The following is a 115,343-nucleotide window of genomic DNA, read 5'->3' as shown; positions in this document are numbered from 1 at the left end:
CACCCATACCAATGGTCCAAACCACTGCGAAAAATAATAATCAGAAATATAAAGAACATACTTTTGATACTTTCAAACAGTGAAATAACAATAGCTAACGGATGAAAATGACGTTTTTCAGACATCTTCTTTCGCCACCTTTACCATATCAATAATCTGTTTGCGCAATGTCATCGCCTCTTCCACGTCCAAACCTGCCAAATGATGGTCGGTAGCTGCGGTATGGATGATAATTTCCATCAGATTTTCTTTCCTTAAGAAAGGCCCCTGCTCGGTCTCGACATGCTGGATACGATTGATAGGTACATAAGTAATACTGCGGAAAATATAGCCCTTTTGAAAGGCGAGATCTTCTGGCGTGATTTCATATCGATGAAATTTATAACGGTAGGGAATCAACAGCTGGCTGATGACAAAAATGACTACCACCAGTACAAAATAGCCGACTGCCAGCCAAAGCCAGACTTCTTTTAGTAGGTGGTTAAGCTTTAAGATTGTAGCTACGACGCTGCCAATTGCTAAAAAAATAATCAAAGACAACAGGTTGCTCTTTTGCCAGACTTTTTTGATACGCTCCGGCATTTGCTTGGGTAATAAAGGGTAGGCCATTTTACAAAACTCCCAACTTTAACTTTAATAATAAAACACTCCATCACAAGACTCTGCTTGTATCTTATAACCTGCCTATAACTCAGTCAAGCTGACATCCCAGGATATTTTAGTCTCAAATCACGGAGCTGCCGATAAACAAAAAAAACAGCATTGCCGGCTCTTCCGACAAACTGCTGCTTTTCAGCTGGCACTAGGCTTTTTTTACGAGAGCTCTCGGTGAACGTTGATTTCTTTACGATACTTTTCTTGTGCCAGCTTTTTTAACCGATACCCGCAATAAACACAGCTGACAGCATTTCCCACAAGCAATAGTCCGCTAATCACATGAATAGCTGGTACCAACATAACTAGCAACAACCCCACGATAGCCAAGGCATTCAAATGAAGCGCCAATCTCTGACGATTCCTGCGAAAATGATGTAGAAAAAGACCAATGTGAATGATTAAAAAGGCGCCAAAAAAGAGGTTGCTCCCCATCAGATCCACATTTTCCGGTAGTACCGTATACAGTCCAATGGCAGGTTTCGCAGCCCCTGCTCCTTTAGTGGTGATAAATGTAGGCAAGAACACCGCCATCGCTCCCAGCAAAACATCGCAAAGTGCTAACCCGCTATACCTGATATCCCCTTGCTTTGACTTGTTTTCCAGAAGATAATCCATTCCCATACCCCCGGCTTGAGAAATAAGATCTACCAGATTTTTGCTTTCCTTTGTCATTTTTCCGCCTCCTTATTATGATGTCGCTGAATTTCTAACACCCTATCAATGGGCACCTGAGTTTCACTTCATAGAACCAACCTATTTTTTATGAAGTGGCAGTTCACCCTGTATACAACCGAATTTGATTGCAAACTTTCCTTTCATTTATCATACCACGCCGCAAATAGAAAACGCATTCATTTCAAGTGTTACATAAAAAACTTCTTATCCAACTGCACCAGCTGGATAAGAAGTCATTTTTTATTTAGGCAGAAAGTTTTTCCGCCTCATTTGTCTAAGCAAAAGTTTTGTAGATTGCCAGCTCTCTGTCTTCACTTGTCCCGCGTATCCAAAAGAATCGTAACCGGGCCGTCATTTATCAAAGAAACCTGCATATCCGCTCCGAATTCTCCGGTAGCAACCTTGAGACCTGCCTCGCGTAACCCTTGATTAAAGGCATCATATAGTGGAATTGCTTGCTGTGGACGAGCGGCTTTGATGAAGCTGGGCCGGTTGCCTTTTTTGGTATCAGCAACCAGCGTAAACTGCGAAATACTCAAAATCTGACCACCCGCTGGCAAATCCTGTAAAGAGCAATTCATCTTACCCGCCTCATCTTCAAAGACGCGCATCATGCTAATCTTACGCACCAGGTACTCTACGTCTTCTAAGCTATCTTCTTCATGGATTCCTAACAGGACCATAAAGCCGTTACCAATCTCCCCGACTGTCACACCGTCAATTTTGACAGCCGCTTCGGAAACGCGTTGCAAAACTGCCCGCATCTTTTTGTCACCCCCGTGTACGCCGAACGCTATACACATCCGGAATCTGCTTGATTTTATCCACGATGGATTTCAGGTGGCTGAGGTTTTGAATGGAGACCGTCAAGCGGATTGTAGCCATCTTGTCCTTATTGGAGCGCGCTTCGACGCTTTGCAGTCGTTTGGTCATGCCGTTGACAGTCATCAAGACATCATTTAGCAGACCACTGCGATCATAGCCATAAATTTCCAGATCAGCATCGTATTCTTTGGAGCTGTTGGAAGTATCTTCCCACTCCACTTCAATGAGTCGTTTTTCAGCTTCTGGTGATTGCACATTGGGACAGTCCGCCCGATGAATAGAGATCCCGCGGCCTTTCGTGATATAGCCAACGATTTCGTCGCCAGGTACTGGGTTACAACAGCGGCTGATTCGGATGAGTAGATTATCGACACCTTCAATGACAATGCCACCTTCATGCCGAACCTTCATCTTTTCCTTTTTTTCAACCGGTTGATTCACTAACTCCTGAACCTGCTGCTCTTTTTTCTCTTTTTCACGTTTTTTACGCTCTTCTACTGTCAGACGATTAGCCAGTGAAATTGGTGAAAGCTCCCCATAGCCAACTGCCGCGTACAGATCATCTTCACTTTGATAGTTGAAGTGTTCGCAAGCGTCTTTGATCTTATCTTTTGCCACCATATCTTTTGGCATAAAGTCCATTTCCTGCAACATCCGATAAAGCGTATCATGGCCTTTTTGAATATTGGCATCACGGTCTTGGCTCTTAAAAAAGCGTTTGATCTTGTTTTTAGCTTTGCTCGTTGTTACCAGCTTCAACCAATCTCGACTTGGTCCAAAAGAATTTGGCGAAGTCAAAATCTCGATGATATCCCCGTTTTTCAGCTTGTAATCCAACTGCACCATCTTGCCGTTGACCTTAGCACCGGTCGTCTTGTTACCGATATCGGTATGGATATTGTAAGCAAAATCCAATGGGCCAGATCCTTTTGGCAGCTCGGAAACATCCCCTTTTGGAGTAAAGACGTAAACCTTATCTGAAAAAATGTCTCCTTTGACACCTTCCATGAATTCTGGTGCATCGTAAGCATCGTCTTGCAGCTCAAGGATTTCTTGAAACCATCCCACCTGTTTAGTCATATTGTCTTCTTTGACTTTTTCGGTGCGGCCTTCCTTATACGCCCAGTGAGCAGCTACCCCGAATTCGGCGATTTCATGCATTTCATGGGTTCGAATCTGGACTTCCACTGGGTTGCCTTTAGGACCAATCACTGTCGTGTGCAACGACTGATACATGTTGGATTTTGGCATCGCAATATAATCTTTGAAGCGCCCGGGCATCGGTTTCCATTTGGTATGAATGGTTCCCAAAACAGCATAACAATCTTTGATGGAGTCCACGATTACCCGAATTGCCAACAAGTCATAGATTTCATCGAATTTTTTCTTCTGGTCCACCATTTTGCGGTAGATTGAATAGATATGCTTTGGCCGGCCGTAGATTTCCGCATAGATGTCCAAATCTTCGGTTGCTAAGCGGATTTCTTCCACTGCTTCGGCAATATAGGCTTCTCGCTCATCGCGTTTGGACTGCATCAGATGAACAATTCGGTAATACTGCTTAGGGTTCAAATAACGCAGTGCTGTATCTTCCAATTCCCATTTGATGCGGCTAATCCCCAACCGGTGAGCCAAAGGTGCATAAATCTCCAATGTTTCTTTGGCAATGCGGCGCTGCTTGTCTTCTCGCAAATGCTTCAAGGTGCGCATATTGTGAAGGCGGTCCGCCAACTTGACCATAATTACCCGCAAGTCTTGCGCCATCGCTAAGAGCATCTTACGGTGATTTTCCGCCAGCTGTTCTTCATGGGATTTGTACTTGATCTTCCGCAGCTTAGTTACACCGTCTACCAACATGGCCACATCACTGCCGAATTCTTCAGTCAAATCTTGCAGTGTCACATCGGTATCTTCTACAACATCATGTAAAAAGCCCGTCGCTACTGTATGAGGATCCATGTTCAGTTCTGCCAAAATCCCCGCTACTTGAATCGGATGAATGATATAGGGTTCACCGGATTTACGAAACTGACCGTCGTGGGCTGCCGTAGCGTAGTCCAACGCTTTTTGGACGAAAGCCACATGTTCAGGACTCATATACCCGCGCACCAGTTTGATAACTCCGGGGCCTGTCAATATGATTTCTTTACTCATCTCAAGCCCTCCTTTTTCCGCAGCATCCACCGGTGGCCGGCACTTGGTAGCCGTCGTTTCAGTGTCGCTGCTTTTGTTTCTTGAAAATCAAAAAGTACTAGGGCGTATCTGAAAACTCCGATAAGTCACAGATTCTTTGCCACGATTACGAGAAATGCACCACTTACATAATACGAATAAGTAGGCACTGCAACGCAAATCGCTCTTCAAAGAATCAAGAAAGCTATCAGAGAAGTTTTCAGATACGCCCTACTTTATGCTAAATAGCACTTCCTGAAATGAATGTCATCATTATACACGCTGCCACCGGCTTTTTCAATCCGACGGCGTTTGGGTTATTCGTTGTAGAATCTGGCTTTAAACAGCAATTTCAGCGGTAAAATCACCCTAATTGATGGAGCTCAACAGTAAGATCCAGCCCCCCCAATGAAGACAGGCCGACCCGATTCACTCCCCGCAACACCAGCTCTTGTAATTCGTTTTGAGTAGCAGTTTCTAAGTTCACCTGCAACCGCAATTGTTTACCGCCATCATATTCAAAGGTTGTAGCATCATGTTTTGCTGTCTCCAGATCTGCACCTTCTCCCAGCACCAGCCAAGACCAGCCCAACCGCTTCATTTCAGCAGCTAAATTAATTTTAGTCAGCTCCGGCAGTTCCCGAGAATCCACTCGCGTTCGAATTTCACCCCAGGCAATAGCCAGCGGCGAAAGAGTCATATCCAGCTCCCGGATCATCGCTGGTTGATGCAGCAACATGTCAGAACTAATACTGAGTTCCAAAAAGTCAGCACCGTCTTGGAAGCTGCGACCAACTTCAAACGCTTTTTTGGCTACCGTCCCACAGCCTAATGGATAATCAACGACGGCTCCGATACGAATCCCCGTACCAGACAATAATTGCTTCACTCGCCGCAGGTTTGCCGGTAAAACAACAATCTCCTGCAAGCCAACAGTCTGGCGAACTTCATCCATCAAGTCCTTGAGATCCCATTCTTTCAGAGCGGGATCGACTACCCGCAAACTTACCAACTCGCTGACCTTCACACAATCCGCTCCTTCTTTACTGTTTCTTTCATTGTTTCTTTGGCTGCTGTTAATGCAGCAGCTCCAATTGATAACTGGCAGCACTCAAAAGGTACAACGGTGCCGTCTCCGTTCGTAAAATTCGTGGACCGAGCCCGCATAAAATACCACCGGCAGCAGTCAGCTTCTCAATCTCTTCCGGCAAAATTCCACCTTCTGGCCCAAAGACTGCCAAGACGCGCGCCCCCAGCTCTACTTTTTGCAAAAATTGTGCCAATTGGGCTGTTTCTCCTGCTTTGGCACTTTCTTCGTAAGCGACCAAAACATAATCATAATCAGTAAGCAGCTGATAAAAGCTGCTGCTGTTTGCTAAGAGCTGCACCGGTGGCGTTACTTGTCTTTGGGACTGTTCCGCAGCTTCTTGGGCAATTTTTTCCAAGCGCTGCTGTTTTTTAGCCAGCTTTTTTTCGTCCCACTTCACTACTGAGGCTTTTGCAGGAAAGCCGATAAAAGCCGCTGCTCCCAACTCGGTGGCTTTTTGGACGATCCATTCCAGTTTGTCGCCTTTTGGATAACCGGATGCAATAGTGATAGCCACCGGCAGCTCTTTTTCCTGAAGCTCTTTGGCGATTTCCCGCACGATTACTTTGTCTTCTGCCACTGCTGTAACTTCTGCCACAATAGCTGTCTGGTCAGCAAAAACCAAGTAAATCTGATCTTGTGCTTTCATTCGCATCACTCGAATCATGTGGTGGAAAATTTCACCAGTTAATTCATAGTCCTGCCGTGTATCATACGGTTCTTCGATAAAATACCGCTGCATCCTGTCTCCACCTTTTTATTGCTTGATTATTTGTCAAATAACACCTCAACCGGCAGTCGGGTCGATGCCGCCATCGTCTGGTTGAGCCTTTTTCAAAATAATAGCATACCAATCCCGTTGATTGAACACCTGATCCACTTCAAAGCCCGCTTCGGTCATTCCTTGGATTACCAAGTCTTTTTTCTCTTCGATGATGCCGGATACGATCAAGCGACCTTCCTCTTTTAATAAGCGATAGGCATCTGGAATCATTAAAAGAATGATGTCTGCCAAGATATTAGCCACAATGACGTTTGCTGACAAGTCTATGCCTTGTAGTAAGTCATTAGCCGAAACCATGACATCCGCCGCCACTGGATTGAGATCCATATTTTCTTTTGCCGCTCGAACAGCTACTTCATCCAAGTCATAGGCATGGACTGTTTTTGCTCCCAGATACTTGCTGGCAATGCTCAATACACCAGAACCCGTCCCAACATCAAGGACAGTTTCTCCTCCTCGCAAGACAACTTCAAGTGCTTGCAACGTCAATAGTGTCGTCGGATGAGTGCCCGTACCAAAAGCCATTCCGGGATCCAAACGAATAATCTTTTCTTCAGGATCATCCGTTTCATATTCTTCCCAGCTAGGAACGATAGTCAAAAATCGGCTAATTCGCACCGGATGGTAGTATTTTTTCCAAGCAGTCGCCCAATCTCCATCAGAAACTTCCGTCAAGGTAAGCTCATTTTTTCCCAAAGCTAAGCCGTACTCCGGCAGTCGCCCGATAGTTTCTTTGATAAAAGGCAACAATTCTGGTAAAAAAATCGTCTCTGGAAAATACGCAGCGACACGGGCGCCTTCTGTCAGATCTGTCAACGCTGTGATATCTGCCAACTCGCCAAAAGCATCACTCTGCCAATTCTGAGCATCCAATGCATCTTCAATAGCAACTCCGCTAGCGCCAGCCTCCATTAAAATATTTGCCACTGCTTCTACCGACTCGCTAGCCGTTTCCACCTTTAATTCATACCACTTCATGATTTTCTCCTTTTCCCCAGAGGTCGAACGTCGAGCCTCTGATACGCTGCTACGTCATTTTTGGCATCAAGATTCTGACGAGCCGCCGGTTTAGTAAGCTGGGTAAGGCAGGTAGGCGGTTTGGCCTTTTGCCTCGTTTTCTCTGACAATCGCAGCAAAGCGTTCTCGATCCCATTTCAATTCAAATACAGCCTCTTCTTGGTCCGTGTCGTCGTTCAAGAAATCCAACAGATCGCTGAGACCTTCATCCATAACTTCCTGAAGATAAGTTACAAAAGCGTCCAACTCTGCTTGCCGCAATCCTTTTTTTCCTTCATAAGGATACACAGCCAAGTAATCCGTAGCTTCATAGTTGGATTTCTTAGGATCTACCAGCAAAACGCCATCTTCAAATTCAATGACCTCTTCTTCAGATGCTACTCCTTGGGCATCATCTAAATGCAGTTTCGTCGGATTTTCCGCAAACAAACGGATCACCAGTTCCACTGTGTGATTTTTGACATCCCAGTCAATTGCCACATCATAGTCTGGCAGTCGCTTGGTCAGCTGTTCGTCCAAATAAGTCAACATCGTTTCTTTCGCCATTGTTATTTCTCCTTTAGTTGTCGGGAGCCGCAGCCGCCGATATTGGTTTATTGCCAGCCATGATTTGGTGCCACAGCTGTTTTTTTCTGATTGGAAAGATAAGGATTGCCAGCACAGGCAAAGCGCAGTGGCAGCTCAGTCCATTTTCCTTTGTTGGGAATGCCGATTCTAGGGAGCCTCAAGATTTGTTTGGCCTGACGCCTTTTCTTCGGCACCAAATGCAGATCACTGGTAAATATCGACTGTCCGTAAAAATCCGGCGTCACTTTCAAAGCTGCGATTAACTTCCCTGGTCCATCAGAAAGGGTCGGCCCACTCTTGCCACCACGATTTTCAATCATCTGTGGTACACTGGCAGGATCTGGCTCCAAGCCACGAATCATAACCCCTTGTGGCAAGCCTGCTTTTTGTGTCACCATATTCAAAATGAGATGGGTGTGCATCGTGTACAAGTAGATCGTACCGGCTTCTTCATACATCGCCCGCACCCGAGGCGTCCGCCGCATGCCATAGCTGTGTGCCGCCTCATCATCAGGCCCTAAGTAAGCTTCACAGTCGACAATCCAGCCGCCTAGTCGACTACCATCGGGCAAGCGGTGTTCCAGATACATCCCTATCAAAAATTCTGCAATCTCTGGTGTTGTCTTTGTTTGAAAGATCTTTTTGGCCTCAGCCATCGTTGTCATCATTTTCTTCACCAAGACTTATTTTACACGAATATCCCTGGGGTTACTAGCAAACAACGCAGCCGCCTGGGACACGCTTTAGCGGGTACTTTTCCATTTACCAAAGTGTCGCGATGTTCCAATAAAAGACAGCAACTAGTCTAATCAAGCACGGGTACATAAGCAACAAAGAAAGCACTTGTAACAATCGTTGTGCCGGATTCCGAAAAAACATTTCCCAACGTATCCTATAAAAAAGTGAATACTACTGACTTAGCTTGATAAACTCAAGGAAAGCCTGCGTTTGAATTTTTTAGCAATGAAAAGACAAGTCTCTCCCACTATTTTTTAATGGAAATTACTTGTCTTTTACTTGCATCTTATGTTTGGTAATGTTCCCTTTGAAGAAAATTGACAGAACTATTGCCACGGTCTTTTATCACCAAACTATTTTTCCAACGAGAGCTGAATGATGGTCTCACACAGCTCAGCGTAGCCGATTCCCGCAGCGGCGGCTTCTTGGGGCAGTAAGCTATTTGGCGTCATCCCCGGCAGTGAGTTGGCTTCAATCACCCAAGGTTCGTCGTACTGATCAACGATGAAATCTGTACGAGAGTAAACTTGCAGTCCCAGCAGATCATGTACTTTTTTGGCAGTCTCTTGTAACTTTTTCGTCAACTCAGGTGAGATCGGTGCCGGCACCAGTTCTTCTGTCAAACCGTCTTGATATTTATTGGTGTAATCGTAGAATCCTTGCTTCGGCCGAATTTCGATGACTGGCAGTACCGTTTCTCCCAGCACCCCAACTGAAAACTCCCGTCCTTTTACTTGTTGTTCGATTAACACCAGGCCATCACGAGAAAAACTTGCAGCTTGAACTACCGCCTGTTGCAGCGACTCTAAATCAAAAACCAAGGTAACACCGATACTCGAACCGTTGTCAATTGGCTTGACTACAGCAGGCAGAGTGACTTGGGTCAAATCAGCGTCTACCCCTAAAATTTTCCAATCTGCCGTAGCAAATCCGTGGAAACGCAACAGCTCTTTTGAGGTTTTCTTGTTCATGGCTAGTAAACTACCTTGATAACCAGATCCTGTGTAACGGATTCCATAAATATCAAACAGCGCCTGCAGCTTGCCGTTTTCTCCGATACCTCCGTGAAGCGCCAAGAAGGTGATGTCTGCTTCTTGACAGATTTCAATGACGTGTTCCCCGATTTCGCCTGTTTCTCGCTTTGTAAAAGCTGCTTCAATCTGATGTTCATAACGTTGTTCGGCATGTTTTTCAAAGGCTTCGGTAAAGTTGGCAGCATCCTTAAAACCCAAAGCAAGGTCCATCAAAAGAACTTGATGCCCCTCTTTGATCAAACCATTGGCGATTTTTGCGCCTGATGAGAGGGACACATCATATTCGTCACTTTTTCCACCAGCCAATACTACGATTCTCATTGCGATTCCTCCACTTTCGTCCTTACTGACTACACTCGTGTAGCTTCCACTGCATTATAGAACGAATTTCCACGCTTGAACAACAAGAGAAAAAAGATTTTCTTTGTTGACTCTCTCTTTTTACCAGCAACTTTTTGCGCTTAAATATACCGGCGTTTTTTTCAGCAGTGCACTTTTTTACTAACACAAAGAGCGCTATCAGGTGAAAGCCCCCGCCTTTCGTCTCACAGATTTCTCGTGTTATACTTGACAGGAACAATGTTTTTTCAGCCAACGCTAGGAGGTGTCCCATGGAAAAACCACTTGCTTACCGCATGCGGCCACGAACGCTTGATGAAGTTGTGGGGCAGCAGCATTTAGTCGGACCCGGCAAAATTATCCGACGCATGGTAGAAGCGAAGATGCTCTCCTCCATGATTTTATACGGACCGCCGGGAACCGGAAAGACCAGTATAGCCTCTGCCATTGCCGGTTCGACCAAATATGCCTTTCGCATGTTAAATGCCGCTACTGATACAAAAAAAGACCTGCAAATTGTCGCTGAAGAAGCGAAAATGAGCGGGACTGTCATTTTACTATTGGATGAAGTTCACCGTTTAGACAAGACAAAACAAGATTTTTTATTGCCTCACTTGGAATCTGGTCGAATTGTCATGATTGGCGCCACTACTGAAAATCCCTATATCACGATTAATCCCGCAATCCGCAGTCGCGCTCAGATTTTTGAAGTCAAGCCACTGACAGAAGCTGATATTTTGGTGGCGGTGGATCAAGCACTTTACGACAAAGAACGCGGTCTGGGAAACTCCCCTGTCGAAATTACTGAAGAAGCGCGATTGCATCTTTCCCGCGCTACCAATGGTGATCTTCGCAGCGCTCTGAACGGTTTGGAGTTGGCCGTCCGTTCCACACCGCCAGCTGAAGACGGCGTGATTCATTTGACGTTATCAATCATCGAAGAGTGCGTGCAGCGCAAAGCATTGACACATGACAAAGACGGCGATGCCCATTACGATGTGATCTCCGCTTTTCAAAAATCAATTCGTGGCAGTGACGTTAACGCAGCCCTCCATTACCTTGGCCGTTTGGTGGAAGCCGGTGATTTAGCCATCATTTGTCGCCGACTGATGGTGATTGGTTATGAAGATGTGGGGTTGGCCAACCCTGCTGCGGCTGCCCGGACAGTGAACGCAGTGCTGGCGGCAGAACGTTTAGGACTACCAGAAGCCCGAATTCCTTTGGCAGACTGCGTTGTTGATTTGTGTCTATCGCCAAAATCCAACTCTGCTTATGTGGCACTGGACACTGCAATTGCTGATATCCGTGCCGGAAAATCTGGGGATGTGCCGGATCATTTGCGAGACAGCCATTACAAAGGCGCCAAGGACTTGGGTCGCGGCATTGGTTACCAGTATCCTCACGATTTTGAAAATGCCTGGGTAGACCAGCAATACTTGCCTGACAAATTGAAGGATGCGGTCTATTATCAGCCGAAAAGCACCGGCAAATATGAGCAAGCCCTCGCTCAGCAGTACCAGCGTCTCAAAGAGTGGCACAAACAAAATCACAAAGATTAAATTAGAGTTGCCAGTGCCGGATAACCAATCTACAAAAGTAGTTTGCTACGCTCTTTAAACTTGCCTTCTACCAATAGCAATTGCTCCCTCACCTTTAAGAATGCGCTTTCTAAAACTAGGAGCTTTCTTATTGCACACAACTGGTGGACGTGCTACTATGTAAGTGGGAATTCTGTGATGTACGAGTTGTCTTTTCTGTGTGTTGACCGAACATCTTTATTGATACCTCGGGATCCGTCTTGTGTGCAGGCTGCTAGCATGCCTTATCATTTGGTAGCTTTAAGTCTTCACCGTGGAACCCACCTGCTGATCATTGCGGGATCAATACTATAAGACGAAGAACGGCATCGACGGATACTACCCATTCTGTTTAGAATGCGGCCTTTCACATTTGTGAGAGGCTTTTTTTGTGCCCTTTGTTATAAGCTTATCTGAGAAGTCCAGATTTTACCGCGTTTAGGATAACTTATTGGCTAAGTTTTGGTACAATGAGGTCAGATAAGGGCAGCTAGTTGGTCAGCTGCCGACAATTCGGAGGAAAATCATGATCACTATTTTTATCTGTCTCTTTGCTCTGCTACTAGCTGTATTGGGTTTTGTCTTGTTGTTAAAGCCGCAAATTTTTCTGCCATTGATTGGTGACTCCCAGGAGCATCGCAGCTTTTTGCGACAATTCGGGAGTATCTATTTAATCGTCGCAGTCGCGGGTATTCCCGTAGCCATTTGGTCTCAAAGACTGGTCTCGTTTGGTTACCTGTTCGTCGCATTGATCCTGACGTTGGTGTTTAGTATCAGCTTTTCCAGCAAAATGAATCCCTCTGACAAGTAAATCCTTTTGTATTTCACAGCAAGTGGTCTACAATGAACTTGTAAAGGAACTGCTGTCTTACACTTAGTTTTAAGTAGACAACAGCAAGCACAAGATAAAAAGGAGTGATCTATATGCTGCAACAATATAAAACGATCATGGTAGCCGTCGACGGTTCCAGTGAAGCAGAACTGGCTTTCAAAAAAGCTGTCAACGTCGCGAAACGAAATCAAGGGAAACTAATCATTGCCCACGTTATCGACACTCGGGCCTTTCAGACGGTTTCTTCATTTGACGGAATGTTGGCAGAACAAGCCACTGAGATGGCCAAACAAACGTTAGATGACTACTTGAAATACGCTAAAGAGCAAGACTGCACCGAGATTACGACTGTCATCGAGTATGGCGCACCTAAGCCTCTCATCGCAAAACAATTACCACAAGAACACGATGTCGATTTAATCATGTTGGGAGCTACCGGTCTAAATGCGGTGGAACGCCTCTTTATCGGTTCGGTTTCTGAATACGTCATCCGTAACGCTGCCTGTGATGTTCTAGTCGTCCGGACTGATCTGGAAAACAAAATTGTCGACAATAAAAAAGAAAAAAAATAACTTTTGCAGCTTTTTAAGCTGAAAAAACGCGGGTGCTGAAGCAACTTTTTGGCATCCGTTTTTTTGACATAAACAGGCTTCACCACAATCGCTGGGTTTCGCAGTTGTGGTGAAGCCTGTTTTTAGATTTAGTTTAAGACTGCATCAATGGCTGTCAATTCTTCCGATGCAAATGCCAGATTATCCAAGGCCTTCAGATTATCTTCCAATTGACTAACACGCGATGCCCCAATCAAGACACTGGAAACTTCTGGCAGCCGTAAATTCCAAGCCAAAGCCATTTCTGCCAATGTTTGGCCGCGACCTTCTGCAATCTCGTTTAGGCGGCGGACTTTATCCAATGTATCCACTACCCGCTCTTCAGAAAGAAACGGACTATCAGAGCGATGTGCCCGCGAATCAGCTGGAATGCCATCCAAATAACGATCTGTCAGTAAGCCTTGCGCCAGCGGGCTAAAGACGATAGCACCCAATCCTTCTTGAGCCAAGACATCTGTCAGCCCATCTTCAATACTGCGATTGAACATGTTGTATTGCGGCTGATGAATGATAAATGGCGTGCCCCATGCTTTAAAGAGCTTGCTGATTGCAGCTGTCTGCTCCAGTGAATAATTGGAGACCCCGACATACAACGCTTTTCCCTGCCGTACCAAAAGATCAAGCCCGTGGGCAGTTTCTTCCAATGGCGTATCCGGATCTGGACGGTGATGATAGAAGATATCCACATAATCAAGCCCCATCCGCTTCAAGCTCTGGTCACAGCTGGCAATCAGATTTTTCTTTGAACCCCATTCACCATATGGTCCCGGCCACATGTAATAGCCTGCCTTCGACGAGATGATGATTTCATCCCGATAGCCCCCCAGATCATCTTTTAGAATCCGACCAAAATTCGTTTCTGCCGAACCTGCTGGCGGTCCGTAGTTGTTCGCCAAATCAAAATGGGTGATGCCGTTATCAAAAGCCGTGAAGATCACTTCTTTTTGCGTAGTCATCTTGTCCACATCGCCAAAATTGTGCCACAATCCCAGAGAAACTGCGGGCAGTTTCAATCCGGAATGACCGACTCGATTGTACTGCATCTTGTCATAACGATCTTTTTTTGCCAAATACATCTGTTTTTCCTCCTGTTCTGTAAAACAAAGCAGCTTTTCCTTTACTCACTATAACACTTCAAGTAAACTTGAAGTAAAGCGGTTTCCGCAAAAAAAGCAAAAAAAGATTGGAGAGTGGTTCGATGACTACCACAGCTACAAATACCTACACAATCCGCGAGGTCAGCCAAAAATTTCATCTACCGGCCTCAACATTGCGCTACTACGAAGAAGTCGGTCTGTTAAAAAATGTTCGGCGCAATGGCAAGCACCGCCTGTATGAAGAGCAGCATTTAGGTCGGTTAGGGGCCATTCAGTGCTTCAAACAAACGGGCATGACCATCAGCCAGATTCAGGAATTCTTCTATCACGAAGACGAGACCCATGATTTTAATGCATTGGTAACTCTTCTTGGTGACCAATGCAACGTCATTGAAGAGCAGCTAGAGCTTTTGTTGTCCAACCAGAAACATATTCACAGCAAACTGGCTTTTTATCAAGCAAAAAAAATAGCGGCAGAGCACAACCAACCTGCGCCACAGTGGGACGAGTTTGCCTAATTTTCTTTGGAAAATGGTTGAAAAACTTCTATTCTCCAGGAACCTGATATAAATTTTTATTGAAAGGAAGCGAATTATGCACTACGAAAGTCTGATGTTTAGCAAATCACAATTTGAGTATTACCGGGTTTTCGAAGAGCTGAGCAAGTTGCCAAAACGTCCTTATCCGCTTCGAAACTTAGCTTCTCTAACCGATAACTCCTCATCAAAACTCAAATACATTCTGGAACGGATTGCAGAAGTCATCGAGAAAATCGACCCTCAACAAGCTAACTTATTTCTACAGTCAAAAACTCTTCAATTGGATAAAGTGACTATCAGCTTGACACAATTCCGCCTTACTTTGTTACGGAATTATTCGATTCCCTTTCAATTTCTTATCTGGTTATTAAAAGAAGCACAACCGGATTTGAATGACTTTTTAGCTGCCCACTACATTAGCCAATCCACGCTTACTCGTAACGTCCGGAATTTACAAAAATACTTAAAAATCTATGGTATTCACTTGAGTGTAACGAACGCTTCTCTAGAATCAAAAGACGAGCTGTTGCTACGACAATCGTTGTTTTATCTTTTCTGGATGGGAACCAAGGGCGAAACCAAACTCTTTGAACCTTACGATATTGATGAGTCGTTATTGCCAAAATTACTTCAGCAAATCCCAGCTGAACACCATTACATCAGCGAGAAGCTTTATCGATTGAAATTAATTATTCAATACTTCCGCTTGCGCCAGCAGCATTATACCCAAGAGAATCTTCGGGTGGGCCAATTGTTTCGTGATAACCCACTTTTTGACTTGACGTTATGTAAAGATAATCCGTTAATTCCGCCAAACTATGTTCGATCTGAAACTGGCGGCTTAGTCGCTAACTCCCTGATCAGCCCTAACTTTACTGATCCTGATTCAGTCTTGATTCGTTCTCGTAAAGAAATTTTGACTGAAAAAATCCCTCGACTATTGTCCTTGGGAGATGATTTTTTGACGTATTTTGAAACCCACTATTTTCATCAACGAATCGAGGAAAAGCAGCGGACTCTTCTGCAGCTGAACATTGCACAAGCCGGTGCAGGTATCTGGCTTTTTCGCGGGACTTTTCCAAATCTTCACTATTTTTTGATTCAAGAAGAAGAAGTAAATGAAGCAAACCTGCTGTATGAGCAACAGGTTCTCACCTTCTTCAGAGGGGAACAGGCGCAACAATACGAAGAATACCGAGATTATTATTCCACAATGCGAAAAAGCTTTGGTCACATTTTACGGCCTTACTATGTGAAGCACATGGAATGGACAAAGCTGAAAGTTGGAATTGTCGCTGAGCCCAACAGCATCATTCACGACAAGATTTTACTGGTTCTGAATTCCATCTATTTTGTAGATGGTGAAAACTTTCGTCCTGCGGAATCCGCCAAATACGACTTAGTAGTGGCCTCCACTGCCAGCTTCAAAACAGACTATCCTGATATCCCCTGCTTTGTCTGGAATATCGCAGCCAAAGATGAGGATTTGCCTTATATCTTCTATTGGCTGCGGGATTTTTTCTATCAAAAAACTGGGAAACTTCGCTTTATCTGAGTGTCGGCAACTTCTTTACTATAAAGGTTTCCAAATAAAAGACATGTGTTGAAGAAACCGATGAAATGATTTGTCCTATCGGCGACCTCTGTTATAATAGAGCTGTTTTCTAAAATCGGCTCTCCTATTGTAACGTTGAGCCAATGATGGAGGTCATCATGCCAAAAATTCCTAAAAATACTCCGCCTGGTGTCGTGGCAGCAGCTTTTCTGGCAACAACCGTCACCGCCATGCTTTTAGCGTTGCTAGGAGCGGCTGTCTTGAATCTACTTGGTGCCCATTATAGCTCTAAACTCAGTCTGATTGGATTTATGTTGGCAGTAATCCTGATGGGCCTGCCTTTGTCACCCATCGCCACTTTTTTTGAAAAGCGCCTCGTCACTACCCACGTTCCCGGTGGCAGACTGATCTACTTGCTGTTTGATACCGGCTCCACATTACTTTTAATGTTGTTTGCCGATGCTGTAATGGATTCTGTCTTTATTCCTCTTGGAGCGGCTGCGACAACGGCTCTGCTTTTTTCAGCGTTGGAACTTTTACTCACTCGTAACAAAAATACAACTGATACACCCCGTCAGCGCTAAATGTGCTGCCTTCCATTCAGTCGAGCTACTTACTCTAGCTAACCCGCTACAAAAATTCATTTTTTAGCCTTTAGCGAGCTTTAACAATTATACGAACTTTAACGAAGGTTGGTGTTGTCATGGAAAAATTTGATTTGACGATTCTCGAAATTCTTTTCCGACTGTTATTGGCAATTCTAATGGGTGGTGCAATTGGTTATGAACGGGAATACAAAAGCCGACCAGCCGGAATGAAGACCCATATTTTGGTTTGTGTTGGTGCCGCAGTCATCGCCTTGATTCAACAAGAAATTGCTTGGCGCTCCATCGAATTTTCCATTAACAATCCCAAATTAGTCGGCGTGGTCCGTAGTGATGAGGCTCGTCTAATTGCTCAGGTTGTCAGCGGAATCGGTTTTCTCGGAGCCGGAACTATTGTCATGAATAAGCAGTCCGTTTCTGGATTGACAACAGCTGCTTCCGTCTGGACAATGGCCGGCTTAGGTATCGCTTGCGGAATGGGCTACTATCAGATTGCCATTGTCGGATTTCTAGCTGTCTTAGGTGCGCTGACTTTTGTCACTTATGTTGTTCCCGCTCCCCGTACCAGGCGCTTGTTGATGGAAATGGAACATTGGGATTCCTCGCGCCCATTTACCACTAAACTACTCCGAGACAAAGGGATTACCATCGACAACATGGATTTTGAAGTGAAGCGATTGCCAGATGATACGTTTCGTACTTATTCTGTCATCTACACGATCACAATTCCTCGAGATGTCGACGAGCATGAATTGATGCTCCGCTTATCAGAAAATCCCGATATCCTGAAAGTGCAAATCTTAAATTGAATTTACTTGAGCCCAAGCGACTGCTTATATCCAACCGGCAGACAGTTGCTTGGGCTTTTTTTGCACTTGTATAAATAAGTGGTAGTGTTGTGAAAAAATATTTTTCCAATGATACCAACTAAACACCAGCAGTTTACAATTTAAGGATAAGGCTAGTCAGCATTTAGGATTTTCAATAATGAAAAAACAAGCAGCTTCCACTATTTCTTAATGGAAGTTACTTGTCTTTTGCTTGTGTCTCACGTTTGGTATCCTTCGCTTTGAAGGGATAACACGACGATTGTTACGTTCTTTTACATCAAGCTTTGATAGATAGCGATAATCTCTTCTACTGTGGTATCTCGTGGATTGCCTGGTGTGCAAACATCACGGAAGGCATCTTCTGCAATGGCCGGAAGATCTTCAGCTTTAACTCCGAGTTCAGAGATTGTCTCTGGGATGCCCACATCTTTGGAAAGCTGATTAATCGCTCCACAAGCCTCTTCACGGATAGCTTCGATAGTTTTAGTTTCCGCACCTGCTACGCCCAATGCCTTGGCGATTTCCCGATACTTTTCGCCAGTAAAATCTTTGTTGTATGTCATCACAGCGGGCAACAGGGAGGCACAAGCCACGCCATGGGGAATATTGTACCAAGCCGACAGCGGATGAGCCATCCCATGTACCAAACCCAACCCCACATTAGAAAAGCCCATACCAGCAATATATTGTCCCAATGCCATTTCTTCACGACCCTTGGCATCTCCTGCCACTGAATCCCGTAAGCTGCGACCAATAATTTCAATAGCTTTCAAGTGAAGCATGTCACTCATCTCCCATGCGCCTTTGGTAATCAACCCTTCGATGGCATGGGTCATAGCGTCCATTCCCGTTGCTGCACACAACGCTTTTGGCATGCCCATCATCAGGTCACTGTCGACAAAAGCGGCCACTGGAATATCGTGGACATCCACACAAACAAATTTTCGCTGCTTTTCCTTATCCGTGATTACATAGTTAATGGTCACTTCTGCTGCCGTTCCAGAAGTGGTAGGCACTGCCAAGATTGGTAAAGAGGGATTCTGGGTTGCCGCCACACCTTCCAAGCTAACTACATCAGAAAACTCCGGATTGGCAACAATAATCCCAATTGCTTTGGCGGTATCAATTGGTGAACCACCACCAATTGCGATGATGGCATCAGCACCGCAATTTTTAACAAAAGTAACACCTTCTTGAACATTTTCAATGATTGGATTGGGCATGATACCATCAAACACTTCATACTCGATACCAACTTGATCCAGCAAACCAGTCACTTTATCAGCGACTCCGAATTGGATTAGATCCTTGTCAGTGATGACTGCTGCTTTTTTGAAACCCCGTGCGATAAACTCGGTTGGGATTGCTTCGATAGCTCCTTTTCCGTGATATGATGTTTCATTTAAGATCATACGATTTGCCATTTGTATTTCCTCCTGAAAATAAGCAACAGATGTAGCTAGTGGCTGCCTCTGTCAGATATCATTAAGTCATTTATTTGTGATTTCTATCACAAAAATAATTATAACAGCCTCGCCAGCAGTTGAAAGCGCTACAAAAACATATTTTCTGTTTTTTAATTGTTTTCAAATAAAAAAAACCACTGCTGTTTCCAGCAGTAGTTTCGTCATTTTCGAATAAACCGTTTCATTGAAAAATTTGGAGTACTGCCAATCTGGCTCATGGCATAAGATTCCAATAGATTGACTTTACGCCGGTATTCATTGGCAGAAAAGGTTGTAATTTCCTCCCTGCTTTCAAACTCATCGATGACTTTGCGCTCCAGATAATAGCCCCGCAAAACCTCCTTCGTGAAGGCGGGATCTTGTCGGATCATCACAGCCGCCATGAAATCATTGCGCTTTAGACTACCCATCATGGTCTTTCGCTGCTGCAAAAAATAAGTAATGATTTTTTCATCATAAACACCTTCCAGACTGGCCAAACTCTGTTGAATCAGCTGCGTATTGCGGCGATACACCGTCTGAAGCTGTTCCAAATCTACTGGAGCAGGGCCTTGTTGGTCTTCATGACGTCTTTGCCAAAAAAGCTTAGGATGCAAAATTACCCGCAAAATGCGCCGTACTACCAATAACCAAAAGCTAAGAAAGGACAAGATTTGGCGCCCGAAAGAATGCTGGAAATTGGCAATGAAACGAGAATAAAAACGATAGCTGTTGACATCAATCAACTGGCGGCGGAAGCTTTCATCCAACCCATCTCGTTCAATGGACAAGATCAAAGCCTGAATTTCCTGAACTTCTTGCCGCTCACTGTCAGTCATGGCTTCTGTATAGGTCTCCCAGATTCGACTGGCATAACTTTGCCGCACAGCTTTTAACGCAATCGTCTCATTTTCTGTCAGATTTCCCGCAGCCTCGTCTTGTTGCAGCTCTTTTAAAACTTCTTCCAATACCGCGATCCCTTTTTCGTCTACCGGTGCTTCTGCTTCTCCATCTGCAATCAGTGGCATGACTACCAGACTGATCACCAGACTCAACAAGATGACACCGGCTGTCAAAAACAACAAGACACTCCGCTGGTGAAAGGCGGCTCCGTGTAAAGCAGTCGGCAAAATGAAGATTGTGGCCAAGCTGACAGTTCCTTTGACACCACCGAAAGTCAGCAGCAAGATTTCCTGTTTGGATTTTCGCTGCCCATCCTTCACTAAAAAGACATTTAACAGGAGTAAAAATAACAAACGGATGACAAACAATAACAACGTGACTAGTAAAATTACTAGCAGCAATCGCTCATTGGCGTAGATGTCACTTTCCCAAATTGGTGAAAACACCTGAGAAATCTCGATTCCTAGGAAAATAAATACCAGCCCGTTCAATGTGAAGACAACCGTGTTCCAGACCGCTTGTGACACATTGGCCAGCTCGGCCTGAAATAAAGTCACCTTCTGACGCCCACCTGCCTGCATTACACCGGCGGTAACTGCTGCAATAATTCCCGAAACTCCAACAAGCTCTGAAAAGACATACGCAACAAAGGGCAACAGCAGCTCGATCAAAAGATACGAAGTGACTTCCTGTGCCTGTGCCTGCTCGATTACTCGAATCACCCGTCGTTTCAGCCAGACCACTAACCCTCCCACCAATACTCCACCGAGACTGGCGGCCAGCAGTTGCCAAGAAGCCTGCCAAATAGAAAAGCTGCCGGTAATCAATGCAGCCACAGCAAATTGAAAGGCTGTAACGCCGGAAGCATCATTCAGTAGCCCCTCACCTTCCAAAATCCGCATCACCCGCGGCGGCATCTTTAAAGGCTTAGCGATTGAAGATACCGCTACTGCATCCGTTGGGCCTAACGCTGCCCCGAATGCCATGCAAGCTGCCAAAGGGATTGTGGGCATCAACACATTCAACAATCCACCCACAGCCAATAATGTCAAAATCACGCCACCGAAAGCCAGCGACAAGATTGTGCCGAAATTTTTGAAAATCGTGGCCAAATCGGCATGTTCTCCTTCTCGAAATAGCAGCGGGGCAATAATCAACACCAAAAAAATCTCCGGCTGAAAGTTTAGGCTGCGCCCCCATTGAGATAACCCTACCAAAATCCCCAAAAAAATCTGTACAAAAAAAATCGGGATGTTCGGCAAGATTTTTGCCAGAACATTTGAAAAGGTGATAGCCACGGTAATTACGATAACCAGTTCAACTAACTCCATAGGCTATCACTCCTTTTTATCCGCATCCCGCAGCAACTTGAAAAACGCTTCTTTGCGGGCCAGGATTTTTTCTTCTAATTCTGCTAATTGCACCGGGTCTTCTTCTAATTGCGCCCTTCTGCTTTCCAAGCGTAGCAGTTCATGTTTGATTCTTTCCAATTTACGAAAAGCAAAAATATTTCGCCGCTTGATCTTACTCAGTACTTGGCGACGTTCCTCCACTGTCAAGCTCCCGTATTTTTCCCGGATTAGCCGCATTTTTTCTTCAAAATTTTTGCTCATGGTTGTTACTCCTTCTCTATCTATTTGTCTATTTATCCAAATGAGCGTCAGCACCAGTTTTTTGGCCGAACAACGAAAGTGCTCTTCAAAAAAGCTCCGACCGTTTTTCCTGCGGTCAGAGCTTTTGACAATTGGCGATTCTGGCCATATCAGCGAATCACCAACACATTGCAAGGTGCATGATTCACTACGTAAGAAGTTGTGGATCCCACCAGCGACTGGGTGATAGCACCCTTTCCGGTAGCTCCAATAATAATCAAATCACTGGCATTGTCGGCGGCATATTTCACGATGATCTGCTTGGGATTGCCGACTTCAACAAATGGCGTAACATCTTCTACCCCTTTTTGGGCAGCATCATGGATTTTTTTCAAGAGCTCCGTCTCGGCATGCTCTTTTTCTTGGGCGAACAATTTTGAAAACGAATAGGCACTAGTAGTTAACTCGGCATCATTGATGATGGAAATCAGTGTCAGACGGCCGTTGTTGGCAGCAGCGATATTGACAGCCTCTGTGAACGCTTTGTCTGCCAAGCGGGAGCCGTCCAAAGCCACCAGAATGTTTTGATAAGTCTCGTTCATGAAAATCCCTCCTCGTCTCTGTCCGGTAAATCACTTTCAGGTGTCACAACCTGTCTGTTCACATCCAAAAATGCACTTGCTGCGACTCTCTTTTTCTATCTTAAGCATAACATAAAAAGACCCGTTAGCCGTAGCCGGAGCTTCGACTGGACAGGTCTGGTTTTGCCCTCGTCACATCTCATTGATGAGACCGTATTTTTTACGATAGCTGCGAGGAGCTATCCGAAATTGTTTTTGGAACAGACGGCTGAAATACTTTTCGTCTTCAATTCCTACTCGTTCGGCGACTTCTCGAATACTGTAATTGGATGTTAAAAGCAGCTGCCGCCCCCGCTCCAACCGCAGCGTGTGCAGATACTGGGTTACGGTCTGGCCGACTTCCCTGGAGAAGAGATTGGAAAGGTAGGCCTTATTGTAGCCGAAATAATTTGCCAGCTCCCCCACTGTGATCTTGCGTTGGTAGTTGCGCTGCAGGTACTCCTTCACATAGTCGATGAGAAAATGCTTCTCCCCCTGCCGCTCCTGAAAGGATAGCAGGTATTTTTCTTTGACGCTCAGTAAAAGCGTCGCCGTATACGCATCCAATAACTGGTGGGTAGGAAACTCCATCTCCTTGACCGTCTGAAGCTGCTGCAGCAACAGCAGTTCGTTGTCCAAGATCAGATTTTTTTCATAAAGAGGCAGCTGCCAGCGCTCCGGCTCGTTGAAACGGGGTGCACTCTGCACCGATGCCTGCTCCATTCCCAGCATCTCAAAATGGAGCCAGTAAAAGCCGACATTTCCGTGGGCTCGACTGCCATAAAAATGCGTGTTCGGCGGAATCAGCAGCAGTTCTCCTGCAGCCAGGATCACCTCGTTTCCGGCAATATTGAAGTAGACTTTCCCTTCAATACCGATCATCAGTTCATAGTCGAGGTTGGTCCGTTCATCATGCTTCCAAGGCTCCTTCGAATGAAGATAGCCGCACCAGTGAAAATGAATTTCTACAGGTCTTCCGATCAAAATTTTTTCCAACAGGCTGGCTCCCTTCTACTCGAATTCAGCGCGGACAGCTGTGCCCCTGTACTTACTCCTTGTTATTATACGTGGTTTTCCGTCAGTCTGACAACCGATCCAAGTAGGACTGCGGGATCGGCAAGTCACGATAATAAGTTTTACGGTCCCGCTCATCGAATTTACGAATGACCCGACAAGGATTCCCGGCTGCCAGTACACCGGCTGGAACATCTTTGGTGACCACCGAACCGGCACCGATAACTGTGTCATCGCCGATGGTCACTCCCGGCAGGATCGAAACATTGGCGCCGACCCAGACGTTGTTGCCAATGACCACCGGTTGTCCAAATTCACCATCGGTCATTTTACGCAGCTGCGGATCCAACGCATGACCAGCTGTATAGATCCCGACATTGGGCGCCAGCAGCACATCGTCGCCGATCGTGATTGGACAAACATCCAACAGTGTCAGATTATTGTTGGCAAAAAAATTCTCGCCGATGGTCACATTGAAACCGTAGTCCACATGAAACGGCAGCTCGATAAAATACTTTTCACCGACGCGCTTGAACATTTCTTTGATCAGCCGGCTGCGGGTCGCCATATCCCGGGGATGGCAGCGATTATACTCATACAATAAATCCCGTGTGGCAAAACGCACTTCCAAAAGCTCCGGTGTTTGATGGTACATTTCACCGGCAATCATCTTTTCCAATTCCGATTTTATTAGGGATCATTCCTTTCTCAAGTTGCCTGCATTTTTTTATTTTTCGTCAGTACTCATTAGTGATTCGGCTCGCTTGCCAAATCAGCGATTAGCTCGGTTCAACATCAGCTCTGTCTGCTTCCAGCAGTCAATCGCTGTGTTTCGTACGAAGGAGACCACCTTTCCTCCGGTCGGCTGCTACTGTTCAACATCAGCTCTGTCTGCTTCCAGCAGTCAATCGCTGTGTTTCACAGCAAAGAAGCTGTGAGTGTGGTGCTCACAGCTTCCGAAACCGAACGATATAACAATCAATGAAGAAACAGAATTATTTGGTGAGTGGTTCCCATTTCCAATTGACAACTTCCGGGATATCGACCCCGTTGGCACGGATGTAGTCGTGATGGAAGTTGATGGTGTCGTCCATCTTCTGCGCAAATTCACCGGCAGCGGCACCTTTGGCAGCCACGGCAGCGTCTTTGGCAACGTGGAAGCGATCCATTTCTGAGAAAACACGCATATCAAACGGTGTAGTGATATCGCCGTTTTCACGGTATCCGTGAATATGCAGGTTGTGGTTTGCCCGTTTGAAGAAAATATCCCGAATCAAACCTTCGTAACCGTGGAAAGCAAAGACGATTGGTTTATCCGTTGTAAAGTAGGCATTGAATTCATCATCGCTCAAGCCCCGCGGATCTTGGCTCGGATGACGCAATTTCAACAGATCCACCACATTGATAAACCGAATCTTCAAATCCGGAAAAGCTTTATTCAAGATTGTAACTGCTGCCAGAGCTTCCAAGTTTGGTTCCGTTCCGGCAGCTGCGATCACAACATCCGGCTCTTGATTGCCGTCAGTCGAAGCCCAGTCAACGATCTTCAGACCTTCCCGGACCAGAACTTCTGCTTCATCAGCGGAGTAAAATTGCGGGCGTGGGTGTTTAGAAGACACGATCAGGTTGATCAGTTCCTCGGATTGCAATGCTTCTGCCATGACTGCCATCAAGGAGTTGGCATCAGCCGGCAGGTATTCACGGATAAATTCCGGTTTTTTCTCAGACAAGTGAGTCAACAGACCCGGATCTTGGTGGGTGTAACCGTTGTGGTCTTGTTGAAACACCGTTGAAGTCGCAATTAGATTCAGTGATGGGTAGCGTTTGCGCCATTTGTGATCCGCAGCTTTTCGCAACCATTTGAAGTGCTGGGTGATCATGGAATCCACGACCCGCAGAAAAGCTTCGTATGATGCGAAGAAACCATGACGTCCAGTCAATACATAGCCTTCCAGGAAACCTTCACATTGATGCTCGGAAAGTTGAGAATCGATTACTCGGCCAGCCGGTGCGATCCATTCATCATAATCCGGTTTTTGTGCTTCCATCCATTGACGATTAGTCACTTTGAAGACTTCTGCCATCCGGTTGGATTTGGTTTCGTCAGGACCGAAGATACGGAAATTTTCCGGATTTTCTACGATCAGGTCTTTGGCAAATTTCGCAAATTCCGTCATGTCTTGCGCTTCTACAGCACCCGGTGTCGTCGTATCGATTGCGTGTTGTCTCCAATCAGTAATCTTCAACGGTTTCGGATCAATCCCGCCGTTTGTGATCGGATTGGTGGACATCCGGCGATTCCCTTTAGGAGATATTTCCCGAATCTCATCTTTGATCGTACCGTTTTCGTCGAACAATTCTTCGGGACGGTAAGATTTCAACCAATCTACCAATGCTTCGATATGATCCATGTGATGAGCATCTACCGGAATCGGCACTTGGTGAGCACGGAAACCACCTTCGATTGGTTCACCATCCCAAGCTTTCGGACCGGTCCAACCTTTAGGAGTCCGGCAGATAATCACTGGCCACTGCGGCATCACCGCATCTTCAGCTTTACCGGCACGGGCTTTTTTCTGGATATCCTTGATTATAGCAATGGCTTCATCCAATATTTTCGCCATTTCCAGATGAACAGCTTCAGGATCGGTGCCGCCGACAAACAGCGGCGTCCAGCCCATACCTTCAAAATATTTCGTCAAGTCGGCATCTGATTTGCGTTCCAAAATCGTCGGATTGGAGATCTTGCCACCGTTCAAATACAAGATTGGCAGTACTGCACCATCATTGACCGGGTTGATAAATGAGTTGGAGAACCATGAGCCTGCTAAAGGACCGGTTTCGGCTTCACCATCACCGATTACAGTCGCAGCGATGACATCCGGATTATCCAAAATAGCACCAGTTGCGTGAGACATGCTGTAGCCGAGCTCCCCGCCTTCATGGATTGACCCCGGTGTCTCAGGCGCTGCGTGAGATGCGATACCGCCCGGGAATGAGAAGATCTTGCAGAGCTTCTTCAGACCTTCTTCGTCCTGCGTAATTTCGGGATAGATTTCGCTGTAGCTGCCGTCGATGTAAGAATTGGAGACCATCACTTGACCGCCGTGTCCGGGACCTTCGATGTAGAACATGTTCAGATCATATTTATTGATGATCCGGTTCAAATGGGCATAGATGAAGTTCTGGCCGGCAATCGTACCCCAGTGCCCGATAGGATGAATCTTCACATCTTCTTCAGTAACGTCCCGTGTCAACAACGGATTGTCTTTCAAATACATTTGGGCAACAGAGATATAGTTGGCTGCCCGCCACCATGCGTCGACTTTTTCCAAGTACTCTTTTGAATCGTAGTTTACTGTCATTGCGCTGTTACTCTCCCTTTTTTAAAGTAAAAAACACTTAAACATCACTAAAAAAATTTACTGCATCTTATTAATAGGTATTTTTTACCTTTATTATTTCAAAAGAATCTCGGTCAGGCTGCTGCGGTTTTGGTGGCAACCCGGCCGATTTTCTGTTTAAACGAGGATTACTTATTTGATTGTCACAAATTCCAGGTCGACCATCTTTGCCCAGGTTTCGATCTGATCTGCAGTTAAATTCAACGAAACGACCGTGTGATGTCCGCCACCAGCTTCAATCCAAGCATGAATTCCTTTTTTGAAGTCCGGACGCGGGGTCCACATCACCCGAGCTACCGGCAGTTTTGGAGCAACTTCAGTCGGCTCAAAAGCATCGACTTCATTGATCAGCAGTTTGTAGTGAGTACCGAAATCAGCCATGGAAACCACGACACCGGCGCCACCTTTACCGTCAAATACCAAACGCGCCGGATCTTCTCTATCGCCCATGGATAACGGCGAAACGACAATCTTCGGTTTGTTGACCGCCAAACTCGGATCCACCTCCATCATATGAGATTGCAGGATTGCTTCTTTGCCGGCTGCCATTTCATACGTATAGTCTTCCATGAAGCCGGTGTTTTCACCGTGAGCCATGACTTTCATCAAACGGTCGATAGCCGCTGTCTTCCAGTCCCCTTCACCAGCAAATCCGATACCATCAGCCATCAGACGTTGAACGGCCAAGCCCGGCAGTTGTTGCATGCCGTAAAGGTCTTCAAAGTTGGTGGTGAAGGCATTGTAGCCGCCTGCTCCCAAGAATCGGCGAAGCCCGATTTCTTGTTTTGCCTGTACTTTGACGTGGGCATCCCACTTCTCGTGTTCGTAGTCGCCGTAATCGAAATCATACAATTCTTTGTATTCTGCAAACAACGCATCGACTTCTTCGTCAGTGACTGCATCCACGTATTGAACCAGATCACCAATCCCAAAGTAATCTACTGTCCAGCCGAATTGAATCTGTGCTTCGATCTTGTCCCCTTCAGTCACACCGACGTTACGCATGTTGTCGCCGAAACGAGCCACTTTGATGTTGAAACTTTCATTGTAGGCTACTGCAACATCCATCCAGGCAGCAATATCTTCTTGAACATCAGTGTTTTTCCAATAGCCTACGACGATTTTGTTGTGTTTTTTCAGGCGGGCATTGATGAAGCCGTATTCCCGGTCACCGTGAGCACTTTGATTCAAGTTCATGAAGTCCATGTCGATGGTCGGCCAAGGAATGCTTTCATTGAATTGCGTAGCCAGATGCAGCAATGGTTTTTGCAGCATTTTGGTGCCGCGGATCCACATTTTTGCCGGCGAGAAGGTATGCATCCATGTGATGACTCCGGCTACTTCATCGCGGTAGTTGACCTCTTTCATGATGCCGGTGATGGCATCGGCCGTCACAGCCAAGTCCTGCAAGACTACCGGATAAGGCAGTTTGCCGCTTTCGTTCAGCCCGTCAGTGATTGCTTGGGCATCTTTTTTGACCTCTTCCAGGGCTTCCGGGCCGTACAGGTATTGGGAGCCAACGACGAACCAGAATACTTTTTTATCTAATTTCAGCATGGGTAATTCTCCTTTATCGTAAATTTTTGATGACATTCCAAAGGGCTGCCTCAGTGGCTTTGCCCTGCTTGACCATAGTAGGCATTGGCGCCGTGCTTCCGCAGGTAATGCTTGTCCAGGATCCTTTGCGGCAGTTCCGGTGCATAGCTGTTCAGTTGACGGGCCATCCAGTTGGTGTGGCAGACTTCATCCAGCACCACCGCATTCATAACAGCGGCAGCGGCATCCTTGCCCCAAGTGAAAGGTGCATGGCCGTGAAGCAACACACCTGGCACTTCCAGCGGCTGCAAGCCCCGTTCTTTGAAGGTCTCCACGATCACATGCCCGGTATATTCTTCATAACCACGGTCAATCTCTTCTTGTGTCAGGTAGCGGGCACAAGGTACCGCACCGTAAAAAGTATCGGCGTGGGTCGTGCCCATAGCCGGCACGTCCAACCCAGCCTGCGCCCAGGCCGTCGCGTAAGTGGAGTGGGTGTGGACGATTCCACCGATTTCCGGAAAGGCTTTATACAAAACCGCATGGGTCGGTGTATCAGAAGAAGGATTGAGCGCACCTTCCACGACGTTGCCGTCCAAATCACAGACTACCATGTCTGCAGCTTTCATAGTTTCATAGTCAACACCGCTGGGCTTGATGACAAACAGTCCGGCTTCGCGATCAACAGCTGAAACATTTCCCCAGGTATACTTTACCAGGCCGTGTTTCGGTAAATCCAGATTGGCTTTAAAGACTTTTTCTTTCAATGCTTCCAACATCGTAAATGACTCCCTTCAATTTCCCAGCAGCAAACATGTATCCCGCGGCAATGCTATATCAGATCAGGTGCTCGATAGCAGCTTTTTCGATTGGCAGTCCCGCGGCATAACGCTTGACATATTCATCAAAGCCGGCCACATCCCGGGCTTCCGGAACAATTGTGGAACCCTTGTCTCCTGCAAAGACCCGTTCATTCAAATAGCTGTCCAATGACTCGTCTGCTTCTTTGTTTATCAGGTAAGCTGCCAAGAGAGCAATCCCCCAGGCTCCGCCTTCGCCGGCCGTCTCCATGACCGTCACCGGTGCGTTCATCACTGCAGCCAAGACCTGCTGACCGACTACTGGCGTTTTGAAGATCCCGCCGTGACCGACGATGCTGTCGATTTGAACATTTTCTTCTTTTTGCAGGATATCCATCCCGATTTTCATTGCACCGAATGCCGTGAAAAGATGCAGGCGCATGAAGTTGGCCAAAGTAAAGCGACTTTCCGGTGAGCGGACAAACAGAGGCCGTCCTTCCGGCATTTTAGTGATGTTTTCTCCTGAATAATAGCCATAAGACAACATACCGCCGCATTCTTCGTCACCTTCGAGAGCTGCGTTGAATAACTTGGCGAACATTTCGTCTGTAGCAATATCTAGCCCGGTCAGATCAGCAAATTCCCGGAACAATTTCATCCAGGCATTGATTTCGGAAGTACAGTTGTTGGTGTGGACCATCCCCACCAGAGAGCCTGACGGGGTGGTTACCATGTCAATCTCCGGATGAACCGCAGACAACTCGTTTTCCAAAACGATCATGGCAAATGCCGATGTTCCGGCCGACACGTTCCCGGTGCGCTCAGCCACCGAATTGGTAGCCACCATCCCAGTCCCGGCATCCCCTTCCGGAGGGCATAGAGGAATACCTGCCTGAAGCGTTCCGGTAGGATCCAAAAGTTTGGCACCGGTGGCAGTCAATTTTCCGGCATCTGTGCCGGCTGTCAGGACCTGTGGCAGCAGTTCGTCCAGCTGCCAAGGCAGTGCTTCCGGTGAAATCAAGGCATTGAACTGATTGACCATCCGTTTGTCATAATCCTTGGTTTGGACATCAATTGGGAACATCCCCGAAGCATCCCCGATTCCCAGTACCTTTTCCCCTGTCAACTGCCAGTGAACATAGCCTGCCAAGGTGGTGAAGAAGCTCACCTCTTTGACATGCTCTTCTTTGTTCAAGACTGCCTGATACAGATGCGCAATACTCCAACGCTGCGGAATATTGTATTGAAAAAGATCGGTCAGCTTTTCTTCGGCTTCTCCGGTGATCGCGTTGCGCCATGTCCGAAAAGGTACCAAAAGCTCGTCAGCTTTATTGAAGGCCATATAGCCGTGCATCATGGCTGAAAAGCCGATCCCGCCGACAGTCGTCAGCTTTTCCCCGTATTTTTCTGCAACTTCCGCTGCCAATTCTTTGTAGGCGGTCTGCAGTCCGCTCCAGATGTTTTCCAACGAATAGGTCCAGATTCCGTTGACCAGTTGATTCTCCCATTCGAAACTGCCGGAAGCGATAGTTTGGAAGTCATCGTCAATCAGAACTGCTTTAATCCTTGTGGAACCGAATTCGATCCCCAAGGTGGTTTTGGCTTGTTGAATCGCTGTTTTTGCATCCATGCCGGGTAATTCCTCCATTTTCTTGATTAAACTTATCCTTCAGAGTATTTTTTATCTTTTCGGGACTGATACTGAATCACGGATAATCAGTTCCGGTTGGAAATAGTAACTTGGTGTGTCACCACCATTTATGGACTCCATAATATACTGAGCAGCCAACCGCCCCATTTCCTCTTTCGGATGGGTCAGCGTTGTCAAAGGTACCCGACCGCCAACTGCTAGTGCCGAGTCGTCATTGCCAACGATTGAGACAGCTTCTGGCACCTGTAAACCAGCTTGCACTAGCTGATCAATCAATTCATAGGCAATCTCGTCATTATAAGTGACAACACCCGTCGTAGTAGAATCAGCAGCAGTCAATCGTGTAATAGCAGCAGCCATTACTTGAGCTTTGTTCTCTGTCGTATAGGTCATGATATCTTGCGGTTGTAAAGTTAATCCGGCTTCTTCAACTGCTTTGATAAACCCCTTCATTCGGTATTTCCCTTGCAGATCGTCAATTTTAGTTAATAACAACAAGTCTTCGTGTCCCTTTGCTACTAACTCTTTGGTAGCCAAATAACCAGACTGAGTGTCATTGACGCAAATAGTTTGAACATCCAATTCTTCATAGTAAGCATTAATCATCAAAAAAGGGATTCCCCGTTCCTTAATAGCCACATAATAGGCTAGATTTGGGTTGTATTGATTGGATTTGGTAGGCTCAATAATCAAACCATCCACTCCTTGATCCAGCATTCGCATCAAGCATTCCCGCTCTTGGTCATGATCATTATTGGTTGTCCCTAAAAGCAGAGAATAACCTTGGCTGGCTAACTCTTGTTCTAGTCCTCGGATGATGGCTGGAAAAATATAGTTAGAAAGATACGTCATAATGACTCCGATGGTCTTATTCTTTTTCGGTAGGTTGTCCGGACGTGATACATAGGTGCCCGACCCTCGCGCTTTTCGTAGGAAGCCTTCGTTCACCAGAACGCCGATAGCCTGTCTTACCGTATGGCGACTTAATTTGTATGTTTCTTGCAAAGTATTTTCGGAAGGAATTAATTCATCCACTTGGTATTCACCGCGAAGAATTGATTCTCGCAAATTGTCTGCTAGTTGTTCGTATTTAGGTTTCGTCTCCGCCACCCCTTCCAATAAGTTGTACGTACATTTAGTTTACAATGGAGCTGACCTCAAGTCAAAGCTTTTTTGTGAATTTCTCTCACAACATCATGCTGACAAAAAAACCGACGCCATCCCTTCGCGTCGGTTTTTGATTAATCAATCAGATTTATGTTTTTTATGGCAAATCATTACCCGCAGCTAGATAGACACTGTACCACTCTTCTCTAGTCAAGCTAACCTCAGCAGCTTGGGCGATTTCAGTAATTCGTGATGGTGTCATGGTTCCGATAATTACCTGCATGTTTGCCGGATGGCGCAAGATCCAAGCAGAACTCAAGCCAGTTTTGGTCATGCCGTATTTTTCTGCCAGCTCAGCTAACTTTTGATTCAAAGCTGGGAACTTGTCGTTGTCGATAAAGCTACCTTCAAACCAACCATATTGATACGGTGACCAAGCTTGAATCGTCATATCATGAAGACGAGAATACTCAAGAATACCGTTATCATGGTCGATACTGCGAGGATCAGTCATATTCACATGAATTCCATTGTCAATCATCCCAGTGTGCATGATTCCAAATTGCAATTGATTGGCTATCAATGGCTGGTTTACGTATTTTTGCAACAGATCAATCTGAGGTCCAGAAAAATTGCTGACCCCGAATTGGCGGACTTTTCCAGCAGTGTATAACGTATCAAAAGCTTCTGCTACCTCTTCTGGCTCCATCAAAGTATCTGGTCGGTGTAGCAAAAACGAATCTAGATAATCGGTGTCCAATCGCTTCAGAATCTTTTCGACTGACTCGATAATATGCGCTTTGGAAAAATCATACATTTTTCCGGGTACAATCCCGCATTTTGATTGGATGTGTAACCCTTCTCGTTTGTAATCAGTCTTTTTCAAAGCAGCAGCGAAAATTTCTTCGCATTTTCCGGCTCCGTAAATATCAGCATGATCAAAAAAAGTAATACCATTTTCCACAGCAGTGGTGATAACTTCTACTGGATCTTTGGCATTGTCAATGCGCATACAGCCCAAGACAATCCCTGAGACTGTTTTTTGATCTGGACCAAATTTAATTTGTTTCATCGCTAGCTCCTCCTAATTTTCAACAAGCCGCAAATGCAGCTATTCCTCTGCTATAACGATGTCATTGTAACACTTCAAGTATGCTTGAAGTAAAGACCAGAAAGAGAATTTTTATGCTCGTTGCTTGTGCTAAAAAAATATATTCCGAAATTCGTCAACTTCTCAGTCTCATCTGCCGGTTTCGATATTAATGCGACGATACTTTCCATTTACATCTATTGAGTAACAATTTTTTCCACTTTTGCTAAAAAAAGAGACTATCCTTAAGTTGCTAAAGCAACAATTTAGACACGCGAAAAGCATTAAAGGAGACGAAAAAATGAATCATTTGGATTTTGCTAAAACACCGCCGATGGGCTGGAATTCCTGGGACTGCTACGGCGCTTCCGTTCGCGAAAATGAGGTGCGGGCTCATGCTGATTTCATGGCAGAACATTTAAAAGAATACGGCTGGGAATATATCGTTGTAGATATCCAATGGAGCGAACCGGAAGCCGACTCAACCTGGTATCACGCCTTTTATCCATTGTGCATGGACGAATACTCCCGACTAATCCCAGCGGAAAATCGTTTTCCCTCGTCAGCCAATGGAGGCGGATTTAAAGCTTTAGGCGATTACATCCACTCCAAAGGCTTGAAGTTCGGAATCCACATCATGCGGGGCATCCCACGCCAAGCCGTCCATCAAAATACACCAATCAAGGGAACTAAGCTTAGAGCCCGAGACATTGCCGAAAACAACATCTGCCCTTGGAACTCCGATATGTACGGCGTCAACGTGGACAAACCAGAAGGTCAGCTGTACTACGATTCACTGATGGACCTGTACGCATCTTGGGGGGTGGATTTCATCAAAGTCGATGATATCGCCAACAGCTATCTTTATGGCGGCGGTCATCTGAAAGAAATCAAAGCAATCCGCAAAGCCATCGATAAGACCGGCCGACCGATTGTCCTCAGTCTCTCACCAGGACCGGCAAAAGTTCATGAAGGCTGGTTTTTGCAAGACAACGCTAATATGTGGCGGCTGACCGATGATTTTTGGGACCACTGGGAGGCATTGTACAAAATGTTCGACCGCTGTGCTGAATGGGCACCTTTTGTTCGCCCCGGCAACTGGCCGGACTGCGATATGCTGCCTCTGGGCCATATCGGAATCCGGGCCCACGACGGCGGGGGTGGAAACAGCTGGACCCGTTTTACCAAAGACGAGCAGTATTTGTTGATGAGTCTGTGGACAATTTTTCAATCCCCGCTGATGTACGGCGGCACCCTGCCGGATATCGACGATTTCACTTTGAGTCTGTTCACCAATAAAGAAGTCGTTGAGATGTACCAGACGCTGACATATCGTCGGCAGCTCCATCGCGATGACCACTTTATCATCTGGCATGCCCAATCGAAAACTCAGGAGTACTATGGAATCTTCAATGTCGGCGAAGCAGCAGCTGATCTGCCGGAAGAACTGAAAGACCTGCTGAACGGCGAAAACCTGCTAGATATGTGGGCAGAAACTGAGCTGGCAAAAGCTGCGCCCCTGACCATCAACAGCCACGGCGGCCGCCTGTTCAAAGCGCTGAAATAAGCTGCACAAAAAAACTTCCGAAAAGTTATCGGAAGTTTTTTTGTATTCAGCTTTCATCAATCAGTTTGCCATTAGTGGCCGTTCTCATTCCACAATCAACACTGAACTGTGCCGGGTCAGATGATCACTTCCCGTAACCACTAATTCATGCGTCCCTTTCGCAAAACGTCGAGGCTTGCTGTCGTCTATTAAGATTCCGTCAACAAAGAGCAGCCCTGCCGGATTCTGCAGCTCCAACAACAGTTCGGCTTCTTCACTTGCAGCAGTCGTCTGGACCCGCAATTCTGTCATCGTTTGACTGAGAACTTCCCCTTTACAGGCCAAGACTTCCTGCAACTCATTTTCGCTCCCGTAAGTCAATACCGTCAAAAAAGTGATGCCGTACAAACGGGGGCTCTCCTGCCCTTCGCTGCCGCTGAAGGTCACCTTGATTAATTCCCGATCCTTCACAGGTGCCGGCAGCTCCAAAGTGATATCGTAAAAGTCTGCCTCCGCAAAATCCTCCACGGCCAACAACTGAGCGGTAGTCGGATCATCATTGAAGACCACCTGCAGGACTTTGCCAACTTCATCGGCTTTTAAAGTCAGCTTCAGAAAATTCGGTGTTTTGTCCGCCGGGATTGCAAATTCATAGCTGAACCAACCGGCTGCCTGTGCCTGCCGATAACGACGCCCCCAACTGGCTTCGACTTCGCTCTTTTCATACGCAAGACTTTTAGCATACTCACTGTTGTTTTCATCAAAATTATGCAGTTCGGCCGCGACCAGCTGTTGTTTTCTCAATGCTTCTTTTTTAAGAAGGATGGCCTGTTGCGCCGCTTCAGAATCCGCCTGCAGCACTTCAAAGTAAATCCCGTAACGTTCCCCGTGCATTTCGTAATAGGGGGTGAACACCAGGTCTTCGGCGACTTCATTCAAACGAAAACCCAGCAGCTTTCCGGGAACAGCTTCCGGAAGCAAATGGCTCGCTGCCTGTTCAATCCAGTCTTCTGTCGCCACTGTCAGCGTATCCGGTAGTAGCGGTTGCTTGGTGCCGACTCTTACCAGAATCCCGTTTGGTGCATCCTCCGCGACTGCCTCTCCTCCAAGACCGGCTGCCAAAACATACGGACCATATTCAAAGGCGAGGTAACGAGGATTATCCGGCGCTGCCGTAACTTTGACTGCCATTGTTGTTGTCAGCTCCCAACTGTCTCCCGGCGCAAACAGCTCTTGTGGCAGGATAAAGCCGGCTTTGATCTCATTCGTCAAAGAAGCCCCCGTCGACTGATTCGTCAAGCGCCACTCTTTGGCCCAAGACGGCAGCCGCAAGCCCAGTTTGAGGGGCTGAACCGGCTGCTCAGGATCCAACGCTGTCACTGTAAAGCGGCTATGGCCAGTTTTTCGGTCTGTTTTCTGACGTAACAGCACATTGTATTTTGGCAGACAAACCTCATTTGAAAAATACAGGTTCACCAAAATCCAATCACCATCAGTATAATAGTAAGTATCCGCCAGTTTGGCAAAGCTTTCCACGCCAGTTCCGGTACAGCACCAAAACTCATCATAAGGGCGATTGTAGACCTTGTTGTAGCCGGCTCCCATCGGCTGAAAGTACATCATCATGCCGGTTTCCGGATTTTGTGAAGCCAGGATCGCATTGATATAAGTCCGCTCATAATAATCCAGGTATTTAGCCTCGCCGGTGACTTCATAGAGGCTGCGGGACAACTTCAACATATTGTGGGTATTGCAGGTTTCACAGGTACAGTCACCATTTCTGACCACTGCATCATGATAGAGTTCATGGGGCTCATGGAAATGCTCACTTTGGGAATTGCCCCCGGTACAATAAGTATGGCCAGTAACGACGATTTCCCAGAAATTTTCCGCCGCCTTCAGGTACAAAGGCAGCTGCTGGATTTCTGTCGTTGAAAGATACTGCTGATTGTCTTCCTCTTGAAAGACCCGGTAACGCTTCAAGGCCCCAATCAATTTAGGGATGGTCGTGTTGGCGTGCTTACCAGGGAGGACATCTTGCCCAGCTGCCAACTTTTGGAACAGGTCTGTTTCATCAAAGTACTCAGCGGCTTCGGCATGTTCTTTTTTGCCGGTCAATTCAAACAGCCGATACAAGCCGTCGTTCATACCGCCATATTCAATCTTCAGCATCTGCTGCTTGTCTGTCAGTTTCAGCATGCGGCAATGAATATAATCGCCAAAGCGGCTGACAATCGTCAAAGCCAGCTGACTGGTTTGCGGATCGACCTCTGCCATGTACTCGGCGATATCCATCAGTCCCACCAGTACTTTATGCAGATTGTACCAAGGTACCAGACAATTTTCTTTTTCCTCCGGCGTTACCGGCAGGCCCTCCACTTCGTCCAGTGCTGTTTCCCGAAAAGCCGAGATGTAGCCCGCGCTTTCGGGATGACTCTTGCCATAGGCCGCCTGAGCTTCCGCCAATCCGCCGACAGCAGTCCGCATCTTTTCTTTGAAGGCGCGGGCTACGACTTCATCTGACGCACTTTGATACGCCAATGCTAGTGCGGACATGAAATGTCCGAAAAAATGTCCTCGAAAATTAATTTTGTTGCTGCGTTCCCAGCCCTGATAGCCGCTGTTGGTCAACGGTTTCAGTCCGGCTACTTTATAAATTTCATATAAAAATTTTTCTGCCTCTAGACTTAACAGGTATGCCTCAAGATTTGCCTGTGCCCGACTGACGTAAGGATCGGTGATGGTGATTTGATGCGTAGCAATGGTTTTCATGATTGTCTCCTTTGCAATCTTTGATACTTTTATTCTAGCGAGAAACAAGAGTCTTGTAGTTAGAAAAAAGCTCAGAAAAGGTGGAGTTTTGCTAGAACTATTAGGCCAGAGTGGAGAAAAGCTACCTAGAATCGCTAGACAACGATTGGTAAATGCTATTTAAAAGCCATGTATGAACTACATACTTCCTACTATTCTTCAGAAAATCGCAACAAAACCAAACACTCTAGTTAATCTGTCATAAATATTATTTGACAGCGTTTACATTTACTTCTAAAAGGACTACCATAATACTTGTAAAATTATGCACAATAAAAGGAGTGGTTCAAGTGTTTGCAATCAAGGGAAAAACAGCAGTCATCGTGGGGGCTTCCAGTGGTCTGGGAGCAGATGCTGCAAGAGCCTATGCCGAAAACGGCGCAAATGTTGCACTGTTGGCTAGGAGAGAAGAAAAGTGTCGCGAACTAGCAGAAGAACTAAAACAATTTGGTGTAGCCGTCTTCGTCCATAAGTGCGATGTCACCGACGAAGAGAGTGTCAAAACAGCTATCACCGCGGTTCATGATCATTTCGGTGGCATCGATATTTTGTTAAACAATGCTGGCATCGCTGTAGGCGGCGGCGTCCACCAACTCACCACCGAGGCTTGGGACAAATCAATGGACACCAATGTAAAAGGAATTTTTTTGGCAGCCAAATATACAGTACCCTACATGATCCAACAAAATTACGGGAAAATCATCAATATTTCTTCCATTAATGCAGTGATTGCCGACAAGCAAGACTTATTCATTCGTCACGCATATAACGCCTCAAAAGCTGCTGTATTAGGGCTGACCAAGGGAATGGCCGCTTCTTACGGCCGTCACAATATTACTGTCAACGCAATTGGACCCGGGCTTTTTGAATCGGAAATGACAGAAAACACTCTCTTTAAGTCTGAAGAATTTCTCAACAGCTATAACTTTCAAGATCCCATGGGACGTCCCGGAAAACGTGGCGAGCTCAATGGCACGATTCTTTACTTTTCCAGTGACATGTCCTCTTATGTCACCGGACAATTTATCGTGGTGGATGGTGGTATGAGTATCATTTAAACCTAATTTTTTCCAAAACGCACTTACGCTTCCAAAAACGGTGTTAGTTTCTTTTTACATCTGTACATCGATTGCGGGGCTGCGACAATAGTTAAGTCACCGTCCTACAAGACGAACAATACCAAACGTGATACCCCTAAATCCGACGATCTTCCATTAAAATCATTGGAAGATCGTCGGCTTTTCATTGCTAAAAATTTCAAAAGCAGACTTTCCTTGATTTCATCAAGGGAAGTCTGCCCAATTTATTCTTTTTCTTTTCAGGTATGGTAATGCTCTTTCTTTGGAATAGGACATAAATAATGTCACAAATTTTATCATCCGTATACTTTTTATTCATTGTTGTTAAACAGACGCTGTTTCGCACTTGGAAATTACTTATGACAGATACTCCTTTTGCGTTGCTACTCCAGCTTGCAAGAAAAAAGATACCTCGTTTCCTTGTGAAGTATCTCCAATTTATAATAACCGTTTCCTCACCTTAGTAGAAGAAAAGCGTATTCATTCATACACTTACCGATTACCTTTCGATGTAACCGCTAAAGCAGAATCTACTTTTTCTCCTGATCTGCCACAGTCTTCTACTGCTTGTCGTTGAATATATCTATCAAATACTCGATTGAACAAAATACCAGTCAAAAAAGCAAGCCCAGCAAATAAAAACACCAGCCAAAACATGCCATAGCCAACAAAGGCCGGATAAAAAATCGTCACTAATACAGACAATCCAATAAGCAAACTAACCATAAAAGTCGTCAGAAAATGACGAAAACTCATTAAATATGCATTTTTCAGTGTCCCTCTGAGGGAATTTTCAAATTTCGCTTGTAGCGGAAAAAGCCATATCCCCATCATCACTAGACGCAACAAGATCACATAAAGAATGCCTTTCATCATCAGCTGACTCCACTCCGACAAATAAATATTTGCGACGACAAACCAGGCACGAGAGACTACTGCGACAAAAAGTAAACCACCAAAAAGAATCGTTGCTTGCTTAAAGTTCAACTTGAAGGCTTGAAAATAATTGGTAACAGGACTCGTCTCATCTTTTGCTAACATACGATTGATGCTGTGGGCCATCGCGCTAACAGCAGCTCCAATGGTAAACAGTGGCAAACAGCTTGCGATAAATAGCAGATTCAAGATCATTAGGTCCCCCAATCGCCCCATGAATCGGGAAAAAGGTGAATCTAGATTAAAAAGTCCCTTCATTTTAGACGCCTCCTTTGATTTCTATGTATGAGACAGACTGTCCAATTGCAAGACAGCCTGTCACAAAAAGCAGCTATAGAAGCAGTCAATTGAACCCCAGTGGCTTTCTCTACGACTTCTCTTTGACTACTATTTCAAATTGTTGTTCTTTACAAATTCATCCATATCCTTTTGTAGAGACTCTTTTACTTCTTCATAACCAGCTTGTTTCAGTGCTTCCCGCATTTCTTTGACGGCTTTTTCCGGATCATCGTATTTACCGGTCATCAATTGCGGCATGTATTCAGACAACACGGAAGCCATCGCTGATTGATAGGACTCAATCGCATCTTTATTGAAGATCAAATTCTCATATGGATAATCTTTAGCATTTTCCAACAAGCCATCAATCATTTCATGTTTCGTAGGCATGTCAGTGGTTTTATCCAATTCAAACTCATCCATACGTCCAGCCCAGAAGTTGGCACCTAGACCGTCTTTAGCAGCATCATACCCTTCTGGATAGTCTAATTTGCCATCATCAGTTACCACATAATCCGTGCCTTCGATACCATAATTGATTAAACGGTAGCACTCTTCGTCATTTCGCAGCAAATCATACAATTGTAAAGCGAGTTCCGGATTTTTAGAGTTGGCGCTGACTGCCATCGCCCCGTGAGTCTTGATGTCTTTGAAATAGTTATTATTTTCTTGACCCCAATAGAAGAATTTCGGGTCAGAGCCTTCCTGTTTTTTGGTCATCTGGTCATAAATGGAACCATAGAATGTTTGCGCATGGTGCTGGTCAGTCCCAGTTTTACCTTCGAAGAATAAATTACGCGTATCTCCGTCGTAGTTCAGTACATCTTCTCGCCAAACGCCCATATCATTCCACTCTTTTGCCAATTTAGCCGCTTCAATGACTGCATCAGAATCCATCCAGGCTGACTGGATAGTGTAAGGATCGGATTCTTTTGTTTGCCAGATGGCATAGTTACCGGCATTAACCCCAATCAAATTTTGATAATCTGTATGGCCAAAGAGATAGCCATCTAATACGGCAGCATTTGCTCCGGCCACATCCCAAGGTACGACACCTTCTTTATTATCTTTAATCCATTGGAAGTATTTGGTGAAATCTTCCATTTTAGTAATTTCACCATTTTCAAAGCCAGCTTCCTTTGCCCAGTCCCCACGATAAAAGAAACCATGATTCGTAAATTGCGTATAATTGTCTTCTGGAATAAAGTAGATCTTTCCGTCGGGTAGTTTCGTGATGTCCCAGTCCTCATCTTTGGACACTTGTTCATAAGTCTTGGGTGCATTTTCCTTCAGCATTTCATCATCCATTCCCAGGAAGGCTCCTTTTTGAGCGTTTTCCCAGGCATACAGCCAGTCGGTAGCTGTGGTGATTAAGTCAATAGAACTATCACCAGACAGTAATTGTGTATTGTATTGCGTTTGCCAATCTGCCCATTCCACATAGTAAAGATCAAGTTCTGCATTAACGCCTTTTTCTTGAACTTTTTTATTGAGCTCTTTTAGCATATTTTGATAGCGTCCATTTGTTGGCTTATCTCCCAATACTAACATGGTCACTTTCTTAGTCTTACCATCTGTGTTTCCCTGATCCCCGCTCGAACCTCCGCTACCGCAGCCAGCCAATGTCGTCAAGGCCGCCGCTACTACTAATGCACCACTCAAAAATTTGGTAAACTTCCCTTTCTTCATTTCAAAACCTCCCAGTTTTTGTATGTTAGGACCTCTCATCACAAATATTTTGATTAGTCCGGTAAACCATTTGTCAAATTTTTATCCTTTGACTGCGCCGATAGTAATCCCTGAGATAAAGTAGCGCTGCACAAAAGGATATAGAAAAATGATTGGTCCTGTTGCGACTACTGCTGTTGCCATTTTCAGTGTATTTGACGGCAGATTCGACATATCTACATTCGCACCGGCTACCGACCCTCGCAAAGCCGCGGCTTTGTTGATAATGTTGTACAGATAGTATTGCAACGGTTTGAAGTCCACCGCTGAGCCTAGATAAAGCGAGGACAAATACCATTCGTTCCAGTAGCCCAATGCCAAAAACAAGCCTACTGTTGCCAATGCTGGTTTTAACATTGGTAACACCAATTGGTAAAAAATCCGAAAGTCTCCAGCACCATCGATTTTGCCCGACTCAACAATTTCAAAAGGCACTGATTTCGCAAAATTTTTCATTAAAATAATCAACCATGGAGACATTAGTAATTGCAGAAAGATTGCCATGTAGCTTCCCTTCAGCCCCAGATAGCGTGATACCCAAATGTAAGAAGGTGCCATCCCAGCTGAAAACAATGTTGTGAAGTAGATGAAAAAGGAAAGCTGATCACGAAAATGAAAATCTTGACGCCGAAGTACAAAGCCAGTCATTGCAATAATGAACAAACCGACAATCGTTCCTCCCACAGTCAGCAAGATGGTTACTCCATAAGATCCCAATATCATTTTAGGATTAGCAAAAACAAACTCGTAAGCTCGTGTGGAGAACCCCTTTGGTAACAATCCGAAACCCTCTGTCATAATCTGACTCTCGTTACTAAAAGAAGCCGATACAATCAAAATAAATGGCAACAAACACGCCAGTGCAAAAAGTCCTACACAGACGACGGAGACAACCTGCAAGGCGACACCGCTTTTATCATTTTTGATTTTGCTCTTTTTTTTCGCCATACTATCCCTCCTAGAACAATGCGTAGTCTTTATTGATGCGGCGTACTAGCCAGTTACTAAACATAACTAATACAAATCCGAAGACTGATTGATACAACCCTACTGCCGTTGAAGATGTGAAATTATTTTGCGACATCATCATTCGATAAACAGAAGTCTCAATGATATCAGTCGTTGGATATAATTGACTGTTATTACCTATCAAGTTCCAGAAAAGTCCGAAGTTTCCCTTCATGATGCCCCCCAAAGAGAAGAGGAACAAAATAACGAATGTCGGTTTTAAACTCGGAATGATAATGTAGCGAATTCGCTGCCAAGTGTTAGCACCATCCACCTCAGCTGCTTCGATGATACTGTTATCGATTCCAGTAATAGTTGCAAAATATACGATGGAGCCATAGCCGGTTCCCTGCCACAAGTTACAAATGACAATGATGAAAGGCCAGAGATTTTTCATGCTATAGATCTTCATAGGTTCGCCGCCAAATGACTTGATAATGGTATTTAAAACCCCCGTATCATAGTTCAAAATATTAAACGCGATCGCTCCAACCAAAACTGCCGAAATAAAGTAAGGTAAAAACATCATCGTTTGAGAAACCTTGCGGAATAACTTATTTTTCACTTCATTGAGCATAATCGCCAATGTAATTTGTAGTAAGTTACCTAAAACAATAAATGCAATGTTGTAAAGCACAGTGTTACGCGTCAACAACCAAAGCTGCCCAGATTTGATTAAAAATTCAAAGTTTTTGAATCCTACAAATGGGCTTCCAAAAATGCCGTCTCGAAAATTGAAGTTCGTAAATGCAATGTAGACCCCTGGCAGCGGGCAATAACTAAAGACTATAAAGAAGATGACTGCCGGTAAACACATGGCGATTAAAACTTTATTGGCTTTCAGCTTTCCGATTAGCCCCAATTTTTTTGAGGGCTTGACTGCTTCAACAGATGTGTTCATTTCCATAACTCGACCCCTTTCATCTTGAAAAAACAAGTACTTATGTTTCTTCGTCTCCTAGCTCTCATCATCCTTTCCAAAATCGCGATTCACCGATACTAATAAGTTACCAACCTAACTAACGCCAAAACCACAAGTAAGTGCTTACACGTTTTCTTTAACAATTACTTAATCGCGATTATCTTTTTTTAATTAGCACTAAATGTAACTGTTTACAAAAATATAATAGCATAGATTTCTATTAACGCACAACACCTTTTTAATTATAAAAACAGAGAGTCGTAAAACACTAATTACTAGGTGTTCTTTTAACCCTAAAAAGTACTGATTTATAAGGTTATCCATCAGATAAAACGTTTTCTAAAAAAGTAAAAACTAAGAAAAAAGTCCAAAATTTGTAACCTTCATCGGAATTTTGACCATTTATAAGCAAATTTCTTTTGATACCCTATTTTTAGCAAGCCATTGTTCAATTAAACAATTTGTCCATCTTTCAAAATTGATTACTGATACTAAAAAAGAGTGCCACGAATCAGCACTCTTTTTAGTAGCTCTATTTGTTTAGCTTTTAAGGCAATCATCAGAGAATTACAGGTTGTATTAATCCTTTGGCATCGAATGTCAGCGGTGAAACACACGTCTCTCGATTATAGCCTTTAGCAGTCTCTGGATATTTTTCCAGTGGCGTTGCAAAGCGATGATAGCTAATCCAATATTCACCAGTCTTGTCATCGTGAAGAATACTGTGGTGTCCGGTTCCAAGAATATTTTTTTCTGGGCATTTGGTCAAGATGGGGTACAAAAATTCCACGGGTCCAGTCACACTTTCTGCAATGCCATAATTGACGTGATAATTTTCATTGCCCGTATCCTCACAAGACCAAGTAAAATGATATCGATCGTCCTTTTTAAAGACTTCAACAGCTTCACGAAAATCTGTCAGTCCCTCCAACTCTTGCATTGTTTCTGGAACCAAAGCTGTCATTTCTGATGTTAGACGAGCAATTGCCCCAGTTTTTCCATTTCCCCATAAAAGATAATAAGTGCCTGCTTCTTCGAAAATTGATGGATCAATGGTTTGATGGATACCTGTCAATCCGGCCACATCCATCATTACCTTTGTAACTAGTGGTTGTTTCTTTGCAACAAACGGACCTTCCGGGTTGGTGGCCACGGCGCAGCCAATTGCCGAGTTCCCATCTTCTCCTTTTCCACAGAAGTAATAATAATAGCGGCCATCTTTTTCGGCAATACACGGTGCCCAAGCATTACTTTTAGCCCAAGGGACATCTCCCATGTGAAAATCCACGACTTTTCCTACTCGTTCATATGGACCTTGAGGCGTTTTAGAAACAGACTTGAAGACAGAAAACTCCCAACTGCCCCAACCAACTTGGCCATCTGTTGTCGGGTAAATATAGTAGTCCTCTCCAAAGCGAACCAAATCCGGATCAGCATACAGTCCGGCAATTACAGGATTCTGCTGATCATAGAAGCGTTGAAGACGCTTATATTCAGAAGCTGTAATCGGCATCACTCCCCCATGGCGTTTTTTAGCTCCTCCAAAGTCATAACTATCAGATGGCAAAATTGCGAAATCTTTTTTCCCCAGATCATCAGTGACCAGAATCTGATAGCCTTTATTTTCAGCAAATCGATCTAAAATCAAGTACCAGCGAGTATCTTCCCCTTGATAAATTTCCGGACCCTCCACACCGGATTGCATTTCTAAAACCGGTGAAAAAACAGGCTCATAACTACCCGTTAATTCTGGCGAACGTTCCATGATGATTCGGCTAGTTGTTTCATCCTTAGTAAATCGGTAATAAAATCCCTCATGAAAAGTAATCGTGCTGTCAATGACATCCTGCTCTTTTTCCATGAAAACAAACGGTTCGTCGATTGCCGAAAAATCATCCGTATAAGCCGCGTACATCTTATGTTTTCCAGCAACTTTAGAAGCCCAAAATACCAGAAATCGCCCATTTTTTTCATCGTATATAGCTTCTGGTGCCCAAACATTTCCGGCCTCAGGGACACCTACCGTCAGCGCCCGTGGTCCTTGCCATTCGATCAAATTAGCAGATTCCCAAACAACGATTTTACGGCTGCCACTGGTTTGCGCTGCCGACCATCCCAACCCTTTTTCAATCCTCAGATCTGTCGCAATCAAGTAAAACTTTCCTGTTTTCGGTTGCCGGATGATAAAAGGATCTCGAATTCCCTTTTCACCTACAGTGCTTTTCAAGACGGGCTTCCCTTGGTTTAAGTCATGGAAATGCTTCCCATCTTGGCTAATACTGAAATAAACCTGTTCACCATCTCGGTGCTCACCGGTAAAATGAACAAACAAATAATGATTCATCATATTTCTCATCCTAACTTTGCTAGTAGTATAGATACAGTCTACTAAGTTTACAACTATATGTAAATAATTATTTATCGTATTGGATAACTTAATACGATAAACGTAACGAAAAGTTAATTTAAAGAATAAATAAAAAGAGACATTTCCATTTTTAGGAATGCCTCTTCTCTCTATACGACTAAATCGATTCCACCGGTAATTCAGGAGGCAGCATGTCCTCTTCCGGATCTGTCTTTTCACTGTAGTAGAACTTAAATTCAATATTTGAATCATAATTTCCAAAACCTTTACCGAAAATAGTGCAGCCACCAATATTTTCAGCATCTTCTTTGACACTAATCCGAAAATCCCAAATCATCTTATCCAGTTTCAACTCTCGCATCCGACTCCACAATAGTTGCTTGCCATTGATCCAAACACCATGATTAGTAATTCGAAGCGTAACCTTTAATCCATATTGATTCATTGCGGGTTGCCACCAATCGGGGTTATATTTTCCCCGGACATCGACAAAGTCCCCGGGTGACGTCCAATATCCCAAATCAACTCCATTTAACTGGAAGCTAATATCTGATGGCCAGTTATTATTCCCAGTTGGAAACTCTGAAGAGAGTTCCATCTCTATCTCCACCATCTGCAAACGATCCATATCAGTCAATGGATTGACAATTTTGTATTCAACAAACCCTTGCGTAAACCATAAAATCGCTGCTTGCGTTCGTCGAGTATCCATAAAGTACTTTGGTTCATCGTATTCGCCGATTTGGGCTTCTGTTGTTGCCAATCCGCAAGTCGGTACTACATAAAAATCGACATATTGCCCCACTGGTACAGAAGTTTCATAAAATTGGTAAGCTGGGTACACTTTTTGTGGAAATTCAATTTCGATTAAATCTACTTTTAAAATAGATTGTTTTTGTAGTCCAGCTTTACCAGGAATACGTTCAGTCTTAATGATTCCGGCTGCTTCCAAAATTTTGACGTGTTTTGCTGTAACTGGATTACTTAGCCCCATTGCTGCGGCAAGTTCTTTGACATTCATTCTTTTCTTAGATAATAGGGTAATGATATCAATTCTTGCAGGACTTGCAAGGGCCTCGAAAACCGGCAGTGAATCTTTTGATAAAGGAATGTGCATTCCTTTCAACTCCTTTCATTATCACTATCGGTAATATCAAAAAAAACAGGGAATTTTGACTAACTACAACTTGATAGTGCTTTCACGATTACACGCTTGTAGATTATAGGTTTACTTATCATTTGTCAAGCAGAACATTTTAGTATTTAAGTTAACTTTCACGCTAAAAAATGCCTGCATTTTTTAATTAACAAGCTATAAATTATGTTTCATAATAATTAGTTTTCCTTGAGACGCCTGACTCTCTGTAGACAAGTATATAGTAGCATGGATATAGTTATTCAAAAATGTAGAATTTTACTTATTTGTATGTATAATCTTATGATTTACCAATAGCTTCATTCAACCCTACTATCAAAACTCATCTAAGCTGGCGGTACAAAAAAAGAAGTTCAGCTGCATCACCAAACTTCCTTTAATATTTTTTAAATCAGTAACCATTTCCACTTTTTAAAGCACGTTAAAGGCACTATTTGGCATCTTGCACTTAATTGTTGATTTCAGCAAAAACTACGCTATTTTCCGGCAAATGAATTTCTGCGGTCTCATGGGTAACGAGTAGTTCCTGTTGCTGATAATCAAAATTTTCTGGATTGCTAAAATCATTGACTGCTTTTGCCTCAGCAGTCAATTTATGCATCGTTAAGCGCTCACCAGTGATCCCCTTCAAGGTAACAGTTACTGGCTCAGAAACATTTACTAGCTTCACATATTGTTTCTTACAAGTCTCATCTAATGTGCAGTTGGTATAAAACTGTTTCAAAATAGGAACTTTAGCTTCAATATCGTTCATCACAACATCATCCACTATTGATGTAATATGGCGATCTTTGATGTGGAGTTCACACGTATAGCTCTTGCCTGTCTCAACCTTCCAAATCGTTTGTGTCAGATCACTGATGCGTCCCTCACGAACAGAGCGAATCATGCAGTCTTGGTTCTGCCATCCTCCTAGTAGCCAAACAAAGGTATTTTCGGTATTCTGTTCTCCAAAATTAAGCTGAAATCCTCGATCCCACTGACCACCGGTTTTTTCAAATTCAAATTTGATAGTATAGTCGGTTTCTTCGAAGCGTTCAATAAACGTCACTTTCTCATATGCGTTAATTTTACCATCTGCCACGGTAATCTCCTCACCAGTATGGTTGTTAATAATTCGAACATTTCGATAGCTAACCTCTGCGTTGTCTCCTACAATTCCAATACCACCAGCAATGTGTTTTTCTTCCAAAAGCTTTGGCGCTGCAAGTCCTGTGACTTCCATCCCCATATTGTGGGTTCCCTGAAATTTAGTGAAGAGTTTTTGCACGTGATAGTTCATACTGCCATATACGTGGGCCTGATCGAACCAAATCAAGTCCGGTCGCCAATTCACATAGTCGATATTTGCTAACATCGGTGCATAGCAAGCCAAAGCAACTTTATCGGCATTACGTTCCAGTCCAATCATGTAGCTGGCTTCAACGGCAGCATTGTACCACTCGTTGCCCCAAGAAGCATATTCACCCAGAAAAACCTTTGGACCTGTGGAATCATAATGATCATAGCGATCGTGATTGGCCAGTAGCCAATCTGTCGTCTGATAATAATGTTCATCTACCAAGTCAGATCCATTTTTGCGAGCGCTGTTCCATCCTCGTTGATATTCGCTACCAGCAGCAAAGGGCCCTGCAGAGTTAATCAGCCGAATTTCGGGATATTTTTCACGGATTGCTTTGTGAAAATGGTCATATCGATTGAAGAACTCCTGTCCCACCTCCTCGTTACCCACTGCCAAATATTCCAGATTGAAAGGTTCTGGATGGCCCATCTCAGCTCGCATTCCACCCCATTTAGTGGCGGTATTCCCATTTGCAAATTCGATTAAATCTAGTGCATCCTGAATCCATTCTCCCAACATTTCAACTGGCACCGCCTGTTGATGATGTGGATCCCACCCTGCCGGCAGAACCGGCAATGGCTTTGCTCCCAAATCTTCACATAAGAGGAAATATTCATAAAAACCCAGCCCTAACGTTTGATTATATCCCCAACTGTTACGCCTTGAAGGACGATGCTCAATTGGTCCAATGGTATTTTTCCAACGGTACATGGAATCCCGATCTTCGGCATTTAGACTCCCATCATGAACAAGACAGCCACCAGGAAAACGCATAAATTTTGGATTCATAGCAGCCAATAAGTCCGCGATGTCTTTGCGGCAGCCGTTTTTCCGACCTTTGAACGTTGCTACGGGAAATAATGAGACCATATCGACGGCGCAATTAGTTCCGGCTTCAAAAACCAGTGCTAAACGGGCTGTTCTTGTTGTTGTCTTCGCAGTTAGTTTCACTTCGCATTTTTGCCACTCAGGGTTTTTAACTGCTATTGTTTCTTGTGCTAAAATACTTCCATCAACTTCTTTTAGCTGAACAGTAATATTTACTGATTGAATCGGCGTACGAGCAAATAAGCTGAAGTCATACCTTTCTCCTTCGCTGAGCGCCAGACCTTGGTTGAAACCCGTATTTTGAAGTTCAAAGGTTTCGTTAACGTCGATTTTCAGGTAATGGGGATTTTTTGGATGCAATGGCTGATCTGTGAGTACACGAACATGTAAAGCCTCAGAACGAAGCGGTTGACCAACTCCATCCGTCCAGCCATATAGGCCATGATACTCCTTATTGTCGATAGAACAAAATTCAAAGGAGCGATTTTGGATCATCTCTGCATATAGACCGCCGTCTGCTGCATGGTTCAAGTCTTCAAAAAAGATACCATACAAATCTCCTAACGGTGCTCCTTTTTGTTGAGGATAAAGCGTGATAACCGGGTTTGTCATCTCATTCTCCTTCTTATGAATCTTTTACCTTGATTCACTCATGTATTTCGGACGATAGCTGGTCAAAAAGACAATGCTTTGATCATAATCACCAAAGTCTTTGCCAAAAAGTGTGATGCCGCCGACTTTTTCCGCGTCCTCTTTTACTGCTATCTTTAGATTCCAAAAATCCTGTAGATCGTTGGTAATTTCTGACAGCGACACCTTCGATACTTGCTCGTCATCAATAAAAACCCCATCTTCTCGCACATCAATAGTCAGCAAAAGCCCATACTGATTAATCTCTGAAGACCACCAGGAGGGCGTATAGTTTCCTCGGCGATCAGCAAAGTCGCCTGGACTTCGCCATGTACAAAGCTCTACCCCATTCAATGAAAAAGTAATATCTGACGGCCAATCTTCCTTCCAGCCAGGATATTCTGACGAAATTTCCAAAGATAAGCGTAAACTCTCCGGCTCTTGATTCGCTTGCAATAAGTTAGGAACCTGATATTCCAGAAACCCTTTTGTAAACCATAAAATCCCCGCCTCCGCTTTTAAGGTGTCCATAAAATATTTTGGTTCATCAAAATTGCCAATATAGTCACTAGCCGTCGCTAAACCACATGTGGGTGCCACATTGAATCGATTGTAATGCCCAATAGGTACTTCCTGTCTATATTGGTAGCCACGGTTTTGCCCCTGACTAACCACAACATTCAGCTCTTCAGCCAAGATTTTAGCAAGACGCTGTGTACCTGCTTTTCCGGGAATACGACGTGTGGTAATCAACCCGGCTTTTTCCAGTTGATTGATATGTTTACCAATAATCACACTGGACAGCCCCAAAGCTTCCGCCAGCTCTTTGATATTGCTCTCACCTTGGGACAAGATTTGCAGCATTTCTAAGCGGGTTTTACTAGCTAGTGCTTCATACACTGGCAACGAACTTTCTGTGATATCTAAACGCACGGAGTGACACTTCCCTTCAATTCTCTTTTGGGCCAGCGGGCTTGCGGGCAATCTTTTTGTGGCAAATGGGCACGGAATTCATAATAACAACCACACTTAGTACAAGTATGCAGTGAACGATAGGGGCATTTCTGACAAATCTCGGTTCGCTTTCTAACCTCTGTTTCTGGTAGACACGCTGCTTCCAATGTGAGTTGTTCGTTGATCAATTCCTTCACATCCACGTTACGAGCAGCTTCTCTTGGCTGACAACCGCGACAAATCATTCGTGGCACGCCATCGTAATCGCCACGATGCTCATCGGAGGCAGGCTGAGTTTCACCCCGTCTTCAATTTCTGTTACTCCATCAAAATCAGTGATTGTTACTGTCTCTGGGTGGTCAAAATCATTATAGGCGTTCATTTCTGTACCAATGAGACCTCGTGCCTCTTTCACTGTCACAGCTGTATCTAAAGCGATATTCAAGGACGCACTTTCTTTTAAATCAAAGTTGGCGAGGCTGACTGTCAATTGGCCACCTTTTTGTGAAGCTGTGCTCGTTACATGAGGCGGGAGTTCACCAAAACAGTCGATTAATTGTGCATCCTGGTGATTTTTATAAAGGTCAAACACATGATAGCTCGGTGTCTTCACCATTTGAGCTCCTTCTGTCAAAATCATCGCCTGCAAGACGTTTACCGTCTGAGCAATATTAGCCATGTGAACTCGATCGGCATGTTTGTGGAAAATATTCAAGGTGATTGCTGCCACCATCGCATCTCGCAGGGTATTTTGCTGGTACAAAAAACCCGGATTTGTACCAGGCTCCGCTGTGAACCAAGTCCCCCACTCATCTACAATCATCCCGATACGCTTTTCCGGATCATATTTGTCCATAATCGTACCATGGCGCCTGATAAGTTCGTCCATGTAAGCAGCTTTCTCACAAGTTAAATACCAGTCATCAGCGGTAAACTCAGTGGCACTGCCTTTTTCTTCCCACCCATGAGGATGGACATAATAATGCAAGCTCAAACCGTCCATCATCCAATGGGCATTTTTCATCAAAGTCTCTGTCCAGTGGTAATCGGCAACATTCGCCCCACCGGCAATTTTATAGATTTTATCTTCTCCGTACTGGCGGACATAAGTTTGATAGCGTCGGTATTCGTCAGCATAATATTCCGCCCGCATATTACCTCCACAACCCCAGTTTTCATTACCAACTCCAAAAAAAGCCAGTTTCCAAGGTTCTTCTCGCCCATTTTTGCGGCGCTCTTCGGCCATAGGAGAAACGCCCCCCATGGTGATGTACTCCACCCATTCCTGCATTTCTTGGACAGTTCCACTGCCGACATTCCCATTCACATAGGCTTCACATTCCAGCTGTCTTACCAGTTCAAAAAATTCATGGGTGCCGAAGTGGTTATTTTCCGTCACCCCGCCCCAGTGAGTATTGACCATCATTTTACGGGTTTCTTTCGGACCAATCCCGTCTTTCCAATGGTATTCATCGGCAAAACATCCCCCCGGCCAACGCAAAACCGGTATCTTGATGTGTTTCAATGCCTCAACGACGTCGGTACGCATGCCATTGATATTGGCAATCTCAGACTCCGTTCCTACATAGAGTCCTTCGTAGATACAACGGCCTAAATGTTCAGCGAAATGGCCGTAGATGTATTTGCTGATAGTTGGACCGCTTTTTTTAGTCAATAATTGAATAGTCATTTGATACGCTCCTTTAGTTAACTTTTTAATTCCTTTTACAAAATGAATATATTTGCTTTTTCAAAAAGAGCGTATCATAATAAAAAAGGGCTTTCAACACTATTTTTATCTTTTTCAGTAAAAAGTACATAAATGGGGACATTCCTACTCTATCCATAACATACTTAATCAAATCGTTAATCATATAAATAGCTATACTACTGAAAATTACTAGCTACCAGCAATTTTACGAAACATCCCCGACACCTTCTACTTGCCACACGATGTCGGGGACGTTAACCTTATTCTCATTTTCACTCAGCTGCTGCATCGCTCATTAAAAATGCTGCTTACGATATTGCTGTGGTGTTAATCCATATTTTTTCTTAAAAAGAGAGATAAAATATTGAGTCTTATGGTAGCCTACCATGTCACCAATGATATTCACTCGCAACTCACTATTTGCCAACAACTCAGCTGCTTTTTGCATCCGAACATCAGTCAAATATCCCAGTAAATTTTCACCGGTGCTGCTTTTAAAATAGTATGACAAATAACTGGCATTCAAATGGACTTTTTCCGCCAATAGCTCCAATGACAAAGATTCATCATAGTGGTCTTGGATATACGCCTTTAGAAACTCAATAGCAGCTTCTTGACTCTTGGTATTTGTCATTTTTTGCTCTTCTAAATCAGAATCTCCCAGGTGCTCAGCAGCTTTTTTTGCGGCCGGTATCTGCTTATCTTTTGACTCATTGAGCAGTGGCAATACCTTTTCTAAAGCTGAAAGGAAGTCCTTTTTCAAAACCGGTTTTACCAGGTACTCAGTCACTCCGTAACGGATAGCTTTTTGAGCGTAATCAAACTCAGAAAAACCCGAAATAATAATAACTTTTGTAGTTAGTCCCAGCTCTGAAATTTTTGCTGCTAAGTCTAGACCACTGGTTTCTGGCATGCGGATGTCAGCAATCAAAAGCTGTGGGGACTCTTCTGACAGTAGTTGTAAGGCTTGCCTACCTTTATTAATTGTTAGAACTTGAGTAAAACCGTACCGCTGCCAATCGATGATATGTTTCAAATACTCTGTCATATGTTGCTCATCGTCTACAATCATCACCCTCATACAGATTCCCCCTTGTCTGCTTTTTTGTCTCCTAGTGGTTTCTCAACTTTTTCTTGAGTATCAAAAATAAAGGTAACTGCCAACCCGCCTAATTTACTGCGAGAAAAACGCAGGGCCGCCTCGCTGCCGTAGTGATTTACCAAACGCTGGTTGACATTCCACAGACCAACTGAAATTTCTTTCTCCCGTTTTTTTTGTGCCAAGTCAGTCTCTAACTGGGTAATCTGTGAAGCTGTCAGACCATAGCCATCATCTGCTACCTCTATTCGAATTTTGCCAGTCTCACCAGATTCTAGGTTTAGGCGCACATGAATTTGATGTGCGCCTTCTCTTCCTTCGATACCATGTTCGATAGCGTTTTCAATCAACGGTTGTAACAGCAAAGGCAGGATTGACACATTTTGAATAGTTTCATCCATCTCCAATGTATAATCTAAATTTTTCCGCATCGCCATAATTTCCAGATAGTTTCTGGCAAAGTGTACTTCTTCTCCAACTGTGGTGGTTACCCGAGCTTTCGTACTGTAACGGTAATAATTCGACAGATGAGCTGCCATATCAATCACAGCTTCCTGGTTATAGGAAATAGAAACAATATAAGCCAAACTATTGTATAAAAAGTGAGGATTAATCTGAAACTGCAACTGTTTAAATTCAGCAACATCCCGGGAACGCTGTTCATTGGCTAAGGACTGCATCAAACGCTGACCACCGCTAACCATCTGATTAAATTGATCGAAGACATAACCAAATTCATTTTTTGGCAATTCAGTGATTCGGGTATCAAAATTGCCGTTCTCTACTTGTTTGAACTTCGCAATCAGCTTTTTCATCTGCTGTGAAATATTCTTATAAAATAAAATCCCAATAATGACAGCAAACGCTAGGACAGACAGCGCGACTGTAAATGTGATCTTTGCAACTCGATTAACTGGCTCAGCAATTCTGGAATAGGGTAAGTAGGTAATCAAACGCAACTGAGATTTTGCATTTTTGTTAGTAAAATACAGGTAATCTTCCCCCGCCAAATAAAAATGGCCTTGCTTAGCGTCAGCAGTCAACCCGTTATCTTGGCGAATTGCAACCAATGCCCCTTGATCTGTGTCATCTTCAGCTGAGATTCCTGTTAAATCAGGCAATAATAATAAGCTTCGGCTGTGATCTGTGTTGGCAATTATCTGACGAATTTCTTCCAGATGATAACGACTTAACTCTACAATCACATAGTATTGAGGGGCATTCAGCTTAGACTTTGGCAGGTAGACATAGGGGTATGAGGTCACAAAGAAAAGACGGTTATTGTCGGAAAACCAGCCATTTTTTGGCAATGATTGATAGAATTCTGGTGAATCGATGACCGCTTCATGACTAGTAATCACTTGACCACTGTCTTGCCAATACACTGCCAATGACTCAATACCTTCACTATTTTGTACTTGACCTAAAAGAGCGTTGCGAACTTCGGAATACTGATCTGTAAAGCGATAATCCGGCTCTTCCGGTTTGCGATCAGCCTCAAAAAAGCGAATTCGTCGATCAGAAATTACCGATAAAGCATTCAACTCCGCCTCTTTAACTTCAGTTTCTAAAAGATAGGCGGCGTGATCCAGCTGTTTTTGCGTGCTGTGAATCACATTGTTTTGCATATTATTGGCTGTGTAATTAAACAGCCAGACAAAGAAAACCAGTACAACTAAAAGTAATCCGACAAAAGCTGCCAGTAGCCATTTAATGGTTTGCTTCACTGGTTTTCACCTCACTTGTCTGCAGATACCAGTCATTGACTGCTGCCGTGATGTCTGCACCACCATTTTGATCCCAATCAGATACGAAAGCATCAAAAGCTGAGCTGTCACTCTTGCCACTGATGATATCGCTGAAGACCTGGTTTTCTTTGGTCTGAAAACGATAAAAGAGATCTTGCAAAGTATCTGATAATTGCCCGCGAAATTTATTAGCTGTCAGTTGCTCTTGGTTTTGGTAGGCAATGTTCCCTGCAACCACTAACGGTTTCAAGTCTGTATGATAAAGTTGCTGCAGCTTCATTTCTGTACCGTTAGTTGCCAAATCCCCGGTGACAGCTTTATGGTAAGGCAACATCTGATCTAACGCAGGCATATTTTTCGTCAAGATAGCCTTACTGGGGTTAAACAGCCAACGAGTTTGAGGTGGGTCAAATGTTGTCGGATCAAATACTGGCTGTTTTTTCACAATATCGTAGTCATAGTTTTCCAGATAGCCATATTTGAAATCACCTGTCCCAAAAGCAGCGTCATACAGCCAATCATAATATTTAAAGAAGGCTTCCATTCCATTGAAATCCTTTTTAAAGAGTAGCCAGCCATCATTTTCCTCGGCTCGTTGGTAAGTAGGCTCCCCATGGTCTTGACGAATCGTGGGATAAACCCCAATTTTTGCACCAAGAATCTTACTTTCTACCTCAATACTGTCTTCAATATGTGCTGGACGACCAACGTACATTCCTGCTTTACCGTCGCGAAAAGCCAACATTGCATTCCAATCATTTGTAACTGAAGCATCTGAGGCAATCCAACCTTTTTGGTACCACGTAGCCATTTTTTCTAACGTCTTTTTATTTCCTGGTTGAATCGAACCATAAATCAGCTCCCCTTCACCATTTTCCTCCCAATTTCCAGGGATAAACTTACCCGTATTGGCAGAAAACAACATCGCTGGATCCCCTAACCAACCGGTACTGTACAGACCGTCGCCGGAATATGAAAAGCCATAGGTATCTTTTTTTCCGTTGCCGTCAGGGTCTTCTTCTGCAAAAGCCTTAATCACCACCTCGAATTCGGCAAGCGTTGTCGGTGCCTTCAGATTTAACTTATCTAGCCAGTCCTGCCGAATCACCAGCACTTGCGTTTCTGCCAGACTAGGAGCAATGGGGAGACCATAAGTTTTGTCTCCTTTTTTCGCCGAATAAAAACTCTCTGGAAAGTTTTGATAGACAACACGCAATCGCTCTGGCAGGTAAAGAGCCAAATCTTCATCAATCGCTTTTACCTGACCCGATTCAATCATCTCTGCCATCAAGCCCTGATCGTAGACTGGAATCACATCTGGGAGCACTTCAGCACCAGTAAGAGCCAAGCGCAGCTGGTTCACATAATCATCGTAATTATTGCCTAAAATATTGTATTGAATCTTGATTCCCAACTGATCGATACCTTCTTGGATCATAGGATTATGATTGATATCTTCACCTGCTGCATATCGACCGTAGTTCTCATCAGACTGTTTGCCAGCAGTAATGGTCACCACCGATTGATCGACTTTACTAGAAGACATTGTTTTTTTTGCACAAGCTGTTAAAAAAAACGGCAGCAGCCCCAATATTAAACCTACGCACACTTTTTTTCTCATAGTCTTCACCTTTTCCCGTACTCACGACATTTTTAAGAAATCGCTTTCTATAGTTTTTCTGGTATTAGGTTATACATACCGCCCAGCCTCTCACAGCCTATTATGCCGGCAATTTTTGACAGTTGCAATGAAAAACCGGCCGTAGCTCACGACCGGTCTGAACTCTTTTTTAGTACTTACAAGTTTACTGTGACTGGCGGTAGTCCCTCTGTGCAAAATACGGCTCGGCTGCCAGGTTCTCCTGCTACATACGCAATCAATTGTCCTTGATAACTACGCCGTCCTGCCACCGTATATGGGGTAATATCCGCCAAATCCCCATTTTCAATTCCCAATAATTGACAATCAGAAGCTTGTTCATCAAACCAAATCTGCTGCTCCGTAAAGGTCCGTTGTCCGTCTTTATCACAAAAAGTTAGCTGAACTTGTTGAATTTCTTCCAGTGAAACTGCATTTTTTTGTAGTCTTTCCACTGCAGTACGATCTTGCCAGACGAGTGGTACTAATTGTGTTGCTTCTCCTAGAGGTTGCAGGCTATCATGAACACTTTCCTCTCCCCGCGTTGCAATCACCGTTAGCTTTCCAGCAACAAACTCTCTCACTGATCGATAGTAGCCAGTCTGTTTATCAAACATCATGGGAATCACTTCGTCGTTATTTTTTACCGTTATATTTTCTCCGTTGGTATACAAACGAATCTCAACTGGTGTTGCTGGTGGATAATTCCATTTACGGAAAACCGGCAGCCATTCTGGATGTTCGGCATGCGAATCAGACGGCAAAGTGAATAATTTTGCTGTCAATTCTGTCGACCACCAACTCTTTCGCAACCAATAATTACTTTTTTCAAAACCTGCCATCGTCAATAGACCTGCTCCAGAACCATGAATTGGCCAGCCATGAGCTTCACCTAAATAGTCAATACCGGTCCATAAAAACTGGCCACTGATATAGTCATTTTCTACAACTGCCAGCCATTGCCGATACCCATGACCATTTTCCGAGCCAATAAAAGGCTTATCTGGAAAACGACAATGATCCGCTTCGTAAAGGTGCTCTTTGTAGTTGTATCCGACAACATCCAAATCATCCAATAAGCCTGTCTGACTGGAAAGCTCAGGAAAAGCAGCCGCCAAGGTCACCGGGCGGGTAGGGTCTTCTCGGCGAAGGATTTTACCCAAGTTCTTGCCAATTGTCGTCAGACGCAGAGTATTTGGCCGATTTGGGTTGTACTGCCGCTCTTCTTCAGGTTTATTGTTGTCGTTATTGCCGGTCATTTCTTCAAAAAGCGGATTTTGGTAAGGGTCATTGGGATAATCAATCTCGTTACCAATACTCCAAGCAACAATTGCCGGACGATTCTTATTGCGCTGAACCATATCTACCAGATCTTTTTTGTGCCAAGCAGGAAAATCCTTAGCATAGCCTTCGAATTTTGGTGGATAGACGTTATGCCCTTGCCACCATTTGTTTTTGGGATTTTCCCACTCGTCAAAAGCTTCATCAAAGACCAAAAATCCCAAAGCATCACACAGATCATAAAGATTTTGGCTGTGAGGATTATGAGCCATTCGGATAGCATTGGCTCCCATATCTTTAAGTTTTTGCAGTCGGCGCAGCCACACGACAGTCGGCACGGCAGTTCCAAAACAACCAGCATCCTCGTGTAAGCAAACTCCCTTAAGTTTTAAAGCTTCTTCATTGATTTCAAAGCCAGTGTCAGCATTAAAACTGAAGGTGCGAATGCCTGTCTTTTGAACAAAACGGCTCTCTTTTCCATCATGTTTGACAATTGTGATCAACTCATACAAATTAGGAGTAGCTGGTGACCACAATGCTGCACCAGCCAGCTCACCTCTGAATACCACCTCTTGCTTGCGACAAGCAGCAATTGTCACTGGCTGTGTCGGGAATACCAAGCAACTATTGCCTCCCAGTTCTCTTAGTTCAACAGCTACTTCAGCTTGAGTAGCTTCACCAGTATGATTGCTCAATTTGACTGCTACTGTCACCTTAGCTGCATCATTTGCCACCTCTTCAGTCACAAAGGTTACATCATAACGATCCACAAAAACCTCTTCCATTACTACAAAAGTTACCGGTCGATTGATTCCGGAACCATTGTACCAACGAGAATCAGCCAGATCAGTATGATCCACTCGTACAGCAACCACCACATCGTCATTGGGCGCCATCCGAATCATTTCAGTGATATCAAAGTCAAATGAGCTGTATCCAGAAGGTCGGTTCCCTAAGTGATAGCCGTTCACCCAGACATCCGCATTTTTGTAGACGCCGTCAAAACGCAGCTGGACTATCTGATCTTTTTCCACACCAAGCTCAGCTAGCGAATAGTGTGCCCGATACCAGCCAATACCTCCTGGCAAATAACCGGTACCACTTGACGCCTCTTTTACAAAATCTTGAGTTACACTCCAGTCATGGGGAACTCTCACCGTTTGCCACTGTTGGTCATCATAGTGTTTTTGCCAAGCGTTGCGATCCTCGCCTAAATGAAAGCGCCAATCGATAATTTGAAAAGTATTCATGTTCTTCCTCCTCTTATACTGAACCTTCTGTAAAATAATAGTTCTTTTTTCACTAGGTAGGCCAGGCTGCCAATTAATTATTCATTCCAATAAGTAAGCCGCCGAACAATCCACATTTAGTTATCTCAGATGAAACCTTATCATAATCCCACAATTATCAAAATGGAAAATACGTAACCATTGGATGGAAAATATTATCCTTTTGAAAAAATATGTCCAATCACTTCCTGTTGAAAAAAACTCTCGACATCAAAACAGCACCGGCCTATGGGTTGGCCCGTGCCGTTGGAAAGCGAGATGGTAAGAAAATGTTACGCTGTTTTCTCCCTGATATATTCGGCAATTGGTCGATAGTTTAAAATCAACAGCAATGCCACCAAGCCAATACCAAAGAAAAACAAATAGATAGATACGTTGCTCAATAAAATGAAAGTTCCCAATAGGAGCATAAAACTCATAGCGTAACGCCCAGATTTCAAAATTGATAGCTTGAGAGTGGTGAGTAGCCCGTCAACAGTTGCGGCCTGTGGATAAAAGACTCGCAACAAACAATAATTCAAAAAGAAAGTGATAGTCACAACCAAAATGAAAAGGTTCAACAACTGAATCGTTTCACTAAAATGCAACAACTGCCCCAGCATCAAATTAGTTCCTGCCAAACTCAGAATTCCCCAGACTGGTAGCCATATTCGTAAAAAGCTTTTGGTTTCCCGGCAGAGGTATCCAAAGAACGGCCGTAGTATGGAACCCTCACTTTCTACCTGCTTTAACACCTTTAGCAAAGCCAAAAATGCTGGACCTACTGGCAATAAGGCCAACAGTAAAAATGGTAAATTAACCGAAGTCAACGGCAAAAGCAAGAGACATAACGCAAGTGGTAAATTGACTAACCAGAAACAAATCGTTGCCAACAAACACCACCAGATATAATTCACTTTTTCCATGTAGTTGACTAGTTTATACACATCAAAGCGATTTTTCTGACCCTGTTCTTTCATCTTTGCAGCCTTCTTTCTTTTCGATGACAATGTGTTTCACCTCTAGTTGGCACCTCGTAGTAGTCAGACAGCCTGACTACTACGAGTGAACATCATTCATATTCAAGCACCCGCTATTTATTTAGTACCACTATTCCCAATTCCCAAATTAATTTGGAAGAGGTATTTTTGTCCCCAAAAGTAAACGATGATTTGCGGCAGTGTCAAAACTAGTGACATACACATCAAAATAGACATATTCAAAGTACCAGTGGGATTAGCAGAAGCTGATAGCATCTGCGCTCCCAATGCCATGGTCATCTTATTAGTATCAGAAGTGTAAATCAGCGGTCCCATGATATCTCCCCAACAAGCATTAAAGGTGAAAATTCCAATGGCACACATCGCTGGTTTGATTAGAGGTAATACGATTCTACGGTACATACCAAACGGTGTTAAACCGTCCAACTCAGCTGCTTCAAATAAGGTTCCCGGCAGCGCCGTAATAAATTGGCGAGTAAAGAAAATATTGTAAGCCGATCCGAAAAATTGGGGAATAATCAGCGGCCACAAGGTATTGTAGAGCCCCATATTTCGGAAAATGATAAAGACAGGAATCAATGTAATCTGCCCCGGCAACATCATGGTGGCTAACAACAGCAAAAACAACTTATTTTTATGCTTATAACGCATTCGAGCAAAACCAAAGGCGACCATTGTTGAAGAAATCAGTTGTCCGATAATGCTCATAATGACAACAAACATGGAATTCGCGAACCATTTTCCTACTGGTTTATCTCCGGTCATGGTGTCGTTAAACAAGCTGACAAAATTGTTAAAGTTAAATTCACGAGGAATGATAGTGAAGGTTTCTTTGATATTGGTCTCAGGTGATGCTAGAGCGATTGAAATCATGTATAAAAATGGGATGATCAGTACACAAGCAAATGCAATCAGCACAAGGTAAACAACCACTTTGGCTTTTTTGCTCAAATTCAGATCCAACATAATTATTTGACCTCCTCTTCATAAAATACCCACATACTAGAACTCTTCAATACAATTACTGACAAGACCATAACGATAGCAAATAGCACCCAGGCCATCGCCGAAGCATAACCCATTCGATAATAGGAAAAGGCATTTTTATACAGATAAGGTACAATCATCTCACTAGCATTGTCTGGCCCACCATTCGTCATCATGTAAACCTGTGTAAAGGTTTGTAAAGAGCCGATAATTCCAGTGATCAGATTGAAAAATAGGATAGGTGAAATCTGCGGGATTGTGATTTTACGAAACATTTGGAAACGGGTTGCTCCGTCTAGCAATGCCGATTCGTACATTTCTTCTCCAACAGAATTGATTGCTGACAACATCAAGATCATCGTCCCCCCGACGCCCCATAATGCCAGAAATACAAAACTCCACAATACGGTACTCTTATCCAACAGCCAAGAAGGCCCTTGGATTCCTATAAAAGACAGTGCTTTGTTCAGAATCCCATTCGTTGCCAAAATGCGAGAAAACAATAGTGTGCTGGCCACGACTGGTACGATGGACGGCAAATAATAGACAGTCCGAAATAGACGCATTCCCTTTAGCCTGAAGCTCAACAGATAGGCCATCCCTAATGATAGTAACAGATTCAACGGCACACTAATCAATGTGTACTTAAAGGTATTACCGATGGCCTGCAAGAAAATATCATCGTTTTGGAACAAATTGATATAGTTCTTCAAACCAACGAAGTTCATTTGAGAAAACATATCCCAATCAGTAAAACTCATGATGAATGAAAAGATCATCGGTCCCACCGTCAATCCTAAGAAGCCAATCAGCCAAGGAGAGATAAAGATAAAGAACCAAAGCTTCTGCATTTTTTGTTTTTTACGGCGCGATTGCTTTCTCTGAAGCGCCATGGATTCGGTATATTCCACGTTTGTCATTCCTTCCTATTTCCCAAAGCTGTCTGAGACTAGTTTTTACCTAGCTGCTACAGAATTTTGTCTTAATACATCTTTAGGATTTTCTCTCCACGTTCCTGAATTTTTTCGATTGCCTCTTGCGGTGTTAGACGCCCTAGCAGCATCTCTTTTACTTGATTCGAACCAGCTGCGGTGATTTCACCGTAATACGGTCCTTGGAAAACACCATCAATTTTGACTCGTTCGGCAGATAAGCCCACTGCTTCCAAGTTCAACTCTCGACCATTGATCTGACGGTTATTAAACTCTGGTGAATTCAAGACTTTCAAATTTGCCGGACAGTCTCCGAGGGTTTCCCCCATGATACTTTGCGCTTCGACATCTGTCATATAGTTCATAAATTTGAAAGCAGCCTCTTTGTGCTTAGAATCTTTCGAAAGAGCCAGTGCACTACCAAATGGCCATGTTGTCTTTTCTTTGAAAGATGGCATTGGTGCAATGTCGAAATTGAGCTCTTCTAATTCCGTAAAACTACGAATATTCCAAAAGCCTGTGGTCAACATGGCAACTTTTCCTTGCGAAAACATAGAATCTGCATTAGAATTTTTAACATTTTCCAATTCCTGATAGGTCAAGATATAGCCTTTTTGATAAACTTCGTTGTACCATTCCAGCACTTCGAGATTTTCTGGACTGTCGATTGTGAGTTTTCCTTCTTGCATCACTTCGCCACCATTGGAGTTGACGAACACCCCCCAGTTAGGTGTCCAATCCAAACCACTCGCTCCATATTGAAGAGTCTGATCACCTTTTTTGACAGTCAGTTTTTTCATAGCCGCCGTATAGTCCTCAATTGTCCAGTCTGCTGTCGGATACGTTAAGCCTGCCGCATCGAACATATCTTTGTTGTAGTACATAATTTCGGGCCCCCCCCGGTCTGGTAGTGCAAAAGGTTGGTCTTCCCAAGTGTACTGTGTTAAAGCATCCGCCCAACTTGCTTCAGTATCGATACCAGCTTCTTTAATGTACGGACTAAGATCCTCAAATAGCGTTTTTGATGCGAAATTCTGGCCATTTTCAGCCACTTGTACCACATCTGGTGCCTCTTTCCCTGCGTACATCGTCAATAGTTTCGTATCATAGTTGTCAGCAATCGAGATCACTTTTACTTTGATATCGGGATTGGCTTTTTCGAAAGCTGCAATTCGGTCTTTATAAATTGTTTTATAAGCATCATCGCCCCCCCAATGAGAAAATTCGATGACCGTTTTGCCATCCTTAGTTTCGGCGTTACCGCTTCCACATGCTCCTAAAAAAAATACAGAAGTTAATGTTGCAGCCGCCAGCCCCAGCTTTTTCCATTTGTTCATACGACTGTCCTTCCTCTCTTCCATTGCTTCTTGCTACATCCAAATCTTAACGAAAAGGGTTTCATAAAAGGATGCCCCGATTTTTAGGTTATCACCCCATTTTTTAGATAGCGATAATTCACCTGCTTTGCCACTTTTTTCTTCTTCATAAAAAGCTGATGAAGCTGCCTTTTGTTGGACTGAAAGCAGCATCTGTCCTGTTTTCTTATATCGACTTCCTTTAAGAAAACTGGTATATTAGTATTTGCACAATAAAATCAGCGCTTCAAAGCTAACCATTACTCTGACCCATATAAGACAAGAAAGGAAGAAAAACCATGATTGAGAACAATCAAACCAGAGCTTATCAACAGCTGAAAACATTGGTATTAAAAAATCAGCTGAAGCCCGGACAAAAAGTTTCCAAAAAGGAATTGGTCCAAAAATTAGGGATTGGGGATACTCCTGTTCGAGAGGCCATCTTGCGTCTGCAAAAGGAAGGTCTCGTACAAGTAATTCCTCAAAGTGGTACGTATATTTCGAAGATTGACTTGCAAGAAGTCTACGAAGCCCGCTTCGTACGCGAAAACATTGAAAAACTCGTTGCACAAGAAGTCTGCGATCGAATCACACCTCAGCAAATCATCGAGCTGGAAAACATGCTGAAGATTCAGCATATTTATTTTGAAGCCAAAGACCATGACCACTATTTTCAATTGGATGAAGAATTCCATCAAGCCTTTTATGTGATTGCTAATAAAGAACACGTGTGGAAATGGTTGCAACTGTTAAATACTGCCTTGAATCGTTTTCGCCATCTGCGCTTGGAAGTGGAAGAACTTGGTTGGGATAATATTCTAGCGGAACATCAGCAAATCGTAGCACTGATTAAGCTCAAGGATCGAGCGCAATTAGCTGAAGCTGTCGCTCATCATATCCACAAGGTCAATGAGGATGCTGAAGTTGTCCTGAAAGCATTTCCTGAGTTTTTCGTTGGAATTGACACCACCTCTGAAAATTAAAAATCTGTACACTACTTCAATCTTTTTTCTACAAGTGGGAAGGTTGTGCGTTTTAAACAGCCTTCCCTCTTCTTTTGTCGTCTGCTGGGTCATTAAAAAAGCTGAAGCAATTTTCGGATGAACCGATGATTGCTTCAGCTTTTTATTAGTCTTCTTTTTTAGTTCGCAATAAGAGGATTCCACTGAGTATAACAACACAGCCCCCTAATGTCGCAAACTGTCCCATTCGAATACCGGTTTTTGGTAGTTGATTGCCAGTTGCGGCAACAGCTTCTTGCTTATCAGAGATAGCCGCAGTAGCTTTTGCGGCGTTCTCTTTGGAACCGGCGACAGTCGCTTCTCCGGATTTCGTAATCGAAAAAGTCAATGTCATGGTTCCCTGCAGCTTTTTATCTTTGCTGGTAGAAGTACTATCTGCCAGAGATAGATGCGTCGTGACAGGCAACTCACTGCCGGGCCAAACATGGACGTCTACGCCAGACATGATTTCTGCTAACGTAAAAGATTCCTCTCCCAAATGAATCGTTCCCTGTAAATGTTCCACCAGCCAGTCATCAGCAACAATTTGACTCAACACCAACTCAAAGTTTCTCTGCTCTGTTTCATTCTTCAACTTCACTAGTTGTTGCGGCAGCTTCATTCCAGGAGCCAGCTTCATTATTTTTCCCGATTCATCTGCTACCGCCAGCTCAAAATGTTGTTCATTTTCTGCTATCACCACAGCATTTTCTGCTGCTGTCGCCTTGCTGCCTCCCAAAATTAGTCCGACTATAACCAACCCAGCTGCGAACCATTTCTTCATGATTGTCCTCCCATGTCAGAACTTCCTTTGCTATTCCAATCATTATAACTGATAGCGGCGGTTTCATAAAGCGTGTTTCGTAATCCTTTTGTAATGCAAAACTGATTGGTAAGGATGGCTTCTGTTTCGTCAGGAACCTTCATTGGAATGTCGCCGCCTCTTTTTTAATCATCCAGAGGTTATATAAAATAATTAAGGGAATCCCACAATAAAATAGGTAGCTAATCAAAAGCGACAGAATACCACTGAAACTAAGCTGATTGGCATTCATCGGATCGTAGACTAAGCTAAATAACATGTCAAAAAGCTGCCAACCGACAAAAATCAGATAGGGGTGTAAATCCGGCTGCTGACTATTCTTAAGCTTTTGATGATTGCGAAGATAAAAAAGCATCAAAATAATCGCTAACAGCAACCCAGCGATAAAAACAATTTTCACCGGCAATGTGGTTGCATGACGATAAATCGGCTCTGGGTCAAGTCCTAAGTCTTCTAAATAATCATAGGCTTCTCGTTGTGGATTTAACGTAGAAGGGATGGCAAAAAGCCCCCATGCTATGGAAATACCTGTTATTATCATCAAGATAATGTTCCAGATTTTGGTATTGTTCAGCCGATTGGCGCGATCTTTCATAGCTAGGTACTCCTTTTTCATATCATTAAATTTTGTAATTACAGGTAGCTTCTAACACTTCTCTTCCATATGCTTGAAGATAATGTCGTAACAATTACTTGGGATAATGAACATATCAAAAAACTACTGCCTCCATACTCAAATCGAGAGGCCATTCTGATTAACATGATCAATACGCAATCATAGGGATTGTCGCAATTTTTTTCTCAAAAGGCGCCTTACGTCCAGCATTTACCGAATAGAGGCTTTTGCTGACTTCATGAATCGCCACAGCCATCGCTACATAAGGCTGACCACAAATATCAAAAATCCCAATGTTGTAATTTTCTCCGTCAAAGCGTCCCAAGTGAAATTGATCATAACATTGGAAATAATGGCAGCCGACACCATTGGGATGGGCGGCCGTCTTTTCAACATACTGACGATAGGCTGCCCCTCTTTGCTCCTGGTTTTCAACTCCCTCCAAACCAGTTGCCGACAAGCCGGCATCTAGTGCACCAAAGTGAAACTCCCCAATCAGCACCGGTAGATCGACACCCAGATCGACCACTTGCTGAATCTGCGTTGTTGGATCAACAGCATAACAATTGATCGAAAACACATCGAAGTTCTCCCAGCCAGCAATCAGATCCCCGTCAGAAATCCACGCCCAACGCATTCCTAAAATCATATGATTAGGATCAACTCTCCGACAAGCTTGCGCCGGTATCGTCACATACCGACGGACCATTTCTACAGAAAAAGCTCTCAAATCAGCGGCAGCCTGTGGCGATTTTTGAGATAAGGATTGTTGTGGTTGATTCAACTCATCAAAATCAGAAAAATCTGTCTGCCAAGCAACATTCAACTCAGATATCGCTCCACCATATTTTGTTTTCAAGTTTTTAATCAGCATCTCTTTTGAAGCTGTTGCAGCTGGATTAAATAGCACTTCATCCGCCAGATTCAGACCATCTACAAAAGCCCATGCCGGCTCGTTACGCAAGAAGTAGCCAATCATCCAAGGGTCATCTCTTCTTTCAAACAAAGCCTCGGCACAACGGGCAGCATTTACTGCATACTCTTCACTGAAAACATCGGGGAAATCGCGAAAAATCATTTGCTGGGTGTCGGGAAATTCTGGTAAAGAGGCTACATAAGGCAACCGTTTCTTATCAAAAAGGCTCGGGTCACTCCAGTTACCAATCGTATTCATCCCCAAACTTTGCAGTTGATCCAAAATCAACTCTTGCCACTTCTCTTCCCACTGTTCCCCGTAAACTCGATACAAATTGGCTTTCAAAAATGAATAGCTCATAATTGGTGTTCCTTCTGGCGTCTTTCCCGCTGTATAAAATTCATTGAAACCTGGCTCTTCTGCTGTTGGCAACCATTCACACCAATTCTCAATCCCAGAAATCTTACAGTCAGAGTTGACATTAACACAATCTGGACCATTACTGAAGAAAGCATTGCCTTCTGGATCTACCAAATACCAGCGATTGTCTCGTTTATAGCTGGTAAAAAAACCCGTTCCAGCAGCCAGTTTTTCTTCCTGGTCTCCACCATAACAAGACCATGATGTTTGTGGCCAGGAGACTTCACTCTCTTCAAAAGATAGGCTCATTTTCAATTGCGTTGGATCAGTGATTTTTTCCGGCCATTCCTTTTTAGTATTTTGTCCAAAAATATCTGCCAACCTTGCAGCCTCTAGTGGTGGCTGCGTCGGTTTTACTTCGTGCAAAAGTAGATTTTCGATTCGACCAGAAAAATTACTCCCCCCTGAAGAAAGGACTAATTGAGCCTTAACAATCGCTTGTCTTTCGATTCGACTACCATGACAAACAAATTTCAGTACACCTTTGGGGGCATCTGGAAACAGAGTCTCTCCGTTAAGCCATTCTTTATCTAACAAAATCCAGCTTTTAACGTAAGGAAGCATTCCAAAACGAATTGTCATTGTCGGTTCTTTTCGATCATGTCTCTCAAACAACAAGAGATTAGCCACCAGACTGTGTTCAACTTCTTCAGGAATAAATTCCCAGCTGATATAACGAGCAGGTGCCCGCAACACTTCTGTCAAATCAAAAATGATATCTGGAGCTACACGAATTGGATCACTGACTTCTTTTAAGACATTTATCGTTTTACTCATTTCTTTCCCTCTCTCCTTTAATGATTATCTATAATGCTTATTATGAATGGTAACACGAATATTTGATTTCCAAAATAGAAAATCTTATCTAAAAAAATGGAATAAGTTATCGAAGTTCCCCTTGAGAAAACGATTTCTTTTTTATTTTTTCAAGTTAAACTGGAAATAAGCTGTGACCAAATTGATTCTCAAACGTTTCTTTAGTGAAGAGGGAGGTGTCGGGGGTGGAAAAAGATCAGCTAACGCAGCTGTACGAGCGTTACGGAGAAGAGACATATTGGTACAGTCTCAGCCTCACCAAAAATCGAGAACAAGCCCAGGAGTTAGTCTCTGACGCCTTTTTTCGTCTTATGACAGCGCTTGACGAGCTGGCTGAAGAGCAGGTGAAATTTTGGCTGTTAAGGCTGATAAAAAATCGTTTTTACGATCAACAGCGCTATCAAAATCGCTGGCAGAAATGGTTTCGTCTTAACGGGGACAAGACAGACTCGTCTCCTGCAACGCCTTTAGAAACGCTGTTAGCAGACGAAACGAAGCAGCAGTTGTATCGGGGAATCGAACAATTGTCGGCAAATGATCGCGAGCTATTATTGCTTCACTATTTTAACGATTGGCCAGTGACGGATATCGCGTCTTTTCTCGACCTGACGTATCCCCAAGCGAAGACCCGTTTGTATCGGGCCCGCAAACGATTGAAGGAGGTATTGGAACATGACGGATTTACAGAAATTTGACTTTGAGAAGATTCAAGCAGGTGTCAAGCAGAAAAGCCGTCGCCGCAATTTACTGCTCATTTTAGGCAGTGTATTGGTGACGATCCTATTGTTTTTTGGAGGACGTTGGCTAGTCGATTACTTTTACTATAATCCCGCGGCTGGCAACCAGTTGGTGGAAAAAGACAGCTACATTTTTAATCGCCAATTGCTAAATGACTTGACTGAGCCCAATTTGGACCTAAAGAGCTATCAAATCAGCCAAAGCGGCCCTGCTGCTTATGATATCAGCGAGATCTACCGTCGCCCACTGCAAGATAGCGGGACTGTCACTCGCAACTATCAGATTGAAAAAGGTCGCTTGATTAACCCCACCGTCTCTCCTTTTGATTCCCGAGATTTAGATGGTTTTTTTGAGGCGCTGTTCTCCCGCAGCTCAGAAAGCTCCGGCGATGCAGAAGCGGCCAGGCAAAACTTAAGAGAAAACCTGAAGGGACTCCCTCAGTCTACTTATCTAACCGTCAATGTCACCTTCGACAAAGACCTCAGCTTCACTGAGCTTGAAGACTGGAAAACTTACAGTGCACCTCAAGCAGAAGCTCGTTGGTATGCCATCCGTACTCTGCCATTGGCAAAAAGTGGTAGCATCGTGACTTATCCGCCAGTTGGCATCTCAGCGTTTCAAAGAGGTCGAGCCGTCTTATCTACAAAAGAAAACAAACAGCTTGCTGAAAAATATCCTCTCTTGCTGGAGAACAACTTAACCTCTCAACAAAGCTCCTGGCCAGAAGAGAAAAAGCTGACTATCCGTTTACATTCCACTTTTTCCTATCTATTGAATCAAAGTGATTTTTGGAATCTCTATGATTCAGCAAAAGGTCTCAGCACACCGACTGTTACTCAATCCCGGCTACAAGAAATGTCTGATTACCTGGCGAAAAACGGGGTCAAATTTTACGGAGTGACACTCGAGCTGTCGGTGCAGGAATTAATGGGACTTTTGGATCAAAATGATGGACTGGACCTTGTTACGGTCACTGGTGTCAACGTTTTTCCACTAAGCGGCCAACATGGGCAGCTACCGGATGTCTCACATCTCTTAAAGGAGTAAACACACTCGGCAAGTCTGAAATCACTTACAACGAAAAAGTTGTGCTCTTTTCAAAAAAACAGTTGCAAAATATCTCCTCGTCCGTTATCCTATATAAGTGCCTAACGTATGGAAAACATACGATATGCGGTCGTGGCGGAATTGGCAGACGCGCTAGCTTCAGGCGCTAGTGGTAGCAATACCGTGGAGGTTCAAGTCCTCTCGGCCGCATAAAAAACTCGTGGATTTAATCCACGAGTTTTTTTTGTTCTTTTTGAGTTCGGTTGTCCCACATTGAAAGCGAATCGATACATACACGCAAGCCAAAAAGATTTTCTCTCTACATTCTCTTGTAACCTTGAAATAAAGAAGCGCTCATCAGATGTAGGCGGTTAGCTCAGTCTTCTTCAGTCATGCTCTCTCCTTTTTTTTGAAGACTATCTTTTTTGCTGACAAAATAAAGGCCGCTGCTGCCTAAGAGCAGTGGTGCTGCGTACAGCAATACCAGCGAAATTCGCTGCCATAATCCTTTGTACGTAAAGTGCAACCCTTGAGAGATGCCATTAAATAGTGACGTCAGCAGACAAGCGGCAAACAACAGCAGGTAAATCTGTTGACCGCGGTGATTTTGCCGATCTTTGGCCATCGCAGACAGGATCAATGGAACTGCCAGCATCCCCACGATTCCTGCTCCAGAAGCGCCCCCATGAATGATTGTTCCTAAGGTTAATCCTGATGTGCTGTGATTTGTTTTGAAAACACCGGTAAAAATACAGTCCCCCACAGCAAAGAGTGCCAAACCGACAAGCAGCAGTTGCCGCTTGCGACGATCGTCTCCTGATGTTAATTGCCAAACTCCCGGTAAAGACAAAAGCAATAGAGAGCCGGTCACAATAGATCCTCGTTCGAAGATTGTCTTCACCGGACTGCCAACACTTCCCAGATCACTTACCACTTGTCGCAAGGGATCATAGCCTGTTACTATCGGCCCTAATACATAAGGCAAGCCCCAGTCCCCTATTACAAACAAAAGCAATGAGACACTGCCCAGCAAAATAATTTTGTCAGTCTTTTTTGGTTTCACTATCTTTCCTTCTTTCAACGAATTCTGAAAAAATCGTCCGCCACCTGTTTCACCTGAACAAAAAAGCGCTCAGATTCCAACAGTCCTAACCAACGTCGAATCACGATTGGCCTTTCATTCAGATAATCCGCCAGCTCTGCCAGTGGTACTTGCTCCCCAACTTCTAGTTGTCCAATCTTGGCTGTCAATGCCGCAAAAGGATTTTCCCGTGAGCTTCGAGAACTAGTAGCAGAGTTGCGGGGACGCCAAGGCTGCTCATCACGTTTGGAAGTAGTAATCGCTGCGGCCAGAGTCAATAAAGCTTTTTGATCTTCTTCATAGATTGGCAGATTCGCCTGCGAAAAAGCCGACAATCTACGCTGAGTTGCTTCCGGAAGCTGCTGTTTAAGTTGGTGAGGGCTGATTTTTTGATAGAGGCGTTGTGGGAAATGAAGGCCCGCCGCTACCTGTTGCAAAATCAGGTCTGTTCCCCGATCGATAGTGTGTAAACCTTTACGTACTTGAGCTGCGACGGTTTCTGACACCCCCAGATGTTGGGCAAAATGAGTAGAGCCCAGCAAAAGCAGCTCTCCGGTAGCCACTGCCAGCAAAATAAACTGATATTTCACCTGACGGCCACAGCGGCAGTAAAGTTTTTGATCCCCATTAGGATAATGCGGGTCTTCTTTGAAATCTACCAACTGCCACTTATCTTCTTCCAAGAAGTGTTCTGTCAGAAACAGCGATTGCAGCCGATACTTCTTATGCTGGGTCAGTACTGCTTTTTGTTTCTCATTCAACTGTTCCCAAAGTATCTGCCGTTCTTGCATCGAAAGATCTACCATCGGCTTGCCTGCCTTTCATTTTTCTCATCTCCAGTGTATCATATCGTTAACAACATGCGATTTAAAAGAAATGAGGCTCTGTTATGTCCTTTGTTCAAAGCAATTATCCTGGAGCGACGTGTTCTATCTGTCATCGCAAGCTTACATTGCTCCTAAAAGGCAACACTGCTGCTGAAAATCTTGCCGTCTGTTTTCATTGCAAAACCGTGACTACTTTGGCCGGGAATGCTGTTAAAAAGATGCTCCACACACAGTTATCTGCAGACCAACAGCAGCTACTTCATAGGTTCTCAGAGACGTTGCCTGAATCAGCCACTTACAAAGGTCGCGGCAGTCAGCTGCGCCTGGCAGCTGATACCACTTTTCAGCGCCGCTGGCTAAGCTTGAGGGAATACGAGCGACAGTTTGGCGAAACGTTGACCGTCGGTACCCCAGACCTACGATTGTCACCTGATAGCTGCAAATGGTGTGGCAAACAATTGCCTGCTGGAAGGCGTTCCTTTTGTAAAGACAGCTGCTCTCGCAATTACACCAAAGCGACGTTTACCAAACGCAGCACACCAACAGTTCCTTACCGTATCGCCTGCCGTGACGGCTTTTATTGTCGTATAACCGGTCTTGATTTAGCATATCACAATCGCTTTGATCAACGAATCCCAGCCAGCAATGGGGAACTTACTATCCATCATCTGGTTCCCGTTTCTCAGCAAGGAACTGACTATGAAGCCAACCTAATAACCCTCAGTTATAGTGCCCACCTGGCTTATCATCAAGGAGATCCTGCAATCACCGCTAAGCTAGATGAAATCCGAGATGCTCGCTTAGCCGAACCCACTGGTAACAAAATGTACTGGCGGTAAACAAAAAAACACCGGCTGCTCAGCCTGAAGGGAAAGCTGGCAGTCGGTGTTTTGGTGTATCCCGAAATCTCGCGATACGATTGTTGGTTGGTATTTCATACGGCTTGCGCCGGTAAAACCAAAATTATAGTTTTTCACCGTTGGAGCGGATAACTTCACGGTACCAATCGAAAGAACGCTTCTTGCTGCGCTTGCCACTGCCTTGCAGCTGATCGTCCAAATCGACATGGATCATACCGTAGCGCTTCTTCATTTCACCAGTACCTGCAGATACTAGATCGATAAATCCCCAAGGTGTGTAACCCATCAAATCAATGCCATCATAAGCAACAGCATCTTTCATGCTCTGAATGTGAGCTCGCAAATAGTCGATCCGGTAGCTGTCATCGATAGTGCCATCTGGTCCAACTTCATCAATTGCACCAAAGCCGTTTTCCACGATAAACAATGGCAGTTCATAGCGTTCGGCAAACCAGTTCATGGCATAACGTAAACCCTCCGGATCAATCTGCCAGCCCCAGTCAGAAGCAGGTACATAGGGATTGCGAACTAAATCTTTGGCCTCATCATAATCATACGCCGGCGCTTTTCCCGCTCCTTTGACAGCAAATGACATGTAATAAGAAAAACCGATATAGTCCACGGTCCCTTCCCGCAGTATGACCAGATCCTCATCTGTCATATCCAAATGATAATCTTTGCGGGTCAGGTAGGCTTTCAGATACCCTGGATACTGGCCTTTACAATGCACATCGGCAAACCAGTAGCGCCGTTGCATCGCGACTGTCGCCGCCAGCATATCTTGCGGATCACAGCTATACGGATAGATGGGCACCATAGCAATCATACAGCCAATCTTCGCATCCGGATCAATCTGATGGCACAACTGAACTGCCCCGGCAGAAGCCACTAATTCATAGTGAGCCGCTTGATACATCACGGCTTCACGGTCCTCCCCTTCAGAAAATTTCAAACCGGAGTTGGTAAAAGGCGCGAAATCTTCGTGATAATTGGCTTGGTTGTTGATTTCATTAAATGTCATCCAGTATTTGACGACCCCTTTGTAACGGGTGAAGCAGACTTCGGCAAAGCGTAAAAACAAATCAATCAGCTTGCGATTACGCCAGCCGCCATATTTTGTCACCAAATGATAGGGCATTTCAAAGTGAGACAAAGTAATCACCGGCTCGATACCATATTTCAGACATTCTGCGAAAAGATCGTCGTAAAATTTCAACCCGGCTTCGTTAGGTTCAGTTTCATCACCATCAGGAAAAATTCGCGTCCAGGCAATGGATGTCCGAAAACAGTTAAGTCCCAGTTCTGCAAACAGCTTCACATCTTCTGGATAATGATGATAAAAGTCGATGGCGTCATGATTGGGATAGTTTTGACCTGGTTGAACCCCATCAGTAATTTGCCGGGGAACGCCATGGGCACCTTTTGTCATGACATCAGCTACACTAATCCCTTTGCCACCTTCTTGCCAGCCACCTTCCAGCTGATGGGCGGCAACTGCGCCGCCCCATAAAAAATCTTTTTTCAATACACTCATGTCGTTCCCTCGTCTTTCTACTGACTTAGGCTTCATTTTCGACGGTTACCGCAGCTTCTGCCGGTGTCTCACCTAATTCCTCCGCGTAGTTCAATTGATCCACTTTACGGATGAACGGCAAGTAGATGAAAAAGCCTAGTCCCAATACGATGACTTGCAATAACGCTGCTCGCCAGCCCCCTACCAAAAAGCCGGAAATTACAGGCGGCGTTGTCCACGGAACCTGTACAGCAGTAAAGAGCGGTACTAACCCTGTGTAAAGAGCAAAGTAAGTAATCAGCCCAGAAATCACTGGTGTTAAAATAAACGGCAGTGCCATGATTGGATTCATTACGATTGGTGTTGCAAAAGTAATAGGTTCATTGATATTGAAGAAGGCCGGAACAATCGACAAACGTCCCAATTGCTTGAATTGTGCTGAACGGGCAAACCAAACCATATAAATTACGATCCCGATAGTCATCCCCGCACCAGTCACAGTCATAAACTGATCCAAGAATTGTTGCGTAACGATGTGGCCACCATTGGCAACAGTCAACGCTTTACCAGCTTTCACAATTTCGGTATTTTCAAGGGAGTTGGCTTGCAAGATTGGTCCCATGATCCCGCCGACGATGGTGGAGCCGTGTACCCCGAAGAACCACAAGAATGGTACTAGGAATCCCAACATCAAGGCACCACCCAAGGAATCAGTAACCCCTTGCATCGGACTTTGGATAACTTCATAAATCCATTCTACAACAGTGGTATTGAAGAACTTGTCAAAAATCACGTAAATGATCAATGAGACAGTGATAATCACGGCTGCCGGAATCAAGGCAGTAAATGAGTTGGCTACGTTAGTTGGCACTTGTTCCGGTAATTTGATTCGAATATCCCGTCGTAAAAACCAGACATAGGCCCAACCGACAAATAACCCTACCAAGATAGCAGCAATCATCCCCTGCCCGCCTGTCCAGGTTTTGTCGATGACATTACCAATAGTAACCTTTGCTTCCGCATCCGTTACACTGGAATGTTGAGTCAGCAAGAAGACTACCAAAGCGATCATCCCGGCTGGCAATCCTTCAAAGCCGTCATCTTTTACATAGGAGTAGGCAATCCCGACAACCGCGAAAATCGCCATGATTGCAAAGGAAGCACCGTATGCTTCGTTGAAATAATCTGCTAAGCCGCTGTTGGTGACCCAATCACTGACGGCTTTGACTGGAAAGTTGGCTAGCAAGAGAAAAATAGAACCGACGATGGTAAAAGGCATCGTGTACAGCATTCCGTTTCGCAAAGCAGTAATAGCTTTGGTATTGACAAATTTCAACACCGGAGGCAGAACTTTTTCATTGATCCATTCGTTCATGATGGTCTCGCTCCTTTTCTTGTTTCACGTTTTAAAAAGATTTGGCGGCTTTTTCTCGGTGGCCTACCGAAATCAAAGCCTGCAACAATAATAATGGCGTGCGACCCGTTTTCCGGAAGTCTGGTTGCAACAGCGGTATCGCTTACATATTCATCATAAAGGGTAATCGGTTTCAAAACCAGTGTTCACCGCTTTTAAGAAACATGTTACAGAAGAAAAAACAGATAAATTTGAAAACAATTAGCCATCCGAGCCCCCACAAAGCGAAGTGAATAGTAATGAAAAAAGAGGTAACTTCGGCTCTTTACCCGAAGTTACCTCTTTTTTGTTTGTGATTCACATTTGGTCATATCCGCTCCAAAGGACGGTAACTCAGCGATTGTCACAACTCCGTTTTTCAATTTATTTTTGTGCAATCAAACCCATCTGCCGGTTCAAATAGATTTCCAAATGCTTTTGCAACCAGCCAATGGCAATGCACAAGCCCCAATAAACCAAGGCGACCAAAACATACATGCTCATATAATCAAAAGTACGCCCACCGACAATTTTAGCTTTTTGAAAAATATCGGGAATTGTAATCATTGCTGCTAAAGACGTACCTTTTACTAAATCCATCGCTACATTTCCCAGAGCAGGCACAGATAGTCTCAGGGCCTGTGGCAAAATGATCAAGCGAACTGTCTGGGGAAAGTTCAATCCCAAGGCATATGCCGCATCCCACTGCCCGCGATCTACCCCATTGATTGCCCCTCGATAGATTTCACCAATAAATGCGCTACTCGTCAAAGTGAAGCAAATGATTGCCGCACTCAGCGCTGGTAGCTGATACGGCAGTCCAAAATACAACAGGAACAGCAACACCAACGCCGGAACACCTCGTAAAAAGGACAGGTAAAAAGCGACTACTCCTCGTAAGATTCGGCTTGGCAGCATTGCCAAAACCGTCAAAAAGATTCCCAAAATATTTCCCAGTAAAAAGGTCACTACGCTGATTCCCAGTGTGTATTTCAGGCCCTGCAAAATGAAAGGCAGCGACTCCAGCATCAAAGAAAAATCTAGTTTTGGGATATACATTAGTCTGCCGTCACCGTTTCAGTGACTTCTTGTTTTGGCTTAACAGAAACATCCGTTTGAAAATACGTTTCGGAAATCTTCTTCATGGTCCCGTCTTTTTGCATTTCTTTTAGTACCGTGTCGACCTTTTCTTTCAAGGCATCATGTCCTTTGACAAAGAGGAAACCAGTAAAATTGGCGTTGAAATAAACATCTTCCAAAATTTTGACCGGGATATCCGGCAATGCGCCCACTGACATTTTTTGCAGATAGTAGTCGTTTAAAATCACGTCAGTGCGACCATTTGCAACATCAGTCAAATACTGATCGTTCGTCGCGTTGTCATAGGTCACCAGCTGGGCACCATATTTTTCGGCGATCTTCATATAACCTGTATTCGGTTCACCGGCAGCTTTTTTTCCTTTCAGGTCTTCAAGCGACTTAATGCCGGAATCATCGCTTTTGCGAACAATCATACTATCAAAGGAATATTTAATCGGTTCAGACAGCATGAATTTTTTTGCCCGTTCGCCAGAAAGACCAAAATCATTGGCCGCAAAATCTGTTTCCCCACGATTGACAGAAGCGATTTGGCCGTCCACATTGTATTCCTTAAATGCGACCTTAAGATCTAGACGTTTGCCTACTTCCTTGGCAACGTCGACATCATAGCCTACCAACTGATTTTTATCATTATAATAAGAAGAAGGAAACAGTGTGCCAGAAGTTGCTACTGTTAACGTCTGATTTTTGTTCACTTGTTCCCAACTTGTGTCTTGTGCTGTTTGTTTACCTTCACTGCTTGCTTCTCCACCACAGGCCGCCAATAAAAGCCCACTGACCGCCAAAACTGCTGTCACCCACCATTTTTTCATTTTTGTTCCTCCATTTTGTAAAAAATTGTTGATTCACCCGACAGCCTGAACAACTAATTTCATAACGAAACACTCAATTCATTTCAAAAAAACAGCCATCGTATGCCTCAAGATTATTTTTAACACAGCAGCAGAGTTATAACAAACAATAAGCACTGTACTACTATAAAAAAATCGATAATTACACGTGTATATTCATTATTTCCAATAACCAAACAGGAATCAAAAAGAAATATCATCTAACAGTTTATCGATCTGTTATAAACGTCTAATACGCAAAATTAAAAATAACAAACGAATGTGAAATAAGTAATTTTCAAGTGCTAAACAGCGGCTGTTTAACCACAATTAATTAAAAAAATACGGATGAGGAAAACTTGTGACCACCTGTATGTCTTAGTCCGAAAAGCGAACATGACCAAACGTATAAAAAGAAAAAATGAATGCTGCTAACTTTCCTTGATGAAATCAAAGAAAGTCTACGTTTAAAATTTTTTAGCAATAAAAAGCCGGCGACCTTCCAATATTTTTAATGGAAGGTCGTCGGTTTTTGGAATCTCACGTTTGGTAGTGTTTGGTTCATAGGGCGGTGACTCAACTATTATCACAGCTCCTTGTCTGGAAATTCAGGCATCAAGCATAAAAGCTTGTAGTTCTTTAGCGACTTGATGGGCTAAAATCTCAATCAGCGCAATTACCGGTACTTGTGTCGTCAAATTAAGATGCGCTTCTCGCGGACTGCCAACTTCCGGCATGTAATAGGAAATATTGTAATCTGCTATGCGAGCGATGGTAGAATTTTCATCATTTGTGATACTGAGAACCTGCGCACCATAGCGCTTGAAATCCATTGCCTGGTCGATCATCTGCTCTGTTTCTCCAGATACGGATAAGATGATTGCCAAGGTATTTTCCAAACCTCGCGGCGGGATGGGAGCAAAGGGATCGGCAATGCTGTAAGCGTTGATCTCCATGTTTGTGAAATAGCGGCTGCCATACATCCCTAGAGTACCGCTCGTCCCAATGCCGGAAAAAGCGATATGGCGGCTATTTAAGATCAACTTTACCGCTGGCTCTAAGACATCTCGATAATTGTCGTCGTTGACCTTTTTCAAAAAGTTATCCACTTGCACCGTAGCATCATAAAAATAATCAAAGGAGCGCTGTTGCCTTTGTTGTTCTTCTTTCAGAAAGTATTTGAATTCTGAAAAGCCATCAAAGCCTAGTTTTGTCAACGTCCGCAAAATCGTAGAGGTAGAAACATGGGCTGTCTCCGCCATTTCGCGAATCGTCAAACGCCCCAGTCCCTCAAAATGTTCAATGATATAACGGTACACCACCATCTCTAGTTCATTGAGTGTCTTTACCTTCTCTGTATCGAACATCTGCCTGCTACCTCTTTTCTTTTTCCATCTGATTTTTTCTATACTATCAGGATACCTGTTTCCAAGAAAAAAGACCAGACGAATCTAAGAACTGAAGCATTAACGACTCTCAGTCTGTACCAGTTTTTGATCAGCCAGAATCCAGACTTCATCTGCTACGTTTTGAACAAAATGGGCGTCATGAGAGGTGAACAGAACTGTACCCGGATACGCCTTTAGCAGTTTTTCGAGGGCTGCTGTCGTTGCTAAATCAATAAAATTCGTGGGCTCATCCAAGACCAACACGTTAGCAGGCTCCAAGAAAATGCTGGCGATCGCCAGTCGTGTGCGCTGCCCACCACTTAATTGAACTATCGGAGTCAAAAGTGATTGTGGTGCAAAATCTAAATTGTGCAGTAAAGCGCGAATAAAGGGCTCTGGCTGCTGCGTTTCCTTCAATAGATACTTTAAAAGAGGTTCAGTAGTAATCATGTCATAAGCCGTTTGTTGATAGACGGAGAAGCGGACTTTTGGAGACAAGCGAATGCCAGGTTTTTCAGCGACAATCCATTGCAGCAATGTTGTCTTTCCGGTACCGTTGCCCCCAGTTAACGCAATTTTTTTACCCAAACCAAACTGAAAATCAGCTTTCTCCAACAATACTTTATCCCCAGCCAACAATTGAACTTCTGCTCCTTGGATTGGAAAAGGATTATGCATCTGCAACGCGGGAGGATTTGGAAAACGTAGAGGCGGCTTTTCTTTGGTTTTTTCTGGTTCTTCAAGCCGCTCCAGTCGACTCATGGCCGCCTTGGCTCCTTTATGGAGGTTTTTTTCCACAGTATCTTTCTGCTTAGAAGCAGACAAGCGATCCGGCTTTATTTGCTGCTGTTTTTTGCGGCGGGATACGGTGGCCGCTTTTTGCGCTTGTTCCTGTTTTTTTTGAATTGTTTTCTCTATTCGCTGCTTCTCCTTCAAAAAATTTTCGTGAGTCTGCTGAGCCGTCTTGGCAGCAAGCTCTTTTTGTTCCTGATAAGCGGCAAAATTGCCTTTATAAACAGTAACTTTTCCGTCAGCCACCTCCCAGATTACCTCAGCCAAATCATTTAAGAACTGCCGATCATGGCTAATAAAAAACAAGGTGCCATAATAGTAACGAAGTTCATCGGTCAAAACTTCGATTCCTTCTCGATCTAGGTGAGTCGTAGGTTCATCCATCACCAGTGCTGGCTGATAATCCGCCAACACTTGAGCTAAACGAAATTTTGTTGCTTCGCCGCCACTCAATGCCTGTAGATTGTCTTGTTGCGGCACTTGCAATCGACTCATTAATGCCAACTGATCACCCGTCTCTGGCAACACTTGAGCCATCCCCCCTTGTGGAAACCACCCAAAAGAAATCTCACGTTGAATCTTTCCAATATCCGGCATCAATTCACCAGTAATTAGTTTAGCCAGGGTCGTCTTCCCACTGCCGTTGTCGCCGATGATGCCAATGCGTTGATTTTCATATACTTGCAGCTGCGGAATTTCCAAGATCTTTTTTCCATTAAAGGCGATTTCAATATTTTCTAAGCGCAATACTAATTCTTCCATATACAAGCTCTCCTTTTGCTGCCAACTCATTTTTTTACGAAAAATGAGTCGACATCTTTTCAATGCGCACGTACAACGCTATCGCTGCAACATGCTAGGACTGCTTGCAAAGTTGTTTTCTGAGATTCACTGTCAATTCTATTTAGCTTCCTTCAAAATAGTCAATAGACCAGCTTGTCACAAGGTAGCCGGCTTTCATCAAATCAGCTCCCAATTTATCCGAGGACAAAAAAACGTCAAGAACAGTCCTATGCTGTCCTCGACGTTTAATCAGTTACGAAAAATGAGCAGACTCCGCCCATGAAATGTCGACTTTGCAAGACTTTTAGAGGATTATTTACATTCTAAAAGTGTGCTGCGCAATTTCATCGATGCGGTCATCGTAATGCCCCTTTCTTAATCATAGTGTTTTTTTAACCATACCATATTCTTTGGAAAGCAGCAATTGCCGGCTGCCTAAAATTTACAAAAACAGCTAGAAACACTTGCAGCTCACCTCAAGTGAACAGGGGCAATCGTTTAAATTTTGGGGAAAATTTCACGACTAAAGAAAACCTCAATCTTCAGAGGCGTACAAAACGGTCGACAAGTACCGTTCCCCATTATCAGGAACGATGGCTAATACTTTCTTACCCGCACCCAGCTTAGCTGCCACCTTCAACGCTGCACTGATGGCCGCTCCAGAAGAAATCCCCACCAAGAGACCTTCTTTTTGGCCAATCTGACGAGCTGTTTCCAACGCATCTTCACTAGCAACTGCCACTGCCTCATCATAAATACCGGTATCCAATGTGTTCGGGACAAAGCCGGTTCCGATTCCTTGAATTTTATGCGGACCTGGCTTACCGCCTTCCAAAACAGCCGATTCTGCCGGCTCTACACCGTAGATTTTGATTTCCGGATAGGCTTTGCGCAACGCACGACCTGCTCCGGTAATCGTGCCGCCAGTCCCAATTCCGGCTACGAAGGCATCCAATGTGTCCCCTTCAAATGTCTCAATGATTTCTTTACCGGTAGTTTCTTCATGGATCAAAGGGTTTTCCGGGTTCTCAAATTGCAATGGTAAATACCAGCCATTTTCTTTCGCCAATGCTTTTGCTTTATTGATCGAACCAGTGATTCCTTCTGCCCCCGGTGTCAAAATTAGTTCTGCACCGTATGCTCGCATCAATTTACGACGTTCGACACTCATAGTATCGGGCATCACAATGACTACCTTGTATCCTTTGGCAGCACCTACCAAGGACAAACCAATCCCTGTATTACCAGACGTTGGCTCGATGATAGTTCCGCCAGGTTGCAGTTTTCCTTCTTGTTCTGCTTTTTCAATCATAGCCAACGCAATTCGGTCCTTTACAGAACTGCCGGGATTGAAATACTCCAACTTCACATAAACATCAGCAGAGCCTTCCGGTACACTGTGCTGCAACTTGACGATTGGTGTTTTACCCACCAAATCCAAAATTGATACATCTGCTTTACTCATTTCATATGACCTCCTAAGTCTGCTTGCCTTTTCCAGATTGCTGTCTGAGATTTAGCCCTAACGGCAATCCATAACGACCGTTTCGGTTATTCCTTATCATCTAGTGTATCACCAACCGGGGTAAGATTCCCAATCATAAATACTTATCACCATTCATAACCCCAACCTATGGATAAGAAATCGTTACATCCCAACATTTACCGGTGTTGCTCCTTGCATCTACCGCAAAACATGGTAAGATACACCTTGTGAAACATTAGGGGGTGATCAGATGATACGTTATGTATCTTCTGCAGCACAGGTTGTCGGCTTGCTGGGCTGATACCTGGACCTTTCCCGCGTATCAGCAGTCCGAGGAAAGGAATTTACTATGAGACCAACGATTCAACCATATCAATACATGGCACTGCGCCAAACCGTCGAGGAACTTATCAACGTTTATCAGTCTGTCAACGACCGCCACACGATTCAAACTGTCCAAGCACTGGCAGTCGAAAAAATTCGCGAAGCGGTTCCTGAGGACTATCCGGAAATCACGGATTTAATTACGCTGGCTTTGGATAGTCGACTCACTAAAGCCCGGGCCGCACGCTACTTTGACGAGTTCAAAGATTTCGTGATCCCTTTTGCAGCACCTTCTGCCAAACAAGTGGAGAAAGCCTTCCGCAAAGTCAAAAAGTTGAAAGTTCCCGATTTCAACCAACTGGACTTACGGGAACACACCTATATTGGCTGGAATGACCCCGGTAGCCAGAAGAAATTTCTGCTGCTGTATTCTGATGATCGTCTGCAAGGCATCGCCGGCTCGCTTCCTGCCAGTGTCAAAAAGAACATCTGCGCTATCTGTCATAAAGAAAGCAATGTTGCCTTGTTCATGGCTACCACCAAAACCGGCGCAGAAGGAACCTATACGAAAAAGGGAAACTACATCTGCATCGACAGCGACCAATGCAATCGTCAGCTAACAGATCGTGAAAATCTTGAACACTTTATTGAGCAAGTCAAAGAAGTAAAATAGCTGCATGACCAATAAACAAATAGCAAAAAACGAAGGCAAGCTGCTGGACTCAAATCCAGCAAGCTTGCCTTCGTTTTTATTATCTAATAGTTATGCTGTACCCATCAGCCAACTCTTGTCCTGGATTGAAAATTGCTGCATAAGTCTGGTGACACGCTCTTGCAAAGCTCTTTTCATCTGCCAAAAAGCGGTGCAGCCTTTCCAGCTGTTGTTGATTTTTTGAATAACTCAGCCAAAATTTCAGATTGCTATTTGGCCCATACTTTTCAGTCATGTAAGTGGCCGCTTCTTCCGTCAGCTCGGGTAAAAACCGCAGACCTTTCTTTTCGATGCCGTATACAAATGTCCGATACAAAATCCGCTCAAAATCTATATCTCGATCCGCTTCGGAAATGACTTTTCCATAAAGCGAGCGCGGCGCTAAGGATAAAGATGCCCGATGATCTTCTACTGCTTCTCCCATCACGGTTAATTGTTCTAAAGAAAACCACTGAGCTAATTTTTGATCTGCCATCAGCAACTCCTTTGAGCGAGTTTCGTGATTTTCACGACCAAACAATAGTCCTAAATCATGATAGGCAGCAACCACATAACACATTTGCGGATCCACATCCGGCAAATTCAGTTCTGCGAGAATCTCAAAACTGTTGGCAATCACTTGATGGACATGAGGAGAGGCATGACTAGTATCTAACTGATCGTAGCGGGGAATAATTTCGGACTCCATATAGTTCTTCAAACTTGCTGAAATCATCGTATCACCTACAAAATTTTTTTGATTTGTTTGTTCCGTATTCATTAAAAATTATACTTTCATTCGCATTCGCTAAAAAATTTCCCCGTATCTCCTTATTCATACGCACTCAGAATCGGCCTTTTTTCGCATTGCCAGCTCACTGATTTTCTTTTGAATTCGGGTCATGCTTTGTCCATCTAAGACTGGATCAATAGCGATAAACGCTACATTTGGTGAAATCCGGTTCAACTTACCCGTAGAAATAATCAAATCATACTTACCACTGATTTCATAAACAGACTCAGCTGTTACGGAAATCGTATCAATTGAAAAATTACCGTAAACTCCGGTATTGATCAAGTAGGTAATAAATTTCTCTTCAGTGGGAGTTAAGCTCGAGACTACCAATATATTAATTGGGGGACTAGCCTTTTGCAGGCGCTCCATGCTATCAGGAATCAACGTCAGCGTCCAATAGGTGAAGATATAGCGAAACCCTTCCTCATCGTACAACTTATAACGTGTGGCTTGTCGATGTAATAAATCTAAAATCTTAGAGACGGATTGTTCATACACTGCCAAAAAGGCCAGCACTAAATCTCGCTCGTTTCGACGTAAAATCTGGATATACTTGCCATCTTCAGGATACAAATAAGATGAATTCATCATAGTCGTAGCTAATTTTTCCAAAACTTTCTGTGAAACCGGTTCGGAAAATAGTTGATTAAGTTGTCTAACTGTTTCCATATGATGCTTGAACTGCTGACATACACGTTTATTTTCCCGCAACGCTTGACTTCGATGTGCTTCGTTGAAAATCAAAGCATCGCTAAACTGCAACCACATCAGTTCTTTGAAAACTTCTTTTCTCCATACAATTTGATAGTCCCTTAACAAAGCCTTCGCTAATGCTTCGCAAGATTGCTGATTGGGCGCTTTAGGATAACTGGATGTTAATTCCTCTTCAGGAAAAAAGTGGCCATTTTTAATACGCCAAGCACTGATGTACATATTATAGACTAGCCGATGTTTGAAAATATAAGTAGGGTGATACTTGTTCACTTCAATGAACTCATTGACAAAGTGTTCAAAGGTCTCCTTTTGACCCACTGATCCCTGAGGCAATGTAATCTCTATTTCATGGTATTTTTCTGTAAAATAGCGATAATACATGTGCCGCACCGCCCCTTCGTGTCCACCAATCCGTAGTGGTCGATGATACAGCTTCATCTGAGTCACCCTCAGAATTCGATCCAATTTTCGAAGACAGCGCTGTGCATGAGAAGGACTGACAAATAACGTTGCCGCCAACTGCGAGATATTTTCACAGCGTTCATACAACAACTCCTCTAAAATTTTAAACTCAGTGGTGTAATTTAAAAAAAAGCTATAGAGTTCACTTAGAGTCGCCTGGTCTGCGCTTTTCAGATAATACAACCCCCATTTTTTTTCAATAAAAAAATCTGATTGTGCCTCGTTAAGCGCTTTTTGGTCCTTCAATAAAACAGGTAATGAACAATTCAAACTATCCAATAAATATTCCGTGGAACAACCACTACGACGCTCATACAGCAGCTCCAAGAGCCGCAACCGTCGCCTGTCAATCGTACCGAGTAAATTCCTAAAATCCATCGTTGTCTCTCCTTGTTGACTTGAACTCGGCTACAAAACCGTTTTCTTCTGTCATGTTACCTAAAAGCGTCCAACAAAGAAAGAATCAGCTACTATTCTGAAAAATTTTAGCCATGTGATAGAAAAAATAACTTGCATGAACTTTTCACTCACTCTTTACTCATCGAGACCAGCTTTTTTATTCAACGCCCTATCTTTTTGTAAAGGATTCCACTAGAATGGACACAAAGACTGTAACGTTAAGATTTGGAGGAGGATTATGAATCGCAAAGAACGCACTATCAAAAAAGGGCAACGGGAGACCAAAGCGGCATTGATAATCTTCGCTGCCATCGCCTTATTTTTCTGTGTTGACTTGTACCTAATGCAAAAAGCGCCGGCAAAATCTGCTGGTGGGGAGCCGGCGACTACCCTCACCTCTGACAGCAAAAAAGCCGCCAATAAAAAAGACACTGACAGTACTCCTAAAAAAGTCACGATCACTGCCAGTGGAGACATGCTGTATCACTATATTTTGTACGGTAGTGCCTACGACGGAAAAAACTACGACTTTGATAACGACTTCCAACAGATCAAACCGTTAATGGACAAAGCCGATCTGTGTCTGGGAGACTTCGAAGGAACTATCAATCCCGAATACCCTCTGAGTGGTTATCCGATGTTTAATGCTCCTGCGGCTGTCGCCCAAAGCATTCAAAAAGCCGGCTTTGATGTTATCGACCTGGGACATAACCATATTTTAGATACCGGTATTGATGGTCTATTGTCTACTGCCAAAACTTTCCATGACTTAGATGTGGATACAATTGGCGTCAATACCGACGATAACAGTGACATTCTGGTCAAGGAAGTCAATGGTATCAAAATTGCTCTCTTAGCTTATGCATACGGCTTCAACGGCATGGAAAATACCCTGACCCAAGAAGAATACGACAAATACCTTCACGACCTGAATATGGACAAAGTCGCCGCCGACATCAAAAAAGCTGAAGAGATTGCTGACATCACTGTGATCATGCCTCAAGACGGCGACGAGTATGCCTTACAGCCCAACGAAGAGCAACAAGAAAAATATCGCCAAATGATTGATTTAGGGGCTGATGTCATCTTTGGTGGTCATCCCCACGTAGCCGAACCTACCGAAATCATCGAAAAAGATGGAGAAAAGAAATTCATCATCTATTCTATGGGCAACCTGCTTTCCAATCAGCGTTATGAAACCATCCAAAATTACTGGTCGGAACGAGGAGTCATTATGGAAGTCGAGTTGACCAAAACCGGCGACAAGACCACGATTACCAATATCGTACCCCATCCAACCTGGGTATCAAAAGAAATAATGGCAGGTAAAACCTACACCCAAGACGGCGTCGTCAACCAATCCTATGATTATCAAGTATTTTTGGCTGAGGACTATCTGAAAGGTGCCAAATATGCCGACAAAGTTCCCGCCGAACAGCAACAACGAATCGAGACCGCCTACAATGAAATGATCGATCTCTTGGATTTAAAATGGCCTGATGCCAACACCAAAGCTGGAGAAAGTACGACAGATACCACGTCTTCAGCTAAGACAGATACCACTAAAGACAGTACGACGGCATCTACCGATTAAAATCCCTTAACACAAGTGAATTTACGCGGGCTTAGCTTGATAAAATCGAAGATCGTCCGCCTTTGAAATTTTTGACAATAAAAAGAAAAGCAACTTCCATGAAAGAACCGAAGTTGCTTTTCTTTTTTATCATTAAATAGTCCTAAGCAAACAGAGGACTTTTATTTTTTTGCCACAACAGTGCCACCGTTTCCGTCCCGCGAGAGATACCTGTGTACAGCAGCTGACGGTCACGACCACTGTGATAATTTTTCTTTGAAGCATCATAGATTAATACATTGGAAAACTCCAATCCTTTGGCTAACGCAATCGGATATACGCTGATTTGGTCTTTTGGCAATAGCTGTCGGAGCTCTTCTGCCTGTGCCAACGTTTTAGTCAAAACGGTCAGGGCAGTCAGACCTGTTGTCACTACGTAGTCGGTCACTGTTTGAACCATTTCCGCTTTTTCAGCCACCGAGAGCCAGGTGATGGGAGCGCCTTCTGGTCGAACCGCCTGGATTTCCAATTTGGTCGGATCCTTCAACAAGGCGCCAAAAAGACGGGTGATGTTGCCACTGGAACGGTAGCTTTTCACCAGCGAATACCCGGTAACCTGCTTTTTCCCAAAAATCGCTGCGATTCTTGAAAAGTCAGTCTGGGAATCAAAGATTGCCTGATTTTCGTCTCCCACCAAGGTAAAGTGGGCTTTCGGGAAAAGTGCTCGAATAAACTGCAGTTGCGCCGGTGTATAATCTTGGACTTCATCCACTAAAATCACCTTAAAGTCAGGAACTGTCAATGGCTCGATCAATACATGATGCATATACAATTGTGCTACTGCCAGATCGAGATCCATTTTTTTCAGAAGTGGCGGCAAAGCTTCTCCAGTGTAATTGAAATAACAATCTGCAAAGAGCCGTTCCGCTTGTAACCAAGAAAAGTCCTGGATTTGTCGGCTGATGTCTCGATAGCGTTTTTGCAGCAATTGCAAACCATACTCAGACAACTTGGCTTCTGAATCAAACTCGATCAACCCACCCAGTAATCGTTGCTGTTCTGCTTCTGTCAGCCCCAAAAGCTGTTGGCGGATTCGGTTGCTGCGGCCTTGGCGGATCAGATGGCGTTCCCATTCCTGAAGCAAACGGGCCTTGACTGCCTGCAAACGATCTGCCAGTTGGCCAGCAGGTGTTTCATTAAAAAGCAATTGGATATGCTCTTTGGTGATCAGCGCTTTTTCACCATGTAAAATATCTCTGAACTGCGGTTTGACCTCATCGCCAGAGATTGCTGTCAAAGATACCAAAAAATCTGTGTCCCGCAAGGTACTACGCAGCAGGGAAGTCTCCTTGATGCTGATCCTCTGAAAGTAAGCTTTTTCACTCTCCAACTCTCCTTCAAGTCCCCCCAACCTTGCTACCAATTGCAACAGTGTATAAGTAGCCGGGTTTTCTTCTCCCAAGTTGGGTAGTACCTGGGCGATATATTTTCCAAAAGAACGATTCGGTGATAAAATCAGCATCTCATCTGCACTATATTTGTCCCGATCGCGATACAATAGATACGCAATTCGCTGCATGACAGTAGAAGTTTTGCCACTGCCGGCGACACCATTTACCAAGACCACTGGACTCAAGCGATCCCGAATAATCTTATCTTGTTCTACTTGGATAGTCGTAGTGATATCTGTCATCTGAGACGAATTGTCTTGAGCCAAGGCTGCTAATAAGACATCATCTTGGATAGCAGTGCCGCTGTCAAACCAATTCACCAAGTAGTCACCATCGGTAATCAACTGCCGCCGATTATCAATGACAACCGAAATCTCCCGAGTGTCGACTTGATACGCCGAAACGCCCAACTGGTTGTTGTAAAACAATTCAGCAATTGGTGAACGCCAGTCGTAGATTAACTCTTGCTTCTGATCATCAGTAAAGCCATTAATCCCAATATAAAAATTTTCAGCCGCCTCATCTGGTGTAAAATGCGCAGTGATTTTGCCAAAATAAGGACTTGGAAGCAACCGTTCGACTTTATCCAACTGTTTACGGGCCGTTGCCAGTTGTTGATTGTACTGGTCGATTTGTCGATTCAGCGCTTCAATATTGGCATAAGTATCCAAATTATCGGCAAAATTATCATAGTTGACCCGCACTTCGCCGGTCATCTCCTGGATAGCTGCCTTGCCTTCTGAATTTTCGACTGCAATCAGTTGTTGCAGTTCTTGTCGCTTCCGTAGCAATGACTGATAGACTTCCTGTAACTGTTGTTCTTCGACTTTTCGTGTGTTGACCAAAACACTCACTCCTTATTGATGTTACTGACGACCGACACCTTCACATGACCCTTTCAGTAAGTTGCACTTGCACTGGGCAGAAAACCCGCAACCGGATTGCGACACACTACAAGTCTCACCGCTGGCCGGATATGCAGTCTACACCCGCCGCAGCCCAAAAACAAGACTGTTTTTTGCCACCGATTCGCGGTATAATAATGGTGGGAAGAGGATAGGCTCTTCTTTTTTTGTTTTTTTGGCAAATGAATAACCAGAAAAATTTCAGCTAACAAATCCTACTACACCAATGCCACCCAAAGGAGCGGATCAGCTTGAACTATATTCTTTTATTCGGCAGTCTCAATGTTGGCAAACAAAATCGCATCAAAATGTCTGATTTGAAGGCTTTTCTTGAAGATATGGGCCTGACCCACCTCCAGACTTTTTTACAAAGCGGCAATGTCTTGGCAAATTCTCCTCTTTCAACTGACGAACTGCGCCAGCTTATCAACAAAGAATTTGCTGAAAAATTTAGGTTTTCCAGTCTGGTCATTGTTATTCCCGCGGATAACTTCCAGCGAATCCCGGCTGAACTCCCCTTTACCCAAGCAGAAATCCAAAATGCACAGACCTACGAGCCCACCATTAAACACCTTTATGTTTATTTTTTTGAAAGTGAGCTCTCAGCCGAACAACTAGCCACCGTTACGATCAACGGAAAAGATCGCATCAGTTATCAAAAAGACCTTCAAGTGCTCTATGTACTCTCTTATGATAGCGTTAGAACCTCCCCCACAATCCGAGCTTTAGGCAAGCTAAAGCTGCCTATGACCGCCCGCAATTGGAATACGGTTGAAAAATTAGTCACTGCCAGCAACTGCTGATTTCACCAACATATATGATTATTGTGAAAAAAAGCCCCTTGTCCATCAGTTACGGACAGGGGGCTTTTAATATTGAGATTAGCGCAATTTTGCACCTAAACGTTGAACGTCACGGGCGATAACCAATTCTTCATCAGTTGGGATAACAAAGACTTTCACTTTGGAATCCGGTGCTGTGATTTCAGCTTCTTCCCCATGAATCAAGTTGTTGACAGTCGTGTTCAATTTGATACCAAACCAAGTCATTGGTTTCAGAACTGCTTCACGAATATAGGCCGCATTTTCACCGACGCCGGCTGTGAAGACAATCGCATCCACGCCATTCATAACTGCAATATATTGTGCAATATATTTGCGGATTCGGTCAGCATAGATTTCCAAAGCCAATTCAGCATCGTCGTTGTGGCTGGCAGCTGCTGCTTGAACATCCCGCATATCACTTGAAATGCCTGACAAGCCCAGAATACCAGATTTTTTATTCAGGATATCGATGAAGTCGCTGACGTTTTCGATACCTTCTTTACGCATCAAGTAAGGAATCAATGAGGCATCCAAATCACCAGAACGAGTCCCCATGGTTACACCAGCTAATGGTGTGAAGCCCATAGAAGTATCAACAGATTTACCGCCTTTTACAGCAGTGATGGAAGCACCGTTACCGATATGGCAAGTAATGATTTTCGTTTCTTCTTCCGGCTTATTCAAAAATTCAATCGCCCGTTGAGAAACAAAACGATGGCTAGTCCCATGAGCACCGTATTTACGTGCAGCATATTTGGTGTAGTATTCTTTTGGCAGGCTGTACATGTAGTTGACAGCCGGCATTGTTGCATGGAAAGAAGTATCAAACACCGCTACTGACAAGATATTTGGCAAGATATGACGGAATGCTTTAATCCCCATCGCATTAGCCGGATTGTGAAGTGGTGCCAGTTCAGCTAGTTCTTCGATTTTTTCCAAAACGTCATCAGTGATGATGGTGGAATCTTTGAAGTATTCCCCGCCGGCTACGACACGGTGACCGACACCGGTGATTTCTTCATAAGAATGGATGATTTCCAATTCAATCAAATGATCCAACAGCATTTGTACTGCAACTTCGTGATCTTTGATGTCTTCCACTGTTTCAAATTTTTGGCCTTCGCCATATTTGATCGTAAAGATAGAATCATTCAAACCAATTCGTTCAACGATTCCTTTTGCGATAACTTTCTCAGTAGGCATTTGGTACAACTGCCATTTTAAGCTGGAACTGCCGGCATTGATTGCGATTGTTTTGCTCATATTACTAGGTCTCCTTCGATTGTCTGTGTAGTGGTTTTATTATAAATTCGAGGCTTTCCAGTCTTCGAATTGTTTAAAGAATTCGGTGATCTTCACTGGATCCTTCAAAGTCGCCAGTTTTGCTACCAATACTTCTTCTGCTTGACGGGCATGTTCGCCACGATTTTGCAGTAAAATAATACTCTTGCGGGACTCTTTGTTCAAAAACAGTTCGTCTGGCAGCTGAATAATCCCCTGCAGATAAACTTTTTCGGTGAAAAGTTTTTTCAATTGTGGCGCTTGCTGTGTTTCAAGAAAATTCGCCGGTAATAAAAAGATTCCAAAACTGTTTTCCTTCACGTAGGCCATTCCCTGTTCCATCAGCAGATGGTGAGCGTAACTGTGTCCTTCTGGAGCTGCGGTCAGAAAACGGGCAGCTTTTTCATCTTGCGGGTAATACCCCACCGGCAAGTCACTGATCACTGCATCCACTGGGTCCAACAACAAATCCTGCAAACCATCTTGGTGGAATAGCTGTAAATTAGCGCCTATCCATTCACCATTAGCGGCAGCCACAGCCAGCAGGGTTTCGTCGATGTCCACGCCGACACCTCTTACAGAACGTTTAGCCAATGTCAGATTTGTCAAAGCCGTTAACAACAGATTCCCCATCCCTACTGCCGGATCAAACACTGTCAGCGGTTTTTCCTGAGGATAGAGTTGTTCCAATAGATAGACGAACAAAAATCCGATACCGTCCGGTGTCAATTGATGATTCGGTTGCATTTTTTCAGTCTTGCTGCCTTTCAACAACAACAATTGGGACAACTTACGAATATCTTCTGGCGCCAACGACAGTTCCTGCAACTGGCCATAGAGCTTTTCGATTCGCTTGGTAGTCAGTTCATCAGGACGGCCTTCCATCACACGGACTTGAAAATCATCCAGTTGATTTTCAACATTTTCGACATATGCATCAAGAAAAGAGGTTGCCAATGCATTTTGCAGCAATTGGATTGCCTCCAGGTTCAAATCAAAACTTTTTTCGATCTTTTCAGGGAACACATTGCCACCTCGCCTTATCAGTCATTTTTACAGCGGCAACCAGAAAATTTCACCTCAGCAAAGACTGCTGAAATCTGATTCGCTGCCTGACTATTTTTTAGCGGTTGATTATAACAACCAACATACCTGTACAATTTTAGCCGATTTCCCTTGATTTATCAACGGATTTCCCCCTTTTTCTTTGTGAAACAGCGAACAGTTTAAGCCGTTTCAATAACGAAAATCACCATGATTCAGCCCTTTTTACTTCAACAAAAATACCCAAATCAGCTCCGTCTCACCTGCTGTCTTTGGCAAAAACAGACAGCCAATTACTTTGCAGCTGCAGCCCTTGTTCGGCAAAGTAAAAAAGTGAGCCGGAGTCAATCCGGGTATCTGATAGCTATTTTCAAGCGCTATTTCGCTGTGAAGTTCTAAATAGCACAAACGCATGACTTCAGCTTTTCACAGAGTAGCATCAAGTCTTGTTTCCAATGTTGAGCCTGTTTTTTGTCTTCAGTGAAACCAGTGAAGCTTACAACCAGATTTCCCTCAGTTGTCTGGCAGCACTTTGACATAACTGCGTCCGGCAATCCAGATTCGCAGCTTCAATTTGCCATGATCGCTTTCGTCACGGCCAAATTCAACATAACCGGTATTGAAGGTCATCCGGCCGTTTTCCGGACGCTCTTCTTCAGGCAGCTTTCGATAGTAATGCCAGAACAGCTCTTCCATGGTTTCTGCTATGTGGGCTCGCTGCGTACGTTGGGCGATGTCAGCAGTCAACCGTCGATTTTCGATAGCAGTGTAAAAGATAACACTTACTAAAAATAGCAGCCCGATGGCCGACAGCATAATTCCGCCTCTATGATTGATTCTTCGGTGGAGCGATAAGAACTTTACCATAGCGCACCTTCCCGTCCAAAAATGTAAATCTAATCAACAAAGATTGCGTTTGCCTAGTGACACGTATTCCTTGCACACTCATAACCAGTGGCTGATGACCAGTGTTCAGTGTCTTGGCAAACACATTGTTAACCACGCGAAATTCTGCTTGCTTTCCGTTAGCGTCCTTATAGTAAAATGTGCTACTAGCAGCATTATAAAAGGTCAATCCTTTCATCTCTTCTTGCAATTGGACCATAGCTACTTCAAACTCCTGGTCCTGGTAGCTTGCCAAATAAATCTGGTTACGCTGACTTGATTGAATCACAGGTCCTACCAGCAACATACAAAGCCCCAAGACTGCCAGGGCGATCAGACATTCAATCAATGTGAAAGCTGGCAGTCTCCAGGCGGATTGCCAATTCTTGATCGTCATTGACCACTTTTCCATAGCGCTTATCCTCCGAAAAAAAGACCCGATAGACTTCCTCATCATAGTCTAACTGACGCTCCCGTTCCCCACCTTGCGCCAGATACTCTCGAAATTCTTCCTTCAATACTCGCGCGCAACGAACACGTCGATACTGCGCCTGCTCTTGGCTCAACATCTGTAAAGTCCCGGCGTGGTAAATCAAAATGCCGATACTCAGCATTCCCAGCGAAACCAGTGCCTCAAATAAAATGTATCCACTAGGTCGTCGTCTTTGCAAATCGTCCACTCCCCATCTGAATAGCATAAGTTACTGAATTTTTTCCACCGTTTACATAGAAGGTGAATTTCAGCAATTTTTGTGGGCTTCCAGTCCCTGAAGCAGTAAAGCCAAACGACACACTACTGGTGCCTTGCGTCTTAACCGCTTCAGGAAATGCTAGCGGTGTAAATCGATCCTCCGAAAAACCCCCGCCCGATCCGCCAGACGTGGCTTCCGTTACAAATGTCACGGTTTCAGTTGTTGGATCCACGGTGATTCCTGTTGCTCTTTTTTCGACAATTGCAATCTGCTGACAGACCAAAACCATTTTCTCAAAACGGCTGAAAAAACGTTGAATCGCCAACTCTTCCTGCCAATTTTTTAATGCAAGTACCGGTAGCAGGCTAAAACTTGCAATCACAAGAAGAACCAACAGCGACTCCATAACCGTAAAGGCGCTATGGTGTAATCTTTTCATAAGCTTCTTTTTGTTCCTCATTCAAGTAACCGGCTTGAACGAGCTCTTCCAAAGAGGGGTCTTTTACCGAAAAATCAATTTCATAAAGCAGTTGTTGATTTTCCACTAACTGCACCAATGCATCGTCACTCTTCTTACTGGCGATTTCTTTTGATTTTCCGACATTTGGTACCAAGATGATGATCAGTACACCGATAATTAAAATCACGACCATGACTTCAACAAGCGTAAATCCGCGAGCTTTACGCAACCATTTTTTCAATCTTTTCATAACGATTCCTCCTTTTCACACAGCTAACCAACTTTTCCAATGCCCCATTGAACTGCGCTTTTGGTAGCTACAGTACTTCGTTTAAGTTTCCATACAAGGGTAGAAAAATGGCCGCATATACGCTGACAATCAAGAGTGCCACCAGTAAAAAAATCAGTGGTTGGACTAAATGCAATAGTTTTTCCATTCTTTGATAAAAGCGTTTTTGGGTCAGACGACTGTACAAAACCAACTCTGTTCCTAAACGTCCCTTGGTTTCACCTTGAAAGATAATCAGTGAAAACTCCGGTGTCAAAAAGTGATACTGGGCGAGACGTCTTGCTAATGGGATACCTTCTTGCAAACTCAAATCCAATTCACGGGAAAGCTGGTACATCAATGACTTTTTTGAAGTGATTTGCATCGTTTCGATGATTTGTCGCAATTCAAGGCCTTCTTGAAAAAGTTTGCCCCACTCTAGCGCAAAATAGCTGGTAACCAACAAGCGATAAAAGCCCCCCACGAGTGGCAAACGACTCCAAAAGGTGCAACGCTGCAAGACTGAGCAGCGCCTAAACCACATCCGCAACAACAAAAAGCCGATACACAAACATCCGACTAACCCAGCCAGCCAATAGGGCACCTCTGTCAAAAAGCGTACTCCCCAATGATCTTTTGCCATCATTCCTGTTGCCAAAAGCGGTGGGAGCAAAAATTGACGCATTCCCAGAAGCAGTGCCGTTACAAATATCAACAGCAATACCGGATAAGTCAGTGTCTTCAACAATTCCTGGCGTTGTTTGGCAGTCAGCTGCATTTGTTGAGCAATATTGGCTAAGGTCGCCGTCAAATCCCCATGATGCTGAGCAAGCTGGATTTGAGCCTTTTCCTGCGGCGTAAAAGACAAACACTCAAAGCACTCGGCCAACTCGGCGCCTGTTGCCAAGCGATTGTGAAACTCCACCAAGCGCTCCGAAACAAAATGCCCAGAACGTCGCATCACCCATAGCGCCTCTGATAGGCTGAAGCCATTTTTCAATAGGTCTGTCAGCGTCTGAATGTGCTGTTGCTTCACTTGTGCATTAAAGTTCCCTCTCCATCTCAGCTGACGCCAGTTGCCCTTTTGCTGCCAACTGCTGAAGGTTTTTTTGCCAGTCTCCATAAGGCAGTTCCTTTCCGATAAAATCATATGCCAATAAAACTCCTAAGTGCTTCGCATCAAAAGGCAACAAGCGCTGATAAATGATCCCTGCCAGACACTCGGCCAGCTCTTTTTCTCCATTAGCCAATTCATGGATTCGCCCACGAGTACCGGCAACCCCTTTTGCATGGACTGTGGCAAAAACGGTGACACCCGTCAATGCCGCTCGCATCGCTGCTTTGGCAGTCTCCGTATCTCTGATTTCCCCAATAATTAAGACATCCGGCCGGTGCCGTAGCGACAGTTGAATCAAGACATCATAGGTCTGACCGATTTTCGAATTGGTCTGTAGCTGCAAAAATGCCGGCTCTTCAATCTCTACTGGATCTTCAATCGCGATTACTTGCCCTTTCATTTGCCGTGCCAGCTGGTACATCAACGTCGTCTTCCCGCTACCGGTGGGACCGGAAAACAAATACAATCCCCGTCGTGAGACTGCCTGAGCCAAGACTTCTTGTTGCTCCGGAATAAAGTAGCGGACAGCGACTTCTTTAAGCGGATGTAAAAACCGAATGACGAGGCTTTCTCTTGTCCGATAATCCCCTACCACCGACAAGCGCAATCGCTGTTGGACCCCCTCAAAAAGCGGGTAACTAATGGCACCCAGCTGTACTTTGCGATTTTCGCCCACATCCATCTCCCCTAGATATTTGAAGCGGGTAATCAGCTGTTTGGCGCAGTTTTCCTCCAACTCTTGATAGACAGTCAGCTGTTGGCCCTTACGAAAGACTGCAGCCCACCTTTCTTGTTGGTATTGAATATAAAGATCTTGAACTGCTTCTGCTGCGCCAAAATGAATCAGCTCATCTGATAAGCCTTGGATATCCATTGTTCACCTCCTCAAAAAAAGATACGTCACCCCTTCGCTTTTGATTTCATTACTCAGCCAACTTTTCCAGACAAAATTTTCACCGGTTTCAAACTTTGCGCCGTAATAAAAAAGAACTCCTTCTCCAGTAAGCGTTAGGTTGCTGACAGCAGAAATTCCTCCGTTAGATGCGTCTCCTTTGATATACCGCAAAAAAGGTGCTTCTACCTCGCCATTTTCCTCACCTTTCCGTGCTAAAGCACATCAAAAATAGTTGAGCTGATCCTGAAACAAAAAAACTGCCTTCAAGCTGTCATTCAGCTCAAAAGCAGTTTGTGTTTAGCTTTATTTTTTGCGTTTATCGGGAAAGCGCGCTTCCACACGGTAGATTCGTTGCCCTCGTGAGGAAAATTTTTCTTCATATTCGGTCATAATATTGCCTTCAAAGTCACTGTTATGCAGATCCAGCCAAACTTTTTGAATAGTCATACCGTATTGAGAAAAACTACCTAAAGAATATTCGAAGAGTCCTTGATTGTCAGTCTTGAAATGAATCTCACCTGCGGGTTTCAAAACAGTTTCATCTACGGCCAAAAAATCCGGTGAGGTCAGTCGGCGTTTTTCATGTCGTTTTTTAGGCCAAGGATCGGAGAAGTTCAGATAGATTTGATCTACCTCGCTGTCTGCAAAATATTCAGTTAGCGCTGAGCCGTCTATGTGCAGCAGCCGAACGTTGTGGAGGTCTTTTTCCAACACTTTGTCCAGTGCATGAGAAACCACACTCACCTGCATCTCCACCCCGACATAATTGATTTCAGGATGTGCTTGAGCCATACCGGTGATAAAGTTTCCTTTTCCCATACCAATTTCGATATGGACAGGGTGGTCATTGCCGAACAGCTGTTGCCAACGACCTTTCCAGGCAGTCGCTTCTTCTAGGACAATCTCCGGATGCTCTGCCAACATTTCTTCGGCACCTTTACGTTTTCTTACTCGCATGGTCTTGTTTCCTTTCCGTTATTACGGGGTGTCCCGCTGTCTCTTCGTTTTTCAATAAAAAACGGGTCCCCTCCGCCGGTGTCTTTGGCTGTACACGGCGGTGGAATCCGACTTGTCAATCGCTGAAGACCCGCTTCAGCTGAGTAATGACTTCATTCATGCGGTCAAAATCACCGCGATTGTAATATTTTTTGATCTCTTGAAGCAGTGAAAACAGAGCATACCAGTAAACTTTTTCCAAGTTTTCAGCAGAAGGCATCATGCCGTAGCTTAACAGCCAAGAACTCCAAGAAGATTTTGGTCGATAGTGACCTAAAAAGGTTCCAACATCTACGCAAGGATCAGAAAACATGATTGAATCCCAATCCACCAGGTATAGGTAGTGACGGCACACTAGCCAGTTGCGATAGTTGACATCCCCGTGAACCACTGCTTTGTCCTTTTCATCAAAGGCGGGCACATTGTGTTTTAAATAATGGAACACCAACTGCAAAAAACGGTTGGTTTCTACCGGATGAGGCAATGCCAGTTGATACTCCTCCAACATCATTTGGGGTGTAACGATATCCCCACCGATTTTTTCTAACATTTGGATCAAAGTTTTTGAATGATGGAGTTGATACAAGACATCCACGACATCATTGCGTTGGCCGATCTCTTCTGGTGAAATCATCTGGCCTTCCAACCACTCTTGGGCAGAGAAAGTATCGCCGTTACCGGTTCGTTTGGTCCAGATTAATTTGGGAGTGATTCCTTCTTTGGAAAGGGCCGCCAACATGGGCGTGGTATTTCGTTTTACGAAGACTTTGGCATCATCTTTTAAGCCTAGATAGGCTTTGCCAGTGTCCCCTTTGATGGGGCTCAACTGCCAGTCTTGTCCTAGTTGAAATTCCATCAGCGGCGCTCCTTTCGCAAGCAGGATAATCAAAAATTTTGTCAGTCCGGCTGCCAGCTTGCAGTTGATGTGACTGACCTGACTGGGGCCTCATCCCGCCAGTCAAAACACTGTGAGATTGGGCTTTACAGCCTATTGACACGCTGAGAAGCCTCGAAGAATGTCTTCGAAGCCTATCAGCCGATCGTTTTTTACAAAGTAACACTTATTCTAGCTTCTCAACTGCTCTTCGTCAAGCGACTATACGTTCCCTTTTCGTTGACAGAAAGCGGTTTTCCCGCTTCAATCCGCCATTTTTTTGAGGCGAAGAGGCAGATAAAGATAATTAAATGCGAGGGCTACCCCAACGAAAGCTGCCAACAAAATCCCTCGATCTTGCCACGAAGCATAAGGAATACTGCCGATACCCGCAAAAATCACCGCCGCCACTAACAATAAAACCAACAGCAGCTGTTGCAACGCTTGTTTTTTCTGATCGGCGGCTATCGGATATAGGCGAGTCAACACCATGTACTGAAACTGATTGTATAAAGGCGCCAGTTGGAACCCGATCAGGTAAAGAAAGAGGCCACCTAAGCCCACAGAAAACCAAATTTCATCGACAAAATACAGCAGTAAACCGCCAATCGCTACCAACCGCAGATACAAACCGCTGAACTCTGAGCCGCGCAACATCCGTCTTGCATAGAGATAAAGGTAAGTATGATCTTTATCCTGGGGAATTTTTGCTAAGAACTTGTCCAGATATTTCCGCCGTTTGACAGAAGCAGCAATCTGGGGCACATCCGTAAACAAGTTGATAAAACGATAGATTCGGTGCATCCGATTGGCTTCCAGTCGAATCATTTTGTCCCAATCTAACGGTCGCGACACCCGTACCCACAGTACCTGCCAAAAAACTACTGCTACTGCCAGCCCTGCTGCCGCAGCCAACCAAGGCATGACAAAGATTCCCAAGCACAAAGAGCAAAGCACGGCGGCTAGCCAAAGTAAATACCACCGTCTCTGATCCAGACTATTTTGGAATAAACGATAACGCTGTAATTGCAAATGTGCTGTTTTCAATCCCCAGACAGTCGCCACTAATGGTAAAAAGTCGGCAAAGCTTCCTTGCCCGCTGACCACGTACAACGGCATCAGAAAGCCTGTTACCAAAAACAAGGTGACAAAAGGCAGAATCAGCGAATAGCGCAGCCCCTTTTCCAAATACCCTCGCATCTGCTTTTCTTTCGGCAATAAAAAAACAACATCGGCAGATTTAGTCAGACTCACAAAACTTCCCAGATGAACAGCCGCCGCTAAGACAATGATCACCAGAAATTGCCCTGGTAAAAATCCTTCGGGCAGTTTTTTCACCAAATCGGAGTAATACAACCCGATTCCCCCCAGCAGGAAAGTACAGGCCAAAACAAAGTGGTCATTGAATACATAGCGTAAATAGCGCATCATCTGCTTTTGATGCAGCTGTAGACGCCGCTGAAACAGCTCTTTCATCAGACACCACCTGCTTCTTTCGTCAGGCTCAAATAGATTTCGTCCAGTGACGCATCTTGCAGTCCAAACTCTTGTCGCAGATTATCAATCGTCCCTTGTGCCCGAATCTTGCCCTCGTGAAGCAGGATAAAGCGGTCGCAGTATTTTTCTGCCGTCGCCAGAATATGGGTGGACATCAAAATTGACGCTCCAGCATTTTTCATCTGACCCATCAGCTCCAACAGTGAATTGATTGCCAATGGATCCAGACCTAAGAAAGGCTCATCAATGATGTACAGTGCCGGCTCGATCAAAAAGGCGCACAACACCATTACCTTTTGCTTCATCCCTTTAGAAAAGTTCGCGGGAAACCACTCCAGCTTATTATCTAAACGAAATGTTTTTAGCAGACTGTCCGCTCGCTGCATCGCTTCTTCCATGGGAATATCATAGGCCATGGCCGTGATTTCAATATGCTCTTTCAACGTCAGCTCTTCATAGAGTGCCGGCGTCTCGGGAATGTAGCCAATCTGTTTACGGTAATTTTCCGAATCAGTGGCCAACGTCATCCCATTTAAAGTAATACTGCCGGACTGGGGTTGCAACAAGCCGATAATTTCTTTAATCGTGGTACTTTTTCCGGCACCGTTGAGACCGATTAGCCCCACCAGTTCCCCGTCTTTAATTTCAAAATTCAAATCTTTTAACACCGGTAGCTGACCATAGCCTCCGGAAAGATGTTCGATAGTTAATGTCATGTTCTAAGCCTCCGTATTTGCTTAACTTCCGGTAAAGCTCTAAGCTGCTGCGCTTTGTTGATCCATTAAAGCCTTACTGAAAACTACCAGATTATTATACCACGGCAAAAAGGCGGCGACAGCTGGTGGCAGCTTTTATCAAAAGATAACGATCTGCTGTCAGCTCCTGCAACAGTATTCTTTCATAACTGCCAAGCTGTGCTCTATGCTTGAAACTCCCCGTTTATCAAGCAGGCCCCAAAATTTTCTTTACAATCAAAGCTTTGTCGTTACTTATCAGCGGCAAGAAACGATTGGCACCAGACAAAAAAATCCCCGCCGATACAACAGTGGCGAGGAAAAATTTTAAGCCGTGGCAAATAACGGAATCTGCCGTTGGTACAGCTGTACATAGAGTGCCATCGGTCCGCTAATCAAAAAGAGATAAAAGCCTACAGCAAAATCCGGCATTAAGAAATAGCAAAGACCAGCAAACAAGAGCAGCGGCCAAACCAATTTATACAACGTCATCAAAGTAATCACAAACGTCATACGGAACAAATCAAAGTAACCGTTGTAGTTAAAGGACATCTGGGTCAGGTACAAATTCAAGTTATACATGCCCAAAAACAGTCCGAAAACCACCAATAACAATTTGAGAGTCAAAGAGCCTGACAGGTTTGACTGCATCAGCCCCATCATAAAGACCCCGGAAAATACATTGAAGAATCCCAATGGTAGACTGCTCCAGAGATTTTTTTTGAAGTATCGGAAAAACGGCTTGAGGATATGCGGGTCTTCCGTGTGCTTTAAGGTATTGACCAATGCAGCAAGTGCCGGCGCCAAGGTGATGATTGGCAGTGCTGCCACCAAAAATAAGATATTCGTAAGCATGATTCGATAGATCCAAGTTGCGATTTTATAAAATTTACTGTCGATACCAAACATCAGCAAAGACCGCCTTTCATTCATTTGTGACTTTGACTATGTAATGGAAAAACAGCGACAGATGAGTCGCCGTTTTTCCGACCACTTTTCGAAGCCAACAAGTAGTTGTTTCTTCGATAAGAAAGAGGAGAGGTTTATTTCAATTTTTCGATGTTTTCTTGGATTTTTTCATTGCGGTGATCAACAATCTTGTCCCAGCCATTGTTGTCGCGGCTTGCCAAGTAGTTATCCCAGATTTGTTTGCCTTCGTCTTCAGACTTAGCTTGGATTAGAGAAACCAACGCTTGTACCCGTTCGGTATTGATCTTAGTCAAGTTACGGGCTTCGCTACCGGTTTTCGGATCGATGTCTTCAATTTCGAAGCGCGGTGCCAATTTGTCAGATGCCCATTCTACCATTTGACGGATAGAAGTTGCTGGTTTTTGTCCCATTTGGATAGCGTAGTTGTCGTTACCTACGAACCAGTAAGAGCCCAAGCCCACTGTCTTATCGAATTTAGCAATATCAGCATTTCGCAGATCTTCTGTTTCTTTAGAGTATTCTACTTTGCCGTCTACCAAGTTATACGTTTCGCCTTCCACACCAAATGTTGTTACCATTGTGCCGTATTCAGAAGCCAGGTAAGTCAAGAGTTCCATTGCTTTTTGTGGTTCTTTAGTAGAAGTAGTGATGAATGTTTGTGTCCAACCACCAATGTTCCCGCCTGAGAAGGTTGGGTTTTCACCTTTAGAATTTTTCGGTCCGTCAACAGCGATATAGGTTTCTTCAGCGTTACGGGCATTGTTATCTGACATGAATTCGTTCAAGCCTTTAGTGTTGGTGTGCAGATAAGCAAAATAACGTCCTTGACCCAATTTTTCTTTCATCGTATTGTCATTGTCAGAAAATTGGTCGTTGGTGATAAAACCTTCATTGTAAGCTTTACGGAAGGTTTCCAACCACTTCAAGTATTCAGGATCGCTATCGCGGTCATTGAATTTGCCGTCTTTTGAAGGAGCGATATTCAAGAAGTCTTGCAAAATCCCGCCGTATGCTCCGTCACCACCGTTTGCAATATCCAATGCCGTTGAACCAAATGCGACTAGATCAGAACCGTCATCTGCTTTTGGAAAAGCTTCTTTGGCTTTTTTCAAAGCATCCAGGAAGCCTTCTGGAGTAGACATATCCGGGCTGCCGATTTTTTCATAGATATCTTTACGAACGATGAAGACTTGGTCACCAACAACATTGCCGTCATCGTAGTCTTTTTTAGTTGTAGAGAAAGAAGGATAACCATAGATATTGCCATCTTCCAACGTGAACCATTTCAGAGATTCTTTTTTGGCTGCGTGTTCCGTGAAGTATGGATCGTATTTTTCTGCCAATTTGTTCAACGGCAAAGCAAATTTTGGCGCTTCAGTCGCCGCAGATAAGTTTTTGTCAAAGGTCATCAAGTCAGGCAAGTCACCGCCAGCCAACATGGTGTTTAGTTTTTCATCGTTCCCAGAAATAAACTCAACATCAATGTTCATGTCGTCTTTAATTTTTTTAGTTACGGTGTCTTTGGCCCAGCCTGGTTGTGCATACCAGTCAAAGTTGACATACCATTTCAATTTTGCAGCATGATCTGTGTCTTTTTGCCAGCTTGGTGTTTCTTTATCAGCCTCAAAACGAGCTTCTGGAAGCTTATCCGCAGCGGCTGCGCCTTTGGATTCACTGCCGCCAGATTTACTAGAACCGCCACTGCCGCAAGCAGCTAACGTGATCAAACTCAACATAGCGATACCTGTTGTCATCAATACCTTTTTCATCTTCATTTGTGTTTTCTCTCCTTAATTAATTATTCTTTTACTGAACCAAGGGTCATTCCTTGGATAAAGTACTTCTGTAAGAATGGATAAATGATTACTACCGGTACAGTCGTCACAACCATCGTCGCCAGCTGCATGGACTGCGATGTGGTATTACGAACTACGTTGGCCCCAGTAGCAACGGCCGGTGACAAGTTATCAGAAACGATACGGAACAAGAGCATCTGTAGCGGATACAGGCTGCGGTCATCCACGTAAATATTGGCTGTCATATAGTCATTCCACTGGTAAACCCCGTGGAACAAAGCAATCGTTGCCAATACCGGCAGTGACAGCGGCAAAATAATTTTCACGAAGACGACGAAAGGATTTGCGCCATCCATCATGGCTGATTCTTCCAGTGAGTAAGGAATACTGCGGAAGAAATTCATCAAAATCACCATGTCGTAAAAAGAGAATAAAACCGGCAGAATATAAACCCAGAAATTGTTCAGCAAGCCCAACTGTTTAAACAACAGGAACGTTGGAATCATCCCTCCAGAAACGAACATGGTCAAAATTCCCAAATTCATATAGAGCTTACGACCGATTAAATTACGTCGGCTCATCCCATAAGCGACCATCGACGTTACCAACGTGTGGAGCACCACCCCAATCAACGTCTTTGAAACCGAGATTAGAAAGGCTTTGTAGATTGCTTTGTCTTCAAAAACCGTCAGATAGCTTTCAACAGAGAACTTGCGGGGCCAAAAGTAGATTCCGCCTCTCGCAGCATCCGTGGCATCATTGAAGGACAGCGCCACGATATTCCACAGAGGTAGCGCGATGATGGCCAAAAAGAAAATCATGAAGATTACATTGACGACATTGAAGATTTTTTCATCTTTGGAAAAATTTTGTTTCATCGTTTTCTCCCTCCTTTTTAGAATACGGACTCGTCACTAATCTTCTTGGTGAAGAAGTGACTGCCGACAACCAGAATCAATGAAATCACCGATACGAACAAACCAATGGCGGTCGCATAAGAGAAGTCCCCTTGACGAATCCCCATCTTATAGACGAAGGAATTGATAACTTCACTGGTTTGATAGTTCACAGGATTTTGTAACACCAAAGTCTGATCTAAGTTTGAACCCAACAGCCCGCCGACAGATAAGACGAAAGTCAATGCGATAATGTGGCGGATTGATGGCAACGTGATATTCCAAATCTGATGCCATTTGCTGGCGCCATCCATTCGAGCTGCTTCGTACAATGCCGGGTTAATGCCGGTCATAGCGGCGATATATAAGATTGTGTTCCAACCGACTTCCTTCCAGATGTCAGATAATACGGCAATTGCCCAGTATTTATCAGGATCGGTCAAAAAGCGGATTGGTTCTTTGATCATGCCGAAGTCCATCAAGATATTATTTACCAACCCGGTATCAGACAACCAAGTAATGAACATGCCCCCGAGAATTACCCAAGATAGAAAGTGGGGCAGATAAGAAACCGTCTGCACGACTTTTTTCAAGCGAACATTGACGAGCTCGTTGATCAAAACTGCCAACAAAATGGCTGCTGGAAAACCGATCAACAATTTCAAGAAGCTGATTCCCAGCGTGTTTTTCATTACTGTCCAAAACATTGAATCACTGAAAAATTCTTGAAAATACTGTGTCCCTACCCAAGGTGCATTGGCGATTGTGTCTAATACCGAGTAGTCTTTAAATGCGATAATGATGCCGTAAAGTGGAATGAAGTTGAAGACGATCATCAACAGAACTCCCGGCCAAACCATTGCCTGGAAGAAACTCTGTGATCGCAACCGTGCCCAAAACCCCATTTTTTTGCGGGGGGGACGGGGTGATTTAGTAACCTTGTTTTCCAACTTGCTAACCTCCTGATTTTTTTGTCAATATACAGTTGAATTTTTACTTGTATTGAAGCCCTTACATTTCCGACCTTCGCAAGTCTTTTTAAATCAATGTCTGGTGCAATTGATAAACAGCACCGATCATGCCGGCATCGTTTCCTAATTTGGCAGACAAGATCTTGTTTTCGACAATTCCTTGCAGGTAATCCAAGCTGTGATGGCGGCTGATCAATTCCGCTAGCGTTTGCTTCAAACGATTCATGAAAGCTTCATTCGCACTGATGCCACCACCGATCAAGATTGCCTCTGGATCAAAGCAACTGATAAGGTTCAGCAGTCCCACTGCCAAATCTCGATAAAAATCTGCCAACACCTTTTCAGCAATTGGTTCGCCGGCTGCCGCCCGTTCCATAATTTCTCGAGCGTCATTTACCGGTGTCAGCTCGCTTGCAGCGCTTGCCAATGCTAGCTGGTACTGATAACACAAGCCACCCACGACGGCTGCTCGCTGATTCAGAGAAACTGTCTCCAAGTCACCGGTAGCCGGTAAGCGATCCATCAACATCCAACCAAATTCGCCGGCCATGCCGTTAAAGCCTCGATACACTTGGCCGTTTGCTACGATACCGCCACCGATACCGGTGCCCAGTACCATGCAAAGATAATTTTCCATCCCTTGCGCGTTACCAATCCAACGTTCTGCGATGGCAGCGGCATTGGCATCATTTTCGACTTTTACCGGCAATTGAACCCGCTTGGCAATCGCTTCTTTTAAATTAGTGCCGTATAACGGTTTAATAGCACCGGCTGTCAGTAAATAGCCGTTTGCTTTGATGATGCCTGGTGCGCTGATCCCCACCCCAAGGATGTCTGTATGCTCTGCTTGATAATTGGTGATAATTGCGATGAGGTCTTCAATAAATTGGTCCTTGTCATGGTTCGTGTCGATCATAGCCTTTTCAATGACCTCGCCGGCTGTAGTGATCAACCCGAATTTCGTGTGGGTTCCCCCAACGTCGATCCCGATATACACGATTACTCCTCCTGTCTGATACTCGTTGATTCTCTGATGCACAATTTCCCTTCCAAAACAAAGGAGGTTCCGGTGGCCTGCTCATTGATGAGATCCAGCAGATGATCCACAGCTAAGATGCCCTGTTCCTTGATAGGATTACGCACCGTAGACAGCTTCGGGGTGAAATATTCCAGAAGATCAATGCCGTCAAATCCCATCACGTTGAAATCTTCCGGAACCCGATAGCCCATCTGTAAAATTCCTTTAACGCTCCCGATTGCGCTCAGGTCATTGCCTGCCAGAAAAGCGGTGGGCAGTTTTTTTGGCGGATTTTTGAGAAATTCTACCATGTTCTCAAAGGCCGCCTGTTCTTCAAACAACCCCGACAGCATCAGCTCTTCTTCCACCGGAATTCCTGCGGCTAACAATGCATCCCGATAGCCGGCCTCCCGACTGTCCGCATCGAATACTCCGTCGACTCCTTTGATAAACCCAATCCGGCGGTGGCCCATTGCCAACAGCTGTTCTGTTGCTTCTCGCCCTTTGTCATAGGAATCAAACACGACACTGCCGATAGTTTCTGAGCAGACATCTCGATCAATGAAGACGGCTTTAATACCTTCTCGCTTCACAGCATCTAAATCTTGCGGCGTTAAAAGATCTTCAAAGCCAATGATGCCATCCACAACACTGCCTAAAATACTGTTCAATACCACTTTCTTGTCGTAAGAGATGAATACGTTAATGCCGTAGCCGCGTCTCTCGGCTTCTCTAGCCATTGCTTCCACTAAAATACTGAAGTAAGGCCCGCTGATACTGGTCGTATAAAATCCGATCATCTTCGTCTGAGCGTTTTTCAGCTGCTTACCCATTAAATTGGGTACATAGTGGAGTCGTTCAGCTGCTTCTAAAATTTTTTGTTTCGTGTGGGGTTTCACCACATCGACGCCGTTCAAGGCCTTGGAAACTGTTGCGATGGAATAGCCAGATTCTTTGGCTACATCCCTGATGGTGATTCGATGTTTTGTTACCAGTTTTTTCACCCCCGGTTTAAGCCTCTTACTTTTGCAAGATTTGGTATTTTTGGACTTATGATACAGTCTTTTTTACCTTGAAAGCCTGCAAGGTAGAGCCTCTATATAAAAACGTTTTTATTTGTGAGATGAACAAAAATCTTCATTTCTTAATCACATTTGTATCATAATTAAAAACGTTTTCAAAAACAACCGTTTATGGTAGTTGTGGCTGTTGTACCGCGGTCTTGATACCTGATCCACGATGGTACAACTCGTACCACCGCGAATCTGATACGTTTCACTGACTTTGTGAAAATCATTTGATTAATCGGAAGCTGCCTACTTCTTTGGCAGTAGCAGAACTGAAGCCAACAAACACATTGAATTCACCACTGTCACTTCGCATCGTCAGATCACTGTGCACATAGCGCAGATCTTTTTCAGTCAACGCAAAGCTGAGCTGCTGCGACGCTCCACCAGCGATTGTAACTTGCTGCCATTGTTTTAATTCCATCATCGGCAAAGCAATTTCAGCTACTAAATCTTCTATATATAATTGGACTGTTTCTGTTACAAAACGACTGCCTGGATTTCGCAAGGTTACTGATACTGTCAGTGTGCCTGTTTCCGACAATTCGGCAGTTGAAAGCTGAGTCTTTTCAGCAATCAGCTCACCATAAGTTAAGCCGTGACCGAAAGCAAACAGCGGCGTATTGTCTTCATCCATATAGCGGGAAATGTATTTCTGATCACTATTTGCCGATGTCATTGGTCGACCTGTCGATAGCATCCGATAACTTAGTGGGAGTTGACCGACAGAACGAGGGAAACTCATTGGCAATTTACCAGTAGGTGCACTGTCTCCTAACAAGACATCCGCAATGGCTTGCCCACCACGGCTGCCTGGGAACCAGACTTGTAATATGGCCTTTGCCTGTTCTGCTACCTCAGTCAATGCCAGCGGTCGACCGCTGAACACGACGAGTACAATATTCCGATTTACTTCACTGACTTTTTGGATCAGTTCTTGTTGACGACGAGACAAACGAATGTCTGCAAGGCTGGCGGCTTCACCTGCTTCTTCAGAAGTTTCACCGACAGCCAAGATTACGACATCTTGGTTTTCAGCTGCTTGACAAGCCGCAGCAATTTCGGCATCTGTCAGTACTTGTCCGTCCACAAAAGGTACCAGCGTCACCTCAACCGGCTTGCTTTGCAGACCGGCTGCTAATGAGACAGCTGCTTTTGTTTGGCCAATCCATGACCAGGCCCCCAAAATATCTTGCGAATCAGCTTTTGGACCAATCAACGCTACCTTTTGTCCGGGGGTAAGTGGCAACAAGTCCTCTTGGTTTTTTAACAATACTTGGGTCTTATGAGCAGTTTCCAGCACCGACTTTTCCACTTCTCGGGCATCGAATTTTTCTGTGATTCCTGCTTCAGTCAATCCTCGGTAAGGATCTTCAAAAAGTCCTAAATCGTTTTTCAAATGCAAGATACGCATCACTGCTTCATCCAATCGACGGAGGTCTTCTTCAGAAACCAGCCATTCTTCTAATCCGGTCAAATAGCAGTCACTCATCATATCCATATCGACGCCGGCCTCAAATGCCAGCTGTGCTGCTTCTTTGCGATCCGCTGCTACTCGATGGGCGATTAATTCCATAACTGCGGCCCAATCAGAGATTAACACGCCATCAAAAGCCAATTCGTCTCTTAATATTTTCTGAATCAGTTCTTTATTAGCAGAAGAAGGTATGCCACGCACGGTGTTAAAAGAAGTCATCACCAGTTTGGCCCCTTCTGCCACTGCCCCTCGAAAAGCTGGCAAGTAATTACGGTACATTTCCAGGTCGGAAAAGTCTACTGTGTTGTAATCACGACCGCCTTCTGCAGCACCATAGCCGATAAAATGTTTGACGCAAGCCGCCAGTCGTTCCTTGTTTTCTGCTAATTCCCCTTCTGCTCCTTGGTAGCCGCGCACGTATGCCCGAGTCAGCGCTTCAGAAAGCACCGGGTCTTCGCCGTTGCCCTCCAGTACCCGTCCCCAACGGGCATCTTTCATGTAATCTGCCATGGGAGAAAAGGTTACCTGAACGCCAGCTGCGGCGGCCTCTTTTGCAGACAAACGCGCTGCTTCTGCCACTGTTTCCGGATCAAAGCTGGCTGCCAGCGCCAAAGGAATCGGATAAATCGTTTCATAGCCATGAATCACATCCGCCATAAATACTAAGGGAATCTGCAAACGATTGTGGGCCAGATAGTCTTTTTGGATGTGGTAGACTTGCTCTGCTGTGTGGGTTCCCAAAACGGAACCAATCTGATACAGCTTTTCTGCTGTCAGATTCCATTCCTGCATCGGCCCAGTGATTTCGCCGCCTTCACTGAAGAAATCCGGCGTCAGCTGTACGAGCTGCGCCACTTTTTCGGTGACTGTCATTTCTTGCAAAAGATCCTGCAATTTTGCTGTTTCCATGTTTAAAGCTCCTCTCCGTTGGTGGCAATCACTTGTTGATACCAACCAAACGAGTCTTTTTTACTCCGAGCTAACGTGCCGTTGCCCTGATTGTCTTTATCCACATGAATGAAACCGTAACGTTTTTCCATCTCACCAGAACCAAAGCTCACCAAATCGATGATGCCCCAAGGAGTGTAGCCCATCAAGTCGACACCGTCTGCGGTAACTGCTAATTTCATCTGTTGGATATGTGCTTTCAGGTAGTCACTGCGGTAAGGATCGTGGATGCTGCCGTCTGCTGCCACCTGATCGTAAGCCCCAAAACCATTTTCTACGATGAATAAAGGCAGCCCATAGCGCTCATAGACAATATTCAGGGTATAGCGCAGTCCTACCGGGTCAATCTGCCAACCCCAATCACTTGCTTTGACATATGGATTTCCTACCATTTTTGCGTTAGGAAATTCTACGATTGATTCTCCTTTAATGTCTGGAAGGGTAGTAACCGCTCCGGACATGTAATAACTAAAGCCGATGTAATCCACACAGCCTTCAGCCAATGCCGCTTCTTCAGCCGGCGTGACATCGATAGTAAAGCCGCGACTTTCCCAATAAGTTTTCGCATAACTTGGAATCACGCCGCGAGCATGAATGTCACTGTAAAAGAAACGGCGATCCATGACTTTTACTGAAGCCATCAAATCTTCCGGGTTGCAAGAATACGGATAAACCGGAACATAAGCCATCATGCAGCCAATCATAAAGTCAGGGTTGATTTCATGTCCTGCCTTGACGACTTTTGCACTGGCGATCAATTCATTGATCGCGGCTTGGAAAATAATTGCTTCTTTGTCTTCACCAGCAGCAATCTTGACTGCTGAATTCGTCCAAGTATGCAATTCATGTTGCCCGTCAGCTTGATTATTGATTTCATTGAAAGTCATCCAGTATTTTACTTTGTTGCGGTAGCGAGCCATGACTGTCTTGGCATAATGAAGGAAGAAATCAATCAATTTTTTGTTGCGAAATCCGCCGTATGTTTCATATAAATGATAGGGAATTTCAAAGTGAGAAAGGGTGATTACCGGCTCAATTCCATTTGCCAACAGCTCATCGAACAACTCATCATAAAATTGCAGCCCAGCTTCATTCGGCTCTGTCTCATCCCCTTTAGGAAAGATCCGCGTCCAGTTGATGGAGGTTCGGAAAGCTTTTAATCCCAATTCTTTAAACAGCTGGATATCTTCTTTGTAACGATGATAAAAATCGATGGCTTCATGGTTGGGATAATATTCATCCGCCAACACACCATCAGTGATTTTTCGGGGAATGCCATTTCCTCCGGCTGTCATCACATCTGCGATACTCAAGCCTTTACCCGCCTCATTCCAACCGCCTTCCACCTGGTGAGCCGCTACTGCACCGCCCCACAAGAATTCTTCTGGAAATGTTTTATTCATTTTATTCACCTTTTTTCTAATGGTCTGCAAAACACCCTGCTTTTGTTTTACAGCCGGAAAGTCTGCTACCGGCTCAGCACACTTTTGCTGGCAACCTAGTAGGACTTGACTGCCCAAAGTATAAGTAAAAACGTTTTCAGGTACAAGGTGATCCGCAGCTTCCGGTAAATGTACCTGGCTTTTGGGATATACACCATATTGGTACCGGCCGTACCGAAGACAGCGACTGATTTACCGGCGAAATTAAAAAGGGAACTTCCGCTACGCTGGCACTTGCTCATTTTTTGAGTCCCCGCAAGTAATCTGGACTGTCTTTCAAGTAGAAAAAAGCTAACAGTCTGATTCAGGTAAAGACTGACTGATACTGACTTTTCTTAATATTTTTGATCATGAAAAAAACGGACATCTCCCACTCAATTAATGGAAGATACCCGTTGGCTGATGTCTCGCGCTTATTCATATTTTCTTTGTAGGACGGCGATAGAACTATTCTCACCGCGTTACACTTCAGGAAAATGCTCTACTTGTGTCAGCGACTTGTTTAAAGTAACCCGTTTTGAAGCAGCCGGCGACTACCCCAACAAGCGCTGCAGTGAATTAGTCAAAGATTCAATCAAAAACAAGCAAGGCAGTTGGCTGGTGAGATCTTCGTGTTTATTTACCCGCTGTACCTCGATGCGATAGTCCAAAACATAGTCGGCCATTTTTCCAAGGGTAGAATTGACATCGCTGGTAATGGCCACAATTGTTGTGTCATCGTTACGGCGAAAGCCATTGACGATCTCCACGATTTCTGTTGTGTTACCAGTAACAGAAAGTACGACCAGCATATTGTCGGAAGTATTTTTCAATTTAGACATCAAGGGGTAAGTAGGATCCGTTAGTGCAAAGCTGTTGCAGCCCAGCACTGCCAGACGTCTAGCCGCATATTCGCACATGGAACCAGATGACCCCATACCGAAAAAGATGACATTTTCTGATTCCAAAATTCGTTCACTGATATTTAATAGCGTGGCTTCCAGATCCCGGGGAAAGCTGTCCGGATTTAAGGCTTTGATTGCCGCAAATACTTCATCGGTATTGGCCGGCGTCTGCTCCACTCGAAAATAGCTTTTAAATTCAGAAAAACTGTCATACCCCAACTTGCGAATAAAGCGCATCACTGAGGAAGCCGAAGTATGGCTTTCGTTAGCGATTTCCCGTACTCGCATATAAGGAATTTTGTCACTGTTTGAAGACATGTAATGATAAATGGCCTGATCGGTATCCGAAAGGTCATTGAAATCCAGTTTGCCGAAAAAAGACATGCCAGACGCTCCTTCCTTTATTCAAGAACTTGGCGGACCATTTTCAAATGGTCCCTTCAATGCACGTGGCATCACTACAATTATACATGATTGATTCGCTGCGGGGTATTTCTCTCTCTTATTGAGGAAAATTATGATAAAGTAGACTTGTGTCCTGCTATCAGGAAAACGCGGAAATTCTTATGAGAAAAGAAAGCTTGCCGGCTCATTATGACTGTTTGGTAAAGCTTTATCATAAGCTAAATAAAGGAGTGTTGCACATGAAGGACTGTATTTTCTGCAAGATCGTCGCTGGTGAAATCCCCAGCTACAAAGTCTACGAAGACGAGGCTGTCTACGCCTTTTTAGACCTTTCCCAAGTGACAAAAGGTCATACGCTGGTGGTTCCAAAAAAACATGTCACCGATATTTTTGAATACGATGAAAAACTGGCGGCAGCGGTTTTTGCCCGCATTCCCAAGATTGCCAAGGCCTTAGAAAAAGCCTTTCCTGATGCTGAAGGTTTGAACATCATCAACAATAACAAAGAACTGGCTTACCAATCTGTTTTCCACAGCCATATTCATCTGATACCTCGTTACAGCAAGGAAGATGATTTCTCCATGCATTTTGGCAACCATATGGAACAATACAGCCCCGCAGAGATGACGACAATCGCAGAAACAATTAAACAAGCTTTATAACCAGTGCTACCCAAGGAGGATGACCATGATCAAAAACTTTTTCAAAGGACTGCTTTTTGGTTCACTTTTGGGAGGAAGTCTTGGGTTGCTTTTTGCTCCCCGTAGCGGCAATGAAACTCGGCGCAAGTTAGCCATTGATTTAGAAGAAGCCGCCGACACCCAAGAAGACCTCAATCGCAGTCTGCAGCGTTTCACAAACGCCGCCAAAGAAACACAATCTCTCACGGCTACGATGATCCCTGAGTTAACTAAAGGATTGCAACAAGACATCGAAGCCTTCAAATTTCAGGCAGAGCCTCGTATCACCCGCATCAAAAAACAAGTGCAGGTCTTAAATGACCATGTGGCGCAACTGGAACCCGCAAAGTCCGATAAACAATCTTAAAAAAAGAACGCCAAAAAAAGGGGAAACTGTGAATTTTGTTTGAAAGATCACGGCGCCCCTTTTTTTTTGAAAACGGATTGTGGTATGATAGTGCATGTGAAAATAATGACTACAGGAGTGCAACCTACAAATGAAAAAGAAAATGTTAATTGCTGCAATCAGCGCCTTGAGCGTTTTGACCTTGGCAGCCTGTTCATCAAATACTGGCGGTGAAAAGATCGCAACTATGAAAGGTGCGACTATCTCAGTCCAAGACTTTTACGACCATGTAAAAACTTCCGATGAAAGCAAACAAGCCGTCTCTGAAATGATCGTTTCCAAAGTCTTTGACGATGCTTACAGCGACAAAGTTTCCGATAAAGACGTCGACAAACAGTTCAATGAAACAAAAGAATCCATGGGCGATCAATTTGCCACTGCATTGAAATCCAGCGGTCTGACAGAAAAAAGCTACAAAGAGCTGATTAAACAAAATTTAGCTTTCCAAGAAGGCTTGAAATCCCACATCAAATTAACGGATGCCGACATCAAAACAGCTTGGGATAGTTTCCACCCAGAAGTTGAAGTTCAATTGATGACCGCCGCTTCTGAAGATGATGCCAAAGCCCTGTTGGAAGAAGTTAAAAAAGACGGCGCTGATTTTGGCAAAATCGCTAAAGAAAACGACAAAAATACCGACACGACTTACAAAGAAGACGGTGGCAAAACTAAATTTGACTCCCAATCCACTACCATCTCCAGCGCGGTTCAACAAGCGGCTTACAAGCTGAAAGACGGCGAAATTTCTGATGTCATCACAGATAGCAGTTACGATTCTTCCTACAATGTTGTCACAAACTACTACATCGTTAAAATGGTGAAAAACACACCTAAAGGCAACGACATGGAAAAATACGACAAAGAACTGAAAGAAATTGCTACGAATACCTACCTCAATGACAGTACTTTCCGTAATAAAATAATCGGTGAAGAACTGAAAAAAGCGAACGTGAAGATCAAAGACTCTACATTTGCTGATGTCTTGTCTACTTACATTGATGCTGCGGAAAGTTCAACTGCTGAATCAACTGCAGACACTAAAGAAAGCTCTACAAAAGAATCTGATTCTTCAACAGCTGAAAGCTCTACTGCTGAATCAACCACAGCTGAGTCTTCTACAACTGAATCCTCTAAATAAGCTTACCAAACGAATTTGTGACAGTTGTCTAGTCACCGTCCTTTGAAACGTTAGCCACAATAAAAAGAGAAGTTCCTTCCAGTAAAAACAGTGGAAGGGACTTCTCTTTTTATTTTTTAGTTTTCATGGTCTTTGCGGATCCGATTATAAGCCATTTTTTTATTGACAGCAGCTCCTAAGTCGATTTCAAGGATCTCCGCCATTCCCAACAAGTAGATTGCCACATCAGCTAATTCAGCTGCCAACTCTTCTCGACTTTTTTTGTGATAAGCTTCTACTGCTTCCCCTACTTCACCGTAAAGCAGCAAAAATTCCAAATCGACATCCGTCACATTGAAATGGTGCGCTACTTTATTCTGGTAAACGGCTTTCTGAACAGCCCGGGTGTCCAATTGCGGCAGCTCAGACATCTTTTGGTACATAGAAGCTGCGGTTATCCATTCCAAAAATCCGGTCCGTGTATTCTCCCGGTGTTGCTTGTCGAATAGAGGTCAGCATCATTTGCATCGAAGCATCCAGGTTATCGATTTGATGCAAAATTTCAGCTTCCATAATTCGTGGTCGTACCGGCGAACCGTATTCCAACAGTCCGTGATGGGATAAAACCATGTGGCGTAAGACGATAATGTCTTCTTCCTGGTCGTCAAATTTTAGCGCCAGA

Annotated in this window: 99 protein-coding genes, 1 tRNA gene, 1 other RNA gene and 1 pseudogene (2 of these 102 cut by a window edge); 21 read left to right on the top strand and 81 right to left on the bottom strand. The window is 44.2% G+C overall.

Annotation, left to right across the window (positions count from 1 at the left end):
- The 11 genes from ACOMA8_RS07500 to ACOMA8_RS07450 form a co-directional block, all read right to left on the bottom strand.
- Window positions 1-125: the 5' portion of a PH domain-containing protein gene (locus ACOMA8_RS07500; RefSeq protein WP_421369739.1), read on the bottom strand. The gene continues 1,435 nt to the left of window position 1, outside the view; the window shows 125 of its 1,560 coding nt (coding positions 1-125); the start codon lies at window positions 123-125; its stop codon lies off the left edge, out of view.
- On the bottom strand, window positions 118-609 hold the full coding sequence (locus ACOMA8_RS07495) for a PH domain-containing protein (protein ID WP_161899017.1): 492 nt from the start codon (window positions 607-609) through the stop codon (window positions 118-120). The genes ACOMA8_RS07500 and ACOMA8_RS07495 overlap by 8 nt, the downstream gene beginning before the upstream one ends.
- A gap of 204 nt (window positions 610-813) precedes the next feature.
- A complete protein-coding gene (locus tag ACOMA8_RS07490) occupies window positions 814-1,329 on the bottom strand; it encodes a hypothetical protein (protein ID WP_421369737.1) in 516 nt (171 codons plus the stop codon).
- Window positions 1,330-1,643: 314 nt separating this feature from the next.
- The gene (gene dtd, locus ACOMA8_RS07485; protein WP_161899019.1) at window positions 1,644-2,096 is read right to left on the bottom strand and encodes a D-aminoacyl-tRNA deacylase; all 453 of its coding nucleotides are present in this window, start codon (window positions 2,094-2,096) and stop codon (window positions 1,644-1,646) included.
- A gap of 7 nt (window positions 2,097-2,103) precedes the next feature.
- Complete coding sequence (locus ACOMA8_RS07480) at window positions 2,104-4,311, bottom strand: RelA/SpoT family protein (protein WP_161899020.1); 2,208 nt, start codon at window positions 4,309-4,311, stop codon at window positions 2,104-2,106.
- A gap of 382 nt (window positions 4,312-4,693) precedes the next feature.
- Window positions 4,694-5,356 carry a deoxyribose-phosphate aldolase gene (locus tag ACOMA8_RS07475; RefSeq protein WP_421369735.1) on the bottom strand — a complete coding sequence of 221 codons (663 nt, stop codon included), beginning with the start codon at window positions 5,354-5,356 and terminating at the stop codon, window positions 4,694-4,696.
- 49 nt (window positions 5,357-5,405) lie between these two features.
- Entirely contained in the window at window positions 5,406-6,158 is a 753-nt protein-coding gene (locus tag ACOMA8_RS07470) for a 16S rRNA (uracil(1498)-N(3))-methyltransferase (protein ID WP_421369733.1), read from the bottom strand.
- Window positions 6,159-6,203: 45 nt separating this feature from the next.
- Complete coding sequence (gene prmA, locus ACOMA8_RS07465) at window positions 6,204-7,178, bottom strand: 50S ribosomal protein L11 methyltransferase (protein WP_421369731.1); 975 nt, start codon at window positions 7,176-7,178, stop codon at window positions 6,204-6,206.
- Between the two features lie 90 nt (window positions 7,179-7,268).
- Window positions 7,269-7,763 carry a DUF3013 family protein gene (locus ACOMA8_RS07460; RefSeq protein ID WP_421369729.1) on the bottom strand — a complete coding sequence of 165 codons (495 nt, stop codon included), beginning with the start codon at window positions 7,761-7,763 and terminating at the stop codon, window positions 7,269-7,271.
- Between the two features lie 47 nt (window positions 7,764-7,810).
- Window positions 7,811-8,449 carry a DNA-3-methyladenine glycosylase gene (locus ACOMA8_RS07455; protein WP_421369914.1) on the bottom strand — a complete coding sequence of 213 codons (639 nt, stop codon included), beginning with the start codon at window positions 8,447-8,449 and terminating at the stop codon, window positions 7,811-7,813.
- A 426-nt stretch (window positions 8,450-8,875) separates the two neighbouring features.
- The gene (locus tag ACOMA8_RS07450) at window positions 8,876-9,877 is read right to left on the bottom strand and encodes a D-alanine--D-alanine ligase family protein (protein WP_421369727.1); all 1,002 of its coding nucleotides are present in this window, start codon (window positions 9,875-9,877) and stop codon (window positions 8,876-8,878) included.
- Window positions 9,878-10,167: 290 nt separating this feature from the next.
- Between ACOMA8_RS07450 and ACOMA8_RS07445 the strand changes: the two genes are divergently transcribed.
- From ACOMA8_RS07445 to ACOMA8_RS07430, 4 genes are all read left to right on the top strand, one after another.
- Entirely contained in the window at window positions 10,168-11,454 is a 1,287-nt protein-coding gene (locus ACOMA8_RS07445) for a replication-associated recombination protein A (protein WP_161899026.1), read from the top strand.
- Window positions 11,455-11,620: 166 nt separating this feature from the next.
- A non-coding RNA gene (ssrS, locus tag ACOMA8_RS07440) (6S RNA) lies at window positions 11,621-11,815 on the top strand.
- 183 nt (window positions 11,816-11,998) lie between these two features.
- Entirely contained in the window at window positions 11,999-12,283 is a 285-nt protein-coding gene (locus ACOMA8_RS07435) for a hypothetical protein (RefSeq protein WP_421369725.1), read from the top strand.
- Between the two features lie 113 nt (window positions 12,284-12,396).
- Window positions 12,397-12,876: a universal stress protein gene (locus ACOMA8_RS07430; RefSeq protein WP_161899028.1), complete on the top strand. Its 480-nt coding sequence runs from the start codon at window positions 12,397-12,399 to the stop codon at window positions 12,874-12,876.
- Window positions 12,877-13,004: 128 nt separating this feature from the next.
- Here the strand turns inward: ACOMA8_RS07430 and ACOMA8_RS07425 are convergent, their stop codons facing one another.
- Window positions 13,005-13,991 carry an aldo/keto reductase gene (locus tag ACOMA8_RS07425; protein ID WP_421369723.1) on the bottom strand — a complete coding sequence of 329 codons (987 nt, stop codon included), beginning with the start codon at window positions 13,989-13,991 and terminating at the stop codon, window positions 13,005-13,007.
- 122 nt (window positions 13,992-14,113) lie between these two features.
- Here ACOMA8_RS07425 and ACOMA8_RS07420 point away from each other — a divergent pair, with 122 nt between their 5' ends.
- The 4 genes from ACOMA8_RS07420 to ACOMA8_RS07405 all read left to right on the top strand — a co-directional run bounded on the left by ACOMA8_RS07420 (window position 14,114) and on the right by ACOMA8_RS07405 (window position 17,520).
- Window positions 14,114-14,530 (top strand): MerR family transcriptional regulator, encoded by a 417-nt coding sequence (locus tag ACOMA8_RS07420; RefSeq protein ID WP_421369721.1) that lies wholly within the window; start codon window positions 14,114-14,116, stop codon window positions 14,528-14,530.
- Window positions 14,531-14,606: 76 nt separating this feature from the next.
- Entirely contained in the window at window positions 14,607-16,106 is a 1,500-nt protein-coding gene (locus tag ACOMA8_RS07415) for a helix-turn-helix domain-containing protein (RefSeq protein WP_421369719.1), read from the top strand.
- A gap of 158 nt (window positions 16,107-16,264) precedes the next feature.
- On the top strand, window positions 16,265-16,690 hold the full coding sequence (locus ACOMA8_RS07410; RefSeq protein ID WP_421369717.1) for a YrvL family regulatory protein: 426 nt from the start codon (window positions 16,265-16,267) through the stop codon (window positions 16,688-16,690).
- A 119-nt stretch (window positions 16,691-16,809) separates the two neighbouring features.
- A complete protein-coding gene (locus tag ACOMA8_RS07405) occupies window positions 16,810-17,520 on the top strand; it encodes an MgtC/SapB family protein (RefSeq protein WP_161899033.1) in 711 nt (236 codons plus the stop codon).
- A 293-nt stretch (window positions 17,521-17,813) separates the two neighbouring features.
- Here ACOMA8_RS07405 and fucO read toward each other — a convergent pair whose 3' ends face one another.
- From fucO to ACOMA8_RS07345, 12 genes are all read right to left on the bottom strand, one after another.
- Window positions 17,814-18,965, bottom strand: a complete 1,152-nt coding sequence (fucO, locus tag ACOMA8_RS07400; protein WP_421369714.1) for a lactaldehyde reductase — start codon at window positions 18,963-18,965, stop codon at window positions 17,814-17,816.
- Between the two features lie 203 nt (window positions 18,966-19,168).
- Window positions 19,169-21,220, bottom strand: coding sequence for a cation:proton antiporter (locus tag ACOMA8_RS07395; RefSeq protein ID WP_421369712.1), 2,052 nt, complete (start codon window positions 21,218-21,220; stop codon window positions 19,169-19,171).
- 6 nt (window positions 21,221-21,226) lie between these two features.
- A complete protein-coding gene (locus tag ACOMA8_RS07390) occupies window positions 21,227-21,502 on the bottom strand; it encodes an AAA family ATPase (RefSeq protein WP_161899036.1) in 276 nt (91 codons plus the stop codon).
- 149 nt (window positions 21,503-21,651) lie between these two features.
- Window positions 21,652-22,083, bottom strand: coding sequence for a universal stress protein (locus ACOMA8_RS07385; protein ID WP_161899037.1), 432 nt, complete (start codon window positions 22,081-22,083; stop codon window positions 21,652-21,654).
- Window positions 22,084-22,254: 171 nt separating this feature from the next.
- Window positions 22,255-23,097 carry a helix-turn-helix transcriptional regulator gene (locus ACOMA8_RS07380; protein ID WP_421369709.1) on the bottom strand — a complete coding sequence of 281 codons (843 nt, stop codon included), beginning with the start codon at window positions 23,095-23,097 and terminating at the stop codon, window positions 22,255-22,257.
- Between the two features lie 82 nt (window positions 23,098-23,179).
- A complete protein-coding gene (locus tag ACOMA8_RS07375) occupies window positions 23,180-23,785 on the bottom strand; it encodes a sugar O-acetyltransferase (RefSeq protein ID WP_421369707.1) in 606 nt (201 codons plus the stop codon).
- A 325-nt stretch (window positions 23,786-24,110) separates the two neighbouring features.
- Window positions 24,111-26,480 carry a phosphoketolase family protein gene (locus ACOMA8_RS07370; protein ID WP_421369705.1) on the bottom strand — a complete coding sequence of 790 codons (2,370 nt, stop codon included), beginning with the start codon at window positions 26,478-26,480 and terminating at the stop codon, window positions 24,111-24,113.
- Window positions 26,481-26,651: 171 nt separating this feature from the next.
- Entirely contained in the window at window positions 26,652-28,076 is a 1,425-nt protein-coding gene (araA, locus tag ACOMA8_RS07365) for an L-arabinose isomerase (protein WP_421369703.1), read from the bottom strand.
- A gap of 50 nt (window positions 28,077-28,126) precedes the next feature.
- On the bottom strand, window positions 28,127-28,834 hold the full coding sequence (locus ACOMA8_RS07360; protein ID WP_421369701.1) for an L-ribulose-5-phosphate 4-epimerase: 708 nt from the start codon (window positions 28,832-28,834) through the stop codon (window positions 28,127-28,129).
- 58 nt (window positions 28,835-28,892) lie between these two features.
- Window positions 28,893-30,485: a xylulokinase gene (locus tag ACOMA8_RS07355; RefSeq protein ID WP_421369700.1), complete on the bottom strand. Its 1,593-nt coding sequence runs from the start codon at window positions 30,483-30,485 to the stop codon at window positions 28,893-28,895.
- 51 nt (window positions 30,486-30,536) lie between these two features.
- Complete coding sequence (locus ACOMA8_RS07350) at window positions 30,537-31,616, bottom strand: GntR family transcriptional regulator (RefSeq protein ID WP_237580419.1); 1,080 nt, start codon at window positions 31,614-31,616, stop codon at window positions 30,537-30,539.
- 154 nt (window positions 31,617-31,770) lie between these two features.
- Complete coding sequence (locus ACOMA8_RS07345; RefSeq protein WP_161899044.1) at window positions 31,771-32,685, bottom strand: aldo/keto reductase; 915 nt, start codon at window positions 32,683-32,685, stop codon at window positions 31,771-31,773.
- Between the two features lie 319 nt (window positions 32,686-33,004).
- Here ACOMA8_RS07345 and ACOMA8_RS07340 point away from each other — a divergent pair, with 319 nt between their 5' ends.
- Entirely contained in the window at window positions 33,005-34,270 is a 1,266-nt protein-coding gene (locus ACOMA8_RS07340) for a glycoside hydrolase family 27 protein (RefSeq protein WP_161899045.1), read from the top strand.
- An 84-nt stretch (window positions 34,271-34,354) separates the two neighbouring features.
- On the opposite strand, the gene ACOMA8_RS07335 is transcribed toward ACOMA8_RS07340, so the two are convergent.
- Entirely contained in the window at window positions 34,355-37,021 is a 2,667-nt protein-coding gene (locus tag ACOMA8_RS07335; protein ID WP_421369697.1) for a glycoside hydrolase family 127 protein, read from the bottom strand.
- 329 nt (window positions 37,022-37,350) lie between these two features.
- Between ACOMA8_RS07335 and ACOMA8_RS07330 the strand changes: the two genes are divergently transcribed.
- Window positions 37,351-38,118, top strand: coding sequence for an SDR family NAD(P)-dependent oxidoreductase (locus ACOMA8_RS07330; protein ID WP_421369695.1), 768 nt, complete (start codon window positions 37,351-37,353; stop codon window positions 38,116-38,118).
- 513 nt (window positions 38,119-38,631) lie between these two features.
- On the opposite strand, the gene ACOMA8_RS07325 is transcribed toward ACOMA8_RS07330, so the two are convergent.
- From ACOMA8_RS07325 to ACOMA8_RS07240, 17 genes and pseudogenes are all read right to left on the bottom strand, one after another.
- Window positions 38,632-39,333, bottom strand: a complete 702-nt coding sequence (locus tag ACOMA8_RS07325; RefSeq protein ID WP_161899048.1) for a YesL family protein — start codon at window positions 39,331-39,333, stop codon at window positions 38,632-38,634.
- 129 nt (window positions 39,334-39,462) lie between these two features.
- On the bottom strand, window positions 39,463-41,043 hold the full coding sequence (locus tag ACOMA8_RS07320; RefSeq protein ID WP_161899049.1) for an ABC transporter substrate-binding protein: 1,581 nt from the start codon (window positions 41,041-41,043) through the stop codon (window positions 39,463-39,465).
- A gap of 81 nt (window positions 41,044-41,124) precedes the next feature.
- Window positions 41,125-42,030, bottom strand: a complete 906-nt coding sequence (locus tag ACOMA8_RS07315; RefSeq protein WP_161899050.1) for a carbohydrate ABC transporter permease — start codon at window positions 42,028-42,030, stop codon at window positions 41,125-41,127.
- Window positions 42,031-42,040: 10 nt separating this feature from the next.
- Window positions 42,041-42,997, bottom strand: a complete 957-nt coding sequence (locus ACOMA8_RS07310) for an ABC transporter permease (protein WP_161899051.1) — start codon at window positions 42,995-42,997, stop codon at window positions 42,041-42,043.
- Window positions 42,998-43,571: 574 nt separating this feature from the next.
- Window positions 43,572-45,359 carry a glycoside hydrolase family 43 protein gene (locus ACOMA8_RS07305; RefSeq protein ID WP_421369691.1) on the bottom strand — a complete coding sequence of 596 codons (1,788 nt, stop codon included), beginning with the start codon at window positions 45,357-45,359 and terminating at the stop codon, window positions 43,572-43,574.
- Window positions 45,360-45,597: 238 nt separating this feature from the next.
- Window positions 45,598-46,497 (bottom strand): annotated as a pseudogene (locus ACOMA8_RS07300) (ArsR/SmtB family transcription factor); the annotation flags it as partial.
- A gap of 487 nt (window positions 46,498-46,984) precedes the next feature.
- Entirely contained in the window at window positions 46,985-49,318 is a 2,334-nt protein-coding gene (locus tag ACOMA8_RS07295) for an alpha-L-arabinofuranosidase C-terminal domain-containing protein (RefSeq protein WP_421369689.1), read from the bottom strand.
- A gap of 24 nt (window positions 49,319-49,342) precedes the next feature.
- Window positions 49,343-50,269 carry an ArsR/SmtB family transcription factor gene (locus tag ACOMA8_RS07290; RefSeq protein WP_421369687.1) on the bottom strand — a complete coding sequence of 309 codons (927 nt, stop codon included), beginning with the start codon at window positions 50,267-50,269 and terminating at the stop codon, window positions 49,343-49,345.
- A gap of 262 nt (window positions 50,270-50,531) precedes the next feature.
- Window positions 50,532-51,980, bottom strand: coding sequence for an alpha-N-arabinofuranosidase (locus tag ACOMA8_RS07280; protein WP_421369685.1), 1,449 nt, complete (start codon window positions 51,978-51,980; stop codon window positions 50,532-50,534).
- 316 nt (window positions 51,981-52,296) lie between these two features.
- Entirely contained in the window at window positions 52,297-53,082 is a 786-nt protein-coding gene (locus ACOMA8_RS07275) for a response regulator transcription factor (protein WP_161899057.1), read from the bottom strand.
- Entirely contained in the window at window positions 53,079-54,827 is a 1,749-nt protein-coding gene (locus tag ACOMA8_RS07270; RefSeq protein ID WP_421369683.1) for a sensor histidine kinase, read from the bottom strand. Before ACOMA8_RS07270 ends, ACOMA8_RS07275 begins: the two co-directional genes overlap by 4 nt.
- Window positions 54,811-56,469: a type 2 periplasmic-binding domain-containing protein gene (locus ACOMA8_RS07265; RefSeq protein ID WP_421369681.1), complete on the bottom strand. Its 1,659-nt coding sequence runs from the start codon at window positions 56,467-56,469 to the stop codon at window positions 54,811-54,813. The genes ACOMA8_RS07270 and ACOMA8_RS07265 overlap by 17 nt, the downstream gene beginning before the upstream one ends.
- Window positions 56,470-56,645: 176 nt before the next feature.
- Window positions 56,646-59,018: a glycoside hydrolase family 2 TIM barrel-domain containing protein gene (locus ACOMA8_RS07260; protein WP_421369679.1), complete on the bottom strand. Its 2,373-nt coding sequence runs from the start codon at window positions 59,016-59,018 to the stop codon at window positions 56,646-56,648.
- A 311-nt stretch (window positions 59,019-59,329) separates the two neighbouring features.
- On the bottom strand, window positions 59,330-60,016 hold the full coding sequence (locus tag ACOMA8_RS07255) for a YesL family protein (protein ID WP_161899061.1): 687 nt from the start codon (window positions 60,014-60,016) through the stop codon (window positions 59,330-59,332).
- 117 nt (window positions 60,017-60,133) lie between these two features.
- Complete coding sequence (locus tag ACOMA8_RS07250) at window positions 60,134-61,003, bottom strand: carbohydrate ABC transporter permease (RefSeq protein WP_161899062.1); 870 nt, start codon at window positions 61,001-61,003, stop codon at window positions 60,134-60,136.
- Between the two features lie 2 nt (window positions 61,004-61,005).
- Complete coding sequence (locus ACOMA8_RS07245) at window positions 61,006-61,944, bottom strand: carbohydrate ABC transporter permease (RefSeq protein ID WP_237580422.1); 939 nt, start codon at window positions 61,942-61,944, stop codon at window positions 61,006-61,008.
- A gap of 62 nt (window positions 61,945-62,006) precedes the next feature.
- Window positions 62,007-63,293 (bottom strand): ABC transporter substrate-binding protein, encoded by a 1,287-nt coding sequence (locus ACOMA8_RS07240; protein ID WP_421369676.1) that lies wholly within the window; start codon window positions 63,291-63,293, stop codon window positions 62,007-62,009.
- Window positions 63,294-63,610: 317 nt separating this feature from the next.
- On the opposite strand from ACOMA8_RS07240, the gene ACOMA8_RS07235 reads away from it, so the two are divergent.
- Window positions 63,611-64,294, top strand: a complete 684-nt coding sequence (locus ACOMA8_RS07235) for a GntR family transcriptional regulator (protein ID WP_421369674.1) — start codon at window positions 63,611-63,613, stop codon at window positions 64,292-64,294.
- Between the two features lie 145 nt (window positions 64,295-64,439).
- Here ACOMA8_RS07235 and ACOMA8_RS07230 read toward each other — a convergent pair whose 3' ends face one another.
- The 3 genes from ACOMA8_RS07230 to ACOMA8_RS07220 form a co-directional block, all read right to left on the bottom strand.
- Window positions 64,440-65,096: an LPXTG cell wall anchor domain-containing protein gene (locus ACOMA8_RS07230; protein WP_421369672.1), complete on the bottom strand. Its 657-nt coding sequence runs from the start codon at window positions 65,094-65,096 to the stop codon at window positions 64,440-64,442.
- 139 nt (window positions 65,097-65,235) lie between these two features.
- A complete protein-coding gene (locus tag ACOMA8_RS07225) occupies window positions 65,236-65,730 on the bottom strand; it encodes a hypothetical protein (RefSeq protein ID WP_421369670.1) in 495 nt (164 codons plus the stop codon).
- A 169-nt stretch (window positions 65,731-65,899) separates the two neighbouring features.
- The gene (locus ACOMA8_RS07220) at window positions 65,900-67,864 is read right to left on the bottom strand and encodes a beta-galactosidase (RefSeq protein WP_421369668.1); all 1,965 of its coding nucleotides are present in this window, start codon (window positions 67,862-67,864) and stop codon (window positions 65,900-65,902) included.
- Between the two features lie 224 nt (window positions 67,865-68,088).
- Here ACOMA8_RS07220 and ACOMA8_RS07215 point away from each other — a divergent pair, with 224 nt between their 5' ends.
- From ACOMA8_RS07215 to ACOMA8_RS07205, 3 genes are all read left to right on the top strand, one after another.
- A complete protein-coding gene (locus ACOMA8_RS07215; RefSeq protein ID WP_421369666.1) occupies window positions 68,089-68,598 on the top strand; it encodes an RNA polymerase sigma factor in 510 nt (169 codons plus the stop codon).
- On the top strand, window positions 68,576-69,688 hold the full coding sequence (locus tag ACOMA8_RS07210) for an anti sigma factor C-terminal domain-containing protein (protein WP_421369664.1): 1,113 nt from the start codon (window positions 68,576-68,578) through the stop codon (window positions 69,686-69,688). The genes ACOMA8_RS07215 and ACOMA8_RS07210 overlap by 23 nt, the downstream gene beginning before the upstream one ends.
- Before the next feature lie 126 nt (window positions 69,689-69,814).
- Window positions 69,815-69,898: transfer RNA gene (locus tag ACOMA8_RS07205), tRNA-Leu, on the top strand.
- 166 nt (window positions 69,899-70,064) lie between these two features.
- On the opposite strand, the gene ACOMA8_RS07200 is transcribed toward ACOMA8_RS07205, so the two are convergent.
- Window positions 70,065-70,751, bottom strand: coding sequence for a DUF998 domain-containing protein (locus ACOMA8_RS07200; protein ID WP_421369662.1), 687 nt, complete (start codon window positions 70,749-70,751; stop codon window positions 70,065-70,067).
- A gap of 14 nt (window positions 70,752-70,765) precedes the next feature.
- Window positions 70,766-71,575 (bottom strand): hypothetical protein, encoded by an 810-nt coding sequence (locus ACOMA8_RS07195; RefSeq protein ID WP_421369660.1) that lies wholly within the window; start codon window positions 71,573-71,575, stop codon window positions 70,766-70,768.
- An 83-nt stretch (window positions 71,576-71,658) separates the two neighbouring features.
- Between ACOMA8_RS07195 and ACOMA8_RS07190 the strand changes: the two genes are divergently transcribed.
- On the top strand, window positions 71,659-72,435 hold the full coding sequence (locus tag ACOMA8_RS07190) for an HNH endonuclease (RefSeq protein WP_421369658.1): 777 nt from the start codon (window positions 71,659-71,661) through the stop codon (window positions 72,433-72,435).
- Window positions 72,436-72,559: 124 nt separating this feature from the next.
- Here ACOMA8_RS07190 and ACOMA8_RS07185 read toward each other — a convergent pair whose 3' ends face one another.
- From ACOMA8_RS07185 to cysK, 7 genes are all read right to left on the bottom strand, one after another.
- Window positions 72,560-73,990 (bottom strand): 6-phospho-beta-glucosidase, encoded by a 1,431-nt coding sequence (locus tag ACOMA8_RS07185; protein WP_421369656.1) that lies wholly within the window; start codon window positions 73,988-73,990, stop codon window positions 72,560-72,562.
- 25 nt (window positions 73,991-74,015) lie between these two features.
- Window positions 74,016-75,344: a PTS sugar transporter subunit IIC gene (locus ACOMA8_RS07180; protein WP_161898310.1), complete on the bottom strand. Its 1,329-nt coding sequence runs from the start codon at window positions 75,342-75,344 to the stop codon at window positions 74,016-74,018.
- A 402-nt stretch (window positions 75,345-75,746) separates the two neighbouring features.
- Window positions 75,747-76,421 (bottom strand): amino acid ABC transporter permease, encoded by a 675-nt coding sequence (locus tag ACOMA8_RS07175; protein ID WP_421369654.1) that lies wholly within the window; start codon window positions 76,419-76,421, stop codon window positions 75,747-75,749.
- Window positions 76,421-77,275, bottom strand: coding sequence for a transporter substrate-binding domain-containing protein (locus ACOMA8_RS07170; RefSeq protein ID WP_421369652.1), 855 nt, complete (start codon window positions 77,273-77,275; stop codon window positions 76,421-76,423). The genes ACOMA8_RS07175 and ACOMA8_RS07170 overlap by 1 nt, the downstream gene beginning before the upstream one ends.
- 626 nt (window positions 77,276-77,901) lie before the next feature.
- Window positions 77,902-78,660, bottom strand: a complete 759-nt coding sequence (locus tag ACOMA8_RS07165; protein WP_421369650.1) for a MurR/RpiR family transcriptional regulator — start codon at window positions 78,658-78,660, stop codon at window positions 77,902-77,904.
- Window positions 78,661-78,759: 99 nt separating this feature from the next.
- Window positions 78,760-80,235: a ribosomal protection-like ABC-F family protein gene (gene abc-f / locus ACOMA8_RS07160; protein ID WP_421369648.1), complete on the bottom strand. Its 1,476-nt coding sequence runs from the start codon at window positions 80,233-80,235 to the stop codon at window positions 78,760-78,762.
- Between the two features lie 556 nt (window positions 80,236-80,791).
- The gene (gene cysK / locus ACOMA8_RS07155) at window positions 80,792-81,721 is read right to left on the bottom strand and encodes a cysteine synthase A (protein ID WP_421369646.1); all 930 of its coding nucleotides are present in this window, start codon (window positions 81,719-81,721) and stop codon (window positions 80,792-80,794) included.
- Window positions 81,722-82,091: 370 nt separating this feature from the next.
- Here cysK and ACOMA8_RS07150 point away from each other — a divergent pair, with 370 nt between their 5' ends.
- On the top strand, window positions 82,092-82,739 hold the full coding sequence (locus ACOMA8_RS07150; protein WP_421369644.1) for a FusB/FusC family EF-G-binding protein: 648 nt from the start codon (window positions 82,092-82,094) through the stop codon (window positions 82,737-82,739).
- Window positions 82,740-82,818: 79 nt separating this feature from the next.
- Here the strand turns inward: ACOMA8_RS07150 and ACOMA8_RS07145 are convergent, their stop codons facing one another.
- Together ACOMA8_RS07145 and ACOMA8_RS07140 are read right to left on the bottom strand one after the other, a co-directional pair.
- The gene (locus ACOMA8_RS07145; protein WP_421369642.1) at window positions 82,819-83,493 is read right to left on the bottom strand and encodes an HD domain-containing protein; all 675 of its coding nucleotides are present in this window, start codon (window positions 83,491-83,493) and stop codon (window positions 82,819-82,821) included.
- Window positions 83,494-83,592: 99 nt separating this feature from the next.
- Window positions 83,593-85,107, bottom strand: coding sequence for an AcpB/EbpR/MafR family transcriptional regulator (locus ACOMA8_RS07140; RefSeq protein WP_421369640.1), 1,515 nt, complete (start codon window positions 85,105-85,107; stop codon window positions 83,593-83,595).
- Window positions 85,108-85,366: 259 nt separating this feature from the next.
- On the opposite strand from ACOMA8_RS07140, the gene ACOMA8_RS07135 reads away from it, so the two are divergent.
- Window positions 85,367-86,722, top strand: a complete 1,356-nt coding sequence (locus ACOMA8_RS07135; protein WP_421369638.1) for a CapA family protein — start codon at window positions 85,367-85,369, stop codon at window positions 86,720-86,722.
- A 142-nt stretch (window positions 86,723-86,864) separates the two neighbouring features.
- Here the strand turns inward: ACOMA8_RS07135 and ACOMA8_RS07130 are convergent, their stop codons facing one another.
- Window positions 86,865-88,997 (bottom strand): HelD family protein, encoded by a 2,133-nt coding sequence (locus ACOMA8_RS07130; RefSeq protein WP_421369636.1) that lies wholly within the window; start codon window positions 88,995-88,997, stop codon window positions 86,865-86,867.
- A gap of 311 nt (window positions 88,998-89,308) precedes the next feature.
- Between ACOMA8_RS07130 and ACOMA8_RS07125 the strand changes: the two genes are divergently transcribed.
- Window positions 89,309-89,860, top strand: a complete 552-nt coding sequence (locus ACOMA8_RS07125; protein WP_421369635.1) for a DUF1697 domain-containing protein — start codon at window positions 89,309-89,311, stop codon at window positions 89,858-89,860.
- Window positions 89,861-89,938: 78 nt separating this feature from the next.
- Here the strand turns inward: ACOMA8_RS07125 and ACOMA8_RS07120 are convergent, their stop codons facing one another.
- From ACOMA8_RS07120 to ACOMA8_RS07015, 22 genes are all read right to left on the bottom strand, one after another.
- Complete coding sequence (locus ACOMA8_RS07120; protein ID WP_161898322.1) at window positions 89,939-91,144, bottom strand: acetate/propionate family kinase; 1,206 nt, start codon at window positions 91,142-91,144, stop codon at window positions 89,939-89,941.
- A 39-nt stretch (window positions 91,145-91,183) separates the two neighbouring features.
- On the bottom strand, window positions 91,184-92,188 hold the full coding sequence (locus tag ACOMA8_RS07115; protein ID WP_421369633.1) for a class I SAM-dependent methyltransferase: 1,005 nt from the start codon (window positions 92,186-92,188) through the stop codon (window positions 91,184-91,186).
- A 531-nt stretch (window positions 92,189-92,719) separates the two neighbouring features.
- Window positions 92,720-93,022 (bottom strand): competence type IV pilus minor pilin ComGG, encoded by a 303-nt coding sequence (gene comGG / locus ACOMA8_RS07110; RefSeq protein WP_421369631.1) that lies wholly within the window; start codon window positions 93,020-93,022, stop codon window positions 92,720-92,722.
- 10 nt (window positions 93,023-93,032) lie between these two features.
- A complete protein-coding gene (comGF, locus tag ACOMA8_RS07105; protein WP_161898396.1) occupies window positions 93,033-93,503 on the bottom strand; it encodes a competence type IV pilus minor pilin ComGF in 471 nt (156 codons plus the stop codon).
- Entirely contained in the window at window positions 93,433-93,762 is a 330-nt protein-coding gene (locus ACOMA8_RS07100) for a hypothetical protein (RefSeq protein ID WP_161898325.1), read from the bottom strand. The genes comGF and ACOMA8_RS07100 overlap by 71 nt, the downstream gene beginning before the upstream one ends.
- Window positions 93,743-94,243, bottom strand: coding sequence for a competence type IV pilus minor pilin ComGD (gene comGD / locus ACOMA8_RS07095; protein ID WP_421369628.1), 501 nt, complete (start codon window positions 94,241-94,243; stop codon window positions 93,743-93,745). The genes ACOMA8_RS07100 and comGD overlap by 20 nt, the downstream gene beginning before the upstream one ends.
- Window positions 94,203-94,493, bottom strand: coding sequence for a competence type IV pilus major pilin ComGC (gene comGC / locus ACOMA8_RS07090; RefSeq protein WP_161898327.1), 291 nt, complete (start codon window positions 94,491-94,493; stop codon window positions 94,203-94,205). The genes comGD and comGC overlap by 41 nt, the downstream gene beginning before the upstream one ends.
- Window positions 94,494-94,560: 67 nt before the next feature.
- A complete protein-coding gene (gene comGB / locus ACOMA8_RS07085; protein ID WP_421369626.1) occupies window positions 94,561-95,634 on the bottom strand; it encodes a competence type IV pilus assembly protein ComGB in 1,074 nt (357 codons plus the stop codon).
- Entirely contained in the window at window positions 95,555-96,502 is a 948-nt protein-coding gene (comGA, locus tag ACOMA8_RS07080; RefSeq protein WP_421369624.1) for a competence type IV pilus ATPase ComGA, read from the bottom strand. Before comGA ends, comGB begins: the two co-directional genes overlap by 80 nt.
- A 324-nt stretch (window positions 96,503-96,826) precedes the next feature.
- Entirely contained in the window at window positions 96,827-97,480 is a 654-nt protein-coding gene (gene trmB, locus ACOMA8_RS07075) for a tRNA (guanosine(46)-N7)-methyltransferase TrmB (RefSeq protein ID WP_421369622.1), read from the bottom strand.
- 115 nt (window positions 97,481-97,595) lie between these two features.
- The gene (locus tag ACOMA8_RS07070) at window positions 97,596-98,375 is read right to left on the bottom strand and encodes a phosphotransferase family protein (RefSeq protein ID WP_161898331.1); all 780 of its coding nucleotides are present in this window, start codon (window positions 98,373-98,375) and stop codon (window positions 97,596-97,598) included.
- Between the two features lie 282 nt (window positions 98,376-98,657).
- Window positions 98,658-99,869, bottom strand: coding sequence for an ABC transporter permease (locus tag ACOMA8_RS07065; RefSeq protein ID WP_421369620.1), 1,212 nt, complete (start codon window positions 99,867-99,869; stop codon window positions 98,658-98,660).
- Complete coding sequence (locus tag ACOMA8_RS07060) at window positions 99,869-100,606, bottom strand: ABC transporter ATP-binding protein (protein WP_421369618.1); 738 nt, start codon at window positions 100,604-100,606, stop codon at window positions 99,869-99,871. Before ACOMA8_RS07060 ends, ACOMA8_RS07065 begins: the two co-directional genes overlap by 1 nt.
- 345 nt (window positions 100,607-100,951) lie before the next feature.
- Window positions 100,952-101,533: a DUF624 domain-containing protein gene (locus tag ACOMA8_RS07055; RefSeq protein ID WP_161898334.1), complete on the bottom strand. Its 582-nt coding sequence runs from the start codon at window positions 101,531-101,533 to the stop codon at window positions 100,952-100,954.
- A gap of 134 nt (window positions 101,534-101,667) precedes the next feature.
- Entirely contained in the window at window positions 101,668-103,329 is a 1,662-nt protein-coding gene (locus ACOMA8_RS07050) for a type 2 periplasmic-binding domain-containing protein (protein ID WP_161898335.1), read from the bottom strand.
- 23 nt (window positions 103,330-103,352) lie between these two features.
- Complete coding sequence (locus ACOMA8_RS07045) at window positions 103,353-104,228, bottom strand: carbohydrate ABC transporter permease (RefSeq protein WP_161898336.1); 876 nt, start codon at window positions 104,226-104,228, stop codon at window positions 103,353-103,355.
- 17 nt (window positions 104,229-104,245) lie between these two features.
- Window positions 104,246-105,151, bottom strand: a complete 906-nt coding sequence (locus ACOMA8_RS07040) for an ABC transporter permease (RefSeq protein WP_161898397.1) — start codon at window positions 105,149-105,151, stop codon at window positions 104,246-104,248.
- A gap of 133 nt (window positions 105,152-105,284) precedes the next feature.
- Window positions 105,285-106,214 carry an ROK family protein gene (locus ACOMA8_RS07035; RefSeq protein ID WP_421369615.1) on the bottom strand — a complete coding sequence of 310 codons (930 nt, stop codon included), beginning with the start codon at window positions 106,212-106,214 and terminating at the stop codon, window positions 105,285-105,287.
- Window positions 106,215-106,216: 2 nt separating this feature from the next.
- Window positions 106,217-107,239, bottom strand: coding sequence for a LacI family DNA-binding transcriptional regulator (locus tag ACOMA8_RS07030; RefSeq protein ID WP_237580391.1), 1,023 nt, complete (start codon window positions 107,237-107,239; stop codon window positions 106,217-106,219).
- Between the two features lie 289 nt (window positions 107,240-107,528).
- On the bottom strand, window positions 107,529-109,688 hold the full coding sequence (locus ACOMA8_RS07025; RefSeq protein WP_421369613.1) for a glycoside hydrolase family 3 N-terminal domain-containing protein: 2,160 nt from the start codon (window positions 109,686-109,688) through the stop codon (window positions 107,529-107,531).
- Between the two features lie 2 nt (window positions 109,689-109,690).
- The gene (locus ACOMA8_RS07020; RefSeq protein WP_421369611.1) at window positions 109,691-111,130 is read right to left on the bottom strand and encodes a 6-phospho-beta-glucosidase; all 1,440 of its coding nucleotides are present in this window, start codon (window positions 111,128-111,130) and stop codon (window positions 109,691-109,693) included.
- A gap of 572 nt (window positions 111,131-111,702) precedes the next feature.
- On the bottom strand, window positions 111,703-112,437 hold the full coding sequence (locus ACOMA8_RS07015; protein ID WP_161898340.1) for a MurR/RpiR family transcriptional regulator: 735 nt from the start codon (window positions 112,435-112,437) through the stop codon (window positions 111,703-111,705).
- 260 nt (window positions 112,438-112,697) lie between these two features.
- Between ACOMA8_RS07015 and ACOMA8_RS07010 the strand changes: the two genes are divergently transcribed.
- The 3 genes from ACOMA8_RS07010 to ACOMA8_RS07000 all read left to right on the top strand — a co-directional run bounded on the left by ACOMA8_RS07010 (window position 112,698) and on the right by ACOMA8_RS07000 (window position 114,682).
- Window positions 112,698-113,120, top strand: coding sequence for an HIT family protein (locus ACOMA8_RS07010; RefSeq protein ID WP_421369608.1), 423 nt, complete (start codon window positions 112,698-112,700; stop codon window positions 113,118-113,120).
- 25 nt (window positions 113,121-113,145) lie between these two features.
- On the top strand, window positions 113,146-113,505 hold the full coding sequence (locus ACOMA8_RS07005) for a YtxH domain-containing protein (RefSeq protein ID WP_161898342.1): 360 nt from the start codon (window positions 113,146-113,148) through the stop codon (window positions 113,503-113,505).
- Window positions 113,506-113,635: 130 nt separating this feature from the next.
- Entirely contained in the window at window positions 113,636-114,682 is a 1,047-nt protein-coding gene (locus ACOMA8_RS07000; protein ID WP_421369606.1) for a peptidylprolyl isomerase, read from the top strand.
- Window positions 114,683-114,798: 116 nt separating this feature from the next.
- On the opposite strand, the gene ACOMA8_RS06995 is transcribed toward ACOMA8_RS07000, so the two are convergent.
- Together ACOMA8_RS06995 and ACOMA8_RS06990 are read right to left on the bottom strand one after the other, a co-directional pair.
- Entirely contained in the window at window positions 114,799-115,104 is a 306-nt protein-coding gene (locus ACOMA8_RS06995; protein ID WP_237580392.1) for a MazG nucleotide pyrophosphohydrolase domain-containing protein, read from the bottom strand.
- Window positions 115,085-115,343: the final stretch of a 3'-5' exoribonuclease YhaM family protein gene (locus ACOMA8_RS06990; protein WP_421369603.1), read on the bottom strand. It continues 686 nt past the right edge of the window; 259 of the gene's 945 nt are visible here — the last part of the coding sequence; the start codon falls outside the window, past its right edge; it ends in the stop codon at window positions 115,085-115,087. The genes ACOMA8_RS06995 and ACOMA8_RS06990 overlap by 20 nt, the downstream gene beginning before the upstream one ends.

The sequence above is a fragment of the Enterococcus infantis genome, assembly GCF_049166715.1.
In the GTDB taxonomy this organism is placed as follows: Bacteria; Bacillota; Bacilli; order Lactobacillales; family Enterococcaceae; genus Enterococcus_C; species Enterococcus_C leclercqii.
The sequence above is the reverse complement of the archived record's forward strand: the minus strand, read 5'-3'. Positions and strand labels throughout refer to the sequence as shown.

Excerpts from the sequence above, each read along its gene's own strand:
- ACOMA8_RS07495 (WP_161899017.1), bottom strand. The coding sequence starts at position 609 with ATGGCCTACCCTTTATTACCCAAGCAAATGCCGGAGCGTATCAAAAAA.
- ACOMA8_RS07490 (WP_421369737.1), bottom strand. The coding sequence starts at position 1,329 with ATGACAAAGGAAAGCAAAAATCTGGTAGATCTTATTTCTCAAGCCGGG.
- dtd (WP_161899019.1), bottom strand. The coding sequence starts at position 2,096 with ATGCGGGCAGTTTTGCAACGCGTTTCCGAAGCGGCTGTCAAAATTGAC.
- ACOMA8_RS07480 (WP_161899020.1), bottom strand. The coding sequence starts at position 4,311 with ATGAGTAAAGAAATCATATTGACAGGCCCCGGAGTTATCAAACTGGTG.
- ACOMA8_RS07470 (WP_421369733.1), bottom strand. The coding sequence starts at position 6,158 with ATGCAGCGGTATTTTATCGAAGAACCGTATGATACACGGCAGGACTAT.
- prmA (WP_421369731.1), bottom strand. The coding sequence starts at position 7,178 with ATGAAGTGGTATGAATTAAAGGTGGAAACGGCTAGCGAGTCGGTAGAA.
- ACOMA8_RS07460 (WP_421369729.1), bottom strand. The coding sequence starts at position 7,763 with ATGGCGAAAGAAACGATGTTGACTTATTTGGACGAACAGCTGACCAAG.
- ACOMA8_RS07455 (WP_421369914.1), bottom strand. The coding sequence starts at position 8,449 with ATGACAACGATGGCTGAGGCCAAAAAGATCTTTCAAACAAAGACAACA.
- ACOMA8_RS07450 (WP_421369727.1), bottom strand. The coding sequence starts at position 9,877 with ATGAGAATCGTAGTATTGGCTGGTGGAAAAAGTGACGAATATGATGTG.
- ACOMA8_RS07445 (WP_161899026.1), top strand. The coding sequence starts at position 10,168 with ATGGAAAAACCACTTGCTTACCGCATGCGGCCACGAACGCTTGATGAA.
- ACOMA8_RS07435 (WP_421369725.1), top strand. The coding sequence starts at position 11,999 with ATGATCACTATTTTTATCTGTCTCTTTGCTCTGCTACTAGCTGTATTG.
- ACOMA8_RS07430 (WP_161899028.1), top strand. The coding sequence starts at position 12,397 with ATGCTGCAACAATATAAAACGATCATGGTAGCCGTCGACGGTTCCAGT.
- ACOMA8_RS07425 (WP_421369723.1), bottom strand. The coding sequence starts at position 13,991 with ATGTATTTGGCAAAAAAAGATCGTTATGACAAGATGCAGTACAATCGA.
- ACOMA8_RS07420 (WP_421369721.1), top strand. The coding sequence starts at position 14,114 with ATGACTACCACAGCTACAAATACCTACACAATCCGCGAGGTCAGCCAA.
- ACOMA8_RS07415 (WP_421369719.1), top strand. The coding sequence starts at position 14,607 with ATGCACTACGAAAGTCTGATGTTTAGCAAATCACAATTTGAGTATTAC.
- ACOMA8_RS07410 (WP_421369717.1), top strand. The coding sequence starts at position 16,265 with ATGCCAAAAATTCCTAAAAATACTCCGCCTGGTGTCGTGGCAGCAGCT.
- ACOMA8_RS07405 (WP_161899033.1), top strand. The coding sequence starts at position 16,810 with ATGGAAAAATTTGATTTGACGATTCTCGAAATTCTTTTCCGACTGTTA.
- fucO (WP_421369714.1), bottom strand. The coding sequence starts at position 18,965 with ATGGCAAATCGTATGATCTTAAATGAAACATCATATCACGGAAAAGGA.
- ACOMA8_RS07395 (WP_421369712.1), bottom strand. The coding sequence starts at position 21,220 with ATGGAGTTAGTTGAACTGGTTATCGTAATTACCGTGGCTATCACCTTT.
- ACOMA8_RS07390 (WP_161899036.1), bottom strand. The coding sequence starts at position 21,502 with ATGAGCAAAAATTTTGAAGAAAAAATGCGGCTAATCCGGGAAAAATAC.
- ACOMA8_RS07385 (WP_161899037.1), bottom strand. The coding sequence starts at position 22,083 with ATGAACGAGACTTATCAAAACATTCTGGTGGCTTTGGACGGCTCCCGC.
- ACOMA8_RS07375 (WP_421369707.1), bottom strand. The coding sequence starts at position 23,785 with ATGATTGCCGGTGAAATGTACCATCAAACACCGGAGCTTTTGGAAGTG.
- ACOMA8_RS07370 (WP_421369705.1), bottom strand. The coding sequence starts at position 26,480 with ATGACAGTAAACTACGATTCAAAAGAGTACTTGGAAAAAGTCGACGCA.
- araA (WP_421369703.1), bottom strand. The coding sequence starts at position 28,076 with ATGCTGAAATTAGATAAAAAAGTATTCTGGTTCGTCGTTGGCTCCCAA.
- ACOMA8_RS07360 (WP_421369701.1), bottom strand. The coding sequence starts at position 28,834 with ATGTTGGAAGCATTGAAAGAAAAAGTCTTTAAAGCCAATCTGGATTTA.
- ACOMA8_RS07355 (WP_421369700.1), bottom strand. The coding sequence starts at position 30,485 with ATGGATGCAAAAACAGCGATTCAACAAGCCAAAACCACCTTGGGGATC.
- ACOMA8_RS07345 (WP_161899044.1), bottom strand. The coding sequence starts at position 32,685 with ATGAAACAAATTAAATTTGGTCCAGATCAAAAAACAGTCTCAGGGATT.
- ACOMA8_RS07340 (WP_161899045.1), top strand. The coding sequence starts at position 33,005 with ATGAATCATTTGGATTTTGCTAAAACACCGCCGATGGGCTGGAATTCC.
- ACOMA8_RS07335 (WP_421369697.1), bottom strand. The coding sequence starts at position 37,021 with ATGAAAACCATTGCTACGCATCAAATCACCATCACCGATCCTTACGTC.
- ACOMA8_RS07325 (WP_161899048.1), bottom strand. The coding sequence starts at position 39,333 with ATGAAGGGACTTTTTAATCTAGATTCACCTTTTTCCCGATTCATGGGG.
- ACOMA8_RS07320 (WP_161899049.1), bottom strand. The coding sequence starts at position 41,043 with ATGAAGAAAGGGAAGTTTACCAAATTTTTGAGTGGTGCATTAGTAGTA.
- ACOMA8_RS07315 (WP_161899050.1), bottom strand. The coding sequence starts at position 42,030 with ATGGCGAAAAAAAAGAGCAAAATCAAAAATGATAAAAGCGGTGTCGCC.
- ACOMA8_RS07310 (WP_161899051.1), bottom strand. The coding sequence starts at position 42,997 with ATGGAAATGAACACATCTGTTGAAGCAGTCAAGCCCTCAAAAAAATTG.
- ACOMA8_RS07305 (WP_421369691.1), bottom strand. The coding sequence starts at position 45,359 with ATGATGAATCATTATTTGTTTGTTCATTTTACCGGTGAGCACCGAGAT.
- ACOMA8_RS07295 (WP_421369689.1), bottom strand. The coding sequence starts at position 49,318 with ATGACAAACCCGGTTATCACGCTTTATCCTCAACAAAAAGGAGCACCG.
- ACOMA8_RS07280 (WP_421369685.1), bottom strand. The coding sequence starts at position 51,980 with ATGACTATTCAATTATTGACTAAAAAAAGCGGTCCAACTATCAGCAAA.
- ACOMA8_RS07275 (WP_161899057.1), bottom strand. The coding sequence starts at position 53,082 with ATGAGGGTGATGATTGTAGACGATGAGCAACATATGACAGAGTATTTG.
- ACOMA8_RS07265 (WP_421369681.1), bottom strand. The coding sequence starts at position 56,469 with ATGAGAAAAAAAGTGTGCGTAGGTTTAATATTGGGGCTGCTGCCGTTT.
- ACOMA8_RS07260 (WP_421369679.1), bottom strand. The coding sequence starts at position 59,018 with ATGAATACTTTTCAAATTATCGATTGGCGCTTTCATTTAGGCGAGGAT.
- ACOMA8_RS07255 (WP_161899061.1), bottom strand. The coding sequence starts at position 60,016 with ATGAAAGAACAGGGTCAGAAAAATCGCTTTGATGTGTATAAACTAGTC.
- ACOMA8_RS07250 (WP_161899062.1), bottom strand. The coding sequence starts at position 61,003 with ATGTTGGATCTGAATTTGAGCAAAAAAGCCAAAGTGGTTGTTTACCTT.
- ACOMA8_RS07245 (WP_237580422.1), bottom strand. The coding sequence starts at position 61,944 with ATGACAAACGTGGAATATACCGAATCCATGGCGCTTCAGAGAAAGCAA.
- ACOMA8_RS07240 (WP_421369676.1), bottom strand. The coding sequence starts at position 63,293 with ATGAACAAATGGAAAAAGCTGGGGCTGGCGGCTGCAACATTAACTTCT.
- ACOMA8_RS07235 (WP_421369674.1), top strand. The coding sequence starts at position 63,611 with ATGATTGAGAACAATCAAACCAGAGCTTATCAACAGCTGAAAACATTG.
- ACOMA8_RS07230 (WP_421369672.1), bottom strand. The coding sequence starts at position 65,096 with ATGAAGAAATGGTTCGCAGCTGGGTTGGTTATAGTCGGACTAATTTTG.
- ACOMA8_RS07225 (WP_421369670.1), bottom strand. The coding sequence starts at position 65,730 with ATGAAAGATCGCGCCAATCGGCTGAACAATACCAAAATCTGGAACATT.
- ACOMA8_RS07220 (WP_421369668.1), bottom strand. The coding sequence starts at position 67,864 with ATGAGTAAAACGATAAATGTCTTAAAAGAAGTCAGTGATCCAATTCGT.
- ACOMA8_RS07210 (WP_421369664.1), top strand. The coding sequence starts at position 68,576 with ATGACGGATTTACAGAAATTTGACTTTGAGAAGATTCAAGCAGGTGTC.
- ACOMA8_RS07195 (WP_421369660.1), bottom strand. The coding sequence starts at position 71,575 with ATGGTAGATCTTTCGATGCAAGAACGGCAGATACTTTGGGAACAGTTG.
- ACOMA8_RS07190 (WP_421369658.1), top strand. The coding sequence starts at position 71,659 with ATGTCCTTTGTTCAAAGCAATTATCCTGGAGCGACGTGTTCTATCTGT.
- ACOMA8_RS07185 (WP_421369656.1), bottom strand. The coding sequence starts at position 73,990 with ATGAGTGTATTGAAAAAAGATTTTTTATGGGGCGGCGCAGTTGCCGCC.
- ACOMA8_RS07180 (WP_161898310.1), bottom strand. The coding sequence starts at position 75,344 with ATGAACGAATGGATCAATGAAAAAGTTCTGCCTCCGGTGTTGAAATTT.
- ACOMA8_RS07175 (WP_421369654.1), bottom strand. The coding sequence starts at position 76,421 with ATGTATATCCCAAAACTAGATTTTTCTTTGATGCTGGAGTCGCTGCCT.
- ACOMA8_RS07170 (WP_421369652.1), bottom strand. The coding sequence starts at position 77,275 with ATGAAAAAATGGTGGGTGACAGCAGTTTTGGCGGTCAGTGGGCTTTTA.
- ACOMA8_RS07165 (WP_421369650.1), bottom strand. The coding sequence starts at position 78,660 with ATGTTCGATACAGAGAAGGTAAAGACACTCAATGAACTAGAGATGGTG.
- abc-f (WP_421369648.1), bottom strand. The coding sequence starts at position 80,235 with ATGGAAGAATTAGTATTGCGCTTAGAAAATATTGAAATCGCCTTTAAT.
- cysK (WP_421369646.1), bottom strand. The coding sequence starts at position 81,721 with ATGAGTAAAGCAGATGTATCAATTTTGGATTTGGTGGGTAAAACACCA.
- ACOMA8_RS07150 (WP_421369644.1), top strand. The coding sequence starts at position 82,092 with ATGAGACCAACGATTCAACCATATCAATACATGGCACTGCGCCAAACC.
- ACOMA8_RS07145 (WP_421369642.1), bottom strand. The coding sequence starts at position 83,493 with ATGATTTCAGCAAGTTTGAAGAACTATATGGAGTCCGAAATTATTCCC.
- ACOMA8_RS07140 (WP_421369640.1), bottom strand. The coding sequence starts at position 85,107 with ATGGATTTTAGGAATTTACTCGGTACGATTGACAGGCGACGGTTGCGG.
- ACOMA8_RS07135 (WP_421369638.1), top strand. The coding sequence starts at position 85,367 with ATGAATCGCAAAGAACGCACTATCAAAAAAGGGCAACGGGAGACCAAA.
- ACOMA8_RS07120 (WP_161898322.1), bottom strand. The coding sequence starts at position 91,144 with ATGAGCAAAACAATCGCAATCAATGCCGGCAGTTCCAGCTTAAAATGG.
- comGG (WP_421369631.1), bottom strand. The coding sequence starts at position 93,022 with ATGCTGTCGGCCATCGGGCTGCTATTTTTAGTAAGTGTTATCTTTTAC.
- comGF (WP_161898396.1), bottom strand. The coding sequence starts at position 93,503 with ATGGAAAAGTGGTCAATGACGATCAAGAATTGGCAATCCGCCTGGAGA.
- comGD (WP_421369628.1), bottom strand. The coding sequence starts at position 94,243 with ATGAGGAACAAAAAGAAGCTTATGAAAAGATTACACCATAGCGCCTTT.
- comGC (WP_161898327.1), bottom strand. The coding sequence starts at position 94,493 with ATGAAAAGATTGAAAAAATGGTTGCGTAAAGCTCGCGGATTTACGCTT.
- comGB (WP_421369626.1), bottom strand. The coding sequence starts at position 95,634 with ATGGAGACTGGCAAAAAAACCTTCAGCAGTTGGCAGCAAAAGGGCAAC.
- comGA (WP_421369624.1), bottom strand. The coding sequence starts at position 96,502 with ATGGATATCCAAGGCTTATCAGATGAGCTGATTCATTTTGGCGCAGCA.
- trmB (WP_421369622.1), bottom strand. The coding sequence starts at position 97,480 with ATGCGAGTAAGAAAACGTAAAGGTGCCGAAGAAATGTTGGCAGAGCAT.
- ACOMA8_RS07070 (WP_161898331.1), bottom strand. The coding sequence starts at position 98,375 with ATGGAATTTCAACTAGGACAAGACTGGCAGTTGAGCCCCATCAAAGGG.
- ACOMA8_RS07065 (WP_421369620.1), bottom strand. The coding sequence starts at position 99,869 with ATGAAAGAGCTGTTTCAGCGGCGTCTACAGCTGCATCAAAAGCAGATG.
- ACOMA8_RS07060 (WP_421369618.1), bottom strand. The coding sequence starts at position 100,606 with ATGACATTAACTATCGAACATCTTTCCGGAGGCTATGGTCAGCTACCG.
- ACOMA8_RS07055 (WP_161898334.1), bottom strand. The coding sequence starts at position 101,533 with ATGTTTGGTATCGACAGTAAATTTTATAAAATCGCAACTTGGATCTAT.
- ACOMA8_RS07050 (WP_161898335.1), bottom strand. The coding sequence starts at position 103,329 with ATGAAGATGAAAAAGGTATTGATGACAACAGGTATCGCTATGTTGAGT.
- ACOMA8_RS07045 (WP_161898336.1), bottom strand. The coding sequence starts at position 104,228 with ATGAAACAAAATTTTTCCAAAGATGAAAAAATCTTCAATGTCGTCAAT.
- ACOMA8_RS07040 (WP_161898397.1), bottom strand. The coding sequence starts at position 105,151 with ATGGGGTTTTGGGCACGGTTGCGATCACAGAGTTTCTTCCAGGCAATG.
- ACOMA8_RS07025 (WP_421369613.1), bottom strand. The coding sequence starts at position 109,688 with ATGGAAACAGCAAAATTGCAGGATCTTTTGCAAGAAATGACAGTCACC.
- ACOMA8_RS07020 (WP_421369611.1), bottom strand. The coding sequence starts at position 111,130 with ATGAATAAAACATTTCCAGAAGAATTCTTGTGGGGCGGTGCAGTAGCG.
- ACOMA8_RS07015 (WP_161898340.1), bottom strand. The coding sequence starts at position 112,437 with ATGTCTTTTTTCGGCAAACTGGATTTCAATGACCTTTCGGATACCGAT.
- ACOMA8_RS07010 (WP_421369608.1), top strand. The coding sequence starts at position 112,698 with ATGAAGGACTGTATTTTCTGCAAGATCGTCGCTGGTGAAATCCCCAGC.
- ACOMA8_RS07005 (WP_161898342.1), top strand. The coding sequence starts at position 113,146 with ATGATCAAAAACTTTTTCAAAGGACTGCTTTTTGGTTCACTTTTGGGA.
- ACOMA8_RS07000 (WP_421369606.1), top strand. The coding sequence starts at position 113,636 with ATGAAAAAGAAAATGTTAATTGCTGCAATCAGCGCCTTGAGCGTTTTG.
- ACOMA8_RS06995 (WP_237580392.1), bottom strand. The coding sequence starts at position 115,104 with ATGTACCAAAAGATGTCTGAGCTGCCGCAATTGGACACCCGGGCTGTT.